Annotated in this window: 119 protein-coding genes, 1 pseudogene, 1 riboswitch and 1 other annotated feature (2 of these 122 cut by a window edge); of the genes and pseudogenes, 104 read left to right on the top strand and 16 right to left on the bottom strand. The window is 36.9% G+C overall.

Features of this window, described 5'->3' with window-relative positions; genetic code table 11:
• On the bottom strand, positions 1 to 423 hold the 5' portion of the coding sequence (locus bsdcttw_RS13800; protein WP_185255441.1) for a folate family ECF transporter S component. 129 nt of this gene lie to the left of the window's left edge; only the first 423 of its 552 coding nucleotides appear in the window; its start codon is at positions 421 to 423; its stop codon lies off the left edge, out of view.
• Positions 424 to 493: 70 nt separating this feature from the next.
• Positions 494 to 592, bottom strand: a riboswitch (THF riboswitch).
• A gap of 226 nt (positions 593 to 818) precedes the next feature.
• On the opposite strand from bsdcttw_RS13800, the gene bsdcttw_RS13795 reads away from it, so the two are divergent.
• From bsdcttw_RS13795 to bsdcttw_RS13750, 10 genes are all read left to right on the top strand, one after another.
• A complete protein-coding gene (locus tag bsdcttw_RS13795; protein ID WP_185255440.1) occupies positions 819 to 1307 on the top strand; it encodes a GNAT family N-acetyltransferase in 489 nt (162 codons plus the stop codon).
• A gap of 195 nt (positions 1308 to 1502) precedes the next feature.
• Positions 1503 to 2555: a MerR family transcriptional regulator gene (locus bsdcttw_RS13790; RefSeq protein WP_185255439.1), complete on the top strand. Its 1053-nt coding sequence runs from the start codon at positions 1503 to 1505 to the stop codon at positions 2553 to 2555.
• Between the two features lie 230 nt (positions 2556 to 2785).
• Entirely contained in the window at positions 2786 to 4408 is a 1623-nt protein-coding gene (locus bsdcttw_RS13785; protein ID WP_185255438.1) for a response regulator, read from the top strand.
• Positions 4408 to 5901, top strand: a complete 1494-nt coding sequence (locus tag bsdcttw_RS13780; protein ID WP_225903657.1) for a sensor histidine kinase — start codon at positions 4408 to 4410, stop codon at positions 5899 to 5901. The genes bsdcttw_RS13785 and bsdcttw_RS13780 overlap by 1 nt, the downstream gene beginning before the upstream one ends.
• Positions 5894 to 6937, top strand: a complete 1044-nt coding sequence (locus tag bsdcttw_RS13775) for an ABC transporter substrate-binding protein (RefSeq protein ID WP_185255436.1) — start codon at positions 5894 to 5896, stop codon at positions 6935 to 6937. The genes bsdcttw_RS13780 and bsdcttw_RS13775 overlap by 8 nt, the downstream gene beginning before the upstream one ends.
• Before the next feature lie 192 nt (positions 6938 to 7129).
• Positions 7130 to 8104: a substrate-binding domain-containing protein gene (locus bsdcttw_RS13770; RefSeq protein ID WP_185255435.1), complete on the top strand. Its 975-nt coding sequence runs from the start codon at positions 7130 to 7132 to the stop codon at positions 8102 to 8104.
• Positions 8105 to 8292: 188 nt separating this feature from the next.
• Complete coding sequence (locus tag bsdcttw_RS13765) at positions 8293 to 9831, top strand: sugar ABC transporter ATP-binding protein (protein WP_225903656.1); 1539 nt, start codon at positions 8293 to 8295, stop codon at positions 9829 to 9831.
• The gene (locus tag bsdcttw_RS13760; RefSeq protein WP_225903655.1) at positions 9803 to 10909 is read left to right on the top strand and encodes an ABC transporter permease; all 1107 of its coding nucleotides are present in this window, start codon (positions 9803 to 9805) and stop codon (positions 10907 to 10909) included. The genes bsdcttw_RS13765 and bsdcttw_RS13760 overlap by 29 nt, the downstream gene beginning before the upstream one ends.
• A 1-nt stretch (position 10910) precedes the next feature.
• On the top strand, positions 10911 to 11984 hold the full coding sequence (locus bsdcttw_RS13755; protein ID WP_185255434.1) for an ABC transporter permease subunit: 1074 nt from the start codon (positions 10911 to 10913) through the stop codon (positions 11982 to 11984).
• A 119-nt stretch (positions 11985 to 12103) separates the two neighbouring features.
• On the top strand, positions 12104 to 12487 hold the full coding sequence (locus tag bsdcttw_RS13750) for a hypothetical protein (protein ID WP_185255433.1): 384 nt from the start codon (positions 12104 to 12106) through the stop codon (positions 12485 to 12487).
• A 245-nt stretch (positions 12488 to 12732) separates the two neighbouring features.
• On the opposite strand, the gene bsdcttw_RS13745 is transcribed toward bsdcttw_RS13750, so the two are convergent.
• On the bottom strand, positions 12733 to 13218 hold the full coding sequence (locus bsdcttw_RS13745) for a ferritin-like domain-containing protein (RefSeq protein ID WP_185255432.1): 486 nt from the start codon (positions 13216 to 13218) through the stop codon (positions 12733 to 12735).
• Between the two features lie 384 nt (positions 13219 to 13602).
• Here bsdcttw_RS13745 and bsdcttw_RS13740 point away from each other — a divergent pair, with 384 nt between their 5' ends.
• The 4 genes from bsdcttw_RS13740 to ybaK are packed head-to-tail and all read left to right on the top strand — an operon-like array spanning position 13603 to position 17881.
• Entirely contained in the window at positions 13603 to 15483 is a 1881-nt protein-coding gene (locus bsdcttw_RS13740; RefSeq protein ID WP_185255431.1) for a TIGR03960 family B12-binding radical SAM protein, read from the top strand.
• On the top strand, positions 15483 to 16241 hold the full coding sequence (locus bsdcttw_RS13735; protein ID WP_185255430.1) for a TIGR03936 family radical SAM-associated protein: 759 nt from the start codon (positions 15483 to 15485) through the stop codon (positions 16239 to 16241). The genes bsdcttw_RS13740 and bsdcttw_RS13735 overlap by 1 nt, the downstream gene beginning before the upstream one ends.
• A complete protein-coding gene (locus bsdcttw_RS13730; protein ID WP_185255429.1) occupies positions 16231 to 17421 on the top strand; it encodes a ribonuclease E/G in 1191 nt (396 codons plus the stop codon). The genes bsdcttw_RS13735 and bsdcttw_RS13730 overlap by 11 nt, the downstream gene beginning before the upstream one ends.
• Positions 17399 to 17881, top strand: coding sequence for a Cys-tRNA(Pro) deacylase (gene ybaK, locus bsdcttw_RS13725; RefSeq protein WP_185255428.1), 483 nt, complete (start codon positions 17399 to 17401; stop codon positions 17879 to 17881). The genes bsdcttw_RS13730 and ybaK overlap by 23 nt, the downstream gene beginning before the upstream one ends.
• 241 nt (positions 17882 to 18122) lie before the next feature.
• Here ybaK and bsdcttw_RS13720 read toward each other — a convergent pair whose 3' ends face one another.
• The 5 genes from bsdcttw_RS13720 to bsdcttw_RS13700 form a co-directional block, all read right to left on the bottom strand.
• On the bottom strand, positions 18123 to 19337 hold the full coding sequence (locus bsdcttw_RS13720) for an alanyl-tRNA editing protein (protein WP_185255427.1): 1215 nt from the start codon (positions 19335 to 19337) through the stop codon (positions 18123 to 18125).
• 273 nt (positions 19338 to 19610) lie between these two features.
• Positions 19611 to 20147, bottom strand: coding sequence for a PadR family transcriptional regulator (locus bsdcttw_RS13715; protein WP_185255426.1), 537 nt, complete (start codon positions 20145 to 20147; stop codon positions 19611 to 19613).
• Positions 20138 to 21325, bottom strand: a complete 1188-nt coding sequence (locus tag bsdcttw_RS13710) for a macrolide family glycosyltransferase (protein ID WP_185255425.1) — start codon at positions 21323 to 21325, stop codon at positions 20138 to 20140. Before bsdcttw_RS13710 ends, bsdcttw_RS13715 begins: the two co-directional genes overlap by 10 nt.
• A gap of 187 nt (positions 21326 to 21512) precedes the next feature.
• Positions 21513 to 22883, bottom strand: coding sequence for a DUF4179 domain-containing protein (locus bsdcttw_RS13705; protein WP_185255424.1), 1371 nt, complete (start codon positions 22881 to 22883; stop codon positions 21513 to 21515).
• A complete protein-coding gene (locus bsdcttw_RS13700; RefSeq protein WP_185255423.1) occupies positions 22883 to 23350 on the bottom strand; it encodes a sigma-70 family RNA polymerase sigma factor in 468 nt (155 codons plus the stop codon). Before bsdcttw_RS13700 ends, bsdcttw_RS13705 begins: the two co-directional genes overlap by 1 nt.
• Before the next feature lie 654 nt (positions 23351 to 24004).
• On the opposite strand from bsdcttw_RS13700, the gene rplU reads away from it, so the two are divergent.
• From rplU to bsdcttw_RS13650, 10 genes are all read left to right on the top strand, one after another.
• The gene (gene rplU / locus bsdcttw_RS13695) at positions 24005 to 24313 is read left to right on the top strand and encodes a 50S ribosomal protein L21 (protein WP_185255422.1); all 309 of its coding nucleotides are present in this window, start codon (positions 24005 to 24007) and stop codon (positions 24311 to 24313) included.
• A gap of 16 nt (positions 24314 to 24329) precedes the next feature.
• On the top strand, positions 24330 to 24641 hold the full coding sequence (locus bsdcttw_RS13690; protein ID WP_185255421.1) for a ribosomal-processing cysteine protease Prp: 312 nt from the start codon (positions 24330 to 24332) through the stop codon (positions 24639 to 24641).
• Positions 24642 to 24680: 39 nt separating this feature from the next.
• Positions 24681 to 24968 carry a 50S ribosomal protein L27 gene (rpmA, locus tag bsdcttw_RS13685; protein ID WP_073271959.1) on the top strand — a complete coding sequence of 96 codons (288 nt, stop codon included), beginning with the start codon at positions 24681 to 24683 and terminating at the stop codon, positions 24966 to 24968.
• A gap of 89 nt (positions 24969 to 25057) precedes the next feature.
• Complete coding sequence (gene obgE, locus bsdcttw_RS13680) at positions 25058 to 26344, top strand: GTPase ObgE (protein WP_185255420.1); 1287 nt, start codon at positions 25058 to 25060, stop codon at positions 26342 to 26344.
• An 85-nt stretch (positions 26345 to 26429) separates the two neighbouring features.
• A complete protein-coding gene (gene yhbY / locus bsdcttw_RS13675) occupies positions 26430 to 26744 on the top strand; it encodes a ribosome assembly RNA-binding protein YhbY (protein WP_185255419.1) in 315 nt (104 codons plus the stop codon).
• Between the two features lie 54 nt (positions 26745 to 26798).
• The gene (gene nadD, locus bsdcttw_RS13670; protein ID WP_185255418.1) at positions 26799 to 27416 is read left to right on the top strand and encodes a nicotinate-nucleotide adenylyltransferase; all 618 of its coding nucleotides are present in this window, start codon (positions 26799 to 26801) and stop codon (positions 27414 to 27416) included.
• On the top strand, positions 27416 to 28003 hold the full coding sequence (gene yqeK / locus bsdcttw_RS13665) for a bis(5'-nucleosyl)-tetraphosphatase (symmetrical) YqeK (protein ID WP_225903654.1): 588 nt from the start codon (positions 27416 to 27418) through the stop codon (positions 28001 to 28003). Before nadD ends, yqeK begins: the two co-directional genes overlap by 1 nt.
• Before the next feature lie 10 nt (positions 28004 to 28013).
• Positions 28014 to 28373 (top strand): ribosome silencing factor, encoded by a 360-nt coding sequence (gene rsfS, locus bsdcttw_RS13660; RefSeq protein WP_185255416.1) that lies wholly within the window; start codon positions 28014 to 28016, stop codon positions 28371 to 28373.
• A 170-nt stretch (positions 28374 to 28543) separates the two neighbouring features.
• Entirely contained in the window at positions 28544 to 29989 is a 1446-nt protein-coding gene (locus bsdcttw_RS13655) for a polysaccharide biosynthesis tyrosine autokinase (protein WP_185255415.1), read from the top strand.
• Positions 29990 to 30026: 37 nt separating this feature from the next.
• A complete protein-coding gene (locus bsdcttw_RS13650) occupies positions 30027 to 30746 on the top strand; it encodes a tyrosine-protein phosphatase (protein ID WP_185255414.1) in 720 nt (239 codons plus the stop codon).
• Here the strand turns inward: bsdcttw_RS13650 and lexA are convergent.
• Complete coding sequence (gene lexA / locus bsdcttw_RS13645; protein WP_185255413.1) at positions 30729 to 31343, bottom strand: transcriptional repressor LexA; 615 nt, start codon at positions 31341 to 31343, stop codon at positions 30729 to 30731. The two genes, bsdcttw_RS13650 and lexA, sit on opposite strands and share 18 nt — an antisense overlap.
• 312 nt (positions 31344 to 31655) lie before the next feature.
• Here lexA and yneA point away from each other — a divergent pair, with 312 nt between their 5' ends.
• Both yneA and bsdcttw_RS13635 read left to right on the top strand, forming a co-directional pair.
• Positions 31656 to 32018: a cell division suppressor protein YneA gene (yneA, locus tag bsdcttw_RS13640; RefSeq protein ID WP_185255412.1), complete on the top strand. Its 363-nt coding sequence runs from the start codon at positions 31656 to 31658 to the stop codon at positions 32016 to 32018.
• Positions 32019 to 32308: 290 nt separating this feature from the next.
• Positions 32309 to 33628 (top strand): nucleotide sugar dehydrogenase, encoded by a 1320-nt coding sequence (locus bsdcttw_RS13635; RefSeq protein ID WP_185255411.1) that lies wholly within the window; start codon positions 32309 to 32311, stop codon positions 33626 to 33628.
• 240 nt (positions 33629 to 33868) lie between these two features.
• On the opposite strand, the gene bsdcttw_RS13630 is transcribed toward bsdcttw_RS13635, so the two are convergent.
• Positions 33869 to 34201: a hypothetical protein gene (locus tag bsdcttw_RS13630; protein ID WP_185255410.1), complete on the bottom strand. Its 333-nt coding sequence runs from the start codon at positions 34199 to 34201 to the stop codon at positions 33869 to 33871.
• A gap of 208 nt (positions 34202 to 34409) precedes the next feature.
• Here bsdcttw_RS13630 and bsdcttw_RS13625 point away from each other — a divergent pair, with 208 nt between their 5' ends.
• The 42 genes from bsdcttw_RS13625 to bsdcttw_RS13420 all read left to right on the top strand — a co-directional run bounded on the left by bsdcttw_RS13625 (position 34410) and on the right by bsdcttw_RS13420 (position 74451).
• Entirely contained in the window at positions 34410 to 35552 is a 1143-nt protein-coding gene (locus bsdcttw_RS13625; RefSeq protein WP_225903653.1) for a UDP-N-acetylglucosamine 4,6-dehydratase family protein, read from the top strand.
• A gap of 57 nt (positions 35553 to 35609) precedes the next feature.
• A complete protein-coding gene (locus bsdcttw_RS13620) occupies positions 35610 to 36290 on the top strand; it encodes a PIG-L deacetylase family protein (RefSeq protein ID WP_185255408.1) in 681 nt (226 codons plus the stop codon).
• Positions 36250 to 36933: a sugar transferase gene (locus tag bsdcttw_RS13615; RefSeq protein WP_207726407.1), complete on the top strand. Its 684-nt coding sequence runs from the start codon at positions 36250 to 36252 to the stop codon at positions 36931 to 36933. Before bsdcttw_RS13620 ends, bsdcttw_RS13615 begins: the two co-directional genes overlap by 41 nt.
• Before the next feature lie 25 nt (positions 36934 to 36958).
• Entirely contained in the window at positions 36959 to 37657 is a 699-nt protein-coding gene (locus bsdcttw_RS13610) for a WbqC family protein (protein WP_185255406.1), read from the top strand.
• Positions 37654 to 38763, top strand: coding sequence for a glycosyltransferase family 4 protein (locus tag bsdcttw_RS13605; RefSeq protein ID WP_185255405.1), 1110 nt, complete (start codon positions 37654 to 37656; stop codon positions 38761 to 38763). The genes bsdcttw_RS13610 and bsdcttw_RS13605 overlap by 4 nt, the downstream gene beginning before the upstream one ends.
• Positions 38764 to 38783: 20 nt before the next feature.
• On the top strand, positions 38784 to 40172 hold the full coding sequence (locus bsdcttw_RS13600) for a phenylacetate--CoA ligase family protein (protein WP_207726406.1): 1389 nt from the start codon (positions 38784 to 38786) through the stop codon (positions 40170 to 40172).
• Between the two features lie 53 nt (positions 40173 to 40225).
• On the top strand, positions 40226 to 41212 hold the full coding sequence (locus bsdcttw_RS13595; RefSeq protein ID WP_185255403.1) for a glycosyltransferase family 2 protein: 987 nt from the start codon (positions 40226 to 40228) through the stop codon (positions 41210 to 41212).
• Positions 41209 to 42519, top strand: a complete 1311-nt coding sequence (locus bsdcttw_RS13590; RefSeq protein ID WP_185255402.1) for a glycosyltransferase family protein — start codon at positions 41209 to 41211, stop codon at positions 42517 to 42519. The genes bsdcttw_RS13595 and bsdcttw_RS13590 overlap by 4 nt, the downstream gene beginning before the upstream one ends.
• Before the next feature lie 22 nt (positions 42520 to 42541).
• Complete coding sequence (locus tag bsdcttw_RS13585; RefSeq protein WP_185255401.1) at positions 42542 to 43690, top strand: polysaccharide biosynthesis C-terminal domain-containing protein; 1149 nt, start codon at positions 42542 to 42544, stop codon at positions 43688 to 43690.
• A 13-nt stretch (positions 43691 to 43703) separates the two neighbouring features.
• Positions 43704 to 44717: a polysaccharide biosynthesis protein gene (locus tag bsdcttw_RS13580; RefSeq protein ID WP_185255400.1), complete on the top strand. Its 1014-nt coding sequence runs from the start codon at positions 43704 to 43706 to the stop codon at positions 44715 to 44717.
• Between the two features lie 77 nt (positions 44718 to 44794).
• A complete protein-coding gene (locus bsdcttw_RS13575; protein ID WP_207726405.1) occupies positions 44795 to 45532 on the top strand; it encodes an NAD-dependent epimerase/dehydratase family protein in 738 nt (245 codons plus the stop codon).
• 51 nt (positions 45533 to 45583) lie between these two features.
• A complete protein-coding gene (locus tag bsdcttw_RS13570; protein ID WP_185255398.1) occupies positions 45584 to 46840 on the top strand; it encodes a glycosyltransferase in 1257 nt (418 codons plus the stop codon).
• A gap of 92 nt (positions 46841 to 46932) precedes the next feature.
• Complete coding sequence (locus bsdcttw_RS13565) at positions 46933 to 48000, top strand: EpsG family protein (protein ID WP_185255397.1); 1068 nt, start codon at positions 46933 to 46935, stop codon at positions 47998 to 48000.
• A 144-nt stretch (positions 48001 to 48144) separates the two neighbouring features.
• Complete coding sequence (locus tag bsdcttw_RS13560) at positions 48145 to 49146, top strand: hemolysin activation protein (RefSeq protein WP_185255396.1); 1002 nt, start codon at positions 48145 to 48147, stop codon at positions 49144 to 49146.
• A 46-nt stretch (positions 49147 to 49192) separates the two neighbouring features.
• Positions 49193 to 50728 (top strand): oligosaccharide flippase family protein, encoded by a 1536-nt coding sequence (locus bsdcttw_RS13555; RefSeq protein WP_207726404.1) that lies wholly within the window; start codon positions 49193 to 49195, stop codon positions 50726 to 50728.
• A 17-nt stretch (positions 50729 to 50745) separates the two neighbouring features.
• On the top strand, positions 50746 to 51690 hold the full coding sequence (locus bsdcttw_RS13550) for a glycosyltransferase (protein ID WP_185255394.1): 945 nt from the start codon (positions 50746 to 50748) through the stop codon (positions 51688 to 51690).
• A 50-nt stretch (positions 51691 to 51740) separates the two neighbouring features.
• Positions 51741 to 52877, top strand: a complete 1137-nt coding sequence (wecB, locus tag bsdcttw_RS13545; protein ID WP_185255393.1) for a non-hydrolyzing UDP-N-acetylglucosamine 2-epimerase — start codon at positions 51741 to 51743, stop codon at positions 52875 to 52877.
• 219 nt (positions 52878 to 53096) lie between these two features.
• Positions 53097 to 54416, top strand: a complete 1320-nt coding sequence (gene murA / locus bsdcttw_RS13540) for a UDP-N-acetylglucosamine 1-carboxyvinyltransferase (RefSeq protein WP_185255392.1) — start codon at positions 53097 to 53099, stop codon at positions 54414 to 54416.
• Between the two features lie 126 nt (positions 54417 to 54542).
• Positions 54543 to 55451 (top strand): metallophosphoesterase family protein, encoded by a 909-nt coding sequence (locus bsdcttw_RS13535; protein WP_185255391.1) that lies wholly within the window; start codon positions 54543 to 54545, stop codon positions 55449 to 55451.
• 85 nt (positions 55452 to 55536) lie between these two features.
• Complete coding sequence (locus bsdcttw_RS13530; RefSeq protein WP_185255390.1) at positions 55537 to 56490, top strand: prenyltransferase/squalene oxidase repeat-containing protein; 954 nt, start codon at positions 55537 to 55539, stop codon at positions 56488 to 56490.
• 215 nt (positions 56491 to 56705) lie between these two features.
• On the top strand, positions 56706 to 57488 hold the full coding sequence (locus tag bsdcttw_RS13525) for a helix-turn-helix domain-containing protein (protein ID WP_225903652.1): 783 nt from the start codon (positions 56706 to 56708) through the stop codon (positions 57486 to 57488).
• Between the two features lie 47 nt (positions 57489 to 57535).
• Positions 57536 to 58231, top strand: a complete 696-nt coding sequence (locus tag bsdcttw_RS13520; RefSeq protein ID WP_185255388.1) for a transglutaminase-like domain-containing protein — start codon at positions 57536 to 57538, stop codon at positions 58229 to 58231.
• A gap of 91 nt (positions 58232 to 58322) precedes the next feature.
• Positions 58323 to 58823 (top strand): NUDIX hydrolase, encoded by a 501-nt coding sequence (locus bsdcttw_RS13515; RefSeq protein ID WP_185255387.1) that lies wholly within the window; start codon positions 58323 to 58325, stop codon positions 58821 to 58823.
• A 49-nt stretch (positions 58824 to 58872) separates the two neighbouring features.
• Complete coding sequence (locus tag bsdcttw_RS13510) at positions 58873 to 59859, top strand: hypothetical protein (RefSeq protein WP_185255386.1); 987 nt, start codon at positions 58873 to 58875, stop codon at positions 59857 to 59859.
• A 101-nt stretch (positions 59860 to 59960) separates the two neighbouring features.
• Positions 59961 to 60599 (top strand): Type 1 glutamine amidotransferase-like domain-containing protein, encoded by a 639-nt coding sequence (locus tag bsdcttw_RS13505; RefSeq protein WP_185255385.1) that lies wholly within the window; start codon positions 59961 to 59963, stop codon positions 60597 to 60599.
• Positions 60600 to 60637: 38 nt separating this feature from the next.
• Entirely contained in the window at positions 60638 to 60964 is a 327-nt protein-coding gene (locus bsdcttw_RS13500) for a nucleotide pyrophosphohydrolase (RefSeq protein ID WP_185255384.1), read from the top strand.
• A gap of 21 nt (positions 60965 to 60985) precedes the next feature.
• The gene (locus bsdcttw_RS13495; protein ID WP_185255383.1) at positions 60986 to 61585 is read left to right on the top strand and encodes a GNAT family N-acetyltransferase; all 600 of its coding nucleotides are present in this window, start codon (positions 60986 to 60988) and stop codon (positions 61583 to 61585) included.
• Between the two features lie 42 nt (positions 61586 to 61627).
• Positions 61628 to 62104: a DEAD/DEAH box helicase family protein gene (locus bsdcttw_RS13490; protein ID WP_185255382.1), complete on the top strand. Its 477-nt coding sequence runs from the start codon at positions 61628 to 61630 to the stop codon at positions 62102 to 62104.
• A gap of 34 nt (positions 62105 to 62138) precedes the next feature.
• Positions 62139 to 63560 (top strand): serine hydrolase domain-containing protein, encoded by a 1422-nt coding sequence (locus tag bsdcttw_RS13485; protein WP_185255381.1) that lies wholly within the window; start codon positions 62139 to 62141, stop codon positions 63558 to 63560.
• Between the two features lie 42 nt (positions 63561 to 63602).
• A complete protein-coding gene (locus bsdcttw_RS13480; RefSeq protein ID WP_185255380.1) occupies positions 63603 to 64076 on the top strand; it encodes a GNAT family N-acetyltransferase in 474 nt (157 codons plus the stop codon).
• 52 nt (positions 64077 to 64128) lie between these two features.
• A complete protein-coding gene (locus bsdcttw_RS13475; RefSeq protein WP_185255379.1) occupies positions 64129 to 64473 on the top strand; it encodes a DUF6054 family protein in 345 nt (114 codons plus the stop codon).
• 121 nt (positions 64474 to 64594) lie between these two features.
• Complete coding sequence (locus tag bsdcttw_RS25065) at positions 64595 to 65434, top strand: GNAT family N-acetyltransferase (protein WP_225903651.1); 840 nt, start codon at positions 64595 to 64597, stop codon at positions 65432 to 65434.
• Between the two features lie 52 nt (positions 65435 to 65486).
• Positions 65487 to 66524, top strand: coding sequence for an HD domain-containing protein (locus bsdcttw_RS13465; RefSeq protein ID WP_185255378.1), 1038 nt, complete (start codon positions 65487 to 65489; stop codon positions 66522 to 66524).
• Positions 66525 to 66667: 143 nt separating this feature from the next.
• A complete protein-coding gene (locus tag bsdcttw_RS13460) occupies positions 66668 to 67012 on the top strand; it encodes a DUF6054 family protein (protein ID WP_185255377.1) in 345 nt (114 codons plus the stop codon).
• Between the two features lie 107 nt (positions 67013 to 67119).
• Positions 67120 to 67584: a GNAT family N-acetyltransferase gene (locus bsdcttw_RS13455; protein WP_185255376.1), complete on the top strand. Its 465-nt coding sequence runs from the start codon at positions 67120 to 67122 to the stop codon at positions 67582 to 67584.
• Between the two features lie 53 nt (positions 67585 to 67637).
• The gene (locus bsdcttw_RS13450; RefSeq protein ID WP_185255375.1) at positions 67638 to 68162 is read left to right on the top strand and encodes a hypothetical protein; all 525 of its coding nucleotides are present in this window, start codon (positions 67638 to 67640) and stop codon (positions 68160 to 68162) included.
• Between the two features lie 125 nt (positions 68163 to 68287).
• Entirely contained in the window at positions 68288 to 68932 is a 645-nt protein-coding gene (locus bsdcttw_RS13445) for an HD domain-containing protein (protein ID WP_330602191.1), read from the top strand.
• Positions 68933 to 68982: 50 nt separating this feature from the next.
• Positions 68983 to 69438: a metallophosphoesterase family protein gene (locus tag bsdcttw_RS13440; protein ID WP_185255374.1), complete on the top strand. Its 456-nt coding sequence runs from the start codon at positions 68983 to 68985 to the stop codon at positions 69436 to 69438.
• Positions 69439 to 69496: 58 nt separating this feature from the next.
• Positions 69497 to 70048: a GNAT family N-acetyltransferase gene (locus bsdcttw_RS13435; protein WP_185255373.1), complete on the top strand. Its 552-nt coding sequence runs from the start codon at positions 69497 to 69499 to the stop codon at positions 70046 to 70048.
• A gap of 28 nt (positions 70049 to 70076) precedes the next feature.
• The gene (locus bsdcttw_RS13430; RefSeq protein ID WP_225903650.1) at positions 70077 to 70727 is read left to right on the top strand and encodes an HD domain-containing protein; all 651 of its coding nucleotides are present in this window, start codon (positions 70077 to 70079) and stop codon (positions 70725 to 70727) included.
• Positions 70728 to 71200: 473 nt separating this feature from the next.
• Complete coding sequence (locus bsdcttw_RS13425; protein ID WP_185255372.1) at positions 71201 to 71998, top strand: DUF2087 domain-containing protein; 798 nt, start codon at positions 71201 to 71203, stop codon at positions 71996 to 71998.
• Entirely contained in the window at positions 71983 to 74451 is a 2469-nt protein-coding gene (locus bsdcttw_RS13420) for a PEP/pyruvate-binding domain-containing protein (RefSeq protein ID WP_207726402.1), read from the top strand. The genes bsdcttw_RS13425 and bsdcttw_RS13420 overlap by 16 nt, the downstream gene beginning before the upstream one ends.
• Before the next feature lie 7 nt (positions 74452 to 74458).
• Here bsdcttw_RS13420 and bsdcttw_RS13415 read toward each other — a convergent pair whose 3' ends face one another.
• Positions 74459 to 75514, bottom strand: coding sequence for a tyrosine-type recombinase/integrase (locus bsdcttw_RS13415; protein ID WP_185255370.1), 1056 nt, complete (start codon positions 75512 to 75514; stop codon positions 74459 to 74461).
• A gap of 481 nt (positions 75515 to 75995) precedes the next feature.
• On the opposite strand from bsdcttw_RS13415, the gene bsdcttw_RS13410 reads away from it, so the two are divergent.
• The 10 genes from bsdcttw_RS13410 to bsdcttw_RS13365 all read left to right on the top strand — a co-directional run bounded on the left by bsdcttw_RS13410 (position 75996) and on the right by bsdcttw_RS13365 (position 88217).
• Positions 75996 to 78596, top strand: a complete 2601-nt coding sequence (locus tag bsdcttw_RS13410; protein WP_185255369.1) for an N-acetylmuramoyl-L-alanine amidase — start codon at positions 75996 to 75998, stop codon at positions 78594 to 78596.
• Positions 78597 to 78751: 155 nt separating this feature from the next.
• A complete protein-coding gene (locus bsdcttw_RS13405) occupies positions 78752 to 81109 on the top strand; it encodes a glycoside hydrolase family 10 protein (protein ID WP_185255368.1) in 2358 nt (785 codons plus the stop codon).
• 309 nt (positions 81110 to 81418) lie between these two features.
• Entirely contained in the window at positions 81419 to 82021 is a 603-nt protein-coding gene (locus tag bsdcttw_RS13400; RefSeq protein ID WP_185255367.1) for a YcxB family protein, read from the top strand.
• Positions 82022 to 82054: 33 nt separating this feature from the next.
• Entirely contained in the window at positions 82055 to 82663 is a 609-nt protein-coding gene (locus bsdcttw_RS13395) for a non-canonical purine NTP pyrophosphatase (protein WP_185255366.1), read from the top strand.
• A gap of 69 nt (positions 82664 to 82732) precedes the next feature.
• Positions 82733 to 83326, top strand: a complete 594-nt coding sequence (locus bsdcttw_RS13390; RefSeq protein ID WP_185255365.1) for an MBL fold metallo-hydrolase — start codon at positions 82733 to 82735, stop codon at positions 83324 to 83326.
• 188 nt (positions 83327 to 83514) lie between these two features.
• Positions 83515 to 85221, top strand: coding sequence for a M3 family oligoendopeptidase (locus tag bsdcttw_RS13385; protein WP_185255364.1), 1707 nt, complete (start codon positions 83515 to 83517; stop codon positions 85219 to 85221).
• Positions 85221 to 86213 (top strand): radical SAM protein, encoded by a 993-nt coding sequence (locus bsdcttw_RS13380; RefSeq protein WP_185255363.1) that lies wholly within the window; start codon positions 85221 to 85223, stop codon positions 86211 to 86213. Before bsdcttw_RS13385 ends, bsdcttw_RS13380 begins: the two co-directional genes overlap by 1 nt.
• A gap of 129 nt (positions 86214 to 86342) precedes the next feature.
• On the top strand, positions 86343 to 87044 hold the full coding sequence (locus bsdcttw_RS13375) for an SDR family oxidoreductase (protein WP_185255362.1): 702 nt from the start codon (positions 86343 to 86345) through the stop codon (positions 87042 to 87044).
• Positions 87045 to 87202: 158 nt separating this feature from the next.
• Positions 87203 to 87811 carry a sugar O-acetyltransferase gene (locus bsdcttw_RS13370; RefSeq protein WP_185255361.1) on the top strand — a complete coding sequence of 203 codons (609 nt, stop codon included), beginning with the start codon at positions 87203 to 87205 and terminating at the stop codon, positions 87809 to 87811.
• Between the two features lie 22 nt (positions 87812 to 87833).
• Positions 87834 to 88217: a VOC family protein gene (locus bsdcttw_RS13365; RefSeq protein WP_185255360.1), complete on the top strand. Its 384-nt coding sequence runs from the start codon at positions 87834 to 87836 to the stop codon at positions 88215 to 88217.
• Between the two features lie 191 nt (positions 88218 to 88408).
• On the opposite strand, the gene bsdcttw_RS25525 is transcribed toward bsdcttw_RS13365, so the two are convergent.
• The gene (locus tag bsdcttw_RS25525; protein ID WP_185255359.1) at positions 88409 to 88909 is read right to left on the bottom strand and encodes a DUF2127 domain-containing protein; all 501 of its coding nucleotides are present in this window, start codon (positions 88907 to 88909) and stop codon (positions 88409 to 88411) included.
• A 299-nt stretch (positions 88910 to 89208) separates the two neighbouring features.
• Here bsdcttw_RS25525 and bsdcttw_RS13355 point away from each other — a divergent pair, with 299 nt between their 5' ends.
• The 3 genes from bsdcttw_RS13355 (at position 89209) to bsdcttw_RS13345 (ending at position 92625) form a co-directional block, all read left to right on the top strand.
• On the top strand, positions 89209 to 89793 hold the full coding sequence (locus bsdcttw_RS13355; RefSeq protein WP_185255358.1) for a pentapeptide repeat-containing protein: 585 nt from the start codon (positions 89209 to 89211) through the stop codon (positions 89791 to 89793).
• A gap of 131 nt (positions 89794 to 89924) precedes the next feature.
• Positions 89925 to 90173, top strand: coding sequence for a hypothetical protein (locus tag bsdcttw_RS13350; protein ID WP_185255357.1), 249 nt, complete (start codon positions 89925 to 89927; stop codon positions 90171 to 90173).
• Positions 90174 to 90474: 301 nt separating this feature from the next.
• Entirely contained in the window at positions 90475 to 92625 is a 2151-nt protein-coding gene (locus bsdcttw_RS13345) for a HelD family protein (protein ID WP_185255356.1), read from the top strand.
• Between the two features lie 129 nt (positions 92626 to 92754).
• On the opposite strand, the gene bsdcttw_RS13340 is transcribed toward bsdcttw_RS13345, so the two are convergent.
• Complete coding sequence (locus tag bsdcttw_RS13340) at positions 92755 to 93765, bottom strand: SDR family oxidoreductase (protein ID WP_330602190.1); 1011 nt, start codon at positions 93763 to 93765, stop codon at positions 92755 to 92757.
• Between the two features lie 817 nt (positions 93766 to 94582).
• Here bsdcttw_RS13340 and bsdcttw_RS13335 point away from each other — a divergent pair.
• From bsdcttw_RS13335 to bsdcttw_RS13290, 9 genes are all read left to right on the top strand, one after another.
• A complete protein-coding gene (locus tag bsdcttw_RS13335; protein WP_185255355.1) occupies positions 94583 to 94792 on the top strand; it encodes a spore coat protein in 210 nt (69 codons plus the stop codon).
• Between the two features lie 85 nt (positions 94793 to 94877).
• Complete coding sequence (locus bsdcttw_RS13330) at positions 94878 to 95240, top strand: spore coat protein (RefSeq protein ID WP_185255354.1); 363 nt, start codon at positions 94878 to 94880, stop codon at positions 95238 to 95240.
• 17 nt (positions 95241 to 95257) lie between these two features.
• Positions 95258 to 96394 carry a zinc-dependent alcohol dehydrogenase gene (locus bsdcttw_RS13325; RefSeq protein ID WP_185255353.1) on the top strand — a complete coding sequence of 379 codons (1137 nt, stop codon included), beginning with the start codon at positions 95258 to 95260 and terminating at the stop codon, positions 96392 to 96394.
• 31 nt (positions 96395 to 96425) lie between these two features.
• Entirely contained in the window at positions 96426 to 96650 is a 225-nt protein-coding gene (locus tag bsdcttw_RS13320; protein ID WP_185255352.1) for a spore coat protein, read from the top strand.
• A gap of 25 nt (positions 96651 to 96675) precedes the next feature.
• Positions 96676 to 96981, top strand: coding sequence for a spore coat protein (locus bsdcttw_RS13315; protein ID WP_185255351.1), 306 nt, complete (start codon positions 96676 to 96678; stop codon positions 96979 to 96981).
• Between the two features lie 321 nt (positions 96982 to 97302).
• On the top strand, positions 97303 to 97893 hold the full coding sequence (locus bsdcttw_RS13305) for a DUF6886 family protein (RefSeq protein WP_197979801.1): 591 nt from the start codon (positions 97303 to 97305) through the stop codon (positions 97891 to 97893).
• Positions 97880 to 98506: a DUF6273 domain-containing protein gene (locus bsdcttw_RS13300; RefSeq protein ID WP_185255350.1), complete on the top strand. Its 627-nt coding sequence runs from the start codon at positions 97880 to 97882 to the stop codon at positions 98504 to 98506. The genes bsdcttw_RS13305 and bsdcttw_RS13300 overlap by 14 nt, the downstream gene beginning before the upstream one ends.
• 74 nt (positions 98507 to 98580) lie before the next feature.
• Positions 98581 to 99057 (top strand): pyridoxamine 5'-phosphate oxidase family protein, encoded by a 477-nt coding sequence (locus bsdcttw_RS13295; protein ID WP_185255349.1) that lies wholly within the window; start codon positions 98581 to 98583, stop codon positions 99055 to 99057.
• 95 nt (positions 99058 to 99152) lie between these two features.
• Positions 99153 to 100187, top strand: a complete 1035-nt coding sequence (locus bsdcttw_RS13290) for a hypothetical protein (protein ID WP_185255348.1) — start codon at positions 99153 to 99155, stop codon at positions 100185 to 100187.
• A 198-nt stretch (positions 100188 to 100385) separates the two neighbouring features.
• Here the strand turns inward: bsdcttw_RS13290 and bsdcttw_RS13285 are convergent, their stop codons facing one another.
• Positions 100386 to 101096 (bottom strand): phosphatase, encoded by a 711-nt coding sequence (locus bsdcttw_RS13285; RefSeq protein ID WP_185255347.1) that lies wholly within the window; start codon positions 101094 to 101096, stop codon positions 100386 to 100388.
• Between the two features lie 105 nt (positions 101097 to 101201).
• The gene (locus tag bsdcttw_RS13280) at positions 101202 to 101867 is read right to left on the bottom strand and encodes a YczE/YyaS/YitT family protein (RefSeq protein ID WP_185255346.1); all 666 of its coding nucleotides are present in this window, start codon (positions 101865 to 101867) and stop codon (positions 101202 to 101204) included.
• A 103-nt stretch (positions 101868 to 101970) separates the two neighbouring features.
• On the opposite strand from bsdcttw_RS13280, the gene bsdcttw_RS13275 reads away from it, so the two are divergent.
• The 11 genes from bsdcttw_RS13275 (at position 101971) to bsdcttw_RS13230 (ending at position 112394) form a co-directional block, all read left to right on the top strand.
• Positions 101971 to 102876 carry an AraC family transcriptional regulator gene (locus bsdcttw_RS13275; RefSeq protein WP_185255345.1) on the top strand — a complete coding sequence of 302 codons (906 nt, stop codon included), beginning with the start codon at positions 101971 to 101973 and terminating at the stop codon, positions 102874 to 102876.
• A gap of 238 nt (positions 102877 to 103114) precedes the next feature.
• Positions 103115 to 103358: a binding site (T-box leader), on the top strand.
• 64 nt (positions 103359 to 103422) lie between these two features.
• Entirely contained in the window at positions 103423 to 105282 is a 1860-nt protein-coding gene (locus bsdcttw_RS13270; protein WP_185255344.1) for an alanine--tRNA ligase, read from the top strand.
• Between the two features lie 87 nt (positions 105283 to 105369).
• Positions 105370 to 105861 (top strand): hypothetical protein, encoded by a 492-nt coding sequence (locus tag bsdcttw_RS13265; protein ID WP_185255343.1) that lies wholly within the window; start codon positions 105370 to 105372, stop codon positions 105859 to 105861.
• Positions 105862 to 106190: 329 nt separating this feature from the next.
• Entirely contained in the window at positions 106191 to 106658 is a 468-nt protein-coding gene (locus tag bsdcttw_RS13260; protein ID WP_185255342.1) for a GNAT family N-acetyltransferase, read from the top strand.
• A 76-nt stretch (positions 106659 to 106734) separates the two neighbouring features.
• Complete coding sequence (locus bsdcttw_RS13255; protein ID WP_185255341.1) at positions 106735 to 107121, top strand: VOC family protein; 387 nt, start codon at positions 106735 to 106737, stop codon at positions 107119 to 107121.
• A 183-nt stretch (positions 107122 to 107304) separates the two neighbouring features.
• Positions 107305 to 108252, top strand: a complete 948-nt coding sequence (locus bsdcttw_RS13250) for a GNAT family N-acetyltransferase (protein WP_185255340.1) — start codon at positions 107305 to 107307, stop codon at positions 108250 to 108252.
• A gap of 106 nt (positions 108253 to 108358) precedes the next feature.
• A complete protein-coding gene (locus bsdcttw_RS25235; RefSeq protein WP_269140602.1) occupies positions 108359 to 108484 on the top strand; it encodes a hypothetical protein in 126 nt (41 codons plus the stop codon).
• A gap of 451 nt (positions 108485 to 108935) precedes the next feature.
• Positions 108936 to 109823 carry a hypothetical protein gene (locus bsdcttw_RS13245; protein WP_185255339.1) on the top strand — a complete coding sequence of 296 codons (888 nt, stop codon included), beginning with the start codon at positions 108936 to 108938 and terminating at the stop codon, positions 109821 to 109823.
• 79 nt (positions 109824 to 109902) lie between these two features.
• Positions 109903 to 110841, top strand: coding sequence for a phosphotransferase (locus tag bsdcttw_RS13240; RefSeq protein WP_185255338.1), 939 nt, complete (start codon positions 109903 to 109905; stop codon positions 110839 to 110841).
• Between the two features lie 180 nt (positions 110842 to 111021).
• A complete protein-coding gene (locus bsdcttw_RS13235; protein ID WP_185255337.1) occupies positions 111022 to 111795 on the top strand; it encodes a nucleotidyltransferase domain-containing protein in 774 nt (257 codons plus the stop codon).
• 101 nt (positions 111796 to 111896) lie between these two features.
• The gene (locus tag bsdcttw_RS13230) at positions 111897 to 112394 is read left to right on the top strand and encodes a phosphorylase family protein (RefSeq protein ID WP_185255336.1); all 498 of its coding nucleotides are present in this window, start codon (positions 111897 to 111899) and stop codon (positions 112392 to 112394) included.
• 70 nt (positions 112395 to 112464) lie between these two features.
• Here the strand turns inward: bsdcttw_RS13230 and bsdcttw_RS13225 are convergent, their stop codons facing one another.
• The gene (locus bsdcttw_RS13225) at positions 112465 to 113736 is read right to left on the bottom strand and encodes an IS110 family RNA-guided transposase (protein WP_185255234.1); all 1272 of its coding nucleotides are present in this window, start codon (positions 113734 to 113736) and stop codon (positions 112465 to 112467) included.
• A gap of 333 nt (positions 113737 to 114069) precedes the next feature.
• On the opposite strand from bsdcttw_RS13225, the pseudogene bsdcttw_RS13220 reads away from it, so the two are divergent.
• Positions 114070 to 114321 (top strand): annotated as a pseudogene (locus bsdcttw_RS13220) (phosphorylase family protein); the annotation flags it as partial.
• Positions 114322 to 114491: 170 nt separating this feature from the next.
• A complete protein-coding gene (locus bsdcttw_RS25520; protein WP_408626491.1) occupies positions 114492 to 114680 on the top strand; it encodes an aldo/keto reductase in 189 nt (62 codons plus the stop codon).
• Here the strand turns inward: bsdcttw_RS25520 and bsdcttw_RS13210 are convergent.
• Positions 114675 to 115097, bottom strand: a complete 423-nt coding sequence (locus tag bsdcttw_RS13210) for a MerR family transcriptional regulator (protein ID WP_185255335.1) — start codon at positions 115095 to 115097, stop codon at positions 114675 to 114677. The two genes, bsdcttw_RS25520 and bsdcttw_RS13210, sit on opposite strands and share 6 nt — an antisense overlap.
• A 164-nt stretch (positions 115098 to 115261) precedes the next feature.
• Here bsdcttw_RS13210 and bsdcttw_RS13205 point away from each other — a divergent pair, with 164 nt between their 5' ends.
• Positions 115262 to 115343, top strand: partial view of an SDR family NAD(P)-dependent oxidoreductase gene (locus bsdcttw_RS13205; RefSeq protein WP_185255334.1) — the start only. 680 nt of this gene lie beyond the right edge of the window; only the first 82 of its 762 coding nucleotides appear in the window; its start codon is at positions 115262 to 115264; its stop codon lies beyond the right edge, outside the window.

Below are 115343 nucleotides of genomic sequence, written 5' to 3'. Positions count from 1 at the left end.
TTTACCCATAAGAATGGATAACCAGTAAGTGTTCAGCAGCATATCAACTAATACAATCAATATGGCTTTCGTAATAACAATTCTGCTGAGGGTTGCCTTCTTTTTGTAAAAGGCAAAACCATAAATCAAGCCAGTTAAAATGCCGCTAATGGTAAAACCGGGGAAATACGGACCTTTTGGAGAAATGATAAAGTTTAAAATATCACTCAAAGCTCCCATAATGCCGCCTACCACCGGCCCGAAGAGCATACTTCCAAGAGCGATGGGTAAATCAGTAAAACTGATACGGATGAAAGGCCCAATCATAAATGTTCCCATGAGACCAACCACAACGCACAGGGCCAAAAGCATGGCTGAAATAAGCAGGTTGTTTAGTTTCTTCAATTCCTTTGAAGATTCCTGTAATGTCTTAAAAAAATGCATAGTGCTACCTCCTTTTCTTTGTTGTCGCAAAAACAAGCGCTACAATGAGAAGGTATGCCCTACCTTTTGTAGCAGCGGGATGCGAAAATCGTACCGCAAGTTTAAACTTTTCGTTCACCGGACAACTCCCCGTTCCGGTGACACTTAACGCACGAAATCCTACTCTGCTATATTCGTTTTTGACTAAAGCTACTATAACAGAAATGATAAAAGCAAGCAAGAGTAAAATAAAAAAATATACTATTCGGTACCTATGAAAATTACTGTGAACCATGTTGAAGTTACTCTGCATTTGTATCATAATGGAAGATAATAACTTTATAACACCATGTAAGATCATAATTTCATAACGATTTGGAGAGATAAATATATTCTAAAACATACGAGGGATTAAAATGACGGAAAAGAATACTGAAAAAATTACAATTCTGGAAGTTGATTTGAAGAAGAATGAAGAAGCTCTTGAACTGCTGGAGGAACTATCGAATTCCCTTGAAGCTTTAACCGGAAACAGCGGAAAAGCTTCCTTTAGCCTTGAAGATATGCAGGAGCCGCGTTCTGTATTTGTAATAGCAAAAGACTGTGATGGAAAGGCAGTAGGCTGCGGAGCCATTCGGTCTATTACCGAAGAAATCGCTGAAGTGAAGCGGATGTATTCAAGAGTAAAAGGTAAGGGGGTTGGTGCAGAGATTCTCTCCTTTTTGGAAATGAGAGCAAAAGAATTAGGATATACTACTCTTTGGCTGGAAACCCGTAGGATAAATGAAAATGCTGTCCATTTTTATGAAAGAAATGGTTATCTAACTCGAGAAAATTATGGTAAATATATAGGAAATATAGAAGCAGTTTGTTTTGAAAAAAGACTTGACTCTTCCCTTAGGTAAGCAGGTATTCTTGTATTAAAGCCAGTGTACGGCAGCAGGAAACCAAGATCGTGAATGTGAAATCCGTGCCATGAATTTGCAATTCATTGAAAAATTATGGTAACTGGTTTAAGAAATAATTTCCACATACATGTTTGCGCAGGGGATTACGTTGATAAAAACATGGAGCATGTAGGAAAAGTATGGAGGTTTCGAGTGGATAACTGTATTAAAATCAGGGAAGTTTCACTAAAGTATGACATTTCAGCCAGAACACTGCGCTATTATGAGGACATGGGACTGATAAAGAGCATCCGCAGTGAGGATTATGCATACCGGATGTATGATGAGACATCCCTAAAGAGGCTGGAACAGATATTAATTCTTAGAAAATTAAATATCACTATTAAGGATATCCAGAAGATATTCCTGGCTCCGGATTCATCAGCGGTTTTAGAAGTTCTGGGTAAAAAGGTTGAGGGTATTGATGAAGAAGTAGCATTACTGCATGAGTTAAAAGAAATTGTTCTGCAATTTATACACCAGATTGAAACATTAGATTTCCGTGAAACCTCCGATATAAAACTACTTTATGAAAAGGCCAGGGAACTGGAACTTAGGCTATCGGAGAAAGATAACAGCTGCCAGGGCAGTGATTCCTGTGAGGAAGATTCCTCTGTAACATCAGTTGACGCTAAAAATTTAGAGGATAATCAGAGGTTGGTAGTTCAAGAGGAGAACAAGACCTCTGCATCTCCTGAATTAAATCATTTCTTAAATGTTACCGAGAAGCTGAAAAGAGGGCCGGAAGTAAGAATCATTGAACTGCCCAAATGCAGAATGGCAACCTCCGGCTATGATACATTCGATAACATTATTGGCAAATTCGATGCCTGGTGGGGGGAATATGATAAAAAGAGAAGAGGAGTCTCTTTTTCCCCCCTTGATTTCTTATGGTTTGAAGATGGGCAGGCTGTGTGGTGGATGGCAGTTGAAAAAGATGCAACATCGGAAGATACAGGCGGTTATGAGATTATTGATTTTGAAGGAGGACTATATGCGGCTGCTATATCGGTGGATGGAGACGATGATATTAGCGGAAGAGTATTTGAAGGAGTGAAGAATTGGCTGGAAACCAGCGGATTCGAAATGGATGAGCGAACCGGTCATCGTACCATGTGCCATATGATCATTACGGACAATATCAAAAAGGGTCTTGGATACGATCAGTTGGATATCTATGTTCCTATTAAACTGCGCAATAAGTAAATAACAGCAAACCGAAACATATTTTTGCACGAAACATGAGGAAGTAGGAGGTATTCCTTATGTTTCGTGTTTTTTTATTTAATTACGGTTACTGTTTCGGAAATCGGTTGAATTCGTTGCCTGAATGGAGCATAATGGAAGAAAAAGGAATTTAAAGCTAAGAATAATAAAACACAAGTAGAGGGCGAAATATAATTATTGGAGAGTGGGTATTTACGAAGGGGGTTTTTATGTATAAGGTTTTTTTAGTGGAAGATGAAATTGTAATTCGGGAAGGTATCAAGAACAAGATTCCCTGGGAACAAGAGGGCTTTCAAATTGTCGGAGATGAAAGTGATGGTGAATTGGCATACCCGATGATTGTAAGGGAGCGGCCGGACATTTTGATTACTGATATAAAAATGCCTTTTATGGATGGTCTTGAGCTGAGCAAATTACTAAAAAAAGATATGCCGCAGATGAAAATTATTATTATCAGCGGGTATAGTGATTTTGGATATGCCCAGAAAGCAATTGATATTGGTGTAAGTGAATATCTACTGAAACCGGTAACTTCGGCTAAACTGGTGGCAGCAGTGAAAAATGCAGCAGAGGTGATTGATAAGGAGCGGAAGGAAAAACAAATACTGAATCAGTACCAACTGTTGGTCTATCAAAAGCATGGTGAAAAAAGAAAGGAGTTTTTTAATGCTCTTGTCAGTGGAAAAATGTCTCTTTCACAAATCATAGAACAGGAAGAGGAACTTGGAATTAATATGGTGGCAAGTGTTTTTTGCGTGCTGCTGTTTCAATTTAAAGGACAGGAGGATATGTACGAGTACTCGGATGAAATTGTACAATGCGAAGCAAGAATGACAGAAGCATTGAGAGCATTTTCCGACATCAGGGTATTTGAACGTGGAATGGATGGGTGGGCCTTTATCTTATTGGGTGAAACGGAAGGGGGAATTAACGAGTTGACCCTGGAATTGTGCGATATATTAATCCATATCTGTGATAACAAAGTCCACTATTTTGGCGGAATCGGAAAGTGCGTCAACCGCGTCCGCGACCTGCATAAGTCTTATCTGGATGCCAACAGGGCTTTTTCCCTGCGGTATTTTGAAAGCAGGGATCAATTCGTATCTTATATTGACGTACATAATATAAAGGAATATATCGGAAACAGAATTAATGTCAGAGAACTAAAGCTTGAGAAACTTGACAGGGCTTTGCTGGAGGACTTCTTAAAAAGGGGGACCATACATGATGTGAATGAATTTGTTGACAGCTATTTTGAAGGATTTAGTACAAATGCTATCAGCTCCAGCATCTTCAGGCATTATATCATAATGGACGGATATTCCGTTATTATGAAGTTTCTGAAAACTCTTAAGTATACGGAAGAGATGATTTACGGCAGCCTGAAAAGCTTGAATTGTGTCCCGGACCAGCTTTACGGTCTGGAGGAATGCAGTAAATTATATAAAACTATTTTGAAAGAAACAATTGAACTGCGTAATAGAAATAGTCAAAAAAGATATGCTGCGCTTATTGATCAGGCAAAGGAGTATATTCTTCTTCAGTTTACTATGAGTGATCTTACTCTGGATAAGGTTGCATCTAAGGTCAATGTCAGTCCCAACTATTTCAGCTCACTTTTCAACCAGGAAACCGGGATGACCTTTATCGAATATTTAACAGATATCCGAATGGAGAAGGCAAAAGAGTATTTAAGATGTTCAGGCAGAAAGATAACGGAAATTGGTTTTATGGTAGGATATCAGGATTCCCACTATTTCAGCTACTTGTTTAAAAAAACACAATATTGCACACCATCCGAATACCGGATGCAGGGAATAGGTGGAGAATAATGGATATGAATAATGGGACCCCAATCCGGTATCCTTTAAGATGGAAGCTCTTTATGGTAGCGGTTGTAATCATTATACCAATGATTATTTTATCGGTTTACCAAATTGCAGCTCTGCATAACTATAGTACGGCGTATGATGCTATCGTGCGAAGGATTACCTCGGCTAATGATTATAACCTCAATTTTAAGGCGGAAATGGATGAAGGTATGTATAAGATTGTTGTTGAAGCGGAAACCTTCGATTCAATTGATGATAATAGTGATTTAAAAAATCCATATAAACTGATAGAGGCCGCAAGGAATAGTTTTACCAGCCTGCGGGAGATTACATCAAGCAGGGAAAGCCTGGACTGGATCAAGCGGATTCTGCTTAATCTGGATACTCTGGAAGACAGGGTTAATGAAATACGTGATAATCTGAAGCAGACAGGCCACTATGAAGAAAATATTGAAATGCTGGAATCTGATATCTATATTCTGACAGAACTGTTTCAGGAAGAAATCCAGTATTACATTTATTATGAAACCCAGAATTTTGAGGCCATAAGACAGATTCTTAACGAGCAGGTAACGAAAGTAATTGTGACAATGATAGTGGCATTAGCTTCTATCATCATTACGTCTGTTTTAGTTAATATCTTTGTTACAAACAGCATTACAAGACCAATCAGGATGTTATGCGATAAGACGGCTATGGTAGCAAAGGGTGATTTTACAACAAGGACAATCTGCGAAAACCATGATGAATTGTCAATCTTATCCGATAGCTTTAATGATATGGCCTCTAAACTGGAGCAGCAGGTGAATCGTATCCGGCTTGAACAGGAAAATTTAAGACACATGGAATCAAAGCTTCTGCAAACGCAGATTAATCCGCATTTTCTATATAATACGTTAGATACTATAATCTGGTTAATTGAAGCAGAAAAAAACAAAGAAGCAATTGACATTGTTGTATCCCTTTCTGAATTTTTCCGAATTATTGTGAGTAAGGGAAGAGATTTTATTACCATACGAGAAGAGGAAATACATATAAAAAGTTACCTGCAAATACAGCAGTCCAGGTATAAAGACATCCTGGATTATGAAATTAATATCCCGGAAGAACTTTACAGATATCAAATTCTGAAACTGACTCTGCAGCCACTCATTGAGAATTCCTTATACCATGGAATTAAAATGTTAAGGGCAAGAGGGAAAATAACAGTTACCGGCGGAATATGGGACAAGGTAATTTGTTTCCATGTAATGGATAATGGCATTGGAATGGAGGAAGAGGAATTAAATGCTTTAAGAAAAGAAATTGAAATGCCGGGCAGCAAACAGAGTACCGGTTTTGGTCTTGCCAACGTCAACAAACGAATTAAACTGAATTATGGAGATATGTATGGATTAGACATACAAAGCAAAAAGGGAGAAGGCACGGATATTATCATTAAAATCCCGGTAAGTATAGCGGATAATGAGCAAAGGGAGGCAAGATATGAATAAGAGTCTAAAAATTGCGATAGGTATTTTCATCCTTGGATTGATTGTCCTTGCTAGTTACAGTTTGAGGCCATTAAAACAGCTTCCGTACAGCGAATATGAGAATGTAAAGGATACAGATTCGGATTTGATTATTGTTGGTTTCTCCCAGCTTGGTTCGGAATCGGACTGGCGCACGGCAAATACAAAATCCATACAGAGAGCTCTTTCAAAGGAGAATGGATTTTCGCTGATTTATTCCAATGGAAGGCAGAAGCAGGAAAATCAGATTAAGGATGTAAGGAGTTTTATTTTTCAAGAGGTAGATTATATTGTAATTGCCCCGGAAACGGAAACCGGATGGGATACGGTACTGGAGGAAGCAAAGGAAGCAGGTATTCCGGTCATAATTGTAGATCGAATGATTGATACCGCAGATGATACTCTTTATGCCGCATATGTGGGTACGGATAAATATGAGGAGGGCAAAAAAGCAGGACTTTGGCTGGAAAAGTATCTGAAGGAGCAAGAGAGCAAGGATAAGTCTTCCCTGAAAAAGAAAACTTACAATATTGCCGTTCTTGAGGGAACCTTAAATTCGACCGCACAGATTGGGCGTTCAAAAGGGTTTGAGGAAATCGCCAAAACTCACAAAGAGTGGAAGATTCTTGCACAGGAAAGCGGTGAGTTTACCAAGGCAAAGGGAAAAGAAGTGATGGCAAAGTACCTGCAGGAATTTGATGATATTGATATTTTACTGTCGCAAAACGATGATATGACCTTTGGTGCCATAGAGGCAATACAGGAAGACAGCCTGACCTGCGGGGTGGATGGTAAGATTAAAATTATTTCCTTTGACGGGGTGTCGGAGGCTTTTGACAGGATGGAGGAAGGACTCATCAATGTGGACATTGAATGTAATCCGTTACAGGGGCAATTGATTGCAAACATAATAGAGCGATTGGAAAAAGGGGAAGTGGTTAATAAGTTCTCCTATATGGATGAAAAGGTTTTTGAGGCGGAAAATGCCGCTGCAGAACGAATTGGGCGGAGTTATTAGACAAGGTATTTTTATCTCTGTTAAAAAACAAACATAATTCATAGGAATCTTAACCAAAATGAAATTGGAAAAGAAACTCCGTAAAATAAACTACAAAACAAGTAATAATCTCCGTATATTTTCGGTTATAAATTTTTTACACTTATATACGTAATTCAATTCATCTTATGTGTAAAAAAGGAGGAGATATCTATGAAGAAACTGTTGGTTTTTATTTTGGTACTGACGGTGTTGCTTTCGTTTGCGGGGTGCGGAAAGAAAGACAGTGCGACTTCCGGCAAAGCGGACAAAAAAATAACTGTGGGGGTTGTACAGACAAATGCGAATGAGTCCGACTGGCGAACGGCTAACACAAAATCTTTTAATGATGCTTTCAAGGAGGCCGGCTTTGAGATAAAAATGGTCTTCGGGGAAGGTGATCATGCAAAGCAAATATCACAGGCACAACAGCTTATCCAGGAAGAGGTTGACTATCTTGTTGTATTAGGGCTTCAGTCGGCAGGCTGGGAGGATGTGGCGAAATCTGCCAAGGAAGCAGGAATTCCCTTTATCATGGCTGACCGTAAGCTTGACTTGTCAGAGGATCTTTACACAGCTATGGTATGTTCCGATTTTGAAGCAGAAGGCAATAAGGCTGTTGACTGGCTGAAGAAACAGGCTCTGGCGGATTATAAGATTGTAGTGCTTGGCGGTGACACGGGTTCTTCTGCCCAGCTTGGCCGCTCCAAAGCAATAGAAGATGGTGCCGCAGCAAACGGCTGGAGCATTGTATTCAATCAGAACATGAAGGGATGGGATGAAACCCTTGCAAAACAGGCCGTAGCCGATCTTATTGCAGGAGGGACAGGGTTTACCGTTATCTATGCCGAGAATGATAACATGGCCCGAGGTGCCTGTGATGCTATGGACGCTGCCGGTATTACATATGGCAAGGATGGAGATGTAAAAGTAATCTCCTTTGATGCAAATAAATGGGCTCTTGAGAAGGTTCTTGCAGGCCAGTTCAACCTTGATGTAGAGTGCAATCCTCTTCATGGTCCCAGAATTGTTAAGCTTATTAAGCAGCTTGAGGCCGGTGAAACTATTGAAAAAAATGCTTACGTAGAGGAAGAAATGTTTGATTGTGCTACTATTACAAAAGAGATTGTTGATGCCCGTCCCTATTAATTATGAAGCCATATATAGGAAACATCCAGCAATTTTCAGCAGATTAATAAGGTAAGATAGGTTCGGACTTCGCGGTGCGAGTATGCGGATAGTTGCAAATTCCGGCATACCGGCACCGCGTATTTTTCTAATCATAGGAAGAACAGCACAATGATATCGTACCTGAACGGAGGTTTTATATTACTATTATGCAGAAACCAATACTTACCATGCGAGGTATTTATAAAAGTTTTCCCGGTGTACGGGCCTTGCAAAATGTGGATTTTACTTTATGTGAAGGGGATATACACGCTCTTATGGGTGAAAATGGTGCCGGGAAGTCTACTCTGATCAAGGTTTTGACCGGAGTATATGCCAAGGATGCCGGAGAAATCTATATGGAAGGAAGCAATAAACCGGTTCATATCAAATCGCCTCAGGATGCTCAAAAATATGGGATAAGTACAGTTTACCAGGAAATCACATTATGCCCGAATCTGACAGTAGCTGAAAATTTGTTTATAGGAAGAACCAAGGATTTGTTTGTGGACTGGAAGAAGAACAACAACAGGGCGGAAACAATTCTGGAAAGTCTTGGAATCCCAGCAAAGCCGACGCAGCAATTATCAAACTGCTCGATAGCGATTCAGCAGATGGTAGCAATTGCCCGGGCTGTTGATATGGACTGCAAGGTATTGATTCTTGACGAACCTACCTCTTCGCTGGATGAACAGGAAGTTGGCAAACTGTTTGCATTGATGCGTGAGCTAAAGGACAGGGGGGTAGGAATCCTTTTTGTCACCCATTTTCTTGATCAGGTATATGAGCTATGCAATAAAATTACGGTTTTGCGGGGGGGCGAACTGGTAGGCGAATATCAGATCAAAGATTTGCCCCGAGTAGAACTGGTGGCCAAAATGATGGGGAAGGAGCTGGGTGATTTGGCTGATATCCATAACGAAGCACAGTATGGCGGCGGGTATGCGAAGGAAGCAATCATAGAAGCCGAGGGACTTACAAGCACATCGGGAATAAAACCATTCAATTTCGTCGCATATAAAGGTGAGGTAACAGGCTTTGCCGGACTATTGGGCTCCGGCCGCAGTGAGTGTGTGCGTGCAATCTTCGGCGCAGACAGGGTCTTGAAAGGGAAACTTAGAATTAAGGGCGGTTATACCAGCGTTACATCACCGATAAAGGCTATGAAGAAAGGAATTGGCTATCTTTCGGAGGATAGAAAGAGGGATGGGATTATCAGTGATTTGTCAGTTCGTGAGAATATCATACTTGCGCTGCAGGTTATGAGGGGCTTCTTCCGTCCTTTTACTAAGGTGCAGGCACAGGCTTTTGCCGATGATTACATCCGTTTGCTAGGAATAAAAACCGCTTCAGCAGATACCCCAATCGGCTCCTTGTCCGGGGGAAACCAGCAAAAAGTAATTCTTGCCCGTTGGCTGCTCACACATCCCGATTATCTTATTCTTGACGAACCCACCCGTGGAATTGATATTGGCACAAAAGTAGAGATTCAAAAACTGGTTCTAAAGCTTGCGGCAGAGGGTATGAGTATTACCTTCATTTCCTCTGAGATTGAGGAGATGCTGCGTACCTGCTCAAGATTAATTGTTATGCGTGATTTGTATGTAGTTGGAGAACTAAAGGGAAAGGATATGACACAGGACAAAATAATGTATACGATAGCGGGAGGAGCAGGTCAAAATGTTCAGAATGAATCATCAAATCGATAACGGCCGTTTGGTGCCGGCTTTTAAAGCATTTGTCAGACACCGGCTCTTTATTCCCATTGCATTTCTTTCTTTTTTGCTGTTACTAAATATATTTATCAATCCGGGCTTTTTAAGAATCAGCCTGGGAAGAGACAGCTCCGGAAATCCTGTTCTGATAGGAAATATCATAAACATCTTAAACAATGCAACCGAGCTTGTTATCCTTGCCATCGGAATGACGCTTGTTACGGCCTCCTCCAAAGGTCAGGATATCAGTGTAGGTGCTACGGTTGCAATCGTCGGCGGAGTGGTTATGCGGGTTCTGTGCGGGAGCGAGACCCAGCCCGCGGTATTGCATGCATCTGTCTTTGTTGCACTTTTACTTGGCTGTCTTGCCGGTATGGCCTGCGGAGCTTTTAACGGTATCCTTGTTTCAAAATTTAACATACAGCCTATGGTTGCAACACTCATACTATTTACGGCAGGCCGGTCCATCGGCTCTATGGCTATGGGCGGGCTTAAACCCAAAGCTGTCTCCTCCTTTGGCTATTATGGGAACTTTATACCGGGTTTCCCCATTCCGACCCCGATACTCATTACAATTGCTATGGTAACGGTAACCTGCCTTGCATTAAAAAAGACGAACCTGGGTCTGTATACCAAGGCAGTGGGTATCAATGATAAAGCCTCAAGCCTGAATGGACTCAATCCTGCACGAATCAAGTTTATGACCTTTGTTATTCTGGGCTTTTGTGTCGGTATCGCAGGCTTTGTACAGTCAAGCCGGGTGCAGACGGTTAACCCCTATACCATTGTGCCCAGTATTGAAATGGATGTTATCCTGGCAGTCGCTCTTGGCGGCAATTCACTTGGCGGCGGTAAATTTAACATGACAGGTTCGATTATCGGAGCCTATACCATCCAGACACTGACCTCGATGCTGACAACACTGAATGTGAATACAAATGCTGTTCCTGTATTTAAGGCTGTGATAATTATTATGCTCGTAGCCATCCAGACGCCCGTTGTCAAAAGCTTCTTCAGCAATATGGACGTATTTTCCAAAAGGGCTGTAAGCGATGGAAAGGAGCGGTGTTAGTATGCAAAGTTTAAATAATATCCAAGGGGCCGGAAGCGGTGGAGTATTTCAGAGCAAGCTGAAACGTAAGGAGTCCCTGACAGACACAGCCTTTCTGCTGACAATTACCATTACACTGTTTATTGTTATCTACATACTTTCCATTGTCTTTCTGGGAGATAAGGGGTTCAACAAAATACAGATGTTTTTTAATCTCTTTAATGAAAATGCCGCCTTGATTGTAATTGCATGCGGACTTTCGATTGTTATGATTACAGGCAGTATAGATATTTCCGTAGGTGGTTCCACAGCTCTCATTTGTACTGTCTGTATTGTTTGCCTTAATAAGCATGGTTTCAATTTTTTTACAGTTCTTATCCTGGCTCTGACAATCGGTCTTGCCTTTGGTGCCGTTCAAGGATTTCTCATAGCTTATCTGGAGATGCAGCCCTTTATCGTTACGCTGGCTGGGATGTTTCTGGGCAGAGGTTTGGTGGCTCTGATAGAAGTCAATCAGATACAAGTCAATAATGCAGGATTTGAAAAGCTGTCAGCTGCGCGGATACAGATACCTTTTTTAGGTGATATTAACAGGAAGGGTGTTTTTATTCAATCAAAGCTGGAATATGGCGTTATCATAGCACTTATTATTGTATGCTTGATATATTGTCTGCTCAAAAAAACAAAGCTTGGACGCAGTTTCTATGCAGTGGGAGGGAACTCCCAGAGCGCCCTCATGCTTGGTATTAATGTCAGGAGAACCAGGTTCTATGCCCATTTGCTTTGTGGTCTGCTGGCAGGTATCGGTGGATTCTTATATCTTTTCCATACACGGTCAGGTTCCGTTCAGCAGGCAACAGGTCTTGAAATGGACGCGATTGCTGCCTCTATTATTGGCGGAACACTTCTTACCGGAGGTGTAGGTAATATCTTTGGTACCCTCTTTGGGGTATTAACAAGCGGAATTGTATTACTGATTGTTACTGCAATAGGAAGCCAGGATCCCTGGTGGCCTCAAATTACTCGTGCGGCAATGCTATGTTTCTTCATTGTACTTCAGAGTATTATTTGCTCCCGTAAGAAAAGCAAAAATTGAATTTCAGACATAACCGGTTACTATCAGGAATATAATATGCTAGAATTATATTGTTAAGGCATTATATCCGTGGAAGTGGACAGGGCATTTCTATAGAAAATCATAGAAAGGATGAGGTTATGGAGAAGCAGGAAGAATACTTGATGCCAAACAGAGCAGAATACATAAGACTCGCAAGAGAGAGCTGCAGCAGAAACCAGTCAGGAAATGTAAACAACAAAGCTAAAAATGCATATCGTCATAAAGAGATGTTTATACAGGATGATACCGGCTATGTAATGGAAGAAGCAGAGACAAGAGCAGGACAAAATACCGGTATGAAGATATTTCTGGTACGATTAATTTGTGCAAGCCTGTTATTTCTTATGATATTTTTAATGGATCAGTTTGATTTCAAATTAAAGCAGGTAAACACCAGTATGATTGAGAATCAGATATCTGCTAGTATGGGGGTAAAAGAAGCACAGGACTTCTTCGTATCTGTACTGGATAAATTTAAGTGATTAATGTGTTTTTGTTTTCGTTGATTATGTTTTTAATAAGATGCACTATACATAAGGGAGTAGGATGTATTCCTTATGTTTAGTGCATCTTTTACTTGATCGACAGGGAAAATATAAAAATCATTTTTTTACAAACAAGAGCAGAACCCAAAAATCAGACTCTGCTCTTAAAAACTATAAACCTATTTACATTAGGTTTTTGCATATACACAGAACTTGAAATACTCTCAGTAGATGATGATATCCTAATATTCTTCTCTAAGTCCGAACTCCGCAGATTCAACCCATTCCTCCGGACGGCTAGTCATCTTAACCAATTCCTCTAATATAATGCAATGGGTATCCTCTTGCTTTATCAAATAACCAAATACTTTTTTCGATTGTTCCTCCGAAGCCTTATCCAGTAAATCTTGATAGAATTTAACGCTTTCTTCTTCCTTTTCAAGTGCCATTCTGTATATGTCAAGCTGATTTGGAATATGCTTTATTTCCATTTTAAAATCTGTCATTTCTTTAAATATCGATTTTACATTGGTTAAAATATTGCTATCCTTAAAAGGTAAAACAATATCTTTCTTATAACTCCGTAGAATTGCTGCATGGTTTTCTTCTTCACCTGCTAAGATCAAAAATACTTTCTGAAGGCTGTTCCCTTCGTTGAGTTCGGCCTGTTTTCTGTAAAAAGCCTCTAGATCATTTTCCATTGAAAGTGCCAAGTCTAATAATTCCATATCCGTCCTCCTTTTAAATTCAAGATTTGTAACCATTTTAGATACTTTTTAGGCAATTATGTATTCAATACCTAATTAATATTAGCAATCATTATTATAAACTTTTTTCTTATATTTTTCCAGCAGTTTTTGTGTTTAACCGACACTATTATATCTGAGACCAAATAATGACTATAAAAAATGATTATTATAAAAAATTTTCAATAATAAGGCAAAGTTTAGATAGACAAAATATAAATCGGGGGTTAAAGATTGTTTTTTCATCCTTCATAGTCTATAATAAACAATAAGTTTTTAGGCTTAGCTAATTTGATTCACATAATATTATTATGTAAACCGATATGTTTTTCTAAGACAACAATAGAATGGAGAATATAAGAAATAATGAATAAACTTGCTTTATCCGATGAGATATTGATGACCATAGACAAGCCTGCCAGATACATCGGTAACGAAACAAATATGGTCGTAAAAGATACAAAAGCGGTAGATATCAGATTTTGTATGTGCTTTCCTGATGTTTATGAGATTGGTATGTCCCATCTTGGAATACAGATTCTTTATGATATGTTCAATCGCAGAGAGGATACTTACTGTGAGAGAGTATACTCGCCCTGGCCTGATTTGGACAAGATTATGAGGGAGAAGCATATTCCTCTTTTTGCACTGGAATCCCAGGAGCCTATTAAGAACTTTGATTTCCTTGGAATTACTCTGCAATATGAGATGTGTTATACCAATGTATTGCAGATTCTTGATTTATCCGGAATTCCTTTGTTGGCAAAAGACAGAACAGAGGACGACCCCTTTGTACTGGGAGGCGGTCCCTGTGTGTATAATCCGGAACCCCTTGCCGACTTCTTCGATTTCTTCTATATAGGAGAAGGAGAAACTGTCTACAATCAGTTGTTGGATATTTATAAAGAGCATAAAGCCAAGGGCGGCAGCAGAAAAGAATATTTAGAGAAAATAGCAGAGATTGAGGGTATCTATGTACCTTCCTTTTATGATGTTCATTATAAAGAAGATGGAACAATAGAAAGTTTTACAAAGATTAATTCCCATGCAAAAGAAAAAATCAAAAAACAAGTTGAAATGAAGCTGGAAAATACTTATTACCCGAAGAAACCTCTGGTGCCCTATATCAGAGCAACCCAGGACCGTGTTGTTCTGGAAATTCAAAGAGGGTGTATCAGGGGCTGCCGTTTCTGCCAGGCGGGAATGGTATATCGGCCGGTAAGAGAACGAAGCATGGACTTTTTGAAGGAATATGCGACGGAGATGTTAAAAGCCACAGGACATGAGGAAATTTCCTTGAGTTCCCTAAGTTCCAGTGATTTTTCAGGATTACAGGAACTGGTTTATTTTCTGATAGAGGAATGCAACAAGCAGAAGGTGAATATTTCTCTCCCTTCCCTTCGTATCGATGCCTTTGCACTGGATGTTATGAATAAAGTACAGGATGTAAGAAAGAGTTCCCTTACCTTTGCACCGGAAGCCGGGACCCAGAGGCTTCGCGATGTAATCAATAAGGGGTTGACGGAAGAGAGCATTCTAAACGGCGCAATGCAAGCCTTTAACGGAGGCTGGAATAGGGTTAAACTTTATTTTATGCTGGGACTTCCCACAGAGACAGAGGATGACATTGAAGGCATTGCAGTACTCTCAGACAGAATTGCAAGAGAATATTATACCATCCCTAAGGATCAGCGTAACGGTAAGGTAGGCATCACCGCCAGCACTTCTTTCTTTGTGCCCAAGCCTTTTACACCTTTTCAGTGGTCTAGAATGGATACGGCGGAAGAATACCTGAATAAACAGCATTTTCTTAGATCAAAATTCAACGAACAGTTAAATAAGAAGAGTATTAAATATAACTGGCATGAAGCAGAACTTAGTGTATTGGAAGGCGTCTTTGCCAGAGGAGACCGAAAAGTTGCTGCAGCACTTATGGCAGCTTATAAGGAAGGGTGTCTTTTTGATTCCTGGACAGAGTTTTTTGATAATAAAAAGTGGGTAAAGGCTTTTGCTGATACCAATATTGATATTAATTTCTATACCAGCAGGGAGAGGGATGAGGAGGAAGTCCTCCCTTGGGATTTTATTGATGCGGGTGTTACAAAGAAATTTTTATTAAGAGAATACAAAAACGCCAAAGAAGAAAAAATTACTCCGAACTGCAAGTTGTCCTGTACAAACTGCGGTGCTATGGAGTTTGGAGGAGGCATCTGCTTCCTGCCAAGAACTGAGGAGGTGAATGCATAATGATGGTTCGTATGAAGTTTATGAAAACAGGGCCGGTAAAATTTATCGGTCATCTGGATATTATGCGTTTTTTTCAAAAAGCAGTAAGAAGAGCCGGCCTGGATGTGGAATACTCCCAGGGCTTTAACCCCCATCAGGTTATGTCTTTTGCATCACCACTTGGTGTAGGACTGACCAGCGAGGGAGAGTATCTGGATGTCTCCTTTAACAGTCTTCCTGAAAAGTCAGTTGCAATAAAGACTTTGAATGATGCTATGAATGAATTTATTCAGGTAACAGATATGGTAGAATTAAACAGTGGAGCGAAAAATGCTATGGCAAGTGTTGCTGCAGCTGACTATTTGGTTTCAGTAAAAGATGGTTATGAATTCCTTACTATCAATGAATTCCAGGAGAAATTTAATCGCTTTCTGCTTCAAGAGAATATTACAATCCTGAAGAAGTCCAAAAAGAGCGAGAAAGAAACAGATATTAAACCTTTTATTTACGCCTATGCCTTCACGGATAGGGAATTTTTTGGTGCGGATAATAGAAAGAAAAGTGTTGCAGAAGAATACGATAACGGTGTTAAAATATATCTGAGACTTTCTTCGGGCAGTGTAAATAATCTGAAACCTGAGCTTGTAACAGAAGCTTTCTGTGAGTATGCAGGAATACCCTTTAACGAATATGCTTTTCAGATGCACCGCTTTGAACTATATACCCAGACAGAGGACGGAAGATATATTCCTTTATCCGAGGTGGGTAATGAAGCATAAATTGATTATTACGAAAGAAGGGAACAGAATCATATCCTCTGTTTTCGATGAAAAAGAAATGCTTCAGGTTAACATATTTGGTGCAATAGAAGAAAATCCACTTGGGAATATCTATGTGGGAAAGGTCAAAAATATTGTAAATAATATAGCTGCAGCTTTTGTAGAATATGAAAAGGATAAGATGTGCTACCTTTCTTTGGAAGAAGTTAAAAATCCCATATTCTTAAATCCCAAAAAGAATGATAAACTGGTGGTTGGAGATGATATTCTTGTTCAGATTGCAAAAGCTGATGTGAAAACCAAAGCACCTGTTGCCACTGTAGCATTGAATTTTACAGGGAAATATCTGGTGTTGACCCATGGGAATAATCTGATCGGCATCTCCGGCAAGATCAGAGAAGAAGAAGAGAGAAAGCGACTGAGAGCACTGATGGAGGTTTATAAGAATTCTGAGTACGGTTTTATTGTCAGAACCAATGCAGCCTCTATAGAAGATAATGTGTTAAAGGAAGAAGCGGAGGCTCTTATTGGCGTTTACAAAGACACCTTAAGTCATGCAATGTATAAAACTCCGTTCACCTGTGTATTTAAGACTTTACCCGGGTATCTTTGTGATATTCGGGATAGCTTGTCAGAAGCAATAACGGAGATTATCACTGATAATAAGGATTTGTATGATGAGATAGCATCTTATCTTGGCAGCTACCAAAAGGAAGACCTTGTGAAGCTTAAGTTCTATGAAGATAACCTGCTGACTCTTAGTAATCTATACGGTGTTAATTTAAAGCTGGAAAATGCTCTTAAGAAAAAGGTATGGCTGAAATCCGGCGGAAATCTTGTTATTGAACCTACAGAAGCACTTACGGTTGTGGATGTGAATACGGGTAAAGCGATCTACGGCAAGAGAAAGGTTCAGGATACTTTTCTGAAACTCAATTTGGAAGCAGCGGAAGAAATTGCAAAACAGATAAGGCTTAGAAACCTTTCAGGTATAATTGTTGTTGATTTTATAGATATGGAAGAGAAGGGGGCCAAAGAAGAGCTGATGCGGTTTTTTGAGGAACAGCTGAGAAAGGACCCTGTAAAGACCGTATTAGTGGATATGACAGCCCTTAATCTGGTAGAAGTTACAAGAAAGAAGGTGCGAAAGCCACTCTATGAACAAATCAGCGAAGAATAAAACCAATGCTACAAGGCTTTTGGACCAGGCGGGAATTTCTTATAATGTTTATGAATATGAGCCTGATGAGGAAAATTTAACGGGTGAACATGTTGCCGCTCAGATTGGAATGTCTCCCGAAAAAGTATTTAAGACCTTGGTAGCAAGAGGAAAAGAAGATATTTACGTCTTTTGTATTCCGGTAAAGGAAGAGCTTAATTTGAAAAAAGCAGCTATGATTACCGGCGAAAAAAAGATTGAAATGGTACACCAGAAGGAACTTTTAGGGCTAACTGGTTATATCAGGGGCGGCTGCTCACCGGTGGGAATGAAGAAGAAGTATCCTACTTTTATGGATGAGACTGCTCAGCTTTTTGATACGGTAACGGTTAGTGCCGGTGTAAGAGGCTTACAAATAGAGGTGGAACCGGTAGCACTTATAAAATATGTGCAGGGTAGTTTCGAGGATTTAACAGAGTAAGGGGCTGTTACAAAATAGCTAATTTACTCTTTTGAAAGGACTGGGTGTATTATTATACACCCAGTCCTGTTTTAGAGTTTATTATGGCTATTTTGCAACAGCCCCGTCGCTAAATCAGGGATTAGAGAAGAATAAGAAAAGAGCAAGCAGGCAGTTAAAAGTGTTGCCGTGACTTGCTCTTTTATTGGTTCAAAACTGGCTCGAAGGGGAGAATTCTTTGAATTTCCTAGTGAATTGTTTTCTAAAGTGAGAAGTTATTTATAAACTTTTCTATATCCTCTTTTATACCGGTAAGGCTGCCCTGAACCATCTCTTTGCTTCCGCCGCCTCTGCCGCTAAAGACTTTATTAAGTTCCCCACCAAGAATTCTTATGTCAGTATTTTTCGAAGATAGGATGTATCGGTATTCCTGATTAAGGGGAGATTCTATCGATTGGTTTATAACTTTTGCAGTTGGAACAAAGATCCCAATGATTCCTTCACGGTGTTCCTTAAGCAAATTCGCATAATTTCTTAGCTGACTGTCTTCGATTTCGCTATCAAAGACTAGATAGGTTTCCGTTCCGAATGGTACGGATTCTGCTTTGCAGGTGAGGAGTTTCAGGGAGAGGGCGGTGACTTTTCCTTCCAAGGATAACTTTTCTTCTTTCAAGCGCTTTACAGCATCTGCTGTTTCATAGATCTTAGCGGAAAGCAGGACGGAAATATCCTGAATGTTCTTCTCTTTTTTATTATAGTCTCTTAAGGACCTGCTGCCGCAGAGGATTTCCAGACGGGTACCACCTTTATAATTCTGGTTCGATACTATTTTTATCAGACCCACTTCACCGGTGGATTTCACATGGGGAGCACAGCAGGCACAAGTATCAATACCCTCTATCGTAACAATTCGTACAGCAGTGTGAAGTTCTTTCTTACTGCGATACTCCATGGCTTCAAGAGCTTTTTCACCAGGATAATAAGCTGTTACCGGGATATTGGAAAAGACTGCTCTATTGGCCGCTTCTTCCATATCTCTTAAATCCTCTTCTTTTAACGCACCATTAAAATCAATAGTAACAATATCGGTACCAAGGTGGAAGCCTACATTATCATAACCATAATGTTTGTGCACAAGGCCGGAAAGAATATGCTCGCCGGTATGCTGCTGCATAAAGTCAAAACGCCGGTTACTGTTAATCAAACCCTTGACTGTAGTTCCTTCCTTGAGAGGGGCAGTGGTTGTATGATAGATGATTTCTTCTTTTTCCTGTACATCTATGACCTCAATGTCATTCAGCAGACCTATATCGCAGGCTTGTCCGCCGCCTTCGGGGAAGAATGTTGTGGAATCCAGAATTACTTCGTAGGTTTTATCACTCGTCAGGGTTGTTATTTCTTTGCAGGAGAGTACTTTCGCTTGAAATTCCGAGAGATAACTGTCTTTATCATATAATTTAATTGTTTTTTCGAACATAGCAAATCCTTTCTCTTATCCAGCTAAACTTTTATTATGATACGTATTTTAGCAGGTTACGAATGGAAATTCTATTGTTTTATCCGAATCTTCTTAAAATTATGATTATAATTCAGTCTTACACCTCTATACACGAAAATCTAAGATAAGGGATAGATGGTTTCTGGCTCCTTTCAGGAATTTTCTATAAAAAAATTTCAAAATGAATTACTTATAAGTTCAGAGAAGACTATCTTTGAATGGCTGAAAAGTTTCATCACACCAGGAAAACTATCATTGAATGGCTGAAAGAATTTCATCACACCAGGAAAGTACAGCCTCTGTATTTAAAATTCCAAGACGAAGAGGGGCATAAAGGAATATCTGTCTGTCCGTGGTGATTTCATCATTCCCCTTATTCAGACTGTCTTGAAGCTGTTGGTATTTCAGAAGTCTTTCCAGATGTTTTTCCTTGTAATCGGTTAACATGGCAATAATATTCTCTTTGGGAAGATTGCTGGAGAAGGTTAGCTTAAGCAAGAATTCTGAGCGCATGGGCTGATATTCGGCAGGTTCTAAAAGCCAGTTTAAGAATTCTGTTCGACCGGACTCTGTGATTGTATATACTTTTTTCCTAGTGGAAGAGCTGTCTTCTTCTTGAATTAATCCTTCTTCCAGTAATTGGCTTAGCACCGGATAAATATGTCCGAAATTTTCATTCCAAAAGTTGGAGATTACGGTATCACAGTACTTCTTTATATCGTATCCGGTTCCGGAGTTAATACTTAATATTCCAAGAATTGCATAGCGGGTTTTGCTTTTTATTGCCATTTTCTATCTCCTAACTGCATAATTACATCGGCTGCTTTTTGATATCCGCCGCCATTTTGAAAACTTGTTCTTAATTTCTGTACATTGTCTGTAAAATATGAATTATTTAATATCTTATCGGCAGAAGATTTCAGGATTGAGGCAGATAAATCCTTTAAAGAAAGCTTAATACCAAGTTCCATCTTATCTATTTGTGCTGCGTTAATATATTGATCATTCACAAGAGGAAGTACGATGGAGGGTACACCGTAATAAATTGCTTCACTTATACTATTAAACCCGCCATGAGTTATAAAAAGGGAGGCGTGTTCAAGTATTTCCAACTGAGGAGCCTGGTGACATAGTATAAAATTATCCGGAACTTCCCCTAGAGAAGAAAAGTCCACTTTATCTCCTACAGACATAACGAATTGGTATTTCGTATCACCAAATACCAAAAGGCACATTTTATAGAAATCCTGAAGGGCTGTATTGATAGTTCCCATGGATATATAAATAAGTTTATTATTATTCAATTTTTCCCAGGGGAATTGTGTATCCGGTTTTCTTTGTGTAAGGGAAGGACCAACAAAATAATAGGAATTATCGAAGCTCATACCTCCCGGATTAAATTCCCTGCTGGTATAGACAAGAGTATTATCACCTCTGACAGAAAAGAAGCTAAGGATATCAGGTGTTGGCACTTGCCAGAGGTTACATTGTTCGTCCAAGACTTTGTAAAATTCATCTAACTGGAAATCATAGCCCCTTACAAGCTGTTCTTCCGGCAGTGGAAGCTTAGGAATAGCAAAAGTAGTCATTGAGCAGACAGAGGGAATACTAAGAATTTTTGGAATAAAGCTGCCAGCTCCAAGATAAGAATCAAATACCAGAATATCAAAGGTCATTCCTTTAATCCTTTCCAGCAGCACAGGAATCATGGCCTTATCATACTTTATTTTATACTCTAATAAAGTATAAAAGGGGTGTTTTCCAGTTGGACGGAAACTTTGGTTAAACTCATCAATTGGGGTATCTGTGCTGATAAAATGTGCGCCGGACATTTCTATCTGTTCTTTGAATTTCTCAGAGGCAAAATACCAGACCTCCTCACCGCGTGAGACTAACTCCTGTACCACCGGGAGTGTAGGGTTAAAGTGACCCTGTAGATTTCCATTTACAAATAATATTCTATTCATTCTAAACCTCCTGAAAGTATTTGGCTTACCTGTTAAAGATAATAAATAGTATCTTTTATATATCAGCCTGATATGTGTTTGTAAAGTCTATATATATCAGACTGATATATGTTTGCAAAGTTCATAATATATCAGTCTGATATATTTGTCAAGAAAAACAGAATAGAATATGAGCCAGATAGTTTTATTAATTTATTTCAATTTCAATAGGTTCCTCTAAAATCTGAAGTGGTGCATAGGACCAGCGGAATTTGTAATAATGGTCTTTAAAATCATCAAGCCGGTAATCATAACTGGATATATGATTTACTTCATCGGTGCCGGTGCTAACGGAATTAAAATAATATTCCTTTCCGGTGATGTCATAATATAGCATATCAAATAGAGGAAATACACTGTAATCCTTAGGAAGGGCAGCCTGAAGGGTCAGGAATAGCGAGGAATCGTGAAGTTCCATTTTACTGACGGATACCCCCTCAGGAAGATTAGTAATTGTTTTTTTCTCATATTGAACGATACCATAGAGCTTATCCTTATCCAGCAGGGAGATTCCGTTAATTGATAATTTCAGGTGTTTTGCTTTGGTGAAATAGCTGCTTTCATAGTACAAGGAATTGATATTCAGGCCATCCGTTCCATAAGTACCTGTAACCCCATTGGTTTTTAGATTATAGCAGTTACCATTTTCGTCTTCAAAGGTAACGGCAAGACTTTTAAGATAAGCGCTATTCGCTGGATCACAGCTAATATATAGTCTGGCCTGAGTTGGATAGACCATTAAGCAATCCAGGTATATTCTTTGTCCCTTAATGTCCAGCCACTGATTAATTGGCAGGGAAACACTATTTTTACGGAAGGAATCATCCAGCTTTAAAGGAAAGAGAAAAGCATAGTCTGTGCCGGTATGGGACTGGGACGGACCGGTATATTCACCTGTATCAGGATTGTTCGTGGCAGTCTGCTCCGTCTGAAAATTTGGGTCTACGGTAACCGTTGCCTGAAAGACAAGTTCCTTTGGAATTTCGCTGCCATCTGTAAATTCAATATCGATTTTTTCCAGTTTACCGCTTTCATACATTGTATCGTAAACGATTCCGGCTGAGAGAGGTTTACCATTCTCATCACGAAAGTCATACTTATACTGTCCGGCCTTCACGGGAGCATCCACTTGAAAGAAGAGGGAGATACGGCTGGCATCTAAAATCATATATTTTACAGTAACAGAGGTATCATCCTTCGTCTGCTTTTCATTAACTAATTGCACATAATCGTTTTCCACGGCAATCTTAAGGCTTGGGTCAAAGGCAACCGCTGCAACTAAATCCTCTAAAAAAGGAACTTTACTCATAGCCAGTGCGGCTGTCGGAAATAAATTCACCACCAGCACAAAAGCTGCAGCTGCAGTAATCAGGCTAAAAGCGGGGGCTTTCAACAGCAGGAAACGCCTATGGTGCTTTTTAATCCTTTTAATAGCGCGGGCAGCCGACAGCGCCGTAAGATCTGGTGTCATTTCTTCTAATTCTGCTTTGCAGGAATAAAATTCTTCATTTCGATTCATCACTCCGCCTCCAATTCTAATCGTAATAAGGAAAGTGCTTTCCGTTGTCTTGTAGCAACTGTTCCCTGGGGGATTTTAAGAATCTGCGCTGTTTCTGCCAAGGTATAATCATTGAAGAAGCGTAAATTAATAATATCCTGTAATTCCTGAGGAAGGCTTGCAATTGCATCCTTTAAAGGCAGGGAATCATAATCCTCACATAATTGTTCTGCTATATCGTCATAAAGTTCCAGCCTCTTTGTCCGCCTGAGTTCTTTCTTGCATACATTAATTAATATCCTGGTAATCCATGTTTTGAAGTATTCCGGCTGGCGAAGTTTTTTTAAGTTTTTATATGCCAGATATACAGCCTCATCCACTGCGTCAAGAGAGGCTGCTTCATTATTAAGGTAAACAAATGCTATTCGGTACAGAGAGCCCTTGATTTGATCAAATTCAGCTATGAATTTATCTTCCGGCAATTTCATGGGAGTTTTCCTTTCCTATTTCCTGTTCTACTTATTAGATTCACCAGACGGTTATTTTTATTTTATACTGGTATAATTTTCTATATTATATATGTAAATAAAGTTCCAGTATATTGTTTTTAATTTTATATTTTAAAAAAGTACTAAAAGTTCTATTGCAATACACAGATGGCAGGTGCTTCTCTTCAGACATCTTCTATTGAGGGATTTCGTATGACACTTAAATGACAGCAGTTATTCCTAGGTGAAATCACGCCATGTTTGAGCACTTAAGAGTTTCATAACCAAAGAATACGAAGCGAGTTTGGCGTAATTTCACCTGTCAGGAATAACTGCTGTCATTTTAGTGGAATTCGGAATACCGAACCAGAAAATGTCTGAAGAGAAGCACCTGCCATCGTCCACCCCCAAAAACTCATACATCCCATACAAATTAATAATTATATTAAAGTAAATTCTATCATTGAATTTATTTCTTGACAATTAATGGTTCATATGCTAAACTATTTTAGTGTGCCGCACAGCGAGGTTTTGAAATCTTTTCATAATGTATTATTTCATGTATATTTTGTATATTACATACAAAAACTACGTAAAGATGTACAAGCAGAAGATACCGCAGCTGGCGAGTAATGATAATAGGAGGTGTGCCATATGTACGCAATTATTGCAACAGGTGGTAAACAGTACAAAGTAGCCGAAGGCGATATCATTAAAGTAGAAAAGCTTGGTTTAGAAGCTGGAGCAACTTATACCTTTGACCAGGTACTTGCTGTAAACAATGGTTCTTTCGTAGCAGGTAATCCTACGGTAGCTGGAGCAACCGTTACTGTATCAGTAGTGGAAGAAGGCAAGAATAAGAAAGTTATTGTTTACCGTTATAAGAGAAAGACCGGATACCACAAGAAGAACGGTCACAGACAGCCATATACCAAGGTTAAGATTGAAAAAATCAACGCATAACTATCTGGGTTAAGTTATGATAACAATATCCGTATATAAAGATGCAGACGGGAAGTTAATAGGTTTTCGCAGTACAGGACATGCAGGTTTCGCCGAAAGCGGACATGACATAGTATGTGCGGCGGTTTCAGCCCTTATTATCAATACCGTCAATTCTATTGAAACTTTTACATCCGATACCTTTGACATAAAGGAAGATGTAGGTATAGTAGATTTTAAGATTATTTCAAATCCTGGTAATGATTCAACTTTGTTATTGAATTCTCTTCTTCTAGGTCTTAACGGAATTAGAGAAGATTACGGAAAACAGTATATTAAATTTGTTTAGCGGGTTTTCCTGCGGCATTTATTCAAGGAGGTGTAGGTTATGTTAAAGATGAACCTTCAGTTGTTCGCTCATAAAAAGGGTGTTGGTTCTACCAAGAACGGCAGAGATTCCGAGTCCAAGAGATTAGGAGCTAAAAGAGCCGACGGACAGTTTGTATTGGCTGGAAACATCCTTTACAGACAACGCGGTACTAAGATTCATCCCGGCATCAATGTAGGTCGTGGCGGAGATGATACCTTATTTGCATTAGTTGATGGTGTTGTTCGTTTCGAAAGAAAAGGCAGAGACAAGAAACAGGCTTCTGTTTATCCAGTAGAATCCAAATAAGATGAAACTTTGAACCCCAGATTCTTGATTTATTCATGAATGTGGGGTTTGTTCATGATAGAAGAAGATTTTTGAAAAGAGGTGATATAATGTTTGCAGACAGTGCAAAAATATATATTCGTTCCGGTAAGGGCGGTGATGGACATGTTAGTTTCCGAAGAGAAATATTCGTTCCCGCTGGCGGACCTGACGGCGGTGACGGTGGAAAAGGCGGTGACGTTATTTTTGAAGTGGATGATAATCTGAATACATTAACAGATTACCGTTTCATAAAAAAATATATAGCTGAAGAAGGCGAAAGCGGAGGCAAGAAGAACTGTCATGGTAAGAATGGGCAGGATCTGATATTAAAAGTTCCGGAAGGCACAGTTATAAAAGAAACAGAGTCCGGTAAAGTAATAGCAGATATGTCTCATGGCAATCGCAGAGAAGTAATTCTGACCGGCGGCAGAGGCGGAAAAGGTAACCAGCATTATGCTACGGCTACCATGCAGGTTCCAAAGTATGCGCAGCCCGGACAGAAAGCAAAAGAACTCAATGTAACACTGGAACTGAAAGTTATTGCTGATGTTGGCCTGGTTGGATTCCCCAATGTAGGAAAATCAACATTCCTTTCACGTGTTACGAATGCCAAACCTAAGATTGCCAACTATCATTTTACAACCCTTAACCCGAATCTTGGTGTTGTAGATATGGAAAATGGGAATGGTTTTGTTATAGCAGATATTCCCGGCTTAATCGAAGGAGCTTCTCAGGGTATAGGCCTAGGACATGAATTCTTAAGGCATATTGAAAGAACAAAGGTTATTATTCATATGGTTGATGCTGCCGGTGTGGAAGGCAGAGATCCCATTGCTGATATAGAGACAATAAATAACGAGTTAAAAGCTTATAATATAGAATTATCTTCAAAACCACAAGTAATAGCAGCAAATAAGCTTGATATTCTCTACGGAGAAGAGGAAGAACAAGCAGTAAAGACTTTAAGAGATGTATTCGAACCCCAGGGGATTAAGGTATTTCCCATATCGGCTGTCAGTGGTAAGGGAGTAAGAGAACTCCTTTTCTATGTGAAGGAATTATTAGATACACTGCCTTCTGAGCCGGTTGTATTTGAAAGAGAATTTGATCCTTCAAACATTGATTTTGGCAATGAACCATATACCGTTGTGAAGGAAGAAGAGCATTTCTTTGTGGTGGAAGGACCAAGAATCGAGCGTATGCTTGGTTATACAAACCTGGATTCTGAAAAAGGCTTTGAATTCTTCCAGCATTTCTTAAAAGACAGTGGAATTTTAGACGAACTTGAAGCATTGGGAATTGAGGAAGGCGACACTGTGAAGATGTATGGCCTGCAATTTGATTATTATAAATAACGGTACTGCATAAAGTGTCAGCACCGATTGTATATATTGCGGAGAAAGAGTTTCGGTTCATATTGTCTCCGAGAAAGGGAATTGAATGACAAGTAAGCAAAGAGCGTATTTAAAAGGGCTTGCAATGAAAATAGATCCTATATATCAGGTTGGGAAAGCAAGTTTAACACCTGAGCTGACACAGGGGCTGGAGGAAGCTCTTGAATCCAGAGAGCTTATCAAAGTTACGGTTCTAAAAAATTGTCTGGACGATCCGAATGAGATAGCTAGAACGGTAGCAGAACGGACCCATTCTGAAGTAGTTCAGGTAATTGGTAAGAAGTTCGTTTTGTATAGAGAGTCCAAAAATAAGAAAAAGATTGAATTACCGAAAGATATTTTAGCAAAAGGGAAAAAATAGTGCAAAGTGCCTGCTGCTAAATGTATACACAATGGAAGGGGTATAGTTATTAAGATGATGAAAGTAGGAATTATGGGTGGAACCTTTAATCCGATTCATATGGCGCATCTCATTCTGGCACAGAGTTCTCTGGAGCAGCTTGGCCTTAATAAGGTACTATTTATGCCTTCCAAAAAGCCTCCTCATAAGCGGAATGATATGATTACGGAGGATTGGCACAGAGAAAAGATGGTGGAACTAGCCATTCAGGGTAATCCGCATTTTGAGCTTTCACGCGTAGAGCTGGAAAGAGAGGGTACCACCTATACTGCCGATACACTTAAGGAATTGACCTCTCAGAATCCAGAAGTAACTTATTATTTTATTATGGGAGCAGACTCTCTTTTTCAGATGGAATCTTGGTGGGAGCCGGAGACTATATTTCGCTTAGCTCATATTGTAGCTGCTGTCAGAGGAAACGAGACAAGAACAGAATTAAAAGAACAGGCAGAATTGTTAAGTACAAAGTATAATGCATTTATTCATATTCTGAATACACCCTATCTGGACATTGCCTCCCATGAATTAAGAAGTATGGCAGAGAGCGGTAGTTCTATCAGATATTTTGTACCGGACGCTGTGTATGATTATATCAAAGGACATCAATTATTTTTGGGAAAAGAGCAGAAATGATGAATGAAGATTTATATCAGTTAGAGAAAAAGTTAGGGGATCTTCTACCGAAGAAAAGATATTTTCATTCTCTGGGAGTCATGTCCACTGCATTTTCTATGGCACTGGTATTTGGTGCTGATTCTGAAAAAGCAACCATTGCAGGTTTACTGCATGATTGCGCAAAGTATATGACCGGTGAAGAAATGCTAAAGGAATGTATTGCGAATGGTGTACCTGTAAAACAGGTTGAAATGCTGAAACCGGATCTTTTGCATGCCAAACTTGGAGCATTCTACGCAAAAACCGTATATAATATAGAAGATGAGGAAATCCTTTCAGCTATAACCTGGCATACAACCGGGAAACCGGATATGACAGTTTTGGAAAAAATCATATTTGTCTCTGATTACCTGGAGCCTAACAGATCCTCATCTGGAATACCTAATCTGAATGATGTACGAAAACTATCCTTTCGAAATCTGGATGAAGCCGTGCTTCAGATATTAGGGGACACAATTGCTTACTTGACGGAAACAGGTAAGCTAATCGATGAAACTACAGCTGATACCTATGATTTTTATAAAAGAAAATTGGGTATAAAGTAAAGGAGTATTAATGAATATAGCAAAGGAAATCGCAAAACTGACCTATAAAGCTTTGGATGATAAAAAGGCAGAAGATATCAAAGTTATTGAAATTGGTAATATTACCGTAATAGCAGATTATTTCATTATTGCAAACGGAACCAACTCTTCTCAGGTTCAAGCATTGGTTGACAATGTATCAGAGGAATTAGGTAGACATGGATATGAACCGAAAAGAATAGAAGGCGTAAGATCGGCAAGTTGGATACTAATGGACTATGGTGATGTTGTAGTTCATATTTTTTCCAAGGAAGACCGTTTGTTTTATGATTTAGAGCGTATCTGGAGAGATGGCAAGCTCATCTCAAAAGAACAGTTGGATGAGAAATAAAAAGAAATATATTGAATATATAGAACTATTATTAACGTTCTTATAACACTTTGGGACTGCCGTCGTGACGCAGTCCTTTTATTTTGGCCTTTTTTCATCATAATAAGTACCCAAAGTCCTTTTTCCAACATAGAATAAAACAAAAACTATCCGGAAAGGGACGGTCCATAATGGAATTTACAGTGAGAGATATCCTTCATCTTATAAAAAAGCGCTTCCTTTTAATAGCCTTTTGTACACTGGCAGGGCTTTTGATAAGCTTTCTGTTTACCAGGTACTTTGTTGATAGAACTTACACGGCTTCTACGCAGTTCTATGTAAGTACTCAAAACAGTACCTCTACAAATCTTTCAGATTTGGATTATGCGCAGAAAATAGCAGAAACCTATATTAATTTTTTGAATACAAGGCAATTCTATACCGAAGTTTTAAAGATGAGCGGACTGCCGTATAGCATGTCTGAGCTAAGAAGTATGACAGAGATTAAAACTGTACGAAATACGGAGATTTTTAGTATTACTGTAAATACCAAAAGTCCTGAGGATTCCTATGAATTAGTGAAGAATATGGAGATATTGGCTCCTAAATTAATTGAAGACATCAAATCAGATGCGGTAATTAGTGTAGTAGATCCGGTTATCTATCAGGGGGCTCCTACCGGACCTAATATATTATTAAACACACTTCTTGGAGGAATAAGTTTCGGTCTTTTGTCCTTCTTTGTATTTGTCCTGAAAGAAGTAATGAACTTAAAAGTTGCAAATCAGGAAGACCTTCTAAAGCATTATGATGTTCCCCTTCTTGGAAGCATACCCGATTTTTCAACAGGCCAAGGAAGCAGTAGATACAAGGTAATAGAAGATATTAAAGCTATTTTAGTTAAAAAGGGTATATTGAATGAATGCAAGAAAGAAACGATTATGGGGGATTCATTTCTTACAGTAGAAAGTTATAAAGCATTTCGTACCAATCTAAAATTTTCCATACGGAAAGAAGAGTGCAAGAAAATATTGATTACAAGCCCATCACCAGAGGACGGAAAGAGTACAACAAGTATAAATCTGGCAATTGCAATATCTCAATCAGGGTATAAGGTTCTTTTAATTGACGGTGATTTGCGAAAAGGCAGGATACATCATTATTTTAAGGGGAAAAACCAACCGGGACTCAGTGATCTGCTATCCCATATGAATACGATAAAGGAATGTCTTTATATAACTCCATATGATAATCTGCATATTATGCCGATGGGTTCAATGCCTCCTAATCCTTCAGAGCTATTAGGCAGCAGGCAGATGGAATTATTAATAAATGACTTGGAGATGGAATATGATTATATTATATTAGATACACCGCCTATTAATGTTGTTGCGGATTCTCTCAGCCTTATTAAGAGTATGGATGGTGCTGTACTGGTAGTCAGAGAAAATAAAACAACTTACGCAGATATTGAAAACGCACTTATGAAATACCGTTATGCGAAAGCAAATGTTTTAGGGTTTGTACTGAATGGGATTTCAGAAAAAGGTTTGGGTAAGTATAAATCAAAGTATTATTACTATGATTCTGAAAGTGATGTTAATAAGAAAAAAAAGAAATTGGAACAGAAGCTATAAATTGCTGTAAAAATTCACTTTGATTGGGAGGGTTCCTATGACAGATATGCACACTCATATATTACCGGGTATTGATGACGGAGCTTCAACTGAAGAAGAGGCTATTCTGCTTACGGAGTATCTTCATCATCAAAAGGTAACGACAGCAGTATGCACACCACATTTTTACCCCATGGAAATGGCATTGGAGGAGTTTATCAGGAAAAGAACAGAGGCCATGGAAAGGGTTTCCCATAGTAAAATCAGACTGGTCCCGGCCAGCGAAACTTATCTGCACCGTTTCCTGTTCTTTCATAATGATTTAAGTCCTTTGTGTATTGAAAATACCAATTACCTGCTTGTGGAATTTCCGGATATGAAGGTCTGGACGGATACCTTGATGGAGGAGTTGGATAAACTAATTGGGTATTACAATATAATACCCATCATTGCACACATTGACAGATATAAACCCTTGCTTCGAAATAAAAAACTTCTTAGAAAGCTAAAGAATATGGGATGCTTACTGCAGATGAATACTACAGCAGTTCTAAAAGCAGACACAAAAAGAAAGGCACTTAAGCTGATAGAAGATGGATATGTAGACGTTTTAGGCAGTGACTGCCATAATATATCTTACCGGCCTCCAGTAATAGCGGAGGCCAGAAGAATTATCGTGGAAAAATCAGGTGATGCCATCTGGGATAGGTTAATGTACAACGCTGACAAGATTATCAATCAGCCTGTCCCGGATACTGTTCTAGAACATTCGGAATAACCCAATTACTTTACCAAGTATTTCAAGTTCATTTAAAATTATTGGCTCCATGGTATCATTTTCAGGTTGTAAGCGGTAATACCCATCTTCTTTATAAAAAGTTTTGACAGTTACCGAATCTTCAATCAAAGCTACTACAAAATCACCGTTCGAGGCAAAGGATTGTTTCTGGACAAGAATCTGATCCCCGTTGAAAATGCCTGCATTGATCATACTCTCTCCTTTGACTTTTAACATAAAGGTCTCTTCATTCGGCATATATTCGGTGGGAATCGGAAAATAGCCCTCGATATTCTCTACTGCAAGTATAGGCTGTCCTGCTGTAATTGTTCCGACGATAGGAACGCTTACCATTTCTCTTTTCGAAAGATTAAAGCTGTCATCCATTATTTCGATAGCTCTGGGTTTTGAGGGGTCACGTCTAATGTATCCATTCTTTTCCAGAGTCTCCAGATGAGAATGTACAGAAGAGGTGGACTTTAACTTAACCGCTTCGCAGATTTCACGAACAGCAGGCGGATAGCCTCTGGATAAGGTTTGTTTTTTTAAATATTCAAGAATTTCTCTTTGCTTCGGACTGATTTTGCCATTACTCATTTATATTTCCTCCATTATATTGAAACTTTTCAACTTTATGTATAATTCATTGGATTCATTATAACATGCTTTTTTATGAAATGCAAAACTTATGTTCGCTTTTTTGGGAAAAATGTAAAATAACCGTTGACAAACAAATGTTTGGGTATTATAATCAACTCATAGGAAACAAGTGTTCGTAACAAGTGTTCGAAACAAACGTTTGTATATATTGCAGATAGATTACAAGTACACTTGTCTGCTAGTTGCATTGATTAATATTTAATACTATTAAGTGCTATTTTATATGTAAGAATAACAGGAGGATGCATTATGAATCAATCACTATTTCATTCGTTTACCGGACAGTTGCCTTTTTATATCAGACAGCTTTTTCATAAGAAACAGATAATTGCGTTGTTTGGTTTCATATTTGCAGTTATATTCATATTATTCTTACTTTTGGCACCAACCGATGTAACAGCGCAAAAACTGAAAGAATCCAAGAAAGAGATTGTAAGCATACAGATAAATAAAGGAGATACTCTCTGGAGTATTGCAAGCAGATATATGACAGATGATTATAAGGACATGAATACCTACATAGATGAAATAAAAGAAACGAATGGTTTATCTTCTGATACTATTCATGAAGGAAGCTATATTGTTGTACCTTATTTTGCACAAGGGGAATAGGCTAAAGCTTATAAACCGTCTTTCCTTCAAAATACACCACTTAAAAATAGACCGCTTGAAAAAGCGGTCTATTTTTGTAGCAAAAAATGGTTTGTGCCATAATATGGTTATTAGATAATGATTAATAGACTTCATCTATTTTAATGACTAAATTACTGTATGATAGAAAGGAATTCCATTCATATCACTAAATTCGCTAGAAGCAGTTTGTGACAAGTCCAGAATAGAGAGTAAAAAAGTGGGAGTTTTAAATTATAAAATTATGCTAAATTAAGAGTGAGGTGGCTTTAATGGATTTGGCAAAAGATTTGATAACCAAAAAGGAAAGTCTTTCAGTTGTAGGACTTGGTTATGTTGGTATGCCGTTGGCTCTGGCATTCTCTAAAATATATCACGTAATCGGATACGATATCAGCAGTGATGTAATTATGAAGTATAGATCTGGTTTGGATCCTACAAAAGAGGTTGGCGATGAAGCAATACAGAATGCGGTAATTGATTTTACGGATGATGAGTCCAGCTTAAAAAATGCAAAATTCCATATTATTGCAGTTCCTACGCCGGTTACTGCACATAAAACACCGGATTTAAAGCCGGTGGAAAAAGCAAGTAAGATTGTAGGCAGGAACCTTACAAAAGGATCTGTTGTTGTATATGAATCCACGGTATATCCGGGCGTCACCGAAGATATATGTGTTCCCATCCTGGAAAAATATTCAGGATTAATCTGCGGAAAAGATTTTAAGGTGGGATATTCACCGGAAAGAATCAATCCGGGAGACAAGGTTCACCGTCTTGAAAATATTCGCAAAATTGTATCGGGGATGGATGAAGAAACCTTACAGGACGTAGCAGAAGTTTATGGACAGATTATTACGGCCGGAGTATATCCTGTAAGCAGCATCAAAGTTGCAGAAGCAGCTAAAGTAGTAGAAAATAGCCAGAGAGACATCAACATTGCTTTTATGAATGAACTTGCTATGGTATTTGATCGAATGCAGATAGATACCAGAGAGGTAATCGAAGCAATGGGGTCTAAATGGAATGCGCTTCATTTTTATCCGGGACTTGTAGGAGGACATTGTATCGGAGTAGATCCTTATTATTTCATTTATGAAGCAGAGCGCTTAGGATACCATTCTCAAATTATATTATCAGGCCGCAAAATAAATGATGGTATGGGAGAATTCGTTACAGATATCATTCTTAAGAAGCTGATACTAACCAATAAGCCGGTTAGAGATTGTAAGGTAGTTATTCTTGGTATTACATTTAAAGAAAATTGTCCGGATATCAGGAATACAAAGGTAGTTGATATTTATCATAAACTTATGGAATATGGTATCGAACCTGTTGTATATGATCCTCTTGCCAATAAGGAGGATACAAAAAAGTATTACGGAATAGAACTTGCATCCAGAGAGGAAGTAAGCGAAGCAGACTGCCTGGTATTTGCAGTTGCCCATTCTGAATTCATCAATTACAAGGAAGATGAAATTACAGATATGTTTCGACCGGGACAGTCGGAGGAGAAAGTTATTATTGATGTTAAGGGAATTCTTAATAGGAAGAACTGGATAGAAAAGGGATATCAATTCTGGAGACTGTAAATTTGCTTTTAATAGAGTAAATATTACTTATCAATTATAATTTAAAGAAAGAATGGTAAACATAAAAATATTATGTAAACCATTCTTTCTTTTAATCTATCTAAAAAAATTCATTGTTTTGAAATTAAGCAATTTTATGATAGGTATAAATCGATTATTTCTTCCTACATAAATAACACGAGCACAGTTTATTCATTTAAATATAGCAAAAAAAAATAGGTCCTTTCGGACCTACTTTTTTTAGGCATCTCTGCGAAGCCTGCATTGGAGCCATCCTACGACACCTGCAATTCCACCTATTATAGCGGCAACTATTAGGCTGACGAGAATAAATCTTCTTGTAAATTGCAGACAATCGAAGGAGTCGATCAGCATTGGTAAATGTGTTATACCTTTAAAGATAAATAGTCCCAAAATATCTATATAGAAGATAATTAAACTAAATATCAATGCAGTATAAACACTGCTGGTTTTTCTGCAAAAAGCTACAAGTCTGTATATTCTGTCGGCAAAAAGACCTGAAATAAAAAGAATTAATAGCATAATTATAAACTGAAAAATTGTATAAAGCATTAATTCTTTTCTCCCTTCTAAACTACAGATTCATTGTACAGATTTAATCTATATAATGTAGTTCTTTATATCTTATGCGATTCATGTTTTTAGTGTTACATATATCGACAACTTATCTTAACTTTAAACCCAGAGTGTCACAATAAGGAAAATACAGGAATATATTAATATAGTTTAGATGAATTTTGACCGGGAAGGAGCAGTTAAAGTGAAGGGTAAAGATAGTAGTAACCGTAAGTATGACAAACTGAATCTATTACCGGATAATTTGCTTGGAAGAAAGCCTGTAAGCCTTATGAAGGAGGGGATACAGCAGTTTTTGAAAGATAAAGTTATCCTGGTTACAGGAGGCGGAGGCACTATCGGTTCTGAAATCTGCCGGCAGGCTGCCAGGGGTGGAGCAAAGCAGCTTATTGTTTTGGATAATTATGAAAATAATGCTTATGAGCTGCAGCAGGAGTTGGCAGGGACATATCATAAGTTAAATTTAGTGGTTGAGATTGCATCTATACAGGACAAAGCTTCAATAAACAATATTTTTAATAAATATAAGCCTCAATTAGTATTTCATGCTGCTGCCCATAAACATGTACCGCTCATGGAAGATTGCCCGGAACAAGCCATAAAAAATAATATTTTTGGTACCTATATTGTCATAAACGCAGCAAAGAAATATAAAACTGAAAAATTTGTGCTCATTTCCACAGATAAGGCTGTAAATCCCACAAATGTAATGGGGGCCAGCAAACGTTTTTGTGAAATGATGATGCAAAGCATGAAAAATTGTGAAGGTACCAAATTCGCAGCAGTCCGCTTTGGGAATGTCTTAGGTTCCAATGGTTCGGTAATACCGCTTTTTCAGTCTCAAATCGCCAGAGGCGGTCCGGTAACCATAACAGATAAAAGGATAATCCGTTACTTTATGACAGTTACCGAAGCTGCCTGTCTGGTACTAAAAGCCGGAGAGATGGCTTCCAGTGCAGATATCTATGTACTGGATATGGGTAAGCCGGTTAGGATCTTAAAGCTTGCAGAGGATTTGATAAAACTAAATGGACTTACACCTTATAAAGACATTGATATTATTGAGACGGGCTTAAGACCTGGTGAAAAATTATATGAAGAATTGTTAACGAGAAAAGGGGAACTAACACCAACAGTCAATCATAAGATATTTATAGAAAAACAAGAAGAAATTGCTTTTTCTCAAATCAACTATTCTCTGCAACAGTTAAAGAAAGCCATAAACACCGGTTCCTCGGAAAAGATCCGGTTAGCCTTAAAGGAAGCGGTACCAACCTACAAAGAGCCATCTGAAGTAAATAAATTAGCAGACGAATATCTGTTATGAGAGAAGGAGAATCAGTGGGATTTAAAAGTGTGTAATGCACATGGATGGGAGCAAATTATGAACTATTTATTTGTTGTGGCACACCCTGATGATGAGGTGTTAGGGGCTGGTGGTACTATCAGTAAGCTCTCAAAAGAAGGAAATAAGGTAGACGTATGTATACTCTGCGGGGAAGCAAATGCCAGAAAGCATAAGCCGGAAAAAGATAAACTTATTCTTGATATGGTTAATTGCTGCAGAATATTAGGGGTAAACACAGTTTATATGGGTAATTTTCCAAATATTCAATTCAATACCATTCCTCATATTGAACTGGTACAGTTCATAGAAAAAATTCTGAAAGTAACAGAAGCTGAGTCCGTATTTACTCATCATACGGCAGATGTCAACAACGACCATTATCACACCTCTCTCGCCTGTCAGGCTGCAATCAGATTATTCCAGCGGGATACAACAAAAAAGCCGGTGAAGGAATTATTCTTTATGGAGATTCTATCGTCTACGGAATGGTCAATTAATTCATCTTTGCATCCCTTTCAACCAAATGTCTTTGTGGAAATAAAGGAAGAAGGGCTAAATAAAAAAATAGAAGCCTTGTCGCAATATGAAGGAGTTATGAGAGAATTTCCCCATCCAAGAAGTAATGAAGCTATCAAAGGATTGGCAGCTTTTAGAGGGTGTCAGGCAGGCTTATTCTATGCGGAGGGCTTCGAGCAGGTATTTCGAAGAGGATTTTAGATATTTTACAGAAACCGGAGGAATGAAAGCCATGAATAGCTTTTATAGTAGAAAAGGAAAGAGAATACTGGACTGTATGATTTGCATTCTTTCTTTAGTACTTACATTTCCTCTCCTAGTTCTTATTAGTATTCTTATTAAACGGGAAGATGGAGGAAGCATACTGTTTACCCAATATAGATTAGGAAAAGACAGAGTTCCTTATATGATCTATAAATTCAGAACCATGAAAGAAAACCATGAAAATCCTGATATCAGGGCTTATAAAGGGGACACCCGAATTACAAAAGTTGGGGAGTTCCTGCGCAGAACCAGCCTGGATGAATTACCCCAACTAATTAATATCTTAAAAGGCGATATGTCATTAATCGGTCCAAGGCCGATTCTGCCGGAGGAAGCCTTAATAGGAGATGACAAAACACAGACAACTGAAGTACTAACGGATTTTCCGTATGAAAAAAGATTTTCCTGTCTGCCGGGATTATTTTGTACCGTGGATATGGAATACCGGGCAGCAGCCACAAGGGAGCTGCAGTTTAGTATGGATGTTTCCTATGCTGAGAATATTCGTTTTACAAAAGATATAGTAATCGCTTTTGGCACCGTTAGTACTGTACTGCTTGGAAGGAATATTTACAGTTAATGTATGAGAGAGAGGGAAGAAAACTATGAGAATTGCTATCCATCAGCCGGACTATATCCCATATTTAGGATATTTTTATAAGATATCAAAGGCTGATTTGTTTGTTTACCTGGACGATGCTCAATTTTCCAATGACAATATGCACCATCGAAATGTTATTAAGACTTCACAAGGTGTAAAGAGGCTGACAATACCTCTGGACTATCATTTTAAGGATGCAATCAATAGAGTTCGTACCAAGGATGAGCTTGGATGGAAAGAGAAACATCTGGCACTCATAACGGCAAATTATAGCAAAGCAAAATACTATAAGGAAGTATTTCCGTTATTACAGGAACTGCTCCTGACAAAATATGAGAATCTGGCAGATATGAATATGACAATCAACAGGTTTATACTTTCTGGTTTTGGATTTCGAACAGCTATTGTGAAAGCCTCAGAATTAAACATAACTTCCAAGAAAGAAGAAAGAGTGTTAGATATCTGCAGCCTCCTGAAAGCGAACGAATATTATTCAGGTCTTGGGGCAAAAGCTTATCAGAAAACCGAAGATTTTAAGAATCGAGGGGTAGAACTTATCTACTCGGATTATAAAGCATTCCCTTATCCACAGAATGGAGATGCTTTTGACAGTAATTTATCCGTTTTGGATTATTTATTTCACTGTGGGTTTGATTGGAATAGAGTGCTGGAAGGAGTTAAGAAGAAGGGTGAGGAAATATGAAAATCCTAGTAGGAGCCAGTTACGGTCCTTCTCTGTTTAATTTTCGGCAGGATTTTATGAAGGAAATGGTAAGAAAAGGTCATGAAGTAATATGCGTATCTGTTGAGCCGAAAGAGATGATGGAACCAGAGATTCAAAAATTAGGAGCATCTTATGAATCCTTGGGCGGCAGCAGGACCGGAGTCAGTTTGACAGAAAATATTGCTATGTTTTTCCGTTATCTTAAAATAATAAAAAGAATGAAACCTGACAGTTGCTTTCTCTTTATGGCAAAACCGATTATATTTGGGGGTTGTGCGGCACATTTTTGCGGGGTTAAGCATATCTATGCCTTTATTACCGGACTTGAGACGGTTTTTTATACAAAGGGGGTAAAGGATTATATATTGCGGAATCTTCTCTGTGTTTTTTACCGGTATATTCTTTCTTTTACAGAAAAATGTATCTTCATGAGCCGGGATGATTATAAATATATGAGAAAAAAACATCTTCTAAAGTCAGGTAAAGAAGTATTTGTAAATGGGTCAGGAGTCAATATGGAGTATTTTAAGAAATACACAATTCCTGAGAGACTCTGTGTTTGTATGACCTCCAGACTGGTGAATGGAAAGGGTGTAAAAGAGTATTGTGAAGCAGCGTCCCTTCTCAAGAAGAAACATCAGGAAGCAGAGTTCTTACTGGTAGGCGGTCTTGATGAACATAAGGATGCCATATTAGAAGAGGAACTTTTGTCCTATCTGGAGGACGGAGCAGTGACCTATTGCGGGCGAGCCGATGATGTGAGACCTTATCTGGAACAATGCTGTATCTTTGTGCTCCCTTCTTATCATGAGGGAAACGGGCGGAGTATTGTGGAGGCAATGGCTGCTGGCAGAGCTATTGTTACAACCGATGCCACAGGCTGCAGAGATACTGTTATTGAGGGCTATAATGGATTTCATGTCCCGGTTGGTGATTCTGCTGCATTGGCAGATAAAATAGAATTGTTATTAGAAAGAAAAGAACTGCGTGAGAAAATGGGTGAACATTCCTATCTGCTGTGTCAGGAAAAATTTGAGGTCAGTAAAATAAATAAAATATTACTTGAAGCCATGAACCTTGTATGAATGAAGGATAAGGTTATTGTATGAAAAGATTTCTGATGAAAATTTATTTTAAGTTGCCTGTGGTTCTGCAGGACATTGCTGTAAGTATTTATGGCTTGCTGCTGTACCAACAACGGTATACCGGCATCTATAAAAAATACCTGAAAAAATATGCAGCTAATACCCACGAGAATGTTAAAAGGGAAATAAGAATTCAGAATTTAAAATTCCTGTACTTATTACATTATGCGGCTGCAGCCAGTCCATTTTACAAAGAGCTTTATAAGGATATTAATCTGAATCAGATTAAATCCGTTGAAGATATAGGGAAGCTTCCCATTCTTACGAAAGATATGTTACGAGAAAATATTGACCGAATCTATACGATTCCCAAAAGAAAAAGTCTTATATTTTTTACGGGAGGTACGACAGGAATTCCACTTAAGGTAAGAAAACGAAAGAAGGATGTTAGAAAAAGAATGGCTTATCTGGATGCTTATAAGCTGACCTTTGGCTTTCGAAATAACAGGATGAAGTCCGCCAGGTTCTTTGGAAAGAAAATCGTGGAAGAGAATCCTAGAAAGCCAATATTCTGGAGAAATAATTATATCAGCAGGCAGAGACTTTATTCTACCTACCATCTGACAGAGGAGAACCTTGCCTATTATGTTGCTGATCTAAACCGTTACAAACCTGCATCCATTGATGGTTTTGTCTCAGCCATCTATTGTATAGCCAGATATATGGAAAGCAACGGAATTAAGCCTACTTTTACACCCAAGGCAGTCTTTACCACTTCTGAAACAGTATTACCATACCACCGAGAGACCATTGAAAGAGTTTTTGGCTGCTCTCTATCGGACCAATATGCTTCCAATGAGGGAGCACCTTTTATTGTCCAGTGCAGATGTGGCTCCTACCATGAAGCCATTGATACAGGCGTATTCGAACACTTGGAAAGAGATGGGAGAACCAGCCTTTTAGTAACAGGGTTTGATACAATCGGTACCCCACTTATACGTTATGATATAGGAGATGTAATACTGCCTTTGTCAGGGAAGAAAAGCTGTGCCTGCGGTAGCTGTCATCCCATAATTGAAGGGATTTCCGGCAGAGAAGCTGCCTTTTTAATGACAGGAAAGGGTCAGATCAGCCAAGTTCAACTATCGGTACTTATAAGCAGTCTTTCAAAACGCATTGTTCAGATGCAATTTATTCAGAAGAAGGATGGAAGTCTTCATATAATAGCAATTCCATCATTGGAGGAAAAGGGTAAGGCTTCACCTAAAGCATACGAGCAGCTGTACCTGGCACTTCGTGACTTCTTAGGCAGTGAGGTAAATATCGTATTGGAATACCGGGATTCTCCCTATCTCTTAAAAAGTGGGAAATTCCAACTAATACTAAAAGAAGAATGGCTGGAGAGATAAAGATTAACAGGAAGGATAGCATAAAAGCAGCTTAAAAAGAGAGAGGAGCAATAATGAAGGAAGATATTCTGATTAGTGTAATTATACCTGTTTATCAGACAGAAAAGTACTTATGGCGATGTGTTGAAAGTGTTCTGCAGCAATCCTATAAAAATCTTGAAATACTCTTGATTGATGATGGTTCCACCGATAAAAGCCCTGCTATTTGTGATAACCTGGCATTATTAGATCAGAGAGTAAAAGTTGTACATCAGGCAAACGGCGGAATCTCCAGGGCCAGAAATACCGGACTGGGTAAAGCAAAAGGAGAATACCTGGCATTTTTAGACAGCGATGATTTCCTGCAGGAGCACTTCATTAAATACCTGCTTTTTCTGTGTCTGAAGAATAAGGCGGACATAGCAGCCTGCAAGCTCTATACCGGAAGTGGTTCTGAATTTAAGGGAGTATCTATGAAGGGGGAGACTTATGTTTTTGAAAAAAAGCAAGCACTTCTTAGCCGGAAGATAAAGTCTGGGGTAGTTGGAAAGCTTTATAAAAGAGAATTGTTTAAAGATCTAACCTTTCCTGTAAGTGATCATTTTAACTATGAAGATGAAGCATTAACATACAAGCTATTATACCGATCTAGTAAGGTCGTATTATCCGCGAAACCATTATATTATTATTTCCAGAATACTGAGAGTACTACTAGAAAAGAAAATCATTATAAGACAGAGGATTTTTATGAGGTATTACAGAATAGAATACAGTTCTTTTCTGATAAAGACAAAGAGCTGTTAGAGTATTCCTGGGAGTATTTCTGTTTAAATCTGATGCTGTTTTATATCAGCTGTAAGAAGGATAAAAAGAATACCAATGATAAGGAAAGAATCTTAAAGCTCTATGAAAAAGCATATTTAAAGACCATATTCAATAAAAGGACTTCTTTTGCAGATAAGCTGATGTTTACCTGTTTTTATTTAGCGCCGGATGCCTCCTCAGCATTTGCGAATAAAGTTGCATTCCCGCTAAAAAGAAAGATTGGTGAATTGTTATGAGGGTATTGTTATTGACAGAAGAGGCTTGGAACGACAGCATTTACCCGAATAATGTACTAACAAATTGGTTAACTGGTTTTACTGGTAATATTGCGAATGTATACCTGGCTTCCGGAGAGCCGGAGAATGGCTGCTGTATGAATTACTTTCAGATAACAGATACGATGGCATGTAAAAGCCTGATATGTAGTAAAGCTGCAGGTAAATGGTTCTTTTCAAAAAGTTATGGAAGAAGAATAAAAAGCAGTTCACAGCATAAAGGTCACCTAAAAAGAGAACATACAGTGTTAAAAGGTGTACTTGGGGGGACAGCCAGGTTATCCAGGGATTTCTTATGGCTAAACAGTAAGATTGCAGAGGGACCCCTAAGGGAGTTTCTGACAGACTTCAGACCGGAGGTAATCTTTAGCCTGCGGTTTTATTCCAGAAGAATGTTATATATGGAACGACTCCTCCATTCAGTTACCGGAGTTCCCGTTATTGCTTTTACCGGCGATGATGAGTATTCCTTGCGACAGATTAGTGCTTCCCCTCTTTATTGGATTAGAAAGATTAAGTTTCGCAGGGAATTAAGGGAAACAGCTCCGATTTATGCAAAGTATCTGACCTTGTCTAAGCGGCAAGCGAAGAACCTGGAAGAAGAGCTTGGTGTTAGCACCGCTGTTTTGCGAAAGGGCGGTGATTTTGAAGAGTATCAGTCAAAACCTGTGACAGAGCCGATAAAAATTATCTATGCAGGCAGGCTTTATTGTAACCGAATCAGAACAATTGATGCTCTTTCAAAGGCCATCAAGGTTATAAACCATAGCAAAGTTCTGGTAACTCTTGATATCTATACAAAGGATCCGATAAATGAAAGGCTGCAGCTGCAAGATAACCGTTCCGTATTTGTTAAAGGATATCTCTCAGCGGAAGACTTAAAGAACGTGTATAAAACAGCAGATATCGCTTTATTAGCGGAAAGTTTTGATAGAAAGAATAAACTCCTGACCAAATACTCCTTCTCTACCAAAGTTGTGGACTGTCTGGCCTCCTCCTGCGCAATTCTTGCTATTGGACCTTATGAGAATGAGGGAATCCGTTATCTGAAACAGAATAGAGCAGCTTTTTGTGTCGGAAATCCGAAAAATATTTACCTTATGCTGTCACACTTAACAGCACAACCAGATAAAATAGAGGTATATAGAAAAAGGGCCTGGGAGCTTGGTAAAAAAGAGCATCAAAAGGAAGATATCAGAAAAAAGCTGTATGAGATTTTTGCTGCTGCTATATCCCAGAGTAAAAATGTTAAAGATAATGTTCTTTGATTTTGATTAAGGGGGAAAAGGTATGAAGATACTGGTTACCGGAGCAGGAGGTTTCCTTGGCAGGAATCTTCTGGCACAGCTCACAAATCAGAGCGGGGTTCAGTATATTATCTATACCTATGATAAATCCAACAGTTTGAAGGATTTAAAAGAATATACAAAGGATTGCGATTTTGTATATCATTTTGCTGCAGTTCACCGCCCTGTTAAAGAAGAAGAATTTCAGAAAGTCAATTATGAATTCTTTGAGACTTTGCTGAAATATTTAAGAGACAACGGTAATCACTGTCCGGTGCTATATACCTCATCCATACAGGCTGTACAGGACACGGAATATGCTAAAAGCAAGCGAATGGCGGAAGAGGCTCTGAAAGAGCATGGGAAACTAAATGCCAGCAAAATAATAATATACCGTCTTACCAACACTTTCGGAAAATGGGCAAAGCCATGTGCCTATTCCGTGGTAGCTACCTTCTGTTATAACATAGCCAGAGAACGTGAAATCGAGATAAATGATCCGAATACCACAATGAGATTTTATTATGTAGATGATGTGATAAATTCCTTTTTGGAGCATCTTACAAATGAAGTCGCTCCAGATACCGATGGCTATTATAGATTGAGTGAAGAATACTGTTATTCTGTTACCCTGAAAGAACTAGCAGATACCATTCGGGGATTTAAACATGATAGGGAGAACAATTACATTCCTGATTTGAAAAATCCATTTAATAAAAAACTGTACAGCACATATTTAAGTTACCTTCCCACAGAGGAGTTAAAACTTTCCTTAAAGAGTCATGAGGATGACAGGGGAAGCTTTACAGAGCTTCTTAAGACAGAGGGCTGCGGACAGATATCCCTAAACATTACAAAGCCCGGCATTAAAAAGGGAGAACATTTCCACAATACAAAATGTGAAAAATTCCTGGTGCTTTCAGGAACTGCTCTTATTCAGATAAGGCGGATCGGTACCAAAGAAATTATTGAATACAAACTGTCAGGGGAAAACCTCTGCCTTGTTGAAATTCCTCCGGGATACACTCATAACCTGATAAATACAGGTGAATCGGACCTGTATACACTGATTTGGGCAAATGAAGTCTTTGATAAGACACATACGGACACCTATCCTTCTTCCGTGTCCTTACTTCATGCATTTGCCATGTAGAAGGGAGAAGTTCATGTTTACAAATAAAGTGCTTCTTATTACCGGCGGCACCGGTTCCTTTGGCAATGCGGTGCTTAACCGATTTTTGGAAAGTGATATCGGTGAGATACGTATTTTTTCAAGAGATGAGAAAAAACAGGATGATATGAGACATTTCTATCATTCTAAAAAGATAAAATATTACATTGGTGATGTAAGAAATCCGGCTAGCTTAAAAGAAGCCTTCAATGGAGTTGATTATATCTTTCACAGCGCAGCCTTAAAGCAGGTGCCTTCTTGTGAATTTTTTCCTATGGAAGCTGTTAAAACGAATATTATCGGAACTGACAATGTTCTGACAGCAGCGATTGAAGCCGGAGTCAAAAAGGTTATCTGCCTTTCAACGGATAAGGCAGCTTATCCTATTAATGCCATGGGCACCTCCAAAGCTATGATGGAGAAAGTAATGGTGGCTAAGGCAAGAATGATGCCGGAGGAAAAAATCCAGATATGCGGAACAAGGTATGGGAATGTAGCCTGTTCCAGAGGCTCTGTTATACCTCTTTTTGTTGAGCAGATGAAGGCAGGTGAACCACTTACGGTGACAGACCCTGAAATGACTCGATTTATAATGACGCTAGAAGAAGCGGTGGAATTGGTTATCTTCGCATTTGTGCAAGGACAGAGCGGAGACATTTTGGTTCAGAAGGCACCGGCATGCACTTTAAGAACTCTGGCCCAAGCTCTTTGTGAAGTCTTTTCTTATAAAGAGGGAATGAAAATTATCGGTACGCGTCACGGAGAAAAGATGTATGAGACACTCTTGACAAAGGAAGAAAGTGTTTTTTCCAAAGATATGGGTGATTATTACCGAATATTGCCGGATAACAGGGACTTAAATTACGATGTTTATTTCACAAAAGGGGATAAAAACAAACGCAGAGCAAAAGAATTCAACTCAAAGAATGCCAGGCAGCTTGGAGTTGAGGAGATGAAAGAAAAGCTGCTATCACTTTCTTACATCCAAAAGGAATTAGAGCACTTTTAGCGTCTAGGAAGCATGGATATTTAGTTCAGGCTCCGAATAGAATGTCTAAAAGGGCAAATAGAAAAGAGTACTTCCCAATGAAGATTCTGGTTACCGGAGCAGGCGGCTTCATCGGCAGACATATGGTATCTGCCTTACAGGACAGGAAAGGAATAACTGTTTACCAATGTTTTCATGAGACAGATAAGGAAGAACTGGATGCTTATCTGTCGCGCTGTGATTTCCTCTATCATTTGGCAGGAGTCAATCGTTCGGAGCAGATGGAGGATTTCACAACGGGTAATACCTTGTTTACAAAAGAGCTTGTTTGCAGCCTCTTAAGGCATAAGAACAAATGTCCGATACTTTATGCTTCTTCGATTCATGCTGTGCTTGAAACCCCTTACGGAAGGAGTAAGAGAGAAGCAGAGGAAATACTGAAAACTTATGAAAACAAGGGAGGCAGGGTGAATATCTACCGGCTGCCAAATCTATTTGGAAAAGGTGCCAAACCAAACTATAATTCAGTAGTCGCAACCTTTTGCTATAACCTGGTAAGGGGATTGCCTATTGTAGTCCATGACAGAAGCACTGTTCTAAATTTAAGTTACATTGATGATGTGGTTCAGGAGTTTGTCGGTGTAATAGAGGGAGAGGGCAGGAAAGAAGCAGATGGATACTATACAATTTCTAAGATCTTTCGAGTAAGCTTAGGAGAAATTGCAGATACCCTTTACACCTTCTTAAATCAGGAGGTCAAACAGGAAGAATTGACAGAATTTCAAAGAGATTTATATGAAACCTTTATAAGTTACAAGCTTGAAGCACAATCTTGAGAGGGTTGGAAGGAACATGGCTGATATGCATTGAGGAAGGAATGGGGGCATATGAGGATTCTTCAGATTAATGAAGTGTACAAAATTCTTAGTACCGGCAGAACTACGCTGGAGCTGGAGGAGGAATTAAGAAGGTACGGACATGAAAGTCTGGTAGCTTATGCTTATCGGGAGATGCCGGTCAGAAGAAAAGAGAAACGTAAAGAGTTTGAGAAGGGACACTATGTTATCGGAACAGCCCTTGACCGGAAAATACACGCTCTAAGCTCCAGGCTAAGCGGCTTACAAGGGTACTTCTCCAATGGTGCCACACAGAAGTTAATTCGGTATATCAATAAACAAAAGCCGGATATCGTCCATCTTCATAATGTTCATGGGAACTTTTTGAATCTAAACAAACTGCTTGCTTATCTTGGTGAAAATAATATTGCAGTGGTGGTAACCCTCCATGATTGCTGGTTCTATACCGGACGCTGCACTCATTATACGGTAAATTGTTGTTATCAGTGGCGGGAGGGCTGTCAGAAATGTCCTAACAACAGAAATACACCACCAACCTGGTTTTTTGACCGTTGCAGCAGGATGTGGGAGGATAAGAGAAAGTATTTTGGCGCTATCAAAAATCTAGCTGTTATCGGAGTCTCAGATTGGATTACCAATCAGGCAGAATGTTCTTTCTTAAAGGACAACGGTCTTGTTAAGAGAATCTATAATTGGATTGATTTTGACGTGTTTCAGGTAACTGAATCCCAGGATATCAGGGAAAGCCTTAGCATCGGAGAGGAATTCGTAATCCTTTCAGTTGCAGCTACCTGGTGTAATGCCAAAGGACTTAAGGGGATGATTAAACTCGCCCAAAAACTCTCTGACTGCATATTTTTACTGGTGGGGGATATGGACAGCAGAATTAAGCTTCCGCCTAATATCAAATTAATCCCACGTATCAATAACCCATACAGCCTTGCAAAAATCTACAGTAGTGCCGATGTCTATGTTTCCCTCTCAAAAGAAGAATCCTTTGGAAAGACTGTGGCAGAAGCATTAGCCTGCGGAACACCGGCTATAACCTGTTCCTCCACTGCTTTAACAGAGCTAGTAGGATACCAATGCGGTTATACGGTATACGGCAGGAGTTTAAAAAAATTTTACAACCGTATTCTCGAAGTAAAAAATAAGGGGAAAGCATACTATAGTGAATACTGTATCAGGTACACAAGGAAGCACTTTTCAAAGGAATCCTGTGTTCAGGAATATATTAAAGTCTATGAAAAGCTTATAGGAGACAGGAGTCAGACAGACACCATTTAGGCTGCATTACATATTCTGATTAGTACAACATGCGATTATATTACATTGATACGATGGCTTTGGTATGTTGTTTAAGAGAGGGAGGATAAAGGATGCTGCCATATATTATGATACTTATTCTATTTGCTACCTTGGCACTCTTAAGTAAAGCAGAGAGTTATACCGAGAGTGGTGTAAGACTGGAAGGAAAAACTTTTGCTCTTTTAGCCTCCTGCTTTCTTTTATATTTACTTACCATTTTAAAATCTCCGATTACAGGAGATTACAGCAGATATGCAGACAATTTCTTTAATTCTGTAAAATATACCTTTACTTTTTATCTAGAGCGTAAAAAAGAAGCCGGGTTTTATATGTTTACCAAGCTTTTAAGCGAAATACAGTATAATACGTTCTTCTATTTTGCAGTAACCTCCGCCATTCTTTATTTATGCTTGTTCATTTTTCTAAAAAAATATGCTGTTAATAAACTATATGCAATTTATTTTTATTATACTATAGGACTTTTTGCTTTTTCTCTGGCAGGTTTAAGACAAAGCCTTGCAATGTCCATATGCCTGTTTGCCTACGGTATGATAAGAAAAAGAAAACCGGCTGCATTTATTATTATAGTAGCTATAGCTTTTCTGTTTCATAAATCAGCAGTTTTCTTTTTGCCTGCTTATTTTATTGGCCGTATTCCCTGGAAGGCAAAATACCATTTTGCAATTTTGGCGGGATATGGTTTGCTTGGAATCTTCTTTGATAGATTTTACTATCTGGTGGCTTCCTGGATGGATTATGATTACGGCATTGAGAGTACCGGTAATGGCAGTATCTTTCTTATTATCTTACTGATTATAGGTTTTCTGGGAGTTGTTTATCGAAAAGAGTTAATAGCTGCAGATAAAGAAAGTCTGCTGTTTTTGAATATGCATTTTGTTGTAATACTTCTCTGGATATTCCGCCTTTTTACAAGGACGGCAGAAAGACCGGCTCTTTATTATCTATACGGAAGTATCATCTTACTGGATAGGATTTTGTCATTACGGAGTGAGGAGAGGGAGAAAGAAGTAACTAGAAAATGTATTCTGCTTTGTTCAGTGGTTTTGTTTGGAGTCTTTTTTTTGTATCGGACGCTAAGAGATGGCAATCTTATACCTTATATTTCGATATTTCATTAATTATGCATACTGCTAAGCTGCAGTTGTGGCTCACTAGTGGACGCACTTTATGCACATCACAAGACTGCCGTTGATTGCCGGAAGTCTTGTGAGAATTTAGTATCAACATAGTTCGCGCTTCATCAGCGCGGAAAGGATGGAGCTATGAAAGAAGCAAAGATAGATATTGCTGTGCTATTGATATTTTTTGCAAGGCCGAAGCAATTTGAACAGGTATTTGCCGTAATTAAAGAAGCAAAGCCTTCCAGACTTTATCTGTATCAAGACGGACCGAGAAAGGGCAGAAGTGAGGACATGGCAGGAATCATAAAGTGCAGGGCAATCGCTTTTGACATTGACTGGAATTGTGAGATACATACCTTTTTCCAAAGTGAGAATGTGGGTTGTGACCCATCTGAGTATATAGCTCAGAAATGGATGTTTCAAACGGAAGAAGAAGGGATAATACTGGAAGATGATGATGTTCCCTCACTTAGCTTCTTTCCCTTTTGCAAAGAGCTTCTTAAGAAGTACCGGGAGGATGAAAGAATAAATATGATATGTGGGATGAACAATACCAAAATCTGTGAATATACCCCCTATGATTATCTGTTTACAACCTCGGGGTCTATCTGCGGCTGGGCATCCTGGAGGCGGGTAGTGGAAACCTGGGATGAAAAATACAGCATATTAAAAGATCCTTTTAATCTAAAACAGTTTAAAAATTATCTGGATTCCTTTATGGAAGGTGCTTCGTATATTAACACACTAAGGAGACATCAGTATGCAGGAAAAGCATATTATGAGACCATTCTTGGCAGTAGTATGCACTTAAACCACAGGCTTAATATTGTACCTGCTAAAAATATGATAACAAATATAGGAGTTACAGCGAATGCCACTCATTCCGTATCGGATATTCGGATGCTCCCAAAAGGGGTCCAAAGGATATTTAATATGCCAGCCTATGAACTGGAATTTCCAATAAAGCATCCGCCTTATGTAATTGAGGACAAAGAATTTAAAGAACGGATTGACCGGGTTATGGGTAAGGGGCATCCTCTTATTCGGTATTACCGGAAAGGGGCAAGTATATTGCGCCGTTTGAAATACAAGGATTATAAAGGTCTTAAGAAGAGTTTACTACGTTTGCTGCGAATAAAATAACAATACACAAAGGGGATTCTTATGGGAAGGAGAGCAGTGATGGCAAATGGGTGATATGAATGAAAATGAAAGTGCCAGACAGATAAAGGCAGGTGCGGTATTAGGATATATTACAATATTTATTAATCTGTTGGCTGGCTTAATCTATACACCCTGGATGATTAGAAGCCTTGGACAGGATAATTACGGACTCTATACATTGTCAGTGTCCCTGATTGGTATATTGGTGATGGATTTTGGGCTTGGTGCCGCTGTCACCCGCTTTCTCTCTCTGTATAACTCCAGGGATGATAAACAGGCAGCAAATAACCTGCTTGGTATCATATATAAACTCTTTTTTTTCCTTGATATCTTTATTGCAGCAGTTCTAGTCATAGTTTATTTTTACATCGGCAGTATTTATAAAGAGCTGTCTCCGGAACAAATTGAAAAGTTAAAGATTATCTTTCTTATATCCGCCGCTTATAGTGTTCTAGCATTTCCTTTCGGTACTCTAAATGGTATCCTGACCTCCCATGAAAAATTCGTACAGCAAAAAGCCTGTGAATTATTTTATAAACTCTGCAATATGGCTTTTATTATTTGGGCTTTAGAGATGGGCTATGGCCTTTATGCCATGGTTATGGTAAATGCGGTTACCGGAGGCTTAAATATTCTGCTGAAACTTTTCCTGGTAAAAAGAACAACTAAGATTAAAGCTAATTTTCATTATAAGGAAAAGAAAGTTACAAAAGAATTGTTCCAATTCTCCTTATGGTCTACCGTTGTCAATATTGCACAGCGCTTTATATACAATATCATACCCAGTATTCTGGGAATTTACTGCGGTGCTATAAGTATCTCTGTATTTGGTGCTTCTGCTACGGTGGAGGGGATTGTATTTACCTTCGCTCTTGCTATAAATGGATTGTTTCTTCCGAAGGTTTCCAGAATTCTTACCAGGGAGAAGGAAAACAGCGAAAAACATTTGCTGGAACTGATGATTAAAGTCGGAAGGATACAACTCTTTTTAATAGGATTGATTTTTATAGGTTTTCTTGCAATTGGAAGGGACTTTATAGAACTTTGGCTTGGTAACGGTTTTCAAAATGCCTATATCTGTATTCTTTTTCTTATATTCCCAAGTATCTTTGAACTTACCCAGCATATTGCCGGATTAACCATAACTGCTACGGGTATGGTTAAATTACAGTCTTATGTCTATACCATTATGGCTGTTATAAATGTGCTCCTGTCAATTCTTTTAACAAAAGAGTATAAAGAAATCGGAGCAGCAATCTCGGTATGTACTGCCTACCTTTTTCGTACAACAGCAATGAACTATATCTATTATAAAAAACTTCACATTAACATCGGAATATTTTTTAAGGAATGCTTTCTTAAGATGGGAATACCCCTTATATTGTCCTTGGCAGCAGCTATTATTATTGCATTTATACCCTTTAAAGGAGCAATTTATTTTCTGTTAAAAGGTGCATTGATTGCCGGGATCTATCTGGTCATGATGTGGAGATTTGGGCTGAATTCCTTTGAAAAGAACCTTTTCTTTTCCGTCCTTCGCAAAAGTGTAAAATTAAAATAAGAAAACAGGGAGGCCTTATGAGTACCAGATTGGCTATAATTATACTTCACTATAAGAACTATCAGGAAACAATGGCCTGTGCCAGATGTGCCTTGGCGCAGAAAGGTAAGGACTATGAAATTATCATAGTGGATAATGGTTCCGGTGATGGTTCCTATGAGATTCTGAAGCAAGAGTTTAAGAATACACCTCATTTAACAATAAAAAAGCTAAAGAAGAATCTGGGTTTCGCCAGAGGAAATAATGCTGGAATACGCTATGCAAGGACCCATTTCAATGCAAAAAACTGTTTTGTCTGCAATAGTGATGTTGTGTTTGAAGATACTCTTTTTGAAGAACTTCTGGCAGCACCGAGTGAGGGGATTGGATGTCTATCCCCTGTGGTGTATGACACAGAGGGGAGCCCTCAGCCGCTTTCCATTAATATGAAAAGTCCCTATAAGACAATTATATTTACTTTACTTTACCTTATATACAAGAGCCTGCCCCAAAAGCTGAAAAGGAAGCTGCTGCTGAAAACTGGAAAGATATTATATCTTTTGATTAAGAAAGGTATAACTGGGCTTACTAAACTTCGCGCCTACTTAAAAAAAGAGAAAAGGCAGCAACACCAGGAGGAAATAAAGGAGGAAACTGCAAATAACACATCTGCAGAGAATCCCTTTAGAATGCAAGGCTGTGCATTTATGCTGACAGAAGAATATTTTAAGAATTTTAGAGGATTGTACCCAAAGACCTTCTTGTATGGAGAAGAATTAAACGTGTCCCTGTATCTTAAGAAAGCAGGACTTTTAGCAGCTACGGTTAACACCTCACCGGTCATTCATAAGGGAGGGCAATCTTCCATGAAGCTATTAGGTGAAGAGGAAGATAAGAAGAGGTTGATGCTTGCTAGAAGAAGTCTCTTCCACTCCCTGCCCTTACTATTTTTAAGTTCAAAAAATATTCGTAGATTTTACTAGTTAATTAATGGATGCTCGAATTATATTTCTAATGTAAAATGGAGGATAGAATGGGTAGATTGAAGCTGATGACGATACTTGGAACCAGACCGGAGATCATAAGACTCTCTCAGACAATCAAAAAATGCGACAGCTATTTTGACCATATCCTTGTTCATACAGGGCAGAATTGGGATTATGCGTTAAACCAGATTTTTTTTGAGGATTTAACACTAAGGGCACCGGATGCATATCTGGACGTGGTCGGAAATAATCCAGGCGAAACCATTGGCAATATCATCGCTAAAAGTTATGAACTTATGCTTCGGGAAAAACCTGATGCACTCTTGATCTTAGGAGATACCAATTCTACCTTGTCCGCTCTTTCTGCCAAGCGGCTTAAAATACCAGTTTTTCATATGGAAGCCGGGAATCGCTGTTTTGATGAGAATTTGCCGGAAGAAATCAACCGGCGGATTGTGGATCATATATCGGATGTTAACCTATGCTATAGCGAGCAGGCCAGAAGATATCTTCATGGGGAGGGTATCCCAAAAGACAGATGCTTTGTAACCGGATCTCCTATGGCGGAAGTACTGTCAGCGAATAAGGAAAGAATAGAAAAATCCCAAATCCTAAAAAAGCTGGGACTCCTAGAGGAGGAGTACATTGTACTGTCAGCTCATAGGGAAGAGAATATAGACAATGAAAAGAATTTCTTTCAGCTTATGGAGGCTGTTAATGCTTTGGCAGAGACTTATAATATTCCGGTTATCTATTCCACCCATCCTCGTTCGGCAGGCTTTATTGAAAAAAGGCAGTTCCATTTTCATCCCAAAGTTCGTTCCCTTAAACCATTTTCCTTTTCAGATTATAATCACCTGCAATACCACTCCTTTTGCACCATCTCTGACAGCGGAACCCTGCCTGAGGAGGCAGCTTATTTTAAGCATTTTCCGGCTGTTTGCATCCGTACTTCCACAGAGAGGCCGGAGGCACTTGAAAAGGGAGCTTTTATCCTGGGCTCCATATCGGCGAAGGAGGTATTACAGGCAGTAGAGCTTGCGGTGGCCATGGCGGACAGAAAGGAAAAAATAAGTGAGGTCACAGATTATTGTGAGGAAAATGTAAGCAGCAAGGTGGTGCGAATCATTCAAAGTTATACCGGTATCATTAATCGAACAGTGTGGAGAAAAGATATTGATTGACAGATGTTTCCTTTTTTCGATTTGGTTATAGTGACGTTCAAAAGAATGGCGCTGTATGTTAGGAAAACTAACATAGCGCCTTATTTTATGTCGGAAGGAACTTGTAAATATTCATTGATTTCTATGGCAAAGAATAGTAATATGATAGAGTAAATTTATTTTTATAATGTTAATTTTATGAAAAAATAATGTGAAGACCAATAAGTGAGGTTACATAAAATGGTAAGCGACAGAACTTATTTAAAAGTAAGGGGCGGCAAAGCATTAAGAGGAGAAGTTAAGGTAAATGGTTCCAAGAATTCCATACTAGCTTTAATACCCGCAATGTGTCTGGGGGAAGGCGAAGGAACACTTAATCATATAACTGATATATCAGATATCGAGGCAATGCAGGGGATATTAGAAGAAATAGGTGTTAAAATGCACTGTGAGAATAATGCAGTAAGCATTACAGGTAATATGGAGTATTCAGAATTAAGTAAGCTGTATGTTCCAAAAATCAGAGCTTCGAATTTATTCTTAGGTGTTTTATTAGCCAAATTCGGGAAAGCCGTAGTACCGGTATCCGGTGGAGATAAGATTGGTAATCGACCAATTGACATCCACTTATATGTATTTCGTAAATTTGGTATTCAGGCCGAAATTGAAGATGGATATGTAAAATGTGAAGCAACTCAGTTTCCTTATAAAGGACAGAAGATATTTTTAAGGTTTCCAAGTGTAGGTGCAACGGAAAATGCCATGCTGGTAGCAAGTGCAGCTGAGAGCGAAACTGTTATTTATAATGCAGCCATGGAACCGGAAATCGTGGATATGGCTATCTTAATGAACAATATGGGAGCAAAGATTACAGGTGCAGGTACTCCTGTGATTCACATAAAACCTGCGGCAAAGAAATTAAGCAGGACGGTACATGAAGTTATACCGGACCGCCTGGAGGTTGGAACATTTTTATTTATGATTGCAGCAACGAAAGGTACCGGGATAATAAGAAATGTAATACCTGAGCATGTTATGTCGGTTATTACAATATTGGAAGATTCCGGTGTAAAAGTAGAAGTTACCGATAGTGATATCGCAATTGATGCTTCAGATAGCAACCTTATGGCCATTGACGTGGAAGCTTTACCTTTTCCTGGTTTTCCTACAGACCTGCAGCCCTTTGCAACAGTCTATGCGCTAAGATGTAATGGGAAATCCACAATAAAGGATGCTGTCTTTCCGGTTCGATTCAACCATCTATTTGAAATCCGCAGAATGGGTATGACTTATGAAAGTGTTCATTCCCAGGTTACACTTAACGGCGTTCAGAAACTGACAGGCACCACCATGACTGGAACAGATATCAGAATGTGTGCGTCTCTGGTAATGGCAGCTCTGGTAGCAAAGGGAGAGTCCAGAATCTATGGCTTGGAGCATATCCTGCGAGGATATGATAACTTCTTTCAGAAGTTAAAGGATTTAGGTGCTGATGTTGCAGTGATAGAGGAAGAAACAGAAGAAATAGCATTACCGAGATTAAATGTAATGAATAATTGATTATAAGAGTTAGCTTACTAAAATAACCTTAAAAGAAGCTCTGTCACTTTCTTAAATCTGTCGGATAACAGTATAGCCGGAAAGAGACAGAGTTTTTTAAAAGGAGAATTAAGGTGGTCTTTTAATATGGATATAGCAGTTCTTTCTGACATTCATGGTAATTATATTGCACTGGAACGTTGCCTGCAGGAGGCATTTTCAAGAGGTATCGGTACCTTTTTCTTTCTTGGGGATTATATCGGAGAATTGGCATATCCGGAAAGGACAATGCAGCGATTATATGAGTTAAATGAAAATTATCAATGCTACTTTATCAAAGGAAATAAAGAAGAGTATTGGTTAAATTACCGGGCGGAGGGTGAAATTGGCTGGAAGGACCAAAATTCCGGCAGCGGAGCGTTGGTGTATGCCTATAGTTGCCTTACGGATAGAGATCTAGAATTTTTCTCTAAACTGGCCCCAACCCAGGAAATCCTAATAGATAAGATGCCAAAACTTTGTATCTGTCATGGTTCACCCTTTAAAGTAAATGAAAAGCTTTCACCGAATGACAGCAGAACAATTGAAGTGATGGAAAGTGTGAAGACACCAATTATATTATGCGGTCATTCCCATGTTCAGGGTAAGATTGTACATAAGGACAAGCGTGTTCTAAACCCCGGATCAGTTGGAGTACCGATATATAGTGAAGGAAAGACCCAGTTTCTGATACTTCATAATGAAGACGTCATAAGAGGTGCTAAGAAGAGTGCTGATGTTTTACCTGAGCAGCAGGAGCAGTGGCAGGAAGAGTTTATAAGCCTGGATTATGATTTTGAAAAGGTTATCGATGAAATGCAGGAAGTAAAACTCTATGAACATGCTCCTTATTGGTGCGTCATAACAGAAAGCATATTACGGGGAGGAAATATAACCCATGGAGACATTTTACCGAGAGTGACAGAACTTTGCAGGCAGGCAACCGGAGAGTGTGTATGGCCGGATATTCCCGAAGAATATTGGGAACAAGGTGTTAGAGAAATGCTGGGGATTTAATAAGCATTACATAAGTTCAGGTAGGTATTACAATAATCATCATATTAGTATTATTAATCGTAAAAGTGTGAATGGAGGTTAGGATATGAAAGAACTTAGCAAGAAGTCCTTTGAAGAAATTCAATTATGGATGTACCGGAATGCCCGTCCTTTGGAATTAGCCATATGGCAATATGAATTTGAAAATGGTAGTAAAGAGAAGGTATTAGCAGCCTTGTCAAAATATCAAAATGAAGACGGAGGTTTTGGAAATGCTCTGGAACCGGATTGCTGGAATCCAAATTCATCACCCTATACAACACTGAATGCCATCGATAAATTAAAGAATATAGATTATTCGGACATAGAGCATCCCATCATACAAGGTATCTTCAAATTCTTAGAAAGCGGACTACATAGTAATGAAAGCGGATGGTTCTTCAGTATTCCAACAAATAATGACTATCCTCATGCGCCTTGGTGGAACTACGACCCTGATGCCAATGAATATGAAAGTGTTGGTGTATCCGCAGGAATCGCTTGCTTTATCCTAAAATATGCAGATAAGAATTCTAATATATATGAAAAAGCTACTTTTATAATCGATAAGTTAATCGGCAAGTTAAGTGAAACAGGTAAATATGGTGATATGGGAGTGGGTGGGTATTGTGAGTTAATGGATACATTGCCAAAACTTTCCTTATCGAATCGTTTCGACCTTACGTATCTTTCAGATAAAGTTAGAAGACTTGTTTATGATTCTATTGAGAAGGATGTATCCAAGTGGTCGTCATATGGAAAAACACCTTCCAGTTTTATACTCTCACCCGAAAGTTTATATTACAAGGACAATGAAGAACTGCTATTAAAAGAACTGGATTATATCATAGAGAAACGGCCTGAGAATGGAGTTTGGGGAATTACCTGGAGCTGGTTTGAAAATAATGAGATATATTCGAAAGAGTTCGCAATAGCTGAGAACTGGTGGAAAGCAGATATAGCAATTGGGAAACTTAAGTTATTAAGAAGCTTTGGCAGACTTGAAAGTGTCCTGCAGTGATAATATCAATATATAGCTTTAGGAAGAAGAGTATTAATTTTGCACTGAAACCAGAAACGGCAGTAGTCTATTCTATTGCCGTTTTTATATTATATTAGTTTAAAGTGTAAATAAATCTTAATAAAAATAAACGTGAAATAAGGTTGATAATAATTTGAATGTCTTGTAGAATGAAGTTATGGTAATAACATCCAATTAAGAAAGAGTTTGAGGAAGTGTATCATGAAAGGATTGAATGTAAAGCTATGAACTCTATTATCATAAATGAGAAGAATTTCATGACGGTTTCTGATAATATTGCAGCAGATTATCACAAGCATTGGCTGCTCCAATTATTTCTAACCGGCCAGAAGGATTTTAGCATTGATGTTAATAGACAACATATTATATGCAGGTCTATATTAGTAAACCTCGATACACCTCATACTTTTAATAATGCAGGAGATACCTGCTTTACTATGCTGATTGATCCGACAACGGAGCTTGGACGCAGGATGATGGGGGTGCTGATGAACCAGCCCTACTATCTTTTTTCTCCTGATGAAACTAAAGCGATGCAATCGAATTTACAAAATATTCTTATACAAAAAAGTAAGGATGCCTATCTAACATTTGTACAAAGCCTTCTTGTTCAATTTTCTAATTGTTATATTGAAAAGATGGATGAACGAGTAGTAAAAGTTTTGGATCTATTAGATGAATGTGTGCATGAAGACGAGAATCATCAATTGAAGTATTTTGCGGAGAAACTTAACCTCTCTGAAAGCCGGCTGGCGCATTTGTTCAAAGAGGAAACAGGTATTCCTTTAAAGAGTTATATTGTTTTGCATAAACTTCAAAAAGCCTATGAGTTGATAGGAAATGGCGAAAGCATAACGACTGCTGCTCTCAATGCCGGTTTTAACAGTCCGTCTCATCTTGCATATACAAATAAAATGGTGACAGGAATGTCTGCAACAAATATCCTGAAAGATAGCGAGTTTTTAAAAGCGTTCTGAGGTGAATTCTGATAAAGTGTAATCAAACAAAAAAGGAGGATTACACTATGACAAAATATTTGCAAGCAACAGAAATGTTGAATTTTCACCACAGTTCTATACAGAGATTGATTGAAGAAAAACAATGGGCGAAGGAAGACGATTTTCAAAAAATACGTAAAATCTATAATTATGTTCGTGATGATATCAGATTTGGTTATAACACGGATGATACCATTTCTGCTTCTGAGGTGTTAAAGGATGGTTATGGACAATGCAATACCAAGGGAACGTTATTTATGGCACTTTTGAGGGCTGTTTCAGTACCTTGCCGGATTCATGGCTTTACGATTGACAAAAGTTTGCAAAAGGGTGCTATGACCGGTCTACTTTATAAGCTTGCACCTCAAAGTATTATTCATAGCTGGGTTGAAGTTCAATTCCAGGATCAATGGTATAACATAGAGGGATTCATACTGGACAGTAAATACTTAAGTAGGCTTCAAGATAAGTTTTCTGACTGTACAACAAGCTTTTGCGGATATGGAGCAGCTACTGATAATTTCCAAAATCCTCAAGTGGACTGGAATGGGAATGATACGTATATTCAAAAAGAGGGTATAAACCATGATTTTGGTGTATTTCATTCACCTGATGAATTCTTTATGCAATATCAGCAACAGCTGTCACCATTAAAGAAATGGTTTTATAGAAATATCGGGCGCAAACTTATGAATCGCAATGTTGATAAAATTCGTTCCTAATTTAAGAGCATTGTGTTGAAAAATTCGCTCTTAATTTTAGAGAATCGTGTTTTTCTAAAGCGTAAAATTTATAATTAGGAGAAGCAAAGAAATGCTGACACATAAAATTATTGGTAAAGATTCCTCTGAAAATTTTACGAAAGAATGTATTGGATGCCGCGGCTTTCTTATAAAAGATAATAAGATATGTATTATTTATGAGCAAAATACAGGCTTTTATCAAATACCCGGCGGAGCTTTAGAAAAGGGTGAAACTCTTGAAGAGTGCTGTATCCGTGAAATAAAAGAGGAAACCGGATGTGATGTAATTGTAAAGGAACCAATTATTAGAATTGATGAGTTTTATGGGGAATGGAAATTTACAGGTTATTATTATATGTGCAAAATCAAGCAGTATGGTGAACGGCAATTAACAAAAGAAGAAAAGGAAAATGGCGCTGTTGTGTTATGGTTAAATCTCGAAGATGCTTTTTCTGTATTTGGAACCTATAAAGAATATGAAACTCTTGAACCGTGCAAATATGGAGGTTTCTATAGAGAGTATATGGCTTTGAAATTAATGAATATGGTTTTACAAGAAAAAATCAAGTAAGTCACGCAATTCAAAGCAAAGAAGTTATGTATTATCGGGGGAAGATTCTATGTTAAAAATTAAACATAAATCAATTATTATAATTGGTCTTATCATTCTAATAGTTTTTTCTATTACGGGATGTAAAAAAACTGAGAAGAATACACCAAACAATACAACTGCTCCAACATTAACAATGACACCAGAACCGACAGAAACTGTCACTCCCAAAGTAAACCTTGAACCTGGAAAGATGGAGCCTTCCAATGCTCCGGCGCAAAGCGGAGAAGCTTCAACCTCAAAGCCGGATGAGAGTTGGATAAAGGCATATTACGAATATATTGTTAATAATAAATCACTATATGACCCATATCTCTTGCTGATCGATCTGAATTTTGATGGGATACCGGAATTATTTAACATCTCTATAGCAGAAGGCAGTCAGGCATACCGAAACGGAATAACATATATGAACGGAAGCGTTAGTTCTATTAAAAATGATAATATGGATGTTTCTGTCTTTGTGGGTACGATGACAAACGCAAAAAACGAGCAAGTATGGTATACCAGGTATTATCCCTTCGGCCTGCATAACGCGGCTGGCTCAGAAATAAACTGCAATAGTTATGACTGTTCTGATTTGTTTAATATCACAGGAGACAATCTTTTTCAGATAAGTTTTACGAATACAAACTCGGATGTTCCAGAAGCTTCTTCCGTTAATGTGAGTATTTTAGAAAAAGGTAAAAGTATAAATATTACACCACAGAATAAAAAAACTATGATTAATTGGTATCTTCTTGATAAAAGCTCTGATTTTGCTTCTGATTGGTATAATAATCAAAGCTTAACGGCTGAGGAAATGGATTCCCTATTGCCCCTCGCACAATTTGAAGCAGCTTTGGATATAAAAGAGCAAAAATCAATCAATATTGATTTAAATAAATGCTACAACTCAGCAAGTGAAAAAACTTCACTAGAGTACAAACTTTTTTATAATCAGGCGGTAAGCTGGTATAATGATAAACAAATAAAGCAGTGGGATTATTTTCAGTAATATTTAATCTGCAACTATTTAATGGGGGAATCTATAAATGAGCGGTAGTATAAATGTTCAAGGATATCTTTACAACTAGAGGTTTTAAGGAGGATGTTTTGATGGTCAAGATACTGACGAGTGGATTTTCCGATGAATTTCCAAAGGATTTTATATTACAGCTAAGATCGTTTATGAAATCAGACATGATATTCGCTTTTATAGCATCGGAGTTTGAAAATATATATGAAAAAACAGATTGGTATTGTAAAAATTTTTTAAAGATGTTTTCGGATGCTGGAATACATTTTTCAAGGGCAGATGTTATAGACAGCAGGGTAACAGATGAAACAGCCCAGGCTATCGTAAAAAGTGCAGATGTAATCTGGCTTGCAGGTGGAGATACACCTATTCAGTATGCTTATCTGAAAGCTTATGGTTTGATTCCCTACTTAAGAGAACATAGAGGTGTGATTATCGGAATGAGTGCCGGCTCCATCAATATGTCGAAAACCGCAGTTTGTTCAGTAACTTGCGGACATTCCAAACTTGATATATATGAAGCTCTTGGGTTAGTGGAATTCTCGATTGAACCACATCTGGATGTCAATAATATCTCAGAAGAACTGTTAATGCTTTCTGAAAAGTACCCATTATACGGAATATGTGATGATGGTGCTATCATATGCACAGAAGATAATACCTCGTACATAGGAGATATTTTCTTAATCAACAACAGGCATGTAAGTCGAATGATGTAAGTTAGTAATAATGTTCTTACAAAAGCGGGGGCTGAACAATGAGTGATTTTGGGTTTAAGCAAATGCAAGCAATACAGATAGAATTACAAGAAAAATATAAAGAAATATGGGGTGGTTTATCTCCGGAAAAGGGCAGAGATACTTTGCTATGGATGATAATTGAAGCTGGAGAAGCCGCAGATATCATTAAAAAGGATGGAGATAAGAAGATAGTTGAGGACATAGAAGTACGAAATCATTTTATTGAAGAAATGTGTGATGTTTTTATGTATTTAAATGATGTAATGCTCTGTTATAACATCACGCCGGAGGAATTGGAAAAGATATATTTGGATAAGCATCAAAGAAATCTAAAACGATGGTAAATAGGAATGGAGTTTAAGACTATGAATCACAAAGGTACAGTAAGGCTTGAAACAGAGAGGCTTATTTTAAGGCGGTTCATCATAGAAGACCTTGAGCAGATCTTTTATAATTGCTGGAGCGATTTTGAAGTATGGAAATGGACATCCTATCAACCTATGCAGAATGTCAAGGATGTTATAGATACTGCAGAAATGTTTACTGATAAGTGGCTTGGTGCTTACGAAAGACCAAATCGGTATAGTTGGGCTATCGAACTCAAAGCTACCGGGCAAGTTATCGGCAGGTTCTTTGGAATGCATCCTGATGATTATACAAATCAGATAGAGCTGGCCTATGAACTTGGACGTAGTTGGTGGAATCAAGGGCTTATGACGGAAGCTGTGAAAGCAGTTATAGATTTCTTTTTTAATGAGATTGGTTTTAATCGTATATATGCTAATCATGCAGGCCCAAACATGGCCTCCGGAAAAGTTATGCAGAAAGCCGGATTGACCTATGAAGGTACAATGCGGCAAGCTTGCAAATGTAATAACGGTTTGTTTGACAAAGTTAATTATGCTATTATTGCAGATGATTACATCAAATCTGAAAAAATAGTATTTGCTGGTAATTATGAATAATCAATTAGTGTTTAATGAAAAGATATGAAGGGATTACAGAAGATGGCGATAAAAGTATCTGCGATTGAAACAATCAATACATTGAATGCAATATTTGAGAAACATCCCAATGAGAGGATTTGCGTTTTAGGAACTACCTGCTGTGGTAAATCAACATTACAGGAGCAAATTCCTGGTACGGTGGATATGGATGAGGCACTATGGCCGCAACTGACGAAGGAAGAGGAAGCATATATCTGTCAGAAACCCTGGACCAGGGAAATAGGAGATTTTACAAGAAAGCTTGTAAAGGAAAGAGTATCAATAAAAGCCGGACATCCTTTGTTTTCACTGATCCTTATAGATTCTGATGTGCTTGTATATCTTGATATAAGTGATGAGCTGCTTGCAGAGCATTGCAAAAAAAGGGGAAGCAATTTTCAGGACGCAAAAAATGTTAAGAATGCCATTGAAGAGACCTGGAACAATCAAAGAGAAAATAGTGAAAGAGTATTTTACTATTTATATATTACGGAATAACTACATTAAAATAAAGATTATATGGAGGTATTATATGAGAATTGAAAAAGCCACACCGGAGTCACAGGGTATTTCTTCATCCGCTATATTGAATTTTTTAAACAAAGTAAATGAGCAGGGCTTCGAAGTCCATTCTTTTATGCTGCTCAAGAACGGTAAGAACATAGCTGATTGCTGGTGGAAGCCTTATGGAGCAGAGTACAGGCATCAATTGTTTTCTCTTAGCAAGAGCTTTACATCGATTGCAATCGGATTGGCAATAGAGGAAGGTTACTTAACCACCGAAACGTTGATTGCCGACATCTTCACAGATGAAATGAAGGAATTAGGGGAGAAGGTTGATGAAAAAATCAAAAGAATGACTGTGAAAAACCTTCTTACAATGGGAACAGGAATGACTTACGAAAACTGGGATTGGGAGGGCGAAAAACCGAATAATATATTGGGCTTTTTAAGCTCTCATGTAAAAAATGAACCAGGTAGTGCGTTCTTTTACAATACCCTTGCTACATATATGTGTTCTGCCATCATTACCAGGCTGACAGGGCAGAAACTTGTGGATTATCTTATGCCAAGACTGTTTGAGCCCTTGGGAATCGACCCTGTATGGGATGAAGATAATCTGGGAATTTCTTTTGGCGGTTTTGGGTTAAATATCAAAACAGAGGACATTGCCGTATTTGGTCAAATGCTGCTGCAAAAAGGAAAATTTGGTGGTAAACAGCTCGTACCTGAGAGCTGGGTGGAAGAAGCAACCTCCAAGCAAATCAATAACGGCGATGAAGCTGATAATGATTGGAGTCAGGGGTATGGCTATCAATTCTGGAGATGCGTTCCTGATGGTGTATATCGTGGGGACGGTATGTACGGGCAATATTGTATCGTTATGCCAAAGCAAAATTCCGTAATTGCTGTAACCAGTAACGTTGATATGGGTAAATTTATGAAACTTATTTGGAGTGACCTTCTTCCGGAGCTGGATGGCACTGAGGCCTTACCAGAAAATGCTGATTACAATAAATTAGTTGAGTTTGGAACACGGCAGACACACTTAAAGGTGAACGAAAACGCTGAACTCTATCCAACTTTTAGAGCAGCTTACAAATTTTCCTCCGAAGTATCCAATGAACTAAAATTAAAGAAAATCAGCTTTGATTTTGAAAATGGAGAATGCCTTGTTGCATTTTACGGCGATGAAATTCATCAGCCTGTATATGTAATCCGCTTTAAACAGAATCAATGGCTGGAGACGGCTAAGCCCTTTTGGGAACAAGGTTCCTATTATAGAGCGGTTTGCTATGGTGAGTGGAAGAAGGAAGAATTTGAAACAAATATCTGGCACTATGAAACTCCTGTTAATACAAAGCTAAGATTCATCTTCAGTGATGAAAGAAAATGTCTGACGATGCATTTTAAGTCAGAGCAGGAACGAGAACTTGTATTTGACAAAATTTAAGTTCTATTTTATGAAAGGGGTTTACCCTTACGAGGATATAATATGTCTAAGATTGAACTTATCGATATTACATCAGATAACTGGATAAATATATGTTGTTTAAACCCTGGGAAGGAAGGGAAAGATTTTGTAGCATCAAATTCGTTTTCTCTTGCTCAGTCCTTCTATGAAAAGGGATGGATAACGAAAGGAATTGTAAATGATAACTTGCTTATTGGATTTACTATGTTCGGATATAGTGAAGAAATGAAAGCATATGAGTTATGCCGTTTTATGATTGATCAGAAATTCCAAGGATTAGGGTATGGTAAAGAAGCGTTAAGGGCTATTCTAAAATTTATGTTTAACTGCTTTCACTGCACAGAGATATTTCTTAGTACTGCTCCGAATAATAATAGAGGGAAGCATATATATGAGAAGATTGGATTTGTTTCCACAGGCGAGAGCTGCGGTGAAGGAGACGATGTGGAAGAAATATATTGTCTGAATCAATTCAATATGAGCTCTCTGGAATAGATAGATAATGATTTTAGAATATCCATCAGTATTATATGGAAGGATTTAAAGAATGGCTAAATATGAACGGAGATTGAAGGGAAACTTCAATGAATTATTAAATTGGCTGCATAATGATATTATGAATGGAAGTTCCTCGGTAAGTTATGAGGACGGCAGCGATATAAGAATGGGTGATGCCAATGTGGCTGTACGGGTATATGAACGTTACAGTATGACAGGAGGTAACCGTGTAAGTATGAATGTCACTGTAACAGGTGCCGGTGAGGAGCTCTTTGTAAGCGCTATCACTTCTGGAGGCAGTCAGGCAGTGTTCTTTAAGTTAAATACCATCGGGGAAGAAACATTTCTGGAGTTATGCAGCAATTCGGTAGAGAACTATATTCAAAATCGATAATAAATGAAATGTCGCAATTTTAATTATGAGAACTAAAAGACATGGATATCGAAGCTTATATGAATAAACTTTATTCCTGAGATTTTACAGTTTCGAATGCTATTACTACAGGAGACAACGTATGGAGCATAGTACAAAAGTAATTTCAACAATAAATGAATACTGTTTGAAGCATGCTGGGGCTTATGAAGCAAGGCCATTTGGGGAATATCCTATTTGCTATAAGGTCATGGGGAAAATCTTTGCACAATTCAATTCAGAAGAAAAGTTTTATAAGATAACATTAAAATGTGAGCCGGATAAAGCAAGCTTTTACCGTCAGATTTATCCGGAAATTGTTACTCGCGGATATCATTGCCCTCCGGTCCAGCAACCATTTTGGAATACCGTTAATTTGGATGCTTTTCTTGAAATGGATGTATTATTTCAGATGATTGATGAAGCCTACGCTGCTGTAACGAATCAATTCAGTAGAAAAAAAAGATCAGAATTATTAAACTTGGCGGAAGTAGAATTTAAGGACACAGATGGGCAAGATTCAGATTTTGTAATGCTTTGCAGCAGACTGGATAGTACCCTTGATGAAATTGTTGGCGGACGACTGCAGAGAGTTCAATATCATCAGTATAATCAATTAGATAACATTCATGATGTAATTGTAGCGTATAAGGATGGAAAACCGGTTGCCTGTGGCGCTTTTAAAATGTATGACGAAGAACATGCAGAACTAAAACGAATCTATGTAGATGCATCCCATAGAAAAATAGGCTTAGGCTCAGAATTAATTCGGAGATTAGAAGCGAAAGCAAAAATCAAAGGATATAGATGGTGCATTCTAGAAACTGGCAAAGCATTAGAAGCTGCTTATAATATGTATAAAAAAGCAGGATATAAAGTAATACCCAACTACGGACAGTATGCGGATATGGCAGATTCCGTCTGTATGGAGCGAAAGATTTAACAGATATATAAGATACAGTTCTAATAATCTTTGAGGAAGGAGCACCTGGATAATGTATACTTCAATATATACGAAAGAAATTCCTGTTTTATTAAAACAACTTGCAAATACGACAGAAATGCAGAGGTTATCTGACGTTGGTATGCATTGCGGCTGTGAATATGCTAATTTTCCAATTTACCGGAAGGCAGGTGCTCCATACTCCAGGCTAAAACATAGTATAGGTGTTTCAATGATTGTTTGGAATTTCACCCACGATATCAGACAGTCTATAGCTGGGTTGTTCCATGATATAGCAACACCTGTGTTTGCACATACAATTGATTTCCTGCAAGGTGATCATCTTGTGCAGGAATCAACGGAAGATAAGACCTTATCTATAATAGAAAATTCAAAAGAAATCACAGAGCTTTTGAGATTACATCATATAGATATTGCGGATGTTAGTGACTATCACAAGTATCCGATAGCAGATAATGATACACCTATGCTTTCTGCAGACCGCTTGGAATATACCCTTGGGAATGGGTTCTGTGTGGCTGATTGTAAAGTGGAAACACTTAACCGCTTATATAAAGACATAACAATCCTTCATAACGAGCATGGAATCGAAGAATTAGGTTTTAGAACTATTAATGCTGCCAAAGAATTTATAGAAATTTCATTGTTTAACTCTCATTTTTTTGTGTCCGACGAGGACCGCTTTTCCATGGAATATTTAGCGGATATTATACGATCTGCTATGAATAGCGGAGTTATAATGCAAGAAGATTTCTATTTAACGGAAAAAGAAGTAATAAAGAAGCTGATGAAAGATAAAAGACTATCCAAGATGTGGATGAATTATACTGAATTATCAGCAGTTGCATCTTCTACAGAAAAACCAGCCAACCGGTACTGTGTAAACGTTTCAGCCAAAAAGCGGTATATCGATCCGTTGGTTTTAATAAATGACAGCGCTAAAAGGCTCTCAGAGCTTGATAATAGTATACATGAGAATATACAAACATTTTTAAATCTGGATTTTGATAAATGGCTATACGCGGCTAATCCTTGTCAGAGTGATACTGTCAATAATGGGATGAACTAAACTTTCTGATAAGGTTTCTATAAGGAAATACAATCTAAAAGATATACTGATATAGTCGAAGGACTATATCAGTAATTGGAAAGCATTAAGGTAATATTCAAATATGGCTAAATACGAACAAAACTTGAAGGGAATATAAAAATATGGCTAAATACGAACAATATTTGAAGGGAAACCTTAACGACCTAATTACTTGGATACATAAAGATATTACAAATAACAATTCTTTGGTAAGCTTTGGTGATGGAAGTGATATTAACTTGAAAGATTCACGGGTAGCTGTCCGAGTATATGAACGCTATAGTTCTTTTGGAGGCAGCCGTGTAAGTATGAATATTACTATTACAGAAACAGGCGAAGAATTGTTTATTAGCGTGATAACCTTAGGCGGTACCCTTGGAGGATTCTTTAAAAATACTATTGTGGAAGAGAGATTTCTAAAGTTATGTAAAGAATCTGTTGAGAACTATATTCGTGAGCAGAAGTAATAATCCAGATAGTAGTATTTTTAGTTAGATAGTTCCTGCTTTTTAATCTAAAGTAGAAAGTTCGTTATGAATAAATTAAGAATCAATTTAGAATAGATGAGGTAGTTATGATACTCCGAAAATATAGACCGAGTGACTGTGCCGATATGGCAAAGTTATTTCACGATACAGTGCACAAAATAAATGCAAAAGATTATTCAAATGAGCAGCTTGACGCTTGGGCGTCAGGAAATATTAATTTAGAAGCATGGGATGCCTCTTTTTTGGAGCACAATACTTTTATTGCTGAGATTGATGGAAACATTGTAGGTTTCGCTGATATGGATAATACAGGTTACTTAGACCGGCTCTTTGTACACAAAGATTTCCAGAGTATGGGAATTGCGACAGCATTGGTCAATGAATTAGAACAGAGTGCCCGAGCATCGGGTATTTTTCGATTTGAAACCTATGCATCCATTACTGCCAGACCATTTTTTGAAAAACGAGGCTATATCGTAGAATTTGAAAACCAAGTTATACGAAAGGGTATAACGCTGGTGAATTATAAAATGGTTAAGCAAAGTTATTAATATTCAGTTCAACGCATTAGTAATATTAGGATATCTTACAAGGAGGGAATAGAATGAAAAATATATTTATCGGTTTCATCTTTATTTTTTTGGATTTTCATCTGAGCTTAGGAAGTTCAAAGATCGGTCTGATACCGGATTTTGTAGGATACATTATTATGATTAATGGATTGGCAGAAATGTCAGGTCAAAGTATGCGGTTTATGAAGGTTAAGCCATATGCAAGTGGTATGGCAGTTTATTCAGGTCTTCTATACTTATTGGATTTAATGGGTATTTCGGTGTCTCTTGGTGTATTAACTTATATCTTTGCAATCATTTCAACTGCTGTATCTCTTTATATATCATATAATATTGTCATGGGGGTTATAGAGGTGGAAGAAAAATATAACGTCCGTCTTAATGGGGACAGTCTTAAATCTACCTGGACTTTTATTGCTGTATTAGATGTACTGTCATTTGTGCTGCTGTTAATACCACCGGCAGCATTTATTTGTATGATACTATCTTTTATCGCAGCTATTTTCTTCCTCTTTGCTTTTAATAATTCAAAGAATCTGTACTATAATTTAGGATAATTACCTTTTTCGAACATATTGAAAAGGCTGTTTAGAATGAATTTAATATAGTAAGCCAATAATATTGATAATTAAGATTTGAAACTTTACGAAACAGAAAATAGTGAGCAAAAGGAAACGAAATAATGATAAATGAAATTCAAGTAGTAGAAAATGCTTTTGTTTATATAAAAGAAATTTTTAGGGGAGATAGTAGCGGACATGATTATTACCATAGTGTCCGAGTTTATAATAATGCTTTAAACATAGCACATAAGGAAGGCGGTGATCTTTATTTCATCAAGCTTAGCGCCTTATTACATGATGTTGATGATAGAAAATTATTTGATACCGGTGACAATTTAGAGAATGCACGAAAGTTTTTAACTGATAATGAGGTGGATGAAACTACAATTGAGAAAATATGTAAAATCATAGCGGCAGTATCTTATAAAGGAAGTGAATCAATAATCCCTGATAGTATTGAAGGAAAGATCGTTCAGGATGCAGATAGATTGGATGCATTAGGTGCCATTGGAATTGCAAGAACATTTGCATATGGCGGACATAAAGGGCGACAAATACATGAGCCATTTGAGAAACCACTTGAAGATATGACCGCCAAAGAATACGAACAACACGAAAGTACCAGCATTAATCACTTCTATGAAAAACTCCTGAAACTAAAGAATTTAATGAATACAGATACTGGGATATTAATTGCAGAAAATCGACATGCATATATGGAAGAATTTCTTGTTAAGTTTATAGATGAATGGAATGGTAAATAAACGTTAATCTAAGGATTTAAGATTATCAGAAAAGTAAGAAGGGCCAATAAATGAAACGTATTGCAATATTATCCGATACTCATGGTCTTTTACGAGAGCAGGTTATGGCTGAACTTGCTGAAGCAGATTGCTCTATTCATGCAGGAGATATCAACACCCCTCTTATTATTGATACCCTTAGGCAGTTCGGAGAAACCTACATAGTACGTGGAAACAATGACAGAGATTGGGCTGAAAACCTGCCTAAGAGCCTAACTATTACAATTGAAGGTGTCAGGTTCTTCATCGTTCACAACAAGAAAGATATACCCCAAGACTTAACAAATGTTGATGTAGTGGTCTTTGGTCATTCGCATAAATATTCTGCGGAAATTATTGAGGGAATATTGTTTCTAAATCCAGGCAGCTGCGGTAAACGGCGTTTTGACTTGGAAATAACAATGTGCCGCATGACAGTGGACACAGGGCAATATCAGTACGAAAAAGTAACAATTCTCCATCCATGAAGCCAGGGAAATTAATAGATTTAATATAGCGAGGGATAAAGAAAAGAGGTACAGATTTATGAATTATAGAATTGTTCCATTTGACAAAACAATGCTTCATTTACTGCCACATCCCCAGCAACCCTTTGACATTATCGGAAGGCTTGTTCCAATATACGATGGTATAAAGTGGAACACGACAGAATATTTACTGGATATAAAAAGAGAAAAAACCTATCCCAATGATTCTTTTGATCCAAGGGAGTATATTAATAATCCTGAGCAAGTGGCTTTTCTTGCACTGATTGGTGATGAATGTATAGGCAGTATCAGGGTCTGCAAGCGATGGAACGGGAACGCTTTTATTGATGATCTTGCAGTTGACCGCGAATATCGCGGACTAGGAATCGGATGCAGGTTAATGAATGCAGCTGTACAATGGGGGAAGGACAGAGGACTTTGCGGTGTATCTCTTGAAACACAAGATTGGAATCTGCTTGCTTGTCGTTTTTATCTTAAGTATGGCTTTAAGCTTGGAGGAATTGATACAAAAGTATATACAAATCCGTTGTATAGGAAAGAAACTGCATTATATTTTTATATGTACTCTTCAGAGAAATCTGAACTCTAGAGAAGAATAGGAATCTTAAAGTGGCAATGTGTACATTATAGGAAACCTTTATACCGATAAAATTGAAAGCGAAGGTAGTGCATCTATGATACCATTAAGAGAAGAAGCAGAAATAGAATTACAATTAGCAGATAGATTAAATCCCGGACCATGGATAAATCATTGCAGAAATGCTGCCAAAGCGGCTGAGGCAATTGCGAAGCATTGTGGGCTGGATGTAGAGAAAGCCTATGTACTCGGATTGCTCCATGATATTGGAAGAAGAAACGGACCTTCGGCCGTAAAACATACAATAGATGGGTATCGTTACTTATTATCAAAGAATTGGGTCGAGCCAGCAGAAATATGCCTGACACACTCCTATCCAACCCAAAACATTAATCATGATATTGCTAAGATGGATATTACATTGTCTGAACACGAGGAAATGGAGCACTTTATTCAGAATCATGAGTTTAATGATTATGACAAACTAATTATTTTATGTGACTCCCTTGCATTTCCGGATAGACTTTGTATTTTGGAACAACGGTTTGTAGATTCCACCATGCGATATGGCGTCTTTCCATTTACAGTTTTACGATGGACTGCTACTTTTGAAATAAAGGAGTACTTTGAAGCGAAAATGAATTGTTCTATCTATGATATACTTCCGGGAATAAAGGAATCTATAAGATAATCATTTTCACTTTTGATTTGGGAATCTACGAAGGTGCATTACATGGAGGTAGATATTATAACTAAAAAAATGAAATTGGAAAGGCAGTCGTATATAACTGTGATGCTGTAAAATGTACGGATATCATCCGGGTATTTTGGGAAAAGACAGATCATGATTTGTGTATGAAAGAGGAAAAAATCTCAAAAGCTTATTATCAGGATTTTAGGATTTAAAGCATAAGAAATATATATAAAAATAATGTGATTTAAAATTGAATAGAAGAAAATCCTTGCTGGACAAGATTGATAAAGTACATTTTTTTGGAATGTACTTTATTTTTTTAACTTTGTTTTTTCGAATAATAATGTTCATTTATGAAGACAGAGTAAAGTTTCTAAAAAAAATCATACCAATAATTGACAAAGCAATAAATATAGACTATAGTTATTATTGTCTATTATAATTGTAAACATATGAAGGGAAAGTTATATATGAGCTATGATGAATACTTTTGGAAGGCTTCCATTTTAGAGTTAAAGCAAGGTTATTACTATAACAATATGAATAAAAAATTTACCTGTTTGATTTGCGGAAAAAGCTTCGAAAGTGGAGTGATTTACCCTGCTGAAAACATATTATATACTGCAAAGAAAGCTGTTGAAGCCCATGTTACAGAAACTCATGGTTCTATGTTCGATTATTTATTGAATATGGGCAAAGTCTACACTGGCTTAACGGAACATCAAAAAGAATTGATGAGTATGTTTTATAAAGGGTTTACGGATAAGGAGGTTGTTGAAATGACAGAAGCTACCAATACCTCAACTATCCGAAATCAAAGGTTTGCATTTAGAGAAAAGTATAAACAAGCAAAAATAATCGTGGCAATGACTGAGTTACTTGAAGAAAAGAGAGATAGTAACAGGATGGACAATCTAAATGTGAATGAAAATAAAAAAGATAACCTTATTGATATTCACAGAACCGCTACGATGATAGATGATAGATATGCAATCACCCAATCTGAAAAAGATGAGGTTTTGAAGAGATATTTTAATATAGATGGTCAATTGATAATCAAGACCTTTCCTGCCAAAGAAAAGAATAAAATAATAATATTACAGCAATTAGCAAAAGAATTTGACCAAAATAAAATTTATTCTGAAAAAGAAGTTAATGCAATAATCAAGAATTATTACGATGATATTTCAACTATTCGACGATATTTGGTCCAATATGGTTTTTTGGATAGGAAAACAAATGGTGAGGGGTATTGGGTAAAACAATAATGATAGAAGGAGATATTAATATGAATCAAATTTGTAGATTGTCTTTATGCGAACAGGATTTATACGGAAGTAAAGCATATGTTTTAGGTCGGCTTTTTGGAGATTTCAATGTTCCAAAGGGGTGTGCCTTATCCACTGAATTTTACTCTGCTTTTATGAAAGAAAATGGCTTTACCTATTCATTTGATGATTATAATGGAAAAAATGAAGAAATACAGGAATTTATTACCGCTTCTAACTTTAGTAAAATACAAATAAAGGACATCCTTAAAACATTAACAAGTTGTGGATTGAACAAAGAAAACCAAACATATGTCGTTCGTTCATCAGCCACCTGCGAAGATCTGCAAAAAAACAGTATGGCTGGTATACTTGAATCATTTATTAATCTACAAAATATTGATGAAGTTCTTACAAGTATTAAGGAATGTTATAAGTCGTTGTTTTCTGAACGTGCCTTATCGTATTATGAAATGAATGATTATGATTTATCAAAGATAAAGATGAGTGTCATTATACAGGAATACATTGAAGGACAATTCTCTGGGGTCATATTTACGACGGATACTAAAAATTATGATACAAACAGTACTTATATCAATTATGTTCAAGGGAAATGTTCTGATTTTGTTGATTCGAATACACAATCATATTTTATCAAAATGGATAAAAGCACGATGAAAATAACGGATACGAATCAACCAAAAGAAGGAGAATGTCATCTGCCGGATGAAATAACAAAACAATTATTATTAACTGCTGTGGAAATAGAAAAAAAGCTTGGTTATCCAGCAGATATTGAATGGACCTACGATGGGAAAGATATCTATATTTTACAAGCTCGTCCTATCACAACAATGAAATTTGAAAGATTTACATATGAAGCGACGGAAGATGATAAAAAATATAGATGGTTTCTAGCCGAGCAATATCCAATATATCCACTGCTTGAGGATTTTTACCGTATGAGTTTCACCCACAGAAAAGAGGGGATTTACAGAACGGGTTATGGTTCACAAAATGCAGTTATAAAGCAGTTAAATGGTTACATGTATATTGGTACAGGTGGTATGCAAAATGAGAGGGAATTACGAGAAGCTGCTATAGCCAGGCTAAAACTCCTAGCTGATAGGAATCTTGGCATTTTTCAAGATGAGTTACTCCCAAAGATTCTTATAATGAAAACACAGATGGATAACTTCATGGAAAAAGAGTTGACGGACTATGAAGTTGCTGATTTTTTGAGTACCGCCCTTAACTATAGCAATTTCATAGATTCAGCCCATTGGGAATCCGTTCTTGGAGAAGAATATATTGAGGAATTTCATCATTATCTGGAAAAACTGGATATAGATATAAACACAGAACAACTTTATAATCTCATTTACTGTAAAACCATAAAAAATAAAGAAAGAGAAATGCTGCTTAACATTTCTGATTTCTTTAAGGAACATATAGAATGCACTCGTATTCTTCATAGTTCAGACTATCCCTTAATCGTATATGAAAGATTAAAGTATTCAGAGAACTGGATAGAACTCGAAAAGCTAATCGGTGAATATATCAAACTTTATGGTATGCAAAATGCTGGTCCAAAAAACAATCCTGCAAATAATCTAAGGGAAAAACCATATTATATTATTGATAAAATAAAGTCATCAATGCAACAGGATGGAAACTTATATTATTCGACTATTTCTATGATACAAATGAAAAAAGAAGAAGAGAAAAGTCGTATACTTCAGTTAATACCGGAAAACAAGAAAAGTGAGTTTTTAGAAAAGTTATGCTTAGCAGAAAAAACCTTTGCTTCCATTGATAATCATCATTACTACTGCGAAGATAGTTCATGGGGATACCTTAAAATGGCAATATCATTTGCAGGGAGTCGCCTTGTAGAATTAGCGACGCTTAGTAATGCAGATGATATATATTATCTAAAATTTGATGAAATTTTCAAATCGTTACAGAATGAAATTACCTCTGTTGATATCTCCGGTAGAAAAGAAAAGTACATGAAACAAGAAAAGATGATACCACCTCAACCATTATTTACGGTTCATGATACTGAAGAGAAAGAACCCTCGACTGCACCCTCCACTGGTACCGAGGTGCAAATGGTTGCTGAGGATTCAAAGATAATTTTAAAAGGACTTTCTTCTTTAAATAGAACTGTAAAAGGTAAAATATTGATTGGTCATTGTATTCCTAAGCAGATAGAAGAAGAGTGTATTCTGGTTGTTCGGAATGGGCATGGTAATGATCTGTTTCCGGTCGTCGGAAAGGTAACAGGGTTGATTGTTAGTGGTGGCTCACCTTTTGACCACATGGGAATTATTACCCGTGAAATGAACATACCTGCAATTTATTATGTAAGCAATGCATTCGAAGTTCTAAAAACAGGAGACACTGTTATATTAAATGGTGAGGAAGGAACAATTTCAGTTATCTAATGAATTCCTAATCAGACTTTTCTCTTAATCGTACCTTCCCGGCAGCACTGCGTCTTCTGGAATCTTCAATGGCAGCGTAGTGCTTCTTGGTGGTATTGACATCTTTATGCCCCAATACATCCGCTACCAGATAGATATCACCTGTTTCTCTATAAAGGCTGGTGCCATAGGTGCTTCGAAGCTTATGGGGGGTAATACGCTTTAGGCTTGTAACCATAGACGAGTATTTTTTGACAAGGTTTTCAACGGATCTGACATTGATGCGCTTCTTCTGAATAGATAAGAACAAGGCTTCTTCACTGCCTGATTCCGGTATAATCGTATCACGTTCAACCAGATAGCTTTCCAGAGCTTCCCTCACCTCATCTCCAAAGTAAATGATGGATTCCGAGCCGCCTTTTCTTCTGACCTTGATTCCGTCATTTTGAAAATCCACATCATTTAAGTCAAGTCCTACACATTCAGATACACGGATACCGGTACCTAATAACAGAGTTATTAGTGCAAGGTCTCTTTTCTTTGTCTTCTCATGGTACTTTAACTGTTGCTTTGTCATCTTTTCACCGGATTCAATCTGGTCTAAGAGACGAGCCACTTCATCAATATCCAGCCGGATGATTTCTTTGGTATGAAGTTTGGGGATATTAACCAAAGCGGCCGGATTTGTTACTATCATTTCTTTTTTAAAATAATAGTTATAAAAGCTTCTTAAGGAGATAAGTTTTCTTTTTTTTCCATTTTCCTGATTTATGTATTCCATATCTCCCTTTTTATAATAAGAGAGATAATCCAGATATTCTTCTATATCTATTGCCTTAATCTCATCCAATACATCAACCCGTATTGTTCTGATATCTTTATTCTTAAAGGAGGGATTCTTGGCTGCTAGAAATTCAAAAAACACTCGCAGATCATAGGCATAAGCAATCCGGGTCAGGGAAGAGGTGGTAGGTTCAATTCCTCTGAAAAAATCCTTACAAAAAGAGGGCAGTTCTTCCAATACCTTTCTCATTCGAATTGTATTATAGATATTCATACTTTCGTGGTAATTATGCTCAGACATGTGACACCTCCAGTAACTCAAGTATAACATGATTTAGGCAAATTGACCATAAAATTCATGAATAACAAAAAAATGACATATTTTTAACACGTTTACGCATTAAGTTATAAGAGAATAGTAGGTGTGAGTATATGTAATGAATTCAACTGTTAACAATTGGTCTTTGAAAGTAGAAGGAGGTAGATAACCGTAAGAAGAAATTGTAACTTAACAACAACTGCCGGTTACAAGTTTCATTTACCGGCAACCACACGTTTCAGATGATTTTTTTGTAATTTTTGCAAAAAAGCTGATGTTTTAGCAAAAGGTTGGTATTTTGCCAAAACGATAACATACAACTGGAATAGCAACAGAATTATAGGCTGTACATATTCCGAAATACATATCAAAGTCTTTACTTTGAAAAGGATTGGAGTGGAAATAAAAGCGTTCAAATTATTTGCGTATGCAGGTAAGATGCGTATTCACAAAAGGAGTTAAAATGATTAAGATAAAAAACAACTGGAAATTTATTGGGGTATTAGCTTTTATTTTATTGTGCCTGCCCTTTACGGAGGTATCAGCGGCAACGAAACTGAACCTATATCTGTATAACACGAAGAAAACAATTGCTTATACAGGCAACCAGGCGAAGTATTACTATGAAGGAAAAGCCATTGATCTAAAGAATACACCGGGTGTTGTCATTGACGGTACCTCATTAGCCTCTTTTCTGGATGTTTTTGTGAATTCGGGAGTGGGACTTAATTATTCCTATAATAGTTCAAAAGGTATTCTTACCCTGACACAGAACGGTAAGAAAATGGTACTGACAGAAGGCAGTAAAACTGCTGTAGTTGATGGTAAGAATGTTACCATGTCTTTAGCACCTACCAGAATCACATTTAAAGATACAAAAGCAACAAAGTTTATGGTTCCTGTTAGATTTGTTGCAGAAAGCTTCGGGTATGTATATACCTGGAACAGCAGTACTTTGATTGGATCAATTACAAAGCCCTTGCACCTTTACTACAATAGTAAATCCGTTAACTATAGCGGCACAAGAGGTTCAGTTATTGTTGAGAAGAAGAAAGTTGATGTCAGTGATTTACCAAGTATTATAATGAATGACACCGCACTGGTCCAGGCATACAAGGTATTTGCATCTTCTTCTGTTGGTGCAGATTATAACTACGATAAATCTACTAAAGTTCTGACATTAGCAAATGACACTACAACTGTAGAACTTACAATGGGCAGTAAAACCGCCAAAGTAAACGGAAGAGCGAGAGTAATGGATACAGCACCTCTTGTCATTACTAATCTGGATAATAACGTAGCATATGTTATGGTGCCCGGAAGCTTTGTAGCATCTTATCTGGGCTATGATTATAGTTGGAGTTCCTCTACGAAGACCTCTACGCTCACAAAGAGTAAGATTATCACGGTGCCTGATCAAGGCAATGGAGGGCCGGAGTTGGGAGGAGATCCTTTGCCGGATACTACCTCTTTCAGCTGGGGATTATCCTCTTCAAATCTAAATGAATATACGAATTTGAGCAGTATAACCAATACGACAGAAGTATCCCAGGATACATCCATGAGTTCCTCTATTAATAATATCAGCTTGGATTCTGTTACACAAAACAGCGAAACCTATGCAATCCACGGATCACTTCCCTTTAGTAAGTCAGCACTGACGAAACAGGATTCTATATTGAATCTGCATATCAATAATGTAACAAGTTTTGCTCAGACTTATACTCTTGGCGGATCTTTATCCGGTAATATAACAGTGAATCCGGATGGGCAGTCACCGGCTGGAGCTACAGTTGCCTTTAATCTGGCAGATCCTGATTTAAAATATGAGTTATCAGTATCGGGAGATGGTTTAACTCTCTATGTAAAGGTATATCGTAATTTTATCAATACAGTGACCGCCGGTGTTTCTTCCGGCAGTGAATACCTGCAGATTACAGGTATGAAGGATTTAAAGGTTAATTTAACTGAGAACGGCAATACGGTTACTTTACAGTTTCCTGCTACCGTTAATGGTATTGGAGATAACTCGGTACAAACCTCACTTCCTTCTATTAAATCCGTTACTGCCTCTTCTATTGGAAATACGGCAGTAATAACCTTTGAAAAGAGCGGTACACAATCTTATAATGTTGTCCAAGACGGAAGTACCTATCGAATCGTATTTGGAACAGTAACTACCGGATACTCTATTAAATTCAATCTTCCTGCGGGCTTATCTTATAGCAGCATTACAACGGAAGACCAGTACTACAAAGATCGTATCTTAATTAAACTGCCTGGAGACTATACCAGTTATTTTGCACAGAATCCGATTCAATGGTCCAGCAGTGTAATTAATAATGTTGGTCTGTTACTGGAGAATGGAGTAACTGAGATTGTTATTGATACAACCGTACTTCAAGGTTATAAACTTTCTGATCTTGGAAATGGATCAGTTGGTGTTACCCTTGGTAATCCTCAGGATATCTATAAGAATATCGTTGTTTTGGATGCCGGACATGGTGGAACAGACCCAGGTGCTGTACGTTCACTGAATGGAAAGACAATCTATGAGAAAAATCTTAATTTTAAGATTATGTATGAACTTACCAAACAGTACTTCGACAGTCCTGATTCTGACGTAAAAGCTTATTATTCCAGATATGATGATACCTTGGTTAATTTATATGACAGAGCTGCTTTCTCTGACCTAGTAGGAGCAGACATGTTTGTAAGTCTTCATATGAATGCCAATACCAATACCTCACCAAAGGGTACGGAAGTATATTATTATGCTCCTAATACCTCTGTGAATTCAGCAGGATTAAACAGCAAGACCTTGGCTACCCTGGCTTTGAATTCCATTACTTCAAAGCTTGGAACACAGAAACGCTATATATCCAGTCAGAACCTGGTAGTAACCAGAGAAAATAACGTTCCTGCCATTCTGATAGAGCTTGGTTTTATATCAAATAAAGAAGATTTGACAATGCTGACAAATGAAAGTTTCCAGGAAGATGCAGCTTATGCCATCTACCAGACTATCTGTGAAATATTTGATGCATATCCTACCGGAAGGTAATATAGCAATAATTCAGCATGAGATAAATACTAGAAAAATATTTAACAGCCGGTTATTTTTCGAACCGGCTGTTTTACCGAATCTAGATTGTTTTTTGGATAATATTAGTATAAAAGTTAAAATGCGCAGCAAAGTGCGCTGAAATGGGGTGAAGTATGCTACACAAGATAAAAAGAAGTCATATATTTTCAGTTTTCCTGCTGGCGTTAACGGTTAGTTTCCTGGTACAAAGACCGGAAACAACGTTTGCTGCAAAAGATACGAAGGCACCAGCACTAACGGTTACAGTTGATTCGACTGCTCCTACAAACAGTAAAGTAAATGTAACGGTTAAAGCATCAGATGCCTCGGGTATAAAGGTGGTTAAATGGGCTTATGATAAAAAGCAAGCGGCTTATTTTAAATCTGCCGGTAAAGCATTGGCACTGAACTCAAAAGGAGTTGCCACAGTATCTTATTCAGCTAATAGGAGTTATACCTTCTATGCTTTGGACAAAGCGGGCAATGCTTCTGTGAAGACAATTACTATATCAAATATTGATAACAGTGTACCTACTCTTTCGGTAGCATTAAGTTCTAAGGAAGCAACAAATCAAAATGTAGTGTTGTCTTTTACAATAAAGGAAACCGGAAAGGGTATTGATAATCTATATTACCTTACCGGTAAAAAGACATTGAAAGATTTTACAGGTCAGTTGAAATTTCTGAACTTGAAAGCTGTTTCTTCTGATGAAAAAAAGGGAATTTACACGTATTCTGCCTCTATGACAGTAAAGTCTAATAATGTGTACACTTTCTTACTAAAAGATAAAGCTGGTAATACAGTGCTGAAAACAGTTACCATCAACAATATTGACAAAAATGCACCTGTGTTATCCTATTCCCTAAGTCCTTCCACACCAACCAATGAAAGTGTTATGATAAAAATAAAGGGTGAAGATCTGGAATCCGGTATTGCTTCTGCATATTTTTTAACCGGTGAGAAAACAGAGGATGACTTTGCAAAAGGCGGAACCGCAATTACTCTTGATAATGCGGGTAACGGAAGCTTTCCTGTCACTGTTAACGGAAAACAAACGGTTCTGCTGAAAGATAAAGCCGGAAATACTTCACTAGGGATTATAGCGGTAACAAATATTGATGCAAAGAGCCCTGCGCTGGCAGTGGATTATTCTGTAATGAATCAAAAGGCTACAGTCACTCTGACTGCAAAGGATGCTTCCGGTATCAGTAAGATAAAGTACCTTTCCGGAAGCAATATCTCCGCCACCTCTGCAAAATGGGACAGTGCGAAGGATGTAACTGCTGCTACTTCCTTTAGTGTTACAAAAGATGGTGTATACAGTGTTATGGCAGAGGATAAAGCCGGAAATCGAATCATTCAGACAGTGGATATTCAGCTGGAATTAAAAGCAGTTTGGATATCTTATCTGGAATTTGCTAATTACGGAAAGAATGGTTTTACAGAAGCATCCTTTGGTAAGGCAGTCGATACGATGTTTGATAATGTCGTAAGCCTTGGAATGAATGCGGTTGTTGTACAGATCAGACCATATGGTGATGCTATGTATCCTTCAGCCTATTTCCCCTGGTCAAAATATGTATCCGGAACCCAGGGGGTAGACCCAGGGTTTGATCCTTTAGCTTATATGGTTGAAGCAGCTCATAAAAGAGGTTTAGCATTTCATGCATGGTTGAATCCGTACAGAGTAACTACAGCCAGTACAGATTATTCAAAGCTTTCAAAGGATAATCCGGCAAGAGTTTGGAAAGAAGATAAGGATACCTCCAATGACAGGAACGTTCTCAGCTTCGGCGGAAATCTCTACTATAATCCTGCAGTGAAGGAAGTTCAGGATCTGATATTAAATGGTATCCAGGAGATCGTTACGAATTACGATGTGGATGGTATACATTTTGATGATTATTTTTATCCGGCTCTTGGAAGCTCCTATAAGACCAACTTTGACGCACCGGAATATACGGCTTATGCAGAAGTGTGCAAGAAGAATAATGTAACGCCAATGACAATCGCAAATTGGCGAAGATATAATGTCAACAATCTTGTAAGAAGTGCTTACAGCTTGATAAAGAAAATCAATCCAAAGGTTGAGTTTGGTATCAGCCCGGGAGGATATATAGATTCTCTTGCCAGTGATCAATCTTACTACGTAGACGTTAAGACATGGCTATCTAATGACGGTTATGTAGATTATATCTGTCCTCAGTTATATTGGACTTTCTCAAATAGTACCTATCCATATGACAAGATATTAAAGAAGTGGCTTTCTTACCGAACAAGTTCTACTGTTAAAGTATATGTAGGAATTGCAACCTACAGAGCTGGTTCAGATTTGGAGGCTGATTGGAAGAATAATACGGATGAATTAAAAGAGCAAGTGGAATATGGCAGGAATACCGGTCAGGTTGATGGCTTTGTATTCTTCCGATATGAATTCTTCTATAACAAGGTTACAAAACCCGGTGTTGACAGGCTTTTATCAATTCTTTAAAGATATAAGGAAGATCAGCTACCATTTAAAATCAATTATTATGATACATAGGAATTAAAAATGAGAGTACCACTATATCAAAGACGATATGGCGGTGCTCTTATTTTCAATACCTTAAAATTCTTCCGATAAAATCTGGATAATATGTTAAAAATAGGTTAAAATAAATCGTAAAGTTTTTACTGCCGATTCAGGAACATCAAATCAATTTTGGATATTCACGAAAGAAGTAGTGGGAATTATTAAAAAGCATAATTCACTTATAAAATTGCACTAAATTTGCGGCACGTTGGCAATATGGAGGTTAATTTGGAGAATCAGGAAGATTATTTATCGGCTTCTGTAAGACTTACAAAAGAAGAATATAAGGATATCAGCGTATTTTACTACAGATATATGAGAAAAGGTAAAAAAGTGCATATAGCTGTTTATGCTTTCCTACTGTTTATAATTGTTCTAATGCTTGTTAGTTTTTTACAGAACCAGAACATACCAACCTCAAGCGCAGAACCAATAATACGTAATTCTTTCTCTCTTCAGGACATATTATCAAAAGCCATTTTACCGATAGTGGTAATTGTTATAGTAATTGGAGTTCAGATCTATACACCTTTTCTTATTCGAAAGTCCGCGGTAAAAGAATATAGCAGCAACAAGTTTGTACAGAAAGAAATTAAATATGTTCTCTCACCGGAGTATATTGGAATTGAATCAGAAGATTTTCAGATGAAACTAAAATATGAAGATATTCACAAAGTCTTGATTTCCAATGATTATATTATTATATTTGAATCTGAAAAGCTTATGAGAATATTGCCTAAAAGAAGCTTTGACAGTGAAGATGCGGCAATGGAGGCTATTCAGTTATTAGAAACCAAGCTTTCAAAAGATAAATATGTTACGTATAATTAGGATACATTATACTGTTGTTGGAGGAAACATAAGATGAAGTTGTTATACGGTACCAGTAATCAAGGTAAGATTAAGGCAATGTATCGTGCCCTGAAAGGCTTAAATTTAGATATAGTAAGTCTGAAAGAATATTCCAGTCAGCTGCCCTTTATTAAAGAGGATGGGCTTACACCTCTTGAAAATGCAAGAATTAAAGCAGAAGCCTATTATAAAGCCTTTCATATTCCGGTGTTTTCCTGTGATTCTGGTTTGTATTTTGAGAATGTCCCGGAGGAATATCAACCTGGTGTTTACGTCAGAAGAAGAGACGGCAAAGAATTAAACGATGATGAAATGATTGAATACTATAGCAGTCTTGCGAAACGATTTGGTAATTTAAAAGCCAGGTACAAGAATGCTATAAGCTTTATTCTGGATGAAGAACATATTTATGAAAGTATGGCGGATAACCTTTCAGGAGAGGTTTTTTATATCGTAAGTACACCTCATAAAAAGAGAATGGAAGGATTTCCGTTGGATAGTCTGTCCGTACATATTGAATCAGGATTGTATTATTATGATATGGAAAAACGTACGGTTGATGAAATTGCATTAGATAAGGGGTTTTATGAATTTTTTCATAATATTCTTCGAAAAGAGTAGCGAATCAGATAAAAGATTGGCTTAATAGTATTTTGAAAACAAAAAAAATGAATCAGGAGGATAAAGAATATGGCAAAAATATATTATAACGGACATGGCAGTCTTAGACTTACGACAGCACAAGGAACAGTGATATACATAGACCCTTATGCAGGAGAAGGCTATGATCTTCCTGCTGATATTATTCTGGTAACGCATCAGCATGGGGACCATAATCAAATTCAATTACCTGTTAAAAAGCAAGATTGCCGGGTGATTCAGAATTTTGATATGTTAAAAGAAGGAATATATGCTTCTATTTCTATCAAGGATATTGAAATTGAGGCGGTACCTGCATATAACCGAAATCATTCCAAAGATGAATGTGTGGGATTTCTTATAAAAACAGATAACCTGCTTCTTTATTTTGCAGGAGACACTTCCAAGATACCGGAGATGGAGAGCTTACGAGAAAAAAAGATCGACTATGCTTTTCTTCCTTGTGATGGTATATATAACATGGATATTGAGGAGGCCTCTCAATGTGCAGCGATTATTAGTGCAAGGCATTCGGTTCCTGTCCATATGAAACCTGGCAGCTTGTTCGACAGAGAAAGAGCCAATCGTTTTCAAGCAGAGGGACGAGTATTAATGGAAGCCGGAGAAGAGATAGTATTAAAGTAAGGGGTTTTCTATTAAGTTTTATAGTCTCATCCTAGAGATGTATTATAAGAATGATTTTTGATCTGGTTATGAAAAAGAAAAGTATTTAAATAGATATGGATTATAATTCCATTTATGCTTGTATCTGACATTGATTGTTGTTATGATATAGTATAGAAGTTTAAAATATAATTAATAGGAGAGAACATATGGAGAAGTTTACATTTTCAACTTTAGAATATGAAAGACCTGATTTTGATAAACTCGAAGCAGAGTATCAAAAACTGATACATCAGGTAAAAGAAGCAAAGAGTTATAAGGATGTGCAGGATGCAATAAAAAAGGATGAAGAACTCTCAGATCCTGTATCAACAATGGGTTCAATTGCATTTATCCGTAACACCTTAGATACAACAAATGAGTTTTATGAAAAAGAAGTTGAATTTCTTAATAATAGAGCAGCTGAAGTAAAAGCTGTTACAACTGAATTTTCAAAAGCATTGTTAGAGAGTAAATATGCCGAAGATATTAACAAAGAATATGGCAAAGAATATCTTACCCGCATTCGTAGGGAAACCGAACAATTCAGGGATGAACTTATACCTTATTTACAGGAAGAGGCAAAGCTTACCCAGCAATATCAGAAATTAATGGCTACTGCGCAGATTCCCTTTGAAGGAAAGACCCTTAATCTTTATGGAATCCAAAAATATTTCGAACATCCTGACCGCTTATTACGAAAGGCTGCCTTTAAAGCTTACTCTGACTTCTACCATAGTAAGGAAGATGAGATGGAAAACATCTTCGGAAGGTTAGTAGAGATACGTAATGAGATGGGGAAGGCACTAGGCTTTGAGAATTATATTCCCCTAGGTTATCTATTACAGGGAAGAAGCGATTACGGAGTAAATGAGGTCGCATCATTTAGAGAACAGGTAAGAAAAGAAATCGTTCCTTTGTGTGAGAAACTATATGAAGCACAGAGAAAGCGTATTGGCGTTGACGAATTTAAAGTATTTGATGAGAAGTTCCAATTTCCTGACGGCAACGCAGAACCAATAGGGGATGATGATTACCTAATAAAAGAAGCCAGAAAGATGTATCATGACTTAAGCCCTGAAACGGCTGAATTCATTGATTTCATGATAGACCATGAACTCATGGATTTAAAAAATAAGGCTAACAAAGCTTCCACAGGATACATGACAACTCTGCCTTCTCTGAAAGCACCCTATGTGTTTTCCTGCTTTAATCACACTATATTTGATATGCAGGTATTAAGCCATGAACTTGGCCATGCCTTTGCAGGCTATGAAGCAATGAGAGAACAGAAGATTTCCCAATATTCAATGGGCAGTACCGATATTGCAGAAATCCATTCTATGTCCATGGAGCAGTTTACTTACCCCTATGCAGAACAGTTCTTTGGTGATGCTGCGGATAAATTCCGTTTTGTACATCTTCAGGATGCAATCACCTTTGTCCCTTTTGGTGTGGCTGTTGATGAATTCCAGCATATCGTTTATGCTAATCCGAACCTGACACCGAAGGAACGTACTTATGAGTGGCACAAACTGGAAGAAAAATATATGCCTTGGCGTAAATATGAGGATGATGAATTTATGGATAGAGGCGGATATTGGTACCATAAGCTTCATATCTTTTTATATCCATTCTATTATATCAACTATACATTAACAACTATGGGAGCTATGGAATTTAAGAAACGTTATCTTGAAAATAAAGAAGAAGCTTGGCGAGATTACTTAAATCTTTGCAAAGCCGGCGCAAGTAAAAGTTATCTGGAATTATTAAAGGTAGCGAATCTCTCTGTGCCATTTGAAGAAGGAAGCGTCGCAAGGGCTATTTCCTGTGCAAAAGAGATTCTGTTAAAAAGTATCGGAGAAGAGGAATAATGGAGTACTTACCTATAAAGACTCTCTATCTGGAAGTAACACATGCCTGCAATCAACATTGCAGGCATTGTTATCTTGACGGAGGAATGCACCATAAGCCACTGGAAATGTCAACAGAACAGATAAAACATATTATAAAAGAATTCAGTGAACAAGGCGGCAATTATATTATTATAACTGGCGGAGAACCTATTGTAAGGACCGATATCTTCGAGATTCTAAGCTTTATAGAGAACCTGGGAATTCCCGTCAGCTTTGCTTCTAACAGCTTGGCTATGACACCAGAAAGACTTGAGAAGCTAGCTCAGTTTAACTGTCTCGATACATACTTTACCAGTATATTAGGAGGGAATGCAAAGGAACATGAAAAAATAGCCGGAAGAGACAGTTACGATAAAGTGCTGAAGGCTCTTCGTTTCTTTGATAAGAAGGAGATTGCTACTTATGTACAGATTACCCTTGCAAATGAGTATATACCTGAAATAAAGGATATTGCAAAGCAGCTGCTGTCGGAGTATAACTGCATGGTTAAATTTACTCCCATTGGCTCACTTGGCGTAAAATCAAAGGATGAGACCCATAGAAATCAAGAATTGATTGTTCCAAAAGTTAAATTCAAGGAATTTCTAGAAGAAGTAGAAGCGTTGAAGATAAAGTATCCAGGCCGGATTGATGATAGTAATATAAAGAACTATGACCAGATTAAGAGAATGATCGTTGAGAATAGTGAAAATAAATTATATTCGCTGTCCTATGGTTTTCTCGCAGTACGTCCTAATGGTGACATGAGCTTTTCCTGTAATATGGGTAACCCTTATACTTTTGGAAAAGCCTATGAAAGTATAAAGATACCAATGGATGAAAAATTGTTACAATATATTGAGATAATAAAAGCAGCGGAACAACAAGTATTACAAGATTCCATTCGTAATGTTGTAGAAACGGAAGAGTTAGTTGATTATTATATCAAGAGTTATAAAATGAAACATTGAAGATATGAAGTCAAATACTTTAGTACCTTACCTATAACATTGTTAATTGGATCAATGAGTGTTGTCAAGGCGTTTAACGAGAATCGCTGAATGTAATTTTACTGGTTAAAACACACAGGAAGGAGATATATGAAAAAGGAGATACTGGTCACAGGTGCTTCGAGAGGGCTGGGTTTTTGCTTTGTAAAACGCTACCTGGAAGAGGGAAATCGAGTCTTTGCTGGTTATAGAAATAATGCAGGGGGCCTTAAGGCTTTAAAACAAGAATATGGAGCATTATTGGACCTTGTGGTATTAGATGTTGCCGATACGGCTTCCGTTGAAGCAGCGGTTGGAGAAATCAAGGAATTAACCAATCATTTAGATATTGTTATTAATTCTGCGGGGATTCACAGCGATACTTCTTTCGAGATTCTGGAAATAACCAATCTGGATGATTGCAGTTTTGTATATAATGTAAATGCAGTAGGACCTCTTAGAGTCGCAAAAGCTTTTTTGCCCCTTATTAGGAACGGAAATGCCCCTAAGATTATAAACATATCGTCTGAAAGCGGTAGTATAACATGGAGTGGCAGGGTGAAAGAATTTGATTACTGTATGTCAAAAGCAGCCTTAAATATGGGGTCAAAATTGCTGTCTAATTATTTAAAGGAGGATAAAATATCTGTGTTAGCAGTTCAGCCTGGTTGGATGAGAACAGATATGGGGGGACCGAATGCAGATCTTGATCCGTATGAGACAGCAGTTAAACTTGAGAAACTATTCCAAAGTATAAAAGACCTGGATACTCCAATCTTTATTGATAATGAAGGACAATCCATACCTTGGTAATGAAACAAGCTTTTGCACACTGGAACAATCCGGATAGGATAGTTTTATATGGTGATAATAACAGCCAGGAGATAAAACTAGATTTCATGACCTTCTACCATTGTTAGAATGGTTAATGATGCCATACAGAATGATATTCTTGAGAGGATGAAGAAGATATGAACCAAAAAGAACGAATGCTTGCAGGTCTGCCATACAAGGCTTGGCTTGATGGATTATTGGATGAAAGAATGGAGAATAAGAAGAAAATACATGAATTAAATGTAATGCCTCCGGAAGATGAAAAAAAGATGGAGGAATTAATCAAGAGTATTTTAGGGAAGTCAGGAACAAACACAAAAATAGAACCGCCATTTCATTGTGATTATGGTAAAAACATTGAAGTCGGGAATAACTTCTTTGCCAACTATAACTGTACTATACTGGATGTGGGTAAAGTAATAATTGGTGATAATGTCATGTTTGCTCCAAATGTTGCAGTTTATACGGCAGGGCATCCCATACATCCAGAATCAAGAAATTCCGGTTATGAATATGGAATCTCTATCACCATAGGTGACAATGTTTGGATTGGCGGAAGCGCTGTTATTACTCCCGGGGTTAGAATCGGAAATAACGTTGTAATCGGTGCAGGCAGTGTAGTTACAAAAGATATACCGGATAATGTGATTGCTGTAGGCAGTCCATGCCGGGTTCTGCGAGAGATTACGGAAGCTGATCGGAAGTATTACTTTAAAGATAGAGAGTTTGATGTGGAGGATTATTAAGTTTATAAAAGGAGGTTCGATTATGCATATAGAACATATAGCAGTGTATGTGGATGAGGTGGAGGCTGTAAAAGACTTTTTTATAAAGTACTTTAATGCCCAGGCCAGTAAAATGTATCATAATCAAAAGACTGACTTTAAGTCCTATTTTTTATCTTTTGACGATGGTTCGCGCTTAGAAATCATGAACAAACCAGGATTAGTTGACTCAGAAAAAAGCAGTTTGCATAAAGGTTATATTCATATTGCATTCAGCGTTGGCAGTAAAGAAAAGGTTGATTTTTTAACCGAGCAACTAAGATCAGACGGATTCGAAATAACAAGCGGACCTAGAACAACCGGAGATGGGTATTATGAGAGTTGTATCATAGGAATTGAAAGAAATATAATTGAGATTACGGTGTAGACTTCCCGAAGATATTTAATTAAAGTAATTAAATACAGATGGTATACTTTATCAAATAAATAAAAGGAAACTACAACTAATGACACAAATCTATGAGGACTTATACCAGTTTGCGAAAGTACTAGAGCCGATTAAACTGCCCAGGTACCAATATATCAAATTATTTTGATAAGTTAGAAGCTATCATACGATTAGGATTTACGAACTGATTTTCTATATTTTATCGATATATTTCTATATTCCAATATGGTTAAGATTATCATGAATATATCAACGAAAGTAACAAACAGAAGAGTTATGGAATGAGTTTGTGTAAAATCCAACAATTGTATAACAACAAAAGCTGCAAATACAACACAAGAAACCGGATATACCCAGAGCTTTTGTTTCCATAAAAAGATTATTATAAGAAGTTTTATAAATGAATGAGAGAGCAAGTAGACCGAAGCTGTTAGCTGTGAATTAATTGAAAAGGTCTCACTAAAAGAAATTAGTCGTCTCATTATAAAATCATTCGGATCTTCCTTTAATTCACTAGATGTTATAAATGTTATTAGTTTCCTCATCCTTTCCGGTGTTAGAAAAATTGTAATAATGCCACATAAAAATTCACCTAAATCAAAAAGACCTTTGATAATTAAACTTATATGGAAACTGATATCAATATTTCTAGGAGTTATTATTTTTTTCATGCTTTTTCCTCAGTCGGTTGTAAAATATTTATAAGTATTGTGTGTGATTTCTTAGAATAGTATTATAGATTAAATATTTATTTTATATCGCATATATAGAATAACACAACCTGTATATACATGAAAACAAATAGTTAAATTTAGTAGATAAAAGTAATAATTTGATAGTAAAGAAAACTATGGAAAAGCAATCGATTGGTTTTTCAAGGTTTATGAAAAAGATATACAGAAATTACTGATTATGCCCTTCGACATAAATTTCGGGAATTCTGTGTATTAAACTTGCAAGGAGAATAAGTATGTCTCGAAAATATTATGAAAATGAAAATTACGAAAATATAAAATTGGATGGTGAAAGAATAGAAGATTGTGAATTTTATGATTGTACGTTTATGAATTGTACATTTGAAGACTGTATGTTAGCACATAGCTCCCTCAATGAATGCAGGTTTATTAACTGTAAAATCATTAGTCTTAAAGCAGAATTTTCGCAAATCAAATATATAGAATTTGAAAAGTGTAATTTGATTGGTGTTAATTGGCACGATTTACTCCCTGCCGGTAATATAGCTGACCCAATTACAAAGATAAAGGAATCTATTCTGAAGTACAATAGCTTTATGCATATGAATTTTAAAAGATTCAGCTTTTCATTAAATACAATACAGGATTCAGCTTTTGATGAATGTAACTTAATGGAGAGTAACTTTAATGGTTGTAAACTGGAGTCAACCCAATTTTCAAGATGTGACTTGAGAAAAGCTGATTTTCGCGAAGCCACAGGATATCAAATTAGCATAACTACAAATAAAATGAAAGATGCAAAATTTTCTTTTCCGGAAGTTATTAATCTATTAAGCGAACTAGGTATAAAAGTGAATTAAGGATATTGTACTATTTTTTTCTTGAATTTTTAAAATTGTTAAATGTATATTTTATTTTAGGGTATATTCTTTATCAGATTACACATATTAAACTTGTAATTTAATAATATAATTATGATAAGGAGATTACTATGGAAAACAGAAGTTCAAACAACTATAATGATGCAAGCAGAAATTCATCCAAAGACACTACTAGCAAAAACAATGCTAATAACAGCACACAAAATTCCAGCAATGTAAACGGAAGTAACAATGCAAAAGATTACTCCGGAAATAACTCTTCAAATTCAAGTGGCAGCAAGAATTCTTCAAAGGATTCTACAAAAGATTCATCAAAAGATTATTCTTCAAACAGTACAAAGAACGACTATCAGGAATAAGAATTATAAAAAAAAGATCATCTTGTTGATACAGGATGGTCTTTTTTTGTAAGAAATATTAATAAAAACAATATAAATAATATTTTAACAAACGAAATATCCAGCAGGAAAAAATTCAAACGGAGCTTGCTTAGAACATAACATAACAAAAGTACTCTAAGTTATCACTTCCCATAATAATAATATCATAAATAGCAAATTAATAAAAGACTGTTTTTTCGAATATGGTTGTGCTAGAGTAATTAGCAACGGTTTTGGAGCTGATTTTCCTGCCGATTATAGATAAGGGGTGGTTTACATTATGGAAAATAATCAATCCGAATTAGAATATGAATTGAAAAGATTAGAAGATACGATAGCTTTAGCTAAAAAACAGCTGAGTTATGAAAAGCAGCGAAATGAGATAAATAAGGCTGCAATTATTTCTGCTAAAAAAGAGCTGCGTGAAAATACCTCGCACACTATTTCAGGTTTATGGTCTTCAGATGGTTTTGAAGCCCTTGCTGAATTAAGCCAGTATGCAAATCCCATAACAGAAAAAATCGTAGACTATGAAGAAGTAGAAAACAAAATAGCACTTCTAGAAAAGTTAATTCAATCACCATATTTTGCTCGTATTGATTTTAAATTCGAGGGAGAGGATATGTTTGAAAAGATATATATTGGACGTTCTTCATTAATGAAGGATAACTCATATGAGATGTGCGTTTATGACTGGAGGTCTCCTATAGCAAGTGTTTTTTACCGTTTTGTGACAGGGCAGGCATTTTACGATGCACCTGCAGGAAGAATAACAGGAGAGGTTAGTTTAAAGCGTCAATATGAAATTAAGAAAGGAATTCTGGAATATTACTTTGATGCCGACGTTCAAATTGTAGATGAATTTTTGAGAAAACTATTGTCCCAAAACAACTCATCAAAAATGAAAACTATCGTTGAAACCATACAGAAGGAACAGGATATTGTCATTAGAGATATGGAAAATGATTTAATGATGGTACAAGGAGTGGCAGGAAGCGGAAAAACATCAATTGCCCTTCACAGAGCCGCATATCTTATGTATCAAGGACTGTCAACTAAATTATCCGCTAATAACATAATAGTTATTTCACCAAATACATTATTTGAACAGTATATTTCAAATGTAATTCCTGAACTTGGAGAAGATAATGTTATTTCTATGGTGTTTGAAGATATGCTTGCTGCTATTATACAAAACCGACGTATCCAATCAAGAAATCAATTCTTAGAAAGCTTAATCACAAGTTCCGGATACCGAAGCACGATTAAAAACAGTATAGAATTCAAAACGTCCCATCAGTTTATGGAAATATTAAACTTATTTATTTATGATATTCCATATAAATGGATTGAATTTGAGGATATTTATTATGATGGACAGTTTATTGTTAGTAAAGAAATACTAAAAGAGAAAATAATAGGCAGAAAAGAAGTTCCGCTAGGGGTAAAATTAAAGCACTTAGAGGATTTTATTGTAGATTTAATTTATGAGCTTAAGAAAATTCGAATAAACAATTTAGCGAAAAAAGAAATATTGAAATTTACAGAACTTGACATCATAGAACTGTACCAAAAATTATTAAGGGATAAAGAGTATTTTTATACATTAGCAAAAGATTTTGAGATTCCGGAAGATATGGAAGATATTTTAGTATATACACAGGAGAATTTAAATTCAAATCTTTTGTTTTATGATGATGCAACGGTTCTTGCTTATATATATTTAAAAATATATGGTGTTAATGAATATAAGAATATTAAGCAAGTGGTAATCGATGAAGCACAGGATTATTATTACCTTCATTACGTAATATTCAGTCTATTGTTTGAAAATTCAAAATTCACGATATTGGGAGATATCAACCAGACACTTGGAAAAAAAGAAGACATGACAATATACGATCAAATAAGAAAAATCTTAAGCAAGAAAAAATCTTCACTTGCTACGATGGATAAGAGTTTTCGTTGTACCAATGAGATATTAACCTATAGCTCTAAATTTGCACAGCAATGCATGGAAATAAAGAGCTTTAACCGAAAAGGGGATGAGCCCGGAATTTATGCGAGAGACAGCCAATCCTCCCTTAACGATCTTATTATGACCGAAATTAAGTATTGTAAAGATAAGGGATACCAGTCAATTGCTTTAATTTGTAAAACTGAAAAAAATTCTCTTTCCTTGTTTACATCACTAAAAGACCGCATTGATGTTCAAATAATGAAAGATGACAGTACAACTGAGCTGCAAGGGGTATTTATTATACCGGTATATATGTCAAAAGGGCTAGAGTTTGATGCTGTTCTAATATGTGACGCTGATAATACAAATTATCACAGTGAAGACGATAAAAACTTACTATATATTGCAAGTACAAGGGCACTTCACAGACTTAATTTGTTCTGCATGGGTGAGGCAAGTTCATTGCTATAAACTTTTGTTTAATATTGCATAAAGGAATATCCCGGAAAAATTAAGCTTCCGGTTGCTACTATATTACTGATCATATAAAGCAGTTGTCTTATACAGATGGACAACTGCTTTGTTGACATGAGAATTCCTTTATGAATTGGTGGATTGACCTCCATCAACATGAAGTACCTGACCAGTAACAAAACGAGAGTCGTCTGAAGCTAAATATACATATGTAGGAGCCAATTCAAAGGGCTGGCCGATACGCATCATCATATTTTCTTCAGGGATAGCTGTTTCATCGGCAGAAAAGCTTGCAGGAATTAGAGGTGTCCATATTTTTCCCGGTGCTACAGCATTCACACGAATTCCATCTTTGGCCACACTTCTAGCGAGAGCCCTAGTAAAGCCAACAATAGCTCCTTTAGTAGAAGTATAATCAATAAGCTGATCTGAACCAACATAAGTTACAACGGATGTAGTACCAATAATAGAGCTACCCGGACACATAAAAGGTAATGCGGCTTTTGTAGTATAAAAGTGAGAATAGATGTTAACCTTAAATGTTTCATCAAATTGCTCATCACTTATATCCATTAAACTATGCTGTTGAAATTGAATACCAACATTATTACATAAGATATCTAATCGTCCAAAAGTTTTAATTGTTTCATTTACAATATCAATACACTGCTGTTTCTTTCTTAAATCTCCGGAAAGCAGAAGACATCTGCGTCCGATTTCCTCTATTCGATTTTTTGTTCTGATTGCATCATTATGTTCATCAAGATACGATATAGCTATATCAGCACCTTCCTTAGCAAAAGCTATTGCAGTAGCAGCACCAATACCACTGTCCCCGCCTGTAATCAAAGCTACTTTATCTAAAAGCTTATCGGAACCTTTATAATTGGGATTTTCTATAATAGGCCTTGGTGCCATTAGTTCTTCAATTCCAGGCTGTTGTAGTTGACGCTGTTCAGGAACGCTGATAGGGATATCTTTATATTGCGTAATTGTACCATAGTTAGGATACATGGGATAAGGGCTTGTAATTAAATTTTCTTGAAAATAATGCTGTAAATCTTGAATTATTTGTAAATTATCAGTAGCATTTTTATCTTTCATATTATTTGTTCGAGGATAACTTTGATCATCCATGTGATTTACCTTGTATAATCCTTTCGTTTTGATGGGGATAGTAGTAACGTTAAATAATAGGGTAATTTAATTTATACCTCGGATTAGTGTAATATGGAGGTCTAGGACCTATCTGAGGAATTTTCCAGTTATAATTCAAATATCTTAAATAAACATATTCATCTGAGAAATTAAGAAGTAGTAAATTTACAAGAATACTAATTTGAAAGTCCATATAGATCACACTTTTTTGTATTTGATTATAGTATATTCTTTTTATTTTTCACTTAAGACATTTTGAAAATTATTTATTAATGATACTTTGAATTATTTAGAGAATAATACGAAGAACTAATTAAAGCTTACCAGAATATAAAAAATAGATGTAAAATCTACTTATCTGGAAGATTAAAAATAGAAAACGACAAAAATCTACTTGTAAAGGATACAGAAAATCTAAAATTCATTTTTTATCAATTGTATTACATTACTTAGCAGGAAAATAAAGGTTATATTAAAAAGCCTTTATTTTCTTTTTTATTATATAAATACACATTAAGATTTGCAGTATTTACAATTTTCTATAGAGTTATAGAAAATATTATTAATTTATAAATGGATGAATGTATAATCATTCACTTGATAAAAAATATAGTGAAATGATATTCATAATGAAATGATGAATCAATTTAACCTTCGATTGATGAAAATTCAGCTGAAATTCTAATTAAAATGGTTTTTATATCATCAAGATAAAATATCTTGATATGTATATTAAAAATATTTGAAGAAATAATAATACGGATATCTTCAATTATTAAACTAGCGAGGTGAAAGAATGGTAAATGATTTTTTGGCACCTAATGAAATGATGCAGTTACATGAAATGCTTAATTTAAAAACGATTAATATGACTTCTTCAAAAATGATGGAAGGTGTTGTATTTGATCAGGATTTGAAAGCACTGTTGGAGAGGGATGTTCAGCAAGATATTCAATCCATTGGAGAGCTTCAAAAATTGTATTCAAAAGCACCTAAAATAAGATAGCAGCTTGTACAATATGAAGCACTATATCATGATTTTATGCTGTTCGTTATAAATTGACAACATTTACTAAAAAGGAGGTAAGAACTTGATAAAGGATTATTTGGAGATCAGAAATGCGGAAGGTATGCCAAAATTAGTTGATAGTACAATATCTATGGCTCTTTTATTAAATACCAAAAACAGTGTAAGAAATTGTGCAATCGCATTAACAGAAGCTGCTTCAACTGAAGTTAGAACGGTATTCAGGAATGAATTAAATAAAGCAATCAACATGCATGAAGCTGTTTCGACACTTATGATTGAAAAGGGTTGGTTTCACCCGGTCAATCTGGAAAAACAATTTCAGATGGATTTAGAATCCTCACAGACTTCCACTGAGATTGCAAGCATGAACTTATTCCCTGGAGATACAAGCAGATCCGGTTTGTTTGCTACTCTGGATAAATAATTAGGGAGGTCATTTATATGAAGGCAGTAACATTTCAAGGAATAAAAAGAGTTGAGGTTAAGGAGGTACCTGCACCGACAATTCAAAAACCCGACGATATTATCGTTAAAATAACAAATTCAGCAATCTGTGGTTCGGACCTGCATCTGATTCACGATATGATACCTAATCTTCCACAAGGTTATATTATTGGTCATGAACCGATGGGTATTGTAGAGGAGATTGGTCCTGAGGTTACTAAGGTAAAAAAAGGTGACAGAGTTATTGTTCCATTTAACGTTAGCTGTGGAGAATGCTTTTTTTGTAAGCATGATCTTACCTGTATGTGTGATAATTCGAATCCAAATGGAGAAGGTGGAGGATTCTTTGGCTACAGCGAAACCTTCGGCGGATACCCGGGAGGACAGGCCGAATATTTAAGGGTACCATACGGTAATTTCACCCCTTTCCGGATTCCGGATGATTGTGAAGTAGAAGATGAAAAACTTATTCTTATAGCAGATGCAGCATCAACTGCGTATTGGAGTGTAGTAAATGCAGGCGTGAAAGAAGGTAATACTGTAGTCATCCTTGGATGTGGACCCGTTGGGCTTTTAGCGCAAAAATTTGCATGGCTTTGTGGTGCAAAAAGGGTAATAGCTGTTGATTATATCGATTACCGTTTACAGCATGCTAGGAAATATAATAATGTAGAGGCAATAAACTTCGAACAACATGACAATACCGGTGAATATTTGAAAGAGATTACACAAGGTGGAGCCGATATTGTCATTGATTGTGTCGGCATGGATGGCAAGATGACACCGATGGAGTTTGTTGGTTCGGGGTTAAAGCTGCAGAGTGGATCCTTGGGTGCATTTGTAATGGCAACCCAGGCAGTCCGAAAGGGCGGACTAATTCAGGTAACAGGAGTATACGGAGGAAGATATAATGCATTTCCTTTCGGCGATATCATGAATCGCAATATTAATATCAGAACAGGACAAGCGCCTGTAATCCCGATTATGCAGACACTTTATGATCTGTTTTCAAAAGGTAAAGTAGATCCCAGCGATATCATTACTCATAAGCTTCCGATTGACAAAGCTTCATATGGATATGAAGTATTTGATACAAAGACGGATAATTGCATAAAGGTTATCTTAAAACCTTAAAGTTTATAAATGATTGGAAGGAGAGAGAAAGATGCAGGAGAAAGGGCTTGCTCCAAATGAAACGATTCAGCTTCATGAGATTATGACAATCAGGAATTTAAGTTTAACGAAAATAATTACTATGTCCCCGTTAGTTTCGGATAAAGAATTAAAGAATATTTTAAAAAACAATATTTCTGCTTCACAACAGCATATTAAAGAATTACGAGGATATCTGGAACAATCAATGATAGCTGAACCTGAACAAATAAAATAGTTATACCATAGAAAGAAGGCTGAAAATGAATTCAATTATTGAAAAACTAACCGGTACAGATAAGTTAAGTGATCAGGTGATAGCAACTGATTTCCTGTTGTCTTCTAAAAGTGGTATACAAGAATATGCAGTTGCAATAACTGAGACTACATCTCCGGAATTACGGGTGACCTTAATTAATCAGTTAAATGATATGATAAATACTCATGAGGTTATTTCAGACTATATGATGAGTAAGGGTTATTACCATGCTTATAATCTGGAAGAACAATATAAGGTAGATATGAAAGCTACTGATACAGCTTTAAATCTTAAGGAGTTCATGAGCTAAATCATAAAAAAAGCATTGCAGCCGAGATAAAAAAGGTTACAGTGTTTTTTTATTGCCGGTAACTAAGAGATTACTGTAATAGCAATGCAATAACTTGGTATATACACTGAGACCATTTGCTTTTGCGGCCTCGACGATACTATATATAGAAGCGGATGCATTTGCTCCTTTGGGTGTATCTGTGAACAGCTATTTTTTCGTTTGATGATAAATGGACGGATAGTAGTATTTTGTATATATAATTTGAAAAAATAACCAAATTGTGGTATATTTGAATACATATTAGAAAATCGGGAGTATAAAAGAAATAGAGGGATTGAAATGCGATTATTTCATGTAAGTGAAGAAAGTAATATAGCTATATTTAATCCAAGAATACCAGAAAGAGCTGAATTAGATAAAAATGTCGGGTTAGTATGGGCGATAGACGAGAAGCACTTGCCTAATTTTTTGACGCCTAGAGATTGTCCGAGAGTAACATACCATGTTGGTGAAAATACGTCATCACAGGACAAGGAAATATATTTTACCTCACCCGACATACAGCATGTTGTTATTATTGAAAGCACCTGGTTTAAAACCATGAAAAATACATGTTTGTTTCTTTATGAATTTAATCCAGAAGGTTTTGAATTGCAAGATAACGTTGCAGGATATTATGTCTCAAAAGTAGCTCAAATACCGATTGCTAAATATATAATTAATGATCTGTTTGCGGCTTTGTTTGAAAGAAATGTTGAATTACGTGTCATAAAAAATTTATGGAGTATATCGGACAGAATGAAAGAAACGACTTTAAGCTGGTCATTATGCCGTATGAGGAATGCGCAGCCTTTACCAAATGTGTGCTCATTCAAACAAACAACAGAAAAAATGATATTATATGAGGAGGAAAAGGATGACGAAGTTTGATATTGGCGAGATTATGTCGTTTGGCGGTTATGATTGGCGTATTCTTGACCAACAGGGAAATACGGCATTGATTATGACGGAAGATATAATCGAACAGCAACCCTATAATAATTACACTGGCGATGTGACATGGGCTGACTGTTCACTAAGAAAATATCTTAATGGTGAGTTTTATAACAGATTCACCATGGACGAGCAGTCAAGAATTATTCCGGTTATGAATAAAAACCAGGATAATCAGTGGTATAGTTCAAGAGGCGGAGAAGATACCAGAGATTACATATTCCTGTTAAACATTGAAGAAGTAGTGTGTAAATATTTCGGTGACAGCAGTAAAAACCTTGAAAACCGCAGCGCCAAACAACGATACTGGTTTCAAAAGAAAGATGAAAACAACAGTAAGCGAGGCTCGAAATTCGATGGGTATGTATGGTGGTGGTGGCTTCGGTCTCCCGGACGTGATAATAAAAGAGCCGTATATATTCATGGTGATGGCAATATAGGTATTCAGGGAAATGGTACCTTTCGCTACAGCAGCAACACGATTCATCCTACAACCGGTGATAACAGTGGTGGAGTTCGTCCTGCTTTGTGGCTGAGCTTGGAATCATAATTTTCGGAAGCTATTCAATCGGTTGGATTATCTTTGCAACATAAATGATATCAAGGAGAAGGAGAAAATTAAGAATGAACAAATACGAAAATGCAATGAAACTAATGGAAGAGCGGTGCGGAAACGGCAAGGAAGTAGTAATTGCCCTTGGGACAATATCACTGACGCCTGGCGCTTCCGGAAATCCCCGTCCTGCTGTCCGTATGGTCTGTGCCTATTATGAAAACGGAGTGTTCTTTGTTTCTACGGATGCAAAGAAAAATAAAATGCTGCAGATCGAGAAGAATCCTGAGGTTTCCGTTGCTGGATTAGAATGGTTTGCATTTCAAGGAACAGCTGAAAATCTCGGCTGGGTCAAAGACGAGAAGAATGCAGAAATCAGAGCGAAGTTTAAAAGTATCTTTGATTGGTTCGATGAAGTTGGCGACGAAGACAGTCTGACTTCAATTGTTCTGCGTATCACCCTTTCAGAGGGTACGATTATTGACAATGAAAGAAAATATGGAGAACAGCAGTATGAAGTTGATTTTATCAATCATTCGGCTAGATAAATCTTTAAAGTATTATTTTCGCTGGTAGAATAAAAATCAGAATATACAGATCAGATAAGAGATATACGAAAAGTTCATTAAAAGAGGTGAAATATATGAGAAAAACGCTTCCGGATGTGGCAAGCTATTTGAAGGAGATTATAGTGCCCGTATCGCAAGAAGCATATGCAATCAATCCCGTCTATGCAAATGTCGCACTTGAAGAAAATATACGGTATGGTGTTGTGGCGTTCAGAGCATTTTTGGTTCGGCTTTACGATGTTTTATACGCTATAGGAGATGTCTATGATAATAGCAAGAAAGTTGCACATGAATATGAAAATCGTATAACACTTTCAGTATACTATCCATTCCTCCACAATGTAAGCACCTTATTAATGAACATAGGTTATCATGGCAAGTCAGGTGACGAGGAGTCTCTTATCTGCGGATACAACATATTCAATAGTAAGCTGCCTGTCAGCAAAAACCTTGAATGCCTGCAATTTCTGATGAGTTGTGGTATATGCTTTGAGGGTATAGATATAAATGAAAAAAAGCAAATCTTATCAGACATCAAAACCATCAAGATAACATATCCGGATAATCCCACTATGCTTACAGGTCTGAAGATAATGGCGATTGCTGAATTAGACCATGGCACACTTATCAATCAGGATGTTTTTTTGCGTTGTGATTACAGGGTATTGAAAAAGGATGAAACCGATGTGCTTTCCATCGTACAGGAAACGATAAAGACTTTGTCTTTTGAAGTGCAGGATTTCATTCTGCTGTTACATCAGCGCTATCTGGGGAAAGGTCTTACTTGCATTGTGGAAGTAAAAGGGTTTCATATCTATATTAAGTATTGTTATAAACGGAAGGATATATGGGGAATTAATGCTTCCCTACGCAATGGGTATCATATCAATGTGAAAGCGACAAAGACCCATGAATACATGGACACCATAAATAAGTTTTCCCCAATATTGCAGGAACTGATTGCAAAGGGATATGGCTGCGGCAGAAAAAGAGAGATTGGTCATTGTGATGGGGGTTGCCGTGGAATGCCCATATCATTGGATGACTCTGTTTTAGAAATACGGGATGACATTCAAACATGGTTTGATAAAGAAGTATCTTGCTTATGAAAGAAATAAGTAGTCTATCAAATAACCGTTCTCATGTCAGATTAGAATTTTTCTTTGCCAATATAATAGGGCTCCTATGATTTTACTTTACATAGGAGCCCTATTATGTTAAACATATAGACACTTTGCAGGCTCCTTCATACAATTGATCCTTAAGAATCTAATAATATGGAATCTTGATACTATGATAGTCCACAATCAGTTACATAAAAAACTCATTAACTTATCAACTTCAGTATTTAATATCAAATCTTCATTAAATTTTAGTCCCTCAATCAGTTTAACGGCCAAATCAAAGTTCCCGACATAACTTGGATCATGTGCATCTGAGCTTATTATAATCGGCACTTTATAACGCTCACAAAAGTGCAGCATAGCTATATAATTTTCTATACAGTTCCATCGTCTGTCTTTTTTTATCAAAGAACTATTGTTAACCTCCAATGCAACATGAAATTCTTTCGCTGCCCGCACAAGTTCTTCGTAATTCAATGGTGTATGATCATCATCCGGGTGAGAGATAAAGCGTACTTTTTCATTCTGCATACACTTAATCAGATTCTCAGTATTTATTTCGCGGCCCTGATTCTCATAACACTGACAATGAATGCCTATAATGGCATAATCAAGTTTTTCAATGTACTCCTGGGATAAAGATAATGTTCCGTCATTCATAATATTTATTTCACAGCCATGAATCATTTTAACACCATATAACTCTCTAGGTATCACCTCCAGATTCAAATAGTAAAACGGGTCAACCGTTCCTGGTATTCCAGGAGCATGCTCACTAACACCCAAAATTTGAAGTTGTTTATCTGCCGCAGCCTTTGCCATCTCACGGATAGTTCCATAAGCATGCCCGCTTACGAGCGTATGAGTGTGTACATCTGCAATTAAATTTTTCATAATAATATCACCATACCTTTCCGACATATCCCATGTTTAAAACGAGGTTACAGAAATATGTTCTTTAACAGCATTAAGAATTTAGCTAAACTCTACTTTAAAACTCTAACCATTACTGGTATTAAAGCCAGTGCTATTCTGTTTTGGCTCTTTTCTGGAAATATATTTCATAAAGTTTCCAATGAAAGTAACAGAAGGACCGATTGAAAGAGCCATAACAACAGTTGCAACTGAAAGATGTTTTCCAGCCAGGACGCCAATCAAAATCGCACTAAAATCCCAGAGGATTCTTATTACAGTGTATGGAAGATGAGTGCGAAGGCTGATAATGGTTGGTATGGCGTCGTAAGGAGCCAGCCCCATATCAGCATTCATGTAAAGAGCAACTGATACCAGAAAGGGAAAAAGTGCTATCAGGAAGGTAATTGTTCGGTATGGCTGAAGAGTAAACAGTGTCTGGGGTAAAAAGCGAGACCACAGGACACGGCAGTAATCACTGATATAACCAATAAGTACCATATTCATAATCGTCCCAATATTAATCAGCTTAGGTTTCAGTAAAATTTCCGGGATAAAGAAAAGAATATTGGCAAGAACCATACAGGTCCCAAAGGAAATCCGGAAACGTTCCGATAACGCAAGGTTCATAAAGGAGCAGGTATCGGTGCCATAGTTTACTTCAATTAGAAAGGAAAGAAAAACGCCCATTCCTACTATACCTATCATCATCAACCCAATTCTTTTTACAACTTTCAGGTTTACCCATTTCATATCATTTCCCTCTCTTTCATTAATATAATATCACTGGTTCCTCTCTTTACATTAGTAAATAATAACCTTATAATATTAGAAAAACGCCAAAAGGAGCATTCCCATGCCTATTTCCTCCAGTGCAAGTTATACGGACACAACTAAAAGAGAAACAAAATCCCATGGCAGTGTTTTCTTTCCTGCGGCTTGTTATGAAGTTGACTTTCCGGATGTTTTGATATCCTGGCATTGGCATAGCGAACTGGAACTGATTATGGTTGAAAAAGGTAGAATTAATCTATCTGTTGGTACAAGGCAGTTCCTGCTGAAAGAGGGGAGTGGTGCGTTTGTAAACGCCGACATACTCCACATGGCCAAAGCTGCCGATGAAATACAAGGTGCATTAATTCATTCTATTGTTTTTCATCCGCGTCTGATTGGGGGAACAGAGAATAGTATTTATTGGGAAAAGTATCTAAATCCGTTGATTAATAATAACGGGTACTCTGTTCAATTATTTTCTGAAGATATTAACTGGCAGAGAGAGGTTCTTGACCGAATACAGCGAGCCTGGATTGAGATTGCAGTAGACAAACATGGATATGAATTTAGAGTGAGAAATGAACTGTCTGAAATTATACTGCAGCTATTCGACCATCAGCAGCATGAAATTATTTCAATACCACAGAAGACGCGACGAAATGAGCAGCGTATAAAGCAAATGCTAAAATACATTCAGGAGCATTATTACGAGACAATTCTTCTTGAAGGTATAGCAGAAGCTGCAGCAATCAGTAAAAGTGAGTGTCTGAGATGTTTTCGAGAAATTCTTGGTACAACACCTCTCCAGTATGTCAATCAGTATCGCCTGCTTGTAGCAGCTCAAAATCTGGCAGAGACAGATTGGCAGATTTCTGAAATAGGAGATGGGTGTGGTTTTGGAGAGATGGGATATTTTTCTGCGCAGTTCAAAAAGAAATATGGAATGACACCGACGGAATATCGAAACAGAGCAAAGTCCCGAAAGTGATTTAAGTGGGCTGTGTAAGGAGTTTTGGCACAAAGGTACAGTGGCAGCCTAAAGATATACCGGTTATATTTCGAATGTATTAGTTGAATTTTGACGGAGAAAATAATCGGGTTTATAAAAAATATTGGGATAATTCTGCTGTTCGTTTTATTGAATCAGGTGTATAAATTGCTGAATCAATAATAAAATTAAATTGACAGAGTTAGTTCAGTGTGGTAGGATTGGCTTAACTTAAAACGAAAAGGCTATGATGAGAAATAGTAAGTATTAGAAATTTCACAGAGAGAAGATGGTTGGTGCGAATCTTCATTGATCTAATAGTGAAGCAGTCTCGGAGCTGTGAACCGAATAGAAGAATCTTAGTAGGCTTCAACGGAGTTCCACCGTTATTCAGGAAACAATATCGGATTTTTCCCGTATTGATAGAGAGCAGAGAAATCTGAAATTAGGTGGTAACACGGACAAAATAGTTCGCCCTAAGTTGACAATATATATGTCAGCTTAGGGCTTTTTTGTTTTAGAAAAAATAATACGGAGGTATTCAACATGATGAAAATGACGCCAGATGAGTTAAGGAAATCATATATTGATTTTATGAAAAGAATAGGGGGTAGCCAAGTGCCATCTTCCAGTTTGCTACCGGAAAATGATCCCTCAACTTTGTTTACAGGAAGTGGAATGCAGCCTATGGTTCCGTATTTATTGGGTGAAAAACATCCAATAGGGAATGAGATAACCAATATTCAGAAGTGCTTAAGAACAGTGGATATTGATGAAGTAGGAGATATGTCGCATCTAACATTTTTTGAAATGATAGGTCGGTGGGAATTTAAAGCAAATGAAAATAACTATAAGAAAAAGCAAATCGATGCAATATGGAATTGGCAAATCAACGAATTAGGAATTGATCCTAATAGGTTATATATCAGTGCTTTTAAAGGAAGTGATGATATGAATATACAGAAAGATACGGAAGCAATTCAAATATGGTCAGAAAAATTCAAATCGGTTGGTATAGAACCTATTATAGAAGATGATCCATATAAATATGGAACATCAAGAGGTGGAAAAATATTCTTATACAATGAAAAAGAGAATTGGTGGAGCAGAGCAGGAAGTCCCTTAGATATGCCTGTCGGTGAACCGGGTGGGCCTGACAGTGAAATGTTCTATGATTTTGAACCGGACGGTGATCCACTCGAACATCCTGCTTCTGAAAGCGAAAGATTCTTAGAAATAGGTAACAATGTATTTATGTGTTACAAAAAAGAGGACACAGGTTTTGTAAAAATGAAAAATCCCAATATTGATTATGGTGGCGGATTAGAAAGAGTTGCAACGGCCCTTAATGGTGATAGGGACATTTATAATACAGCGTTCTTCCTTAATGCAAAGAAAAAACTAATAGAATTAAGCGGAACAGAATATAATGATGATTTAAAGTCGTTTAGAATCATACTTGATCATGTGAGAGCTGCTACATTTTTAATAAATGATGGTGCGGAGCCGGCTAATAGTGATGCAGGGTATATTACAAGAAGGTTATTAAGAAGGGCAATTCGTGCAGGTAAAAAAATCGGGATACAAGGAAACTTTCTAAGTGAGTTATCTGAAGTTTATATAGAGGAAGCAACAGCCTATGAAGATTTGATCAGTAATAAGAAGAAAGTTATCGAAATAATAAAGAAGGAAGAAAATCTATTCCATAAAACTTTGCAGCAAGGAGAAATTGAAATACAAAAACATCTGAAGAATAAAGGAAAAGTTACAGGTGCTGATGCTTTTTATTTTTACGAAACTTATGGTTTTCCTTTAGAGTTAACAGAAGAATTTCTGACTGAAAATGGTTATAGCATGGAGGACAAGGCTTCTTATGCTGAGGCAGCAAAGAAACATACCGATAAGAGTAGAACTGCTTCTGCAGGTAAATTTAAAGGCGGATTATCTGATCATTCAACGGAAACAACAGGACTGCACACAGTAGCTCATTTATTACTTGCTGGTTTAAGGGAAGTTTTAGGCGATCATGTTCATCAAAAAGGAAGTAATATTACTTCAGAAAGATTAAGGTATGACTTCAACCATGATGAGAAACTTACGTCAGAGCAAATAGAAAAAGTGGAAAACTATGTGAATGATGCGATTTCATCAAAAGCAGTTATCTATATTTCAGAGCTGCCTAAAACTGAAGCCAAAGAGAGTGGTGTGGAAGGAAGCTTTTGGGATAAATATCCGGATGTGGTTAAGGTGTATACAATCCAAGATAACGATGGGAAAGTTTGGAGTAGAGAAGTATGTGGAGGACCTCATGTTGAAGATACTACAAACTTAGGAAAGTTCCATATTGAAAAGGAACAATCTTCTTCTGCTGGAGTTAGAAGGATTAAAGGAGTGATTAGTAAATAACTATAATTATAATATAGGCACATTTTTTGAAAGAAGTAAAATATTTTCATAGGAAAACAAATCATATTGAATAGGAGATTTTATACAATGGCTGGTGAATTTACGGTGAATGAAACACTAAATACATTGAGAGCAATATTTGAAAAGCACAAAGAGGATAGGGTTTGTGTGATAGGTACAACATGTGCTGGAAAATCAACACTGCTTAACCAATTATCTGAGTACAATTGCGAAGATTTAGATGAAGTGCTTTGGCCAAATATACCGGAAGAAGAGAAAGAATTAATGAACCATTTGCTTAAAATGCCTTGGACAATAGAACTTGGAAATGAAATTGATCGACTTGTATATAAATTTGGGAGAGTAAAAGCAGGTTATCCTTTGTTTTCTACCGTTATTTTAGATTGTGAAGCTGTTGTATATTTGGATATTTCAGATGAATTACTTGCGGTACATTGTGAAAAAAGAGGAGTAAGTTTTGAAGATTCTAAAAATATAAAAGAAGCTATCGAAGGTGATTGGAATAATCATAAGCTAAAAAATGATAAAATCCTTTATTATTTAACTGTTACTGAGTAGGGAATTTTGACTATTAAGCTAAATAAAAAAATTGCTATATCCAATTACTAAAATTATGCTGTAGTTAAGCAAGATGATTATTTTAAAATATTTTGAAAATGGAAAATAATTTATTTTTAAATGTTTGAGCAAATGTAAAATTGTGGTATAATCTCATTATATCTGTCACAAATGGTGGAAACAGCGAAGCATTATTTATTTAATTATGTTTAGGCAGGGGAGGAGCAATTTGAATAAATACCTACAACATTTGACTGGAGGATAAGATAATAAGCAGTTTTGTATTTATTTATATTGAAACTCAAAACCTTTTATTACATCGATATACGATGAATGATATAGATGGGTTATATGAGGTTATGTCGAATCCCCAAGTTCATCAATTTACAAAAGACAAGAACCATCCTTGGGATAGACTTAAGACGGAACAATACATTCAATTCTTTATAGATAGAAATTTCGTTTCCTTGGATTGTTTTCATGGTGCTATAATTGAAAAATCAAGCAATAAACTGATTGGACTAGCTGGTCTAAATCCATATAAAGAAAACGAACCTGAGATAGAATGGAAACTTGGAGTTACATATTGGAATAAAGGATATGCAACTGAGATCGGAAAAGAAATAATATCTGAAGCATTCAAGACAACAAATATTACCGGTATTTATGGAATGGCCGAACCGGAAAATATAGCATCAAGAAGAGTTCTACAAAAAATAGGTATGAAATATCTGGGCATAAATGAATTTAGAGACCAAAAAGATGCATTTTATTATATTGGAAGATTGGGTTTATGAGGAAAAGAGTGAAAGATAAATCTTTCATTCCCCCTGATTTTGTACGCCTGCTAAAGCACGCAGATGGGAGCCAAATATGAAAAATTATACTCAAGTTTATGTGAAAAATAGCTTTGAAGCGGCAGAAATGTATTGTAAAGCATTTGGTGCAGAGATTACATTTGAAGTGAAAAATGATGATAAAACCGCTTATGCACACTGTGAATTATCTGTAAATGGTGAAGGATTTTTAGCATTAAGTGAAGCATCGAATCCTTGCGACATAAACATAGTTCACAAAATGAAATGGGAAACTATGACGTTTAATGTTTTTGAGATGGGAAGCGAAGAGGCGGTTTATAATGCCTTTAATATTTTAAGTAATGGCGGTGTTATTATCAATCCCATTCAGGAAGTTCCATGGAGCAAATGCTGTGCGACTGTTATAGATAAATATGGAGTGTGTTGGTGGATTGCAATTTGATAAAGTTAATGAGCATTATCAGAAGTTATAATTATAGCAATTGTGTATGATGACGCGCTTTTGCGTTGTGATAAATATTTAGTAAGAGGAGCGATAGCGTATGATTAAGAAAAATGCTACTAACAAAGAACGTGTAAGGAGGGCTCACGTAAAATAACCCTCCACATAAAATGGAGGATTAATATGAAAATTATAGATTTTGAGAAGAAACATGTGGAAAGTGCAAAGCTAATTGCTGCTGCGAACTACTATGAAGAGCGTGAATATGTGCCAATTCTGCCTAGTATAGACTCACTTCCCGATTTAGATTATTTTGCGAATAATGGACTTGGTGTTGCAGCCTTTGATGAAGACCGATTAATAGGGTATTTATGTTGTTATGAACCCTGGGACAATGCATTTAACTCAACTGCCAAGGGAACATTCTCACCTATTCACGCCCATGGTTCAATAAAAGAGAATAGAAGATTAATATATCAAAGAATGTATCAAGCCGCTGCAGAAAAATGGGTTAAAAGTAAAATAACATATCATGCAATTGGACATTATGCACATGATGCAGAGTCATTAAATGCATTTTTTACATATGGATTTGGTCTTCGTTGCATGGATGCCATTAGGTCAATGGAGGAAATTGAATGTCAGCCATATGATGGCATATACTTTGAAGAACTTGCTAAGTCAGATGTAATCAGAGTTGGAGAAATGCGTCGATTGGAATCTGAACATATGGGAAATAGTCCTTGTTTTATGTATTCTTCATTAGAGGATTTTAAATCTTGGCTGGCTCGTGCAGAGGAACGCAACTCAAGGGTATTTGTTGCCAAAGATTGTGAAAAGCTGATTGCATTTGTTGAAGTAAAAAGCAGTGCTGCTGAAAATTTTGTTACAGAAGTCAATAATATATGTAATATTTGTGGGGCTTTCTGCCTTCCTGAATATCGTGGAAAGAACATCTATCAGAATTTATTAAATTTTGCGATACGAAAATTAAAAGGTGAAGGATATAAGCTCCTAGGAGTAGACTTTGAGAGTTTCAATCCTATTGCATATAGTTTCTGGCTTAAATATTTTACTGCTTATACGAATAGTGTAGTTCGTAGGATTGATGAATGTGCATTACATAATTAAAAAAACTGTTTAATTCCCAATGAACAAAATCGCTGGAATATACCTCCATAGGCAGATTCTTAGCGATTTTGCTTATGTACCAAATATAAATTGATTGGAGACAAAAATGAAAACGCAAAGTATTATTATTAACTCTATCCCTGCCATTATTTGGGGTGAAAAATCAGACAAGATATATAATAAAGTTCATGGAAAAATGTCATGCAAAGAACAAGGAAGAGTTTTTTGCTAAAATAGCGGAAGAAAAAGGCTATCAAACACTTAGTTTTGATTTAACAGAACATGGTGAAAAAAAAGAGCATATTTAAACATTATTTGATGGGGTTTGTCGTTACTATAATAAAAACGACATTAAAGATAAATGGCTATTGAATTCATCATTGTATTTCCGGTTAGTCTTTAACAAATTGTATATAGAACTACAATACATTTTGTCGCTTTCATCAATTAAGAATGTAATAAAAGCTAATATTTAAGTTAATAAAATTTGTAATATTATCCAATAAGTGATATATTGGAAATACATATTTTAGAAATTATATCCATCGCTGATAAGGTGTTCAAACAACGCTTTATTGTCAAATATCCTACAAGAAAAACCATTTCCACCGAGTTTGCGAACAAATGCGGTGTAGAAGGACTTCAAAAACAAATAGACGCAATAGCTTATAAAGGAAAAATCAATGAATAATATAATCAATTGGCTTCTTAAAGATGATACACCAGAAGTAAAATACCGTACAATGACAGAGCTTCTAGGTATGTCAAAAGATGATCTTGAAGTGAAAAAGGCTTATGAAAATTTATTAAGCTCAAAAAGCCTTAATTTAGTCATGGATAAATTTAAATATAATAAAAAGTGGGAGGATATCAACGCTTTCTTGGCACTCGCAGAATTTGGTTTAACACACGTTGATATACCTATTGATGAATATATGGAACGTATCATCAAAAATATGAATTTGAGTATGAAATGTGCGAAAATATTATTTTTGAGAAATTTGGTATCCCTTGGATATTACGAGCATCCTTGGGTGCAAGAACAAATACTTTTGGCTTTTTCTACTATACGTCAAGATGGCACAGTTCGATGCCTGGACAAAACCAAAAAAACAAACGACTCTAAATTGCTTGATATGGGTTGCTATAGACAAACTACTACATATCTTTTACTAGCGGCGGAGCTGAAAAAGGCAGGCATTATTCTGCCGCAATTTGAGCTATTAATAAAATTCTATATAAACCACTACGTTGCGTTCCATTCTGACGATCCCGGAAAGGTAATTATCGAAGATATGGCGGGGACGTTTTATCCGATTGATCATGTACACATAGGCTTACAGATGATTATGTATGGGCTTTCAGTTCTTGGCGCGGCGAATCATCCTAATTGCGAGAAAACATGGGAATTATTAGACAGCAAAAAAGACATCGAGAGTAAATATATTCTTAGCGAATCTTTCGCTGAACCTTATTTTAATGTAGGTATGGTTGGTCAACCCAATAAATGGGTAACGCTATATGTTCTACTCTCAGAAAAGTATCGAACAAATTCTGAGTGTTTAAAATAAGCAAACTGATTAGATAGTGAACTTCTCATTATGTTTGTAAAATTCTACTTTGCTATAGAAAAGTAAGGAGGATTAACACATGTTGGATGAAGCAATGAAGAATTATAATTTTAAACATCCTGAAGCAATATTAATACGTCATAATGAAAATATGACATATTTAGTAAAGGATGATAATAAGAGGTATCTTCTTAGAATCCATAAAACAGTCAATGGTTTAGATCTTTCTGCGGGTTGTAGAAACATTCAGCGACATAAACTTATAGATAGTGAGATAGAACTACTTAATCTTTTACGAAATGTCGGAACTATAAATACACAATTTCCGATTAAGAATAAGTACGACGACTATATCACTTATCTTGAAGACAGAGTTCCGGTAACATTGCTTTCCTGGCTCGAAGGAGAGGATCTACAAAAAACTGTTATTACGGATGAACTCGCTTATAAAATTGGTCAGACGATAGGGAAATTACATAATGCCATGTCTATAGTTTCCTGTCCGGATAGATATTACTACGATGAGGTGTTTGTAGATAAGGTTTATGACGACATTAGGAAAGCCTACGAATTGAGACATATAACGGAATGGAATCACAGAACGATGTTGGATGCTTTATCATACATTAGGAAAGTGTTCATAGTAGAAAAGCAGCAATTTATATTTGTACATGCTGATCTAAGCAAGTCTAATCTAATATATTCAAATGGTGAGATCAGTCCGATAGATTTTTCATTATCGGGGTATGCACTTGCAGAAATGGATTTATCAGATATGAGCTGGACATTACACGATGAAAAATTAACATCATCTCTCTTTGCGGGATATCAATCTGTAACAAAGCATACGATAAACCAATTTTTTATTAGTGTGTTTACCGCACTTTATCCTATAAGCTATACAGCTTCACATCATAACAAAAGATTTGAAGATGAGAAATTTGTGCAAGCACTCGATCGATGGTGTGATACGATACTGACTCCATTCATGATGAGTCTACCTGGAGAATTACAATAATAGCAATAAAGGACAAAGTCAATTCATAATATCATAGAAAACCACATTGACTAATTATGTATGAATAACAAAGCGAGCAATTTCAATTTGTAAAGGTAATTTGATTTTTATTCGTTATCAATAACCACTCAAGGATTCTGTGGCAACACAAATAAAATGATTTTGATATAGGAGCAAGAAATGAATAGATCAATTGATGTTATGGCCAAAAGTATAAGTGCTATCTTGGAAGATAACATAGTTTGTATTTATCTATACGGTTCAGTTGTGATGGAAGACTTTAAGCTTGGTTGGAGCGACATTGATATATTATGCTTAACCAAAGAAGAAATATCTGATTATGAAGCAGAGCAATTAGTTGATTTAAGGCAGAAGCTTTTAAAAGAGGAAGAAGCAAATCCATATTATAGAAGTTTTGAAGGCGCGATTGTATCAATTGATGAGTTCAAGAAAAAGCAATATTCAAGGGTAGTTTATTGGGGGACGAGTGGGGAGAGAATAACTGACAAGTATCATTTTGATGTGTTTTCCCTATATGAATTAATCAAATATGGTCAATTGATTTTGGGGAATGACATACGCAATGAACTTATTCTACCTACATATGAAGAATTAAGAGATGGTGTACAACAGCATTATCAGACAATTCGCAAATACGCTGTTGAAACCGGAGAAAGTTTATATTCGTGTGGCTGGTTGCTTGATATCGCACGATGCATTTATACGCTTCGATATCATGATATTATAAGTAAGACGAAGGCTGGAGAGTGGGCACTGAAGAAAAAACTTTGCCCAGAAGAAGATCAATTATGTTATTCCCTTCAGATAAGATACAAACCTTTAGAATACAAAGAGAACCTTGAAGTAAAAGAATGGCTAAGTTCATTAGGGACATCGGTTCAGTTATTTGCTGATGTCTTAGAAAGAGAATTATTAAAATTTAACCTTACGTAGATATTAATTATTTTAAAACGAAAACTGATAACTTTAATACATATTTGTGTCCGTAATTTACTATTGATAAGAATAAAATATATTTTAGAAAAGGTGATTAATTGACTATTTATAAAAATGCATTTCCAATTCTTGAATATGATGACGAAATAGACGGAGTTATAATACCAAATAAAAATGGTAAAATTTTGTTACCAGAGATATGTGTAATGACATTTTTTCATGAAGTTTTAGAAGACTTCGTTTCAAAACATAAATCTGAGATCAGGTATAACTACAGGTCGGAAATGGCCAACTTCCCAATATATGTCCTTGAGTATAAAGGTATTGAACTTTGTATGATTCAAGCAGTAGTTGGCTCAGCATCTATAGCTATGATGATAGATTTCTTAATCGGCTATGGTATAAAGAAAATTATCGCTTGCGGTGGTTGTGGTGTTTTAGTAGACATTCCTGCTGGCGATGTTATTATCCCTGTGAGAGCTTTACGTGACGAAGGTGCATCATATCATTATTTACCACCATCACGAAATATAGATATAAATAAGGAAATGATTTCAATAATTAAGAAGACATTGGAGGACAAGAGTGAAAAATAATGTGTATTTTAAGGCGACCTTAACTAAGGGTTCTCAGAAACCCCAGCGTTTTATGTATTAAAGATTATTATTAGTTATCGTTGCATTTTACTAATAAGGAAAGATCATAACCCTTCGCTTCAAGGTAAGCAAATACATTTTCATCATTTAGAGTAACCATAGAAGTTGAGTAATGAGGATCCATCAATTCCTCATAATCAGTCGGGTTGAAAGGCTGTTTTTCAGATATCATGTGATAGATACAAACCATCATCATTCTGGCTATTGCAATAATTGCTTTTTTATGACCACGTCGTTTCTTGATTCGACCATATTTAATTGCAAAATAAGGTTGTTTTTTACTCTTGATCGCAGCAAGTGCACACTGAACCATCATTGGTTTTAGATAAGCGCCAGCTTTCGCAATACGAACAGATTTCTTTTTTCCTGCGGATTCATTGTTGGATGGAGAAAGTCCGCACCAGGAGCAAAGATGTTTGGCGTCATCAAAGATGCTCATATCGATACCAATCTCGGCAAGGATAATGGTTGCACTGATTTCCGTTATACCAGGAAGTGAGGATATGTATTCCACAAATTCATAATAAGGTTTGATTCTTATATAAAGCTCAACCTCAGTTTGCGTAATCATATCATCCAGATAATCAAGATGCCCTCTGGCAAGCTCCAGTTTTTTTGCCTGGTCGGTTTCGATGTTATAACCTTTGATTGCTTCAATAATATCATCAGACTTAACCTTAGCATTTTTTTTGATGAGTTTGCGAACAGCTTTGTCATTAATGGTATCCGTAGTATTAGAAAGCAGATAGGTCATGATTTCAGTTGCCGTTTTACCAAATGGATCAGACAGAATACTGGCAATGCCGATGTTGGAAACGGTCATACAGTTCTGTATACGGTTTTTCTCTGAGGACTTCATACAAACCAGCTTGAAACGGTAGCGTGCAAGCTCTCGAAGCTGCCGGAAATTCTTCGGAGGGATAAAAGAACATCTGACCAGATCGAATTTATAAAGATCTGCAATCCATCTGGAATCTTTTTTGTCTGTTTTTTTACCTTTGATAGCTTTGACATATTTGGGATGAGTAAGGCATACATTGATGTCATTTTCAAGGTAATTAAAAATAGGAATCCAGTACTTCCCCGTGGATTCCATACAGACATAAAAACAGTCATTTTTAATTAACCAATCATGAAATTTCTGAATATCAGAATTGATGGTTGAGAAGGATTTCTGATTGTACTCAGATATTCCATTTTTATCAGTAGTAACGATGGTTGCAACGATAACATTTTTGTGGACATCAAGCCCACAACAGATGGGGTAAACAAGCCTCATCATAAGTATCACCACCTATAAGAATTAAAGAAACAGCAACATTGACTGCCATCCTGCGGCTAAATAAACATGGTTTATTACCAATGATAAGAGTCCGGGCTCAATGTCCCACTTGTTTGTGCTTGAAAGGATGACGGCACATATAACTATACGGGGTTGAAATAAATTCACCACACCTCCAACCGTGCTCTGTAGTGTATTGCTGTTTCATAAAGAATTTTAAATCATAGAGTGGTGGTTTGCAACTTTTAATATCTTGTTTGTGCCGCCGCTTGGCGGCGGAATGGAGAAAACTATGTATCTTATCTTGAATGTAAGACTTGGACTACTGATGCTTTATATAGAGAAACTCCAGATATGATTAAATACCGAAGAGAAGAGGGCTGCCAAGTAGTTGAAATGGAGTGCGCTACGATGGCTGCAATTGCACAATTTAGAGGAATAAAATTTGCACAATTGCTATACAGCGGCGATATACTTCTTGATTTATCAGACTATAACGATAGAAACTGGTTTAGAAATTTGACTGTTCGTGAGAAACTTTTTTATCTAACTTTAGAGTCTGCAATAAATATTTATCAGATTTAAAAGTTTGTAATTACATTAGTAAATATTTTACTTTGTTTTATTTTTGTTAAAGAGAGTGAAGTTCATAATGGACATTACAGATAAAACGAGAAATCATTGTTGATCAATTAGAGACTTATCCGGAGTTTCAGTAAAATGAACTGCATAATTATCTTATTGAACATCAGATTTTGCATGAAGCATGGGCACCATTAGGCCAGTGGAATATAGAATTGTTAGAAAATCCTGAGATTAAGAAGATTGCCGGTATTCATAATAAAACAGTAGCTCAAGTGATTCTACGCTGGCATATACAGCGGGATATTATTATCATTCCTAAATCATCAAAACCAAAAAATAATAAACAAACCGGATTATAGTAAGCCATTCTCATATTTTTCATCATTTAATTTTTTTAGCTGCGCATTAACAATTTGAGCTGCATTGCGAGAATCGTAACTCTCTATTTTAGAATCAATGAGCTTAAGATTATCATTGAGCGCATCAATATTGGCTAAAATCTCTCTACGGTGTTCTAAAAGCATTTTTTTTCGCGAATCTATTGTGTCAGTACCTTCCATGCACATGTCAATGTATTTTTTTATGTCCTTAATTTTCATTCCTGTATTTTTCAGACAACAAATCATCTGAATCAAATTTACATCAGATTCTGTAAAAACTCGTATTCCAGAGTTGTTTTTTAACACAAATGGAAGAAGCCCTACTTTATCATAGAAACGTATTGTAAATATAGAGAGTCCTGATATTTTTGAAACATCTTTTATAGTATAAATCAATTCCCAATACCTCCCTTAAAAGAATTACAAAAAAATTATAAAAAATATACAAAAAAAATATATAAGGTGCTTGACCTAGATATATATCTAGGTATTAGTATGAGTATAAATCATAAGAAATTAGTTTTCAAGTGAATAGTAAATGTATTTAAGGAGGTATTTTCATGATTAAAAATAGTAAAATAGCAGTAGTTACAGGCGGAAGCCGTGGAATCGGTAGAAATTCCGCAATATCATTATCTAAAA

The sequence above is a fragment of the Anaerocolumna chitinilytica genome (assembly GCF_014218355.1).
GTDB classification, from domain to species: Bacteria; Bacillota; Clostridia; order Lachnospirales; family Lachnospiraceae; genus Anaerocolumna; species Anaerocolumna chitinilytica.
Note: the sequence above shows the minus strand (reverse complement) of the source record. Positions and strands in the feature narration are given on the sequence as shown.

Bases quoted from the DNA above. Each gene is read 5' to 3' on its own strand.
- murA (WP_185255392.1), top strand. From the start codon at position 53,097: ATGGTAAGCGACAGAACTTATTTAAAAGTAAGGGGCGGCAAAGCATTA.
- bsdcttw_RS13485 (WP_185255381.1), top strand. From the start codon at position 62,139: ATGAGAATTGAAAAAGCCACACCGGAGTCACAGGGTATTTCTTCATCC.
- bsdcttw_RS13760 (WP_225903655.1), top strand. From the start codon at position 9,803: ATGTTCAGAATGAATCATCAAATCGATAACGGCCGTTTGGTGCCGGCT.
- bsdcttw_RS13335 (WP_185255355.1), top strand. From the start codon at position 94,583: ATGGTAAATGATTTTTTGGCACCTAATGAAATGATGCAGTTACATGAA.
- bsdcttw_RS13305 (WP_197979801.1), top strand. From the start codon at position 97,303: ATGCGATTATTTCATGTAAGTGAAGAAAGTAATATAGCTATATTTAAT.
- bsdcttw_RS13710 (WP_185255425.1), bottom strand. From the start codon at position 21,325: ATGAATAGAATATTATTTGTAAATGGAAATCTACAGGGTCACTTTAAC.
- bsdcttw_RS13325 (WP_185255353.1), top strand. From the start codon at position 95,258: ATGAAGGCAGTAACATTTCAAGGAATAAAAAGAGTTGAGGTTAAGGAG.
- bsdcttw_RS13500 (WP_185255384.1), top strand. From the start codon at position 60,638: ATGAGTGATTTTGGGTTTAAGCAAATGCAAGCAATACAGATAGAATTA.
- bsdcttw_RS13690 (WP_185255421.1), top strand. From the start codon at position 24,330: ATGATAACAATATCCGTATATAAAGATGCAGACGGGAAGTTAATAGGT.
- bsdcttw_RS13375 (WP_185255362.1), top strand. From the start codon at position 86,343: ATGAAAAAGGAGATACTGGTCACAGGTGCTTCGAGAGGGCTGGGTTTT.
- bsdcttw_RS13530 (WP_185255390.1), top strand. From the start codon at position 55,537: ATGAAAGAACTTAGCAAGAAGTCCTTTGAAGAAATTCAATTATGGATG.
- bsdcttw_RS13730 (WP_185255429.1), top strand. From the start codon at position 16,231: ATGAAGCATAAATTGATTATTACGAAAGAAGGGAACAGAATCATATCC.
- yneA (WP_185255412.1), top strand. From the start codon at position 31,656: ATGAATCAATCACTATTTCATTCGTTTACCGGACAGTTGCCTTTTTAT.
- bsdcttw_RS13410 (WP_185255369.1), top strand. From the start codon at position 75,996: ATGATTAAGATAAAAAACAACTGGAAATTTATTGGGGTATTAGCTTTT.
- bsdcttw_RS13505 (WP_185255385.1), top strand. From the start codon at position 59,961: ATGGTCAAGATACTGACGAGTGGATTTTCCGATGAATTTCCAAAGGAT.
- bsdcttw_RS13490 (WP_185255382.1), top strand. From the start codon at position 61,628: ATGGCGATAAAAGTATCTGCGATTGAAACAATCAATACATTGAATGCA.
- bsdcttw_RS13750 (WP_185255433.1), top strand. From the start codon at position 12,104: ATGGAGAAGCAGGAAGAATACTTGATGCCAAACAGAGCAGAATACATA.
- bsdcttw_RS13285 (WP_185255347.1), bottom strand. From the start codon at position 101,096: ATGAAAAATTTAATTGCAGATGTACACACTCATACGCTCGTAAGCGGG.
- bsdcttw_RS13455 (WP_185255376.1), top strand. From the start codon at position 67,120: ATGATACTCCGAAAATATAGACCGAGTGACTGTGCCGATATGGCAAAG.
- bsdcttw_RS13745 (WP_185255432.1), bottom strand. From the start codon at position 13,218: ATGGAATTATTAGACTTGGCACTTTCAATGGAAAATGATCTAGAGGCT.
- bsdcttw_RS13635 (WP_185255411.1), top strand. From the start codon at position 32,309: ATGGATTTGGCAAAAGATTTGATAACCAAAAAGGAAAGTCTTTCAGTT.
- bsdcttw_RS13380 (WP_185255363.1), top strand. From the start codon at position 85,221: ATGGAGTACTTACCTATAAAGACTCTCTATCTGGAAGTAACACATGCC.
- bsdcttw_RS13290 (WP_185255348.1), top strand. From the start codon at position 99,153: ATGAGAAAAACGCTTCCGGATGTGGCAAGCTATTTGAAGGAGATTATA.
- bsdcttw_RS13390 (WP_185255365.1), top strand. From the start codon at position 82,733: ATGGCAAAAATATATTATAACGGACATGGCAGTCTTAGACTTACGACA.
- bsdcttw_RS13315 (WP_185255351.1), top strand. From the start codon at position 96,676: ATGAATTCAATTATTGAAAAACTAACCGGTACAGATAAGTTAAGTGAT.
- bsdcttw_RS13370 (WP_185255361.1), top strand. From the start codon at position 87,203: ATGAACCAAAAAGAACGAATGCTTGCAGGTCTGCCATACAAGGCTTGG.
- rplU (WP_185255422.1), top strand. From the start codon at position 24,005: ATGTACGCAATTATTGCAACAGGTGGTAAACAGTACAAAGTAGCCGAA.
- bsdcttw_RS13425 (WP_185255372.1), top strand. From the start codon at position 71,201: ATGAGCTATGATGAATACTTTTGGAAGGCTTCCATTTTAGAGTTAAAG.
- bsdcttw_RS13715 (WP_185255426.1), bottom strand. From the start codon at position 20,147: ATGGCAATAAAAAGCAAAACCCGCTATGCAATTCTTGGAATATTAAGT.
- bsdcttw_RS13510 (WP_185255386.1), top strand. From the start codon at position 58,873: ATGTTAAAAATTAAACATAAATCAATTATTATAATTGGTCTTATCATT.
- bsdcttw_RS13240 (WP_185255338.1), top strand. From the start codon at position 109,903: ATGTTGGATGAAGCAATGAAGAATTATAATTTTAAACATCCTGAAGCA.
- bsdcttw_RS13755 (WP_185255434.1), top strand. From the start codon at position 10,911: ATGCAAAGTTTAAATAATATCCAAGGGGCCGGAAGCGGTGGAGTATTT.
- obgE (WP_185255420.1), top strand. From the start codon at position 25,058: ATGTTTGCAGACAGTGCAAAAATATATATTCGTTCCGGTAAGGGCGGT.
- bsdcttw_RS13515 (WP_185255387.1), top strand. From the start codon at position 58,323: ATGCTGACACATAAAATTATTGGTAAAGATTCCTCTGAAAATTTTACG.
- bsdcttw_RS13615 (WP_207726407.1), top strand. From the start codon at position 36,250: ATGCGGAGGGCTTCGAGCAGGTATTTCGAAGAGGATTTTAGATATTTT.
- bsdcttw_RS13560 (WP_185255396.1), top strand. From the start codon at position 48,145: ATGAAAGAAGCAAAGATAGATATTGCTGTGCTATTGATATTTTTTGCA.
- bsdcttw_RS13250 (WP_185255340.1), top strand. From the start codon at position 107,305: ATGAAAATTATAGATTTTGAGAAGAAACATGTGGAAAGTGCAAAGCTA.
- bsdcttw_RS13465 (WP_185255378.1), top strand. From the start codon at position 65,487: ATGTATACTTCAATATATACGAAAGAAATTCCTGTTTTATTAAAACAA.
- yhbY (WP_185255419.1), top strand. From the start codon at position 26,430: ATGACAAGTAAGCAAAGAGCGTATTTAAAAGGGCTTGCAATGAAAATA.
- bsdcttw_RS13785 (WP_185255438.1), top strand. From the start codon at position 2,786: ATGTATAAGGTTTTTTTAGTGGAAGATGAAATTGTAATTCGGGAAGGT.
- bsdcttw_RS13445 (WP_330602191.1), top strand. From the start codon at position 68,288: ATGATAAATGAAATTCAAGTAGTAGAAAATGCTTTTGTTTATATAAAA.
- bsdcttw_RS13340 (WP_330602190.1), bottom strand. From the start codon at position 93,765: ATGGATGATCAAAGTTATCCTCGAACAAATAATATGAAAGATAAAAAT.
- bsdcttw_RS13630 (WP_185255410.1), bottom strand. From the start codon at position 34,201: ATGCTTTATACAATTTTTCAGTTTATAATTATGCTATTAATTCTTTTT.
- bsdcttw_RS13225 (WP_185255234.1), bottom strand. From the start codon at position 113,736: ATGATGAGGCTTGTTTACCCCATCTGTTGTGGGCTTGATGTCCACAAA.
- bsdcttw_RS13405 (WP_185255368.1), top strand. From the start codon at position 78,752: ATGCTACACAAGATAAAAAGAAGTCATATATTTTCAGTTTTCCTGCTG.
- bsdcttw_RS13440 (WP_185255374.1), top strand. From the start codon at position 68,983: ATGAAACGTATTGCAATATTATCCGATACTCATGGTCTTTTACGAGAG.
- wecB (WP_185255393.1), top strand. From the start codon at position 51,741: ATGGGTAGATTGAAGCTGATGACGATACTTGGAACCAGACCGGAGATC.
- bsdcttw_RS13565 (WP_185255397.1), top strand. From the start codon at position 46,933: ATGCTGCCATATATTATGATACTTATTCTATTTGCTACCTTGGCACTC.
- bsdcttw_RS13415 (WP_185255370.1), bottom strand. From the start codon at position 75,514: ATGTCTGAGCATAATTACCACGAAAGTATGAATATCTATAATACAATT.
- bsdcttw_RS13765 (WP_225903656.1), top strand. From the start codon at position 8,293: ATGCAGAAACCAATACTTACCATGCGAGGTATTTATAAAAGTTTTCCC.
- bsdcttw_RS13320 (WP_185255352.1), top strand. From the start codon at position 96,426: ATGCAGGAGAAAGGGCTTGCTCCAAATGAAACGATTCAGCTTCATGAG.
- bsdcttw_RS13235 (WP_185255337.1), top strand. From the start codon at position 111,022: ATGAATAGATCAATTGATGTTATGGCCAAAAGTATAAGTGCTATCTTG.
- bsdcttw_RS13480 (WP_185255380.1), top strand. From the start codon at position 63,603: ATGTCTAAGATTGAACTTATCGATATTACATCAGATAACTGGATAAAT.
- lexA (WP_185255413.1), bottom strand. From the start codon at position 31,343: ATGAGTAATGGCAAAATCAGTCCGAAGCAAAGAGAAATTCTTGAATAT.
- bsdcttw_RS13585 (WP_185255401.1), top strand. From the start codon at position 42,542: ATGAAGATACTGGTTACCGGAGCAGGAGGTTTCCTTGGCAGGAATCTT.
- bsdcttw_RS13770 (WP_185255435.1), top strand. From the start codon at position 7,130: ATGAAGAAACTGTTGGTTTTTATTTTGGTACTGACGGTGTTGCTTTCG.
- bsdcttw_RS13600 (WP_207726406.1), top strand. From the start codon at position 38,784: ATGAAAAGATTTCTGATGAAAATTTATTTTAAGTTGCCTGTGGTTCTG.
- bsdcttw_RS25065 (WP_225903651.1), top strand. From the start codon at position 64,595: ATGGAGCATAGTACAAAAGTAATTTCAACAATAAATGAATACTGTTTG.
- bsdcttw_RS13735 (WP_185255430.1), top strand. From the start codon at position 15,483: ATGATGGTTCGTATGAAGTTTATGAAAACAGGGCCGGTAAAATTTATC.
- bsdcttw_RS13720 (WP_185255427.1), bottom strand. From the start codon at position 19,337: ATGTTCGAAAAAACAATTAAATTATATGATAAAGACAGTTATCTCTCG.
- bsdcttw_RS13275 (WP_185255345.1), top strand. From the start codon at position 101,971: ATGCCTATTTCCTCCAGTGCAAGTTATACGGACACAACTAAAAGAGAA.
- yqeK (WP_225903654.1), top strand. From the start codon at position 27,416: ATGAATGAAGATTTATATCAGTTAGAGAAAAAGTTAGGGGATCTTCTA.
- bsdcttw_RS13535 (WP_185255391.1), top strand. From the start codon at position 54,543: ATGGATATAGCAGTTCTTTCTGACATTCATGGTAATTATATTGCACTG.
- rsfS (WP_185255416.1), top strand. From the start codon at position 28,014: ATGAATATAGCAAAGGAAATCGCAAAACTGACCTATAAAGCTTTGGAT.
- bsdcttw_RS13435 (WP_185255373.1), top strand. From the start codon at position 69,497: ATGAATTATAGAATTGTTCCATTTGACAAAACAATGCTTCATTTACTG.
- bsdcttw_RS13520 (WP_185255388.1), top strand. From the start codon at position 57,536: ATGACAAAATATTTGCAAGCAACAGAAATGTTGAATTTTCACCACAGT.
- bsdcttw_RS13475 (WP_185255379.1), top strand. From the start codon at position 64,129: ATGGCTAAATATGAACGGAGATTGAAGGGAAACTTCAATGAATTATTA.
- bsdcttw_RS25525 (WP_185255359.1), bottom strand. From the start codon at position 88,909: ATGAAAAAAATAATAACTCCTAGAAATATTGATATCAGTTTCCATATA.
- bsdcttw_RS13265 (WP_185255343.1), top strand. From the start codon at position 105,370: ATGGCTGGTGAATTTACGGTGAATGAAACACTAAATACATTGAGAGCA.
- bsdcttw_RS13255 (WP_185255341.1), top strand. From the start codon at position 106,735: ATGAAAAATTATACTCAAGTTTATGTGAAAAATAGCTTTGAAGCGGCA.
- bsdcttw_RS13595 (WP_185255403.1), top strand. From the start codon at position 40,226: ATGAAGGAAGATATTCTGATTAGTGTAATTATACCTGTTTATCAGACA.
- bsdcttw_RS25235 (WP_269140602.1), top strand. From the start codon at position 108,359: ATGAAAACGCAAAGTATTATTATTAACTCTATCCCTGCCATTATTTGG.
- bsdcttw_RS13385 (WP_185255364.1), top strand. From the start codon at position 83,515: ATGGAGAAGTTTACATTTTCAACTTTAGAATATGAAAGACCTGATTTT.
- bsdcttw_RS13270 (WP_185255344.1), top strand. From the start codon at position 103,423: ATGATGAAAATGACGCCAGATGAGTTAAGGAAATCATATATTGATTTT.
- bsdcttw_RS13775 (WP_185255436.1), top strand. From the start codon at position 5,894: ATGAATAAGAGTCTAAAAATTGCGATAGGTATTTTCATCCTTGGATTG.
- bsdcttw_RS13780 (WP_225903657.1), top strand. From the start codon at position 4,408: ATGGATATGAATAATGGGACCCCAATCCGGTATCCTTTAAGATGGAAG.
- bsdcttw_RS13740 (WP_185255431.1), top strand. From the start codon at position 13,603: ATGAATAAACTTGCTTTATCCGATGAGATATTGATGACCATAGACAAG.
- bsdcttw_RS13575 (WP_207726405.1), top strand. From the start codon at position 44,795: ATGAAGATTCTGGTTACCGGAGCAGGCGGCTTCATCGGCAGACATATG.
- nadD (WP_185255418.1), top strand. From the start codon at position 26,799: ATGATGAAAGTAGGAATTATGGGTGGAACCTTTAATCCGATTCATATG.
- bsdcttw_RS13650 (WP_185255414.1), top strand. From the start codon at position 30,027: ATGACAGATATGCACACTCATATATTACCGGGTATTGATGACGGAGCT.
- bsdcttw_RS13300 (WP_185255350.1), top strand. From the start codon at position 97,880: ATGACGAAGTTTGATATTGGCGAGATTATGTCGTTTGGCGGTTATGAT.
- bsdcttw_RS13350 (WP_185255357.1), top strand. From the start codon at position 89,925: ATGGAAAACAGAAGTTCAAACAACTATAATGATGCAAGCAGAAATTCA.
- bsdcttw_RS13795 (WP_185255440.1), top strand. From the start codon at position 819: ATGACGGAAAAGAATACTGAAAAAATTACAATTCTGGAAGTTGATTTG.
- bsdcttw_RS13610 (WP_185255406.1), top strand. From the start codon at position 36,959: ATGAGAATTGCTATCCATCAGCCGGACTATATCCCATATTTAGGATAT.
- bsdcttw_RS13365 (WP_185255360.1), top strand. From the start codon at position 87,834: ATGCATATAGAACATATAGCAGTGTATGTGGATGAGGTGGAGGCTGTA.
- bsdcttw_RS13260 (WP_185255342.1), top strand. From the start codon at position 106,191: ATGAATGATATAGATGGGTTATATGAGGTTATGTCGAATCCCCAAGTT.
- bsdcttw_RS13495 (WP_185255383.1), top strand. From the start codon at position 60,986: ATGAATCACAAAGGTACAGTAAGGCTTGAAACAGAGAGGCTTATTTTA.
- bsdcttw_RS13355 (WP_185255358.1), top strand. From the start codon at position 89,209: ATGTCTCGAAAATATTATGAAAATGAAAATTACGAAAATATAAAATTG.
- bsdcttw_RS13700 (WP_185255423.1), bottom strand. From the start codon at position 23,350: ATGAAATTGCCGGAAGATAAATTCATAGCTGAATTTGATCAAATCAAG.
- bsdcttw_RS13345 (WP_185255356.1), top strand. From the start codon at position 90,475: ATGGAAAATAATCAATCCGAATTAGAATATGAATTGAAAAGATTAGAA.
- bsdcttw_RS13550 (WP_185255394.1), top strand. From the start codon at position 50,746: ATGAGTACCAGATTGGCTATAATTATACTTCACTATAAGAACTATCAG.
- bsdcttw_RS13450 (WP_185255375.1), top strand. From the start codon at position 67,638: ATGAAAAATATATTTATCGGTTTCATCTTTATTTTTTTGGATTTTCAT.
- bsdcttw_RS13555 (WP_207726404.1), top strand. From the start codon at position 49,193: ATGGGTGATATGAATGAAAATGAAAGTGCCAGACAGATAAAGGCAGGT.
- ybaK (WP_185255428.1), top strand. From the start codon at position 17,399: ATGAACAAATCAGCGAAGAATAAAACCAATGCTACAAGGCTTTTGGAC.
- rpmA (WP_073271959.1), top strand. From the start codon at position 24,681: ATGTTAAAGATGAACCTTCAGTTGTTCGCTCATAAAAAGGGTGTTGGT.
- bsdcttw_RS13580 (WP_185255400.1), top strand. From the start codon at position 43,704: ATGTTTACAAATAAAGTGCTTCTTATTACCGGCGGCACCGGTTCCTTT.
- bsdcttw_RS13590 (WP_185255402.1), top strand. From the start codon at position 41,209: ATGAGGGTATTGTTATTGACAGAAGAGGCTTGGAACGACAGCATTTAC.
- bsdcttw_RS13655 (WP_185255415.1), top strand. From the start codon at position 28,544: ATGGAATTTACAGTGAGAGATATCCTTCATCTTATAAAAAAGCGCTTC.
- bsdcttw_RS13245 (WP_185255339.1), top strand. From the start codon at position 108,936: ATGAATAATATAATCAATTGGCTTCTTAAAGATGATACACCAGAAGTA.
- bsdcttw_RS13705 (WP_185255424.1), bottom strand. From the start codon at position 22,883: ATGAATCGAAATGAAGAATTTTATTCCTGCAAAGCAGAATTAGAAGAA.
- bsdcttw_RS13460 (WP_185255377.1), top strand. From the start codon at position 66,668: ATGGCTAAATACGAACAATATTTGAAGGGAAACCTTAACGACCTAATT.
- bsdcttw_RS13570 (WP_185255398.1), top strand. From the start codon at position 45,584: ATGAGGATTCTTCAGATTAATGAAGTGTACAAAATTCTTAGTACCGGC.
- bsdcttw_RS13295 (WP_185255349.1), top strand. From the start codon at position 98,581: ATGAACAAATACGAAAATGCAATGAAACTAATGGAAGAGCGGTGCGGA.
- bsdcttw_RS13280 (WP_185255346.1), bottom strand. From the start codon at position 101,867: ATGAAATGGGTAAACCTGAAAGTTGTAAAAAGAATTGGGTTGATGATG.
- bsdcttw_RS13605 (WP_185255405.1), top strand. From the start codon at position 37,654: ATGAAAATCCTAGTAGGAGCCAGTTACGGTCCTTCTCTGTTTAATTTT.
- bsdcttw_RS13620 (WP_185255408.1), top strand. From the start codon at position 35,610: ATGAACTATTTATTTGTTGTGGCACACCCTGATGATGAGGTGTTAGGG.
- bsdcttw_RS13395 (WP_185255366.1), top strand. From the start codon at position 82,055: ATGAAGTTGTTATACGGTACCAGTAATCAAGGTAAGATTAAGGCAATG.